The organism is Terrabacter sp. R4-6 (assembly GCF_057529065.1).
This window is the reverse complement of sequence record NZ_CP197224.1, coordinates 4,488,889-4,600,377: the sequence shown is the minus strand read 5'-3', so window position 1 is coordinate 4,600,377 and position 111,489 is coordinate 4,488,889. Positions and strand designations below refer to the sequence as shown.

The window sequence follows — 111,489 nt, the reverse complement described above, 5'->3', positions numbered from 1 at the left end:
CCGATGGCGTCGAGGGCGCGGCCCCACAGGTCGATGACCTGCTTGGTGTCGGGGCTGTCCATCCCCTCGCGGTCGACGAACTCGACGGCCTTGTCGAGGTACTCGCGCTGCATGTCGAGGGCCGAGAGCTCGCGGCCGTTGGCGAGCCGCACGGTGGCCCGTCCCGTCGGGTCGTGGCTCATCGTCCGGATCGCACGGATGGGGTTCTCCATGGACAGGTCGCGCATGACGACGCCCGACTCGATCATCCGCAGGACGAGGTCGGCACTGCCCACCTTGAGCAGGTTGGTCGTCTCCGACATGTTGGAGTCGCCGACGATGACGTGGAGGCGGCGGTACTTCTCGGCGTCGGCGTGCGGCTCGTCACGGGTGTTGATGATGGGCCGGCTGCGGGTCGTCGCCGACGACACGCCCTCCCAGATGTGGTCGGCACGCTGACTCACCGCGAAGCTCGCGCCGTGCGCGGTCGCGACGACCTTGCCGGCACCGCAGATGATCTGGCGGCTGATGAGGAACGGGATGAACATGTCCGAGACGCGCTGGAAGTCACCCGAGCGTCCGTAGAGGTAGTTCTCGTGGCAGCCGTAGGAGTTGCCGGCGGAGTCGGTGTTGTTCTTGAAGACGAAGATCTCGCCCTCGACGCCGTCGTCGCGCAGCCGACCCTGGGCATCCTCGACGAGGCCCTCGAGGATGCGCTCGCCCGCCTTGTCCTGGATCACGAGCTCGCGCACCGAGTCGCACTCCGCCGTGGCGTACTCCGGGTGGGACCCCACGTCGAGGTAGAGCCGCGCGCCGTTGCCGAGGAAGACGTTGCTCGAGCGGCCCCACGCGACGACGCGGCGGAAGAGGTAGCGGGCGACCTCGTCCGGAGTCAGGCGCCGCTGGCCCTGCGTCGTGCAGGTGACGCCGTACTCGTTCTCGATCCCGAAGATCCGCCGCTCCATGAACCAACTCTAGGCGGCGGGTCCCGCGGCCGTCGGGCACGACCACCCGTCGGCGCGGCTGGGCGGCCTCCGGAGGCTCCGAGAGGCGTCGGGAGACGCCCACGGCGCCCGCGGCGTACGCCGCTCGAGGAGGGCCGCGGCGGGCCCGTGTCTCGGTGTCGCGACGATCGCTCCGGCACGGTGTCCGACAGGCCGACGTCTGTGATAGTCAGTCAGGTGTGGCTGTCACAATGGCCGCTGTCCCCCTCTTGCCGTACCCCTCCACGATCCCCTGCATTGGACGGAAATGATCGACAGACCACACTTCAAGTTCTCCCGCCGCGGCTACGAGCCCGAAGAGGTTGACTCGTTCATCGAGTCGCAGAACCGCACCCTGCAGGCGGCCAAGAAGGACGCCGCCGAGCGCAGCGTCGAGCTGACCAAGCTCAACGCCGCCCTGACCGACCTGCGGGGACAGCTCGGTCAGCAGTCGCGCGTCATGGCCGACCTCAAGAAGAACAGCTCGCCGGCGCCCGCCCAGACCTTCGCCGACCTCGGTGAGCGCATCGCCCAGATCCTGTCGCTCGCCGACCAGGAGGCCGGCGAGATGCGCACCCGGGCCAACGGCGAGGCCGACGAGATCCGCGAGCGCGCCAACCGTGCCGCCGCAGAGCTCAAGGCGACGACGGCGAGCTACGCCGAGCAGGCCCGCGCCCGCGCCGACGAGGAGGCCGTCCGCATCATCGCCCAGGCCAACCGCGAGGCGCAGGCCATCGTCGCCGAGGCCCAGAGCGTCACCGCGGCCCAGCGCCAGGAGGCCGCCGCGGAGTACGAGGCGCACCGCCTCAAGGCGTCCACCGCCTCCGCCGAGCTCGAGGTCAAGCTCGCGGCTCGCCGTGAGTCGGCCGACGCCGAGTTCGAGGCCCGCCGCCAGCAGCAGGAGGCCGCGCTCAACGAGAGCGAGTCGCGCCTGCGCCAGCTGACCGAGCGTGCCGAGCACGACGCCCACGAGATGCGCGCCAAGGCCGAGCGCCTGCTCGAGAACGCCCAGGCCCAGTCCGACCAGATCGTCTCCGAGGCGCGCGACCACGCCTCGCGCCTGCGTGAGGAGTCCGACCGCGAGCTCGCCGCCGCGACGGCGCAGCGTGACAGCATCACCGCGCAGCTCGGCAACGTCCGTCAGATGCTCGCCACCCTCGGTGGCGGTGCCCTCATGGACACGCTCGGCGCTCCGGACAAGCCGGCGCAGCCGCCGCAGGTGCCCGACGTCCAGCAGCCGGTCCCGGCCGTGCAGCAGGCGTCCGAGACCGAGGACAACGACGACCGCACCGACGAGGCCTCCCCCGAGGCCGTCGCGCCCGAGCCCGAGCAGGCCGAGGACGACGCGCAGCCCAGCGCCGAGGCCGACGTCGCGCAGGGCGACGACGTGCAGGGCGACGACGTGCAGGACGACGCGGACGGCGAGAGCTCGTCCTACGGCTCCGACCAGTCGTCGTACTACCAGCGCAGTGCCTCCAGCGACCGGGTCGGCGCCACGCGCCGCTGACCCGACGGCGTCGCCCCGGTGACGGGGTCACGGCACCGCACGGCGGCACACCGGACGACACGAAGGCCGCCCACCGTCACGGTGGGCGGCCTTCGACGTGTGCACCCCCGGGTGCAGCCTCGCCGGCTCAGGCAGGCGGTGGCTGGGACGCGGGACCATCAGGGGTCTCCCCCGCGGCCACCGAACCGCCTTCTCCTGCAGGGGGCTCCGTCGCCGCCACCTCGGTTGGAGCACCGGGGGCACCGCTGTCTCCGGTGGCTCCGGGCGCGTCACCGAGGAGCCGCGTCAGCAGCGGACCCACGATGCGCCGGAACGAGCGGCGCGGACGGTCGCGGTCGAGCACCGCGACCTCGAGCTGGGCCTCGTCGAGGGCCCGGCGCTCGCCGTTCTCGCCGGCGCCGAGGACGTCGACGGCCAGTCGCAGGACCTCGGCGAGGGTCATGCCCGGTCGCCAGCCGGTGCCGAGGCGCTCCTCGGCGGCGTCGCTGGCGCCACCCATCGCCACGAAGCCCTGCTCGTCGGCGACCGACCCGTCATAGGTGAGCCGGAAGATCTGGTCGGTGTCGCTGTCGACCCCGACCTCGGCCACGACGATCTCGATCTCGAACGGCTTGGACTCCTGGGTGAACACCGCCCCGAGCGTCTGGGCGTAGGTGTTGGCGAGGGCCCGCGCCGTGACGTCGGTGCGGTCGTAGGAGTAGCCGCGCAGGTCGGCATACCGGATGCCGGCGACCCGGAGGCTCTCGAACTCGTTGTAGCGGCCGACGGCGGCGAAGGCGATGCGGTCGTAGATCTCGGACACCTTGTGCAGGGCCCGCGACGGGTTCTCGGCGACGAAGGCGATGCCGCGGTCGTAGCCGACGACGATGACCGACCGTCCACGCGCGATCCCCTTGCGCGCGAAGTCTGCCCGGTCCTTCATGACCTGCTCGGGAGGGACGTAGAACGGCATGCTCATCGGGCACCTCCCGGGTTGTCGCGACGGGCCGCGACGACGCGCTGCACGTGTCCTTCGAGGACGTCCTGCGCGACGAACCGCGCACCGGAGTGGTCGACGACGGCGACGGTCGGCCAGATCTGGCGGCCGAGGTCGGGGCCACCGGTGGCGGAGTCGTCGTCGGCGGCGTCGTAGAGGGCCTCGATGGCGACCGACACGGCCTGCTGCTCCTCGAGACCGGGGCGCCAGAGCTTCTTGAGGGCACCACGTGCGAAGACGGACCCGGAGCCCGTCGAGTGGTGGCCGCCCTCGACGTAGCAGCCGCCCGTGACGTCGTAGGAGTAGATCCGCCCCGTGGCCGACTCGAGGTCGAAGCCGGCATACGTCGGGACGACGGTCAGACCCTGCATCGCGAGGGCGAGGTTGCCCCGGATCATCGAGGCGAGGCGGTTGGCCTTGCCCTCGAGCGACATGATGGCGCCCTCGATCTTCTCGTAGTGCTCGAGCTCGACCTGGTAGAGCCGGACGAGCTCGATCGCGATGCCGGCCGTGCCGGCGATCCCCACGACGCTGTAGTCGTCGGCCGCGAAGACCTTCTCCATGTCGCGGTTGGCGATGACGTTGCCCATGGTGGCCCGGCGGTCGCCGGCCATGACGACGCCGCCGTCGAAGAGCAGGGAGACGATGGTCGTGCCGTGCGGGGCCTCGATGCTCGCCCCGGACGGCAGGCGCCGACCCGAGGGGAGCAGCTCAGGACGGTAGGCGGAGACGAACTCGGCGAACGACGACGACCCCGCGCTGAGGAAGGCGTCGTCGAGGCGGCGGGGCTGCCCCGTTGACCACTGGGTCACTGGCCGCCCTTCTGCACGAAACCGCGGACGAACTCCTCGGCGTTCGACTCGAGGACACCGTCGATCTCGTCGAGGACGCTGTCGATGTCGTCGGACAGCCCCTCCTTGACGGCGGCGCCGGCGGGCGCGGTCGGGGGTGCCTCCGGTGTCTCCGGCGGCTCCTCGTCACGACGCTGTGGCTTGACGTGCTCCTGACCCGGCATGGCTACCTCCCAGACGTGAAAGACCTCGTGCCCCGACCCTAACCCGTGCACGCCCCGCGGTCCGAGCACCCACCGCCGACGATGGACGCGCCTCTCCCCCGGCGCGGCTCACGATGGCGTCACGCCCCCACGGACGCCCGGCGTTGCCCGGCCGACCGGTCGCCTCGGCTCGGGTGTCACGGCCCCGCTCCCGGACCGCTCGCGGACACGGCTGGGACACAGCGGGGGGGCACGGTCGTGACACAGTGGGGCAACCCGGACACCTTGTGCGCCAAGCGTTCCCATCGATGGCGGTGGCTGTTACGTTGTCGCCGGACGCCCTCGTTCTCGGCGTCCACACAACTGCATCTACTCGGGGGAGTAACCATGAACGCTGCTCAGCAGCAGGCGACCGCGCCTTCTCGCGGCCAGTCGCGACGCGCCGTCGTCACGGGGGCCGCGTGGGCGGTGCCCGTCCTCGCGATGGGGGCACCGGCCGCGCACGCCGGCATCAGCCGGTGCACGGTGACCGGATCGATCCAGATGGGGCCCAACGTCTTCACCGACGTCGACGCCGTCTGCCAGGCCAACGCCCAGAGCCCGGACCTCAACGTGCCTCGCATCCGCACGGGTTACGGCCGTGCCTACCTGCCGGTCTACATCGAGATCTGCAACTGCACCGTCGACTCGGCGTGGTACCGGTTCCGCGAGGTGGACACGCTCGGCAACTTCCAGATCGAGGTCGCCGGTCGGCACAACGACCAGAACGGGGCGGGGGCGGGCTACCGCCCCGGCTTCAAGCTGAGCCCGGTCGGCGAGTCCGGCGGCTGCCAGCGCTTCCCGCTCACGTACCGCACGTCACAGAGCCGTCCGTTCTCGTCGAGCCTGAGCGGCGTGCCGGGCAACGCGGTCGGCGTCTCGATGACCGTCACCCTCCAGCGTCACCCGAGCGCGAGCGGCAGCGCGCCGTCGCAGAACGACCCGGGGTGGGCGACGGTCTCGACCTTCACCGTCTCGGGCTCGGTGTGGCGCACGGTGCGGGTCGGCGCGTCGAACAGCTCCGACCCCGTCAACTTCGGCTCGTGCGCGCGGCAGTCGGGGGTCGCCGGCGCGGCCGTCCAGGCGGAGACCCGCGTCGCGGGCCTCGATTGAGGCGTCAGACACAGCAGGCCGTCACCCGCGATGACGACGGCCTGCTGTGCCTGCGCGTCCTCGGCGAGGTCGTCGGTGTGCGCTTCGCGGCCTCCGGCCCACGGGAGCAGGTGCGGGCGGCGTGGTCGAGGTGTGTCGTCCCGACGCCCGACGGCGCCGTACGCACCATCCGGTCCGAGGAGTCCGACCTGCCGTTGACCCGGCCGCTCGCGCACCGGCTCGCCCACGACCTGACCGACCTCGGGATCGACCTGCAGGCGGGCCGCGCCGTCATGCTGCACGCAGCGGGGCTCAGCCGTGGCGACGGGTCGGTCGTCGCACTCGTCGCGACGTCGGGGACCGGCAAGACGACAGCGGCGGCGACCCTGGCCCGCAAGGGGTTCGGCTACGTCACGGACGAGACCGTGGCGGTCCTCGCGGACGGCACGGTGCTGCCGTTCCCGAAACCCCTCTCGGTCGTCGTGAATCCCGACGTCGCCGACGACAAGGTCCACGTCGGTCCGGACGAGCTCGGGCTCGAGCCGTGCCCCCACGGGCTGCGGCTGCGTGCGGTGGTGCTGCTCGACCGGGACGCCACGCAGGCGGGTCCCGCGCGCCTGGAGCGGCTCGACGTCCTCGACGCCGTCATGCACCTCGTCGGTCACACGAGTGCCCTGACCCGCCTGCCCCGACCCCTCCTGCGCCTCGCGCGGCTGGCGGCCGACGGCGCCGGGGTCCATGTCGCGCACTACGCGGAGGCCGGGGACCTCGAGCCGCTCCTCCACGCGTTGCTCGAGGCACCCCCCGCGGCCCCCTCCGTGCTCGACGACGTGCGCACGGGCACCGGAGCGCGTATGCCCGCCGGTGCACCCGGGCGGCCACGCGAGGGCTACGTGCGCGCCCGGGTGGCGGACGGCATACGCACGCAGGACGGTGCGGTCCTGCTCGTCGGGGCCGACCCGGTCCGGCTCGGCCCGCTGGGGCTCACGCTGTGGGACGCCGCGGCCGGCGGGGCCGGGCGCGAGGACCTCCTCGCGGCGGCCCTGCGCGAGCACGGACCGCACCCGGACGCGGAGGGTCTCGTCGACCGTGCCGTCGCGGCCCTCGTCGACGCGGGGGTGCTCCGGGCTCGGTAGGCCGTGGTGTCGCCTACTCGGGCGTGGCCAGGCCGCGGAGCAGCTCGCCCACGTCGGCGCTCTGCTCGAGGAGGGTGCCGACCTGCGCCCGGGTGCCGCGCTCGGGCTCGAGGATCGGCACGCGCTGGAGGCTCGCCCGGCCCGGCACGTCGAAGACGACGGAGTCCCAGCTGGCCGAGAAGACCTGGCCGGTGAAGCGGCGGACGCACTCGCCGCGGAACCATGCGCGGGTGTCCTCCGGCGGTGTCGTCTGGGCCGCCTTGACCTCCTCGGGGGTGACGAGGTCACGGAGCAGCCCCCGGTCGCGCAGCCGGTGCACGAGCCCCTTCTCGGGGCGCACGTCGGCCCACTGGATGTCGATGGCCGCGAGCCGGTGGTCGTCCCACGCGAGGCCGTCACGGGCGCGGTAGCCCTCGAGCAGCTGCAGCTTGGCGACCCAGTCGAGCAGCGGCGCGCACGACATGACGTCGCGCCTGAGGCCGGTGAGCACCTCCTCCCACAGGCCCATCACCTCGGCGGTCGCCTCCCCTTCCGGGTCGTCGCCGCGACGGTCGAGCCAGGCGCGGGCGGCCTCGAGGTACATCCACTGGAGGTCGAGGGCGGTGACGGTGCGACCGTCGACGAGCTCGACGGTGGCGGTGAGCGTCGGGTCGTGCGAGACGGCCTGGAGGGCGGCGACGGGCCGGCGGACCGACCAGTCCTCGGTGAGGTGGCCGTCCTCGATCATGCCGAGCACGAGCGAGGTCGTGCCGGTCTTGAGCAGCGTGGCGACGTCGAGGTGGTTGGCGTCGCCGATGATGACGTGGAGGCGCCGGTAGCGGTCGGCCACGGCGTGCGGCTCGTCGCGGGTGTTGATGATCGGGCGCTTCAGCGTCGTCTCGAGCCCGACCTCGGTCTCGAAGAAGTCGGCGCGCTGCGAGATCTGGTAGCCCGCTCCCCTGCTGTCGACGCCGATCCCGACGCGTCCCGCACCGCAGACGACCTGCCGCGTCACGAAGAACGGGATGAGGTGCCGCACGATGTCGGGGAAGGCCGTGCGCCGTGGCATGAGGTAGTTCTCGTGGGTGCCGTAGGACTGGCCCTTGCCGTCGGCGTTGTTCTTGTAGAGGTTGACCGGCGGCTGCCCGGGACGCGCGGCGAGCAGGCGCACCGACTCGAGCGCGATCGCGTCCCCGGCGCGGTCCCACGTCACGGCGTCGCGCGGCAGCGTCACCTCGGGCGAGCTGTACTCCGGGTGCGCGTGGTCGACGTAGTAGCGGGCACCGTTGGTCAGCACGACGTTGGCGAGCGTCGGGTCCTCGACGTCGGTCAGCTGGCTCGGGTCGGCCGTCTGCCGGTCGAGCTGCCACCCGCGCGCGTCGCGCAGCGGGTCCTCGAAGGCGTAGTCCCAGCTCGACTGGTTGGACCGGATCCCCTGGGCGGCGGCGTAGACGCTGATGACCTGGCCCGAGAGGAACATCGGGTTGGCCATCGGGTCCCCGGGCACGGAGATGCCGTACTCGGTCTCGAGCCCCATGATCCGCCGCACCGTCATGGCCCGACGATAACCGTCCGGGCCGGCTGCGCCGCGTCCGGTCCCGCCGTGACCGATGGCGTATGCCGTCCGGCCGGGGCTAGATGGCCCCGACCTTCTGCAGCCGGTTGAGCGAGAACCACCCGAACGGGATCGGCAGCCAGTACGTCGCGAGCCGGTAGAGCAGGACGGACGAGACGGCCGTGCCGCTGTCGACGCCGATGGAGATGAGCCCGAACGACATCGCGGCCTCGATGCCGCCGAGGCCGCCGGGCGTCGGGACGGCCGAGCCGACGATGGCACCCGCGAAATAGACGACGGCGATGGCGGCCACGGGCGCGTCGGCACCGAACGCCCTCGTGGCGCAGACGAGAGCGGCGACGAACGACATGTCGAGCAGGAGCGCCCCGCCGAGCAGCTGGGTCAGCTTGGCCGGGTGCTGCAGGACGGCGAGCACCTGCGGGACGGCGGACTTGACCTGCGGGAGCACCCGGTCGGTGAGCAGCGCCCGGACCTTCGGCAGCGCGAGCAGCCCGAGGGCGAGGATGACGACGACGAGGATCGCCGCCACGAGCACCGGCGACGGGCTGAACGAGACCGCGGGGCCGGTGCCGGCGAGCACGCCGGAGATGACGAGCAGGACGAAGTACGAGCAGAACTGAGCGACCTGCGCGACGCCGACGCTGGCGCCCGCGACCGTCGGGGACAGTCCGGACGTCTGCAGGTAGCGGGTGTTGAGCGCGATGTTGCCGACCGCGGCGGGGGCGACGAGGCCGCTGAACGCCACGGCGAGCTGCGTCATGTAGGTCCGGACGAACCTGAGGTGGATCTGGACGGCGCCGGCGAGCGCGACCGAGGCACCCGCGAAGGTCGCGGCCGCGAAGAGCAGCAGCAGGGCGGCCCAGCGCCAGTCGGCCGTGCTGACGACCTGGCCGATGTCGACCTGGGCCAGCTGCGTCAGGAGCAGGTAGCCGGCGATGCCGCCACCGATCAGGGTGACGATGCCGCGCGCCGAGATGCGACGCAGCTGGACGGGCTCGACGGCCTCGGCCTTGGGCCGCAGCGCCACGAGGCGCTCGCGCAGCTCGCCCATGACCGACTTGGACTCCTTCAGCGCCACGCGTGCGTCGGGGCTCAGGGCGACGGGCTGGAGCACGGGCACGGCTCGCAGGACGGCGTCCTCGCCGAGGGCCGCAACGGCCGAGTCGACGGTCCGCTCGGGACCCACGGCGAGGGCCACGGTCGTGAGCAGCTGCGCGAGGTCGATGCGCAGGCTGATGTCGTCGGCGGCGACGTCCCCGCTGCCGAGGCGGGACAGGGCGACCCGCCCGTGGTCGTCGATGAGGATCGTCGACGGTCCGAGCTGGCGGTGCACGATGCGGCGTCGGTGCAGCGTGGCGGCGAGTCGCCAGATCGCGGCGAGCCGGGCGTCGTCGAGATCACCGTCGACCTCGGTGAGCGGGGTGCCCTGCGGCTCGTCGTAGGCGATGACCGCCGAGAAGGGGCCGACCTCGGACACGGCGACCGGCCGTGGCGCGCGGATGCCCGCGTCGTGCAGGGCGAGGCCCATCAGGGTGCGGTGCTCGATCTCGGAGCGCAGGGTCAGCGCGGGCGGTCTCGTGAAGCCGCTGCGCAGCCGCAGCACGCGCAGCAGGCGCCGACCGGAGGCGAGCCCGAAGGTGTCACGGTCGATGACGTGGACGTCGAGGGTCCCGTCGTGGGTGGCCCCCACGTAGCGTCGGTCGCCGGCGTCGTTGGCGTCGATCAGCTCGAGGCGGGTCAGGGGCACCCCGCCCGAGACCAGCACCGCGGCCACCTCGATCCCCGGTGGGCGGGTCGACGTCACGCCGAAGGCGAGTCGGAAGGCCAGGCCGACGATCCAGCCGAGCAGGAGCGAGCAGACGAGGGCCGCGAGGGTCATGGCCCCCGAGAGGAGGGTCGTGACGAGCGTCGCGATGACGACGACCGTGGCGATCGGGGAGATCCACTTGCGGCCGGAGATGTCGGCGACCGTGAGCAGCGCGACCATCGAGACGATGACGATGTCGAGCGGACCGGTGCGGCCCGTCGCCGTGGGTCGGGTCAGCACGTCGGTGAGGAACCCGCCGTTGCCCGAGTGCACGAGCACGGCCACGACGATGACGAGGACACCCCCGACGACGGCGGCCCCGAGCGCCTGGATCAGCTGCATCGGGCGGCGACGGACGAGCAGGTCGGCGCCCACCCCGATCGGCAGGAGCAGGACGCCGAGGCCGCTCATCCAGCCGAGCAGCGTGAGCAGCAGCCGCGGGAGCCCGCTCGTCGCCTCGGTGAGGTCCTGCTCGACCGCACCGCGCGTGCCCGACGCGACGTCGGCCACGACGAGGCCGAGCACGAGGAAGACGACGGCCGCGGCCAGTCGGACGCCGTCGACGGGACGGCGTACCCGCTCCGGGATGGGTGGCTCGATCACCTCGACGTCGGGGAGCTGCGGCCGGGAGCGTCCGTCGGACGGCGGTTGCGCGCCGGGCACGCCTCCGTCGTCGGCACCGGCGACCGGTTCCCCCTCGGTCACCTCGGCGCGCTCGTCACGCTCCTCGGTCTCGTCGTGCACGTGCTCCGCCGTCCGGCGCATGGTCTCCCCCGTGGTGTCGTCCGATGACCCGGCGGGTCGGGAGACGGCCCCGTCCATGGGGGGCTGCGTCCTCTCCGAGTCGCCGGGCATGTCCCAATCCTGCCTGAGGCGGGGGCCGAATGGCCGCAGCGTCGCCGTGCGAGCGTCCGTGCTCCCGGTGCGGCGACCATCAGGAAGCGGTGCGAGACTGACGCCGTGACGGTCACCGACTCGTGGGACATGCCCCTGCGCACCAAGCTGCTCGCCCGCGTGCTGAGCCGCACCCGCGACGGGTCGCGGATGCTCTCCGGTGACGAGATCGCCCGCAGCAGAGCGTGGTTCGCTCCTGCGCGGGTGCCCTTCACGTGGGTCACCGGTCCGGTCCCGGCCGGCGTCGAGATCGGCGAGACGAGCTTCGCCGCCCGGGACGGGCACGTCGTCGACGTCCGCACCTACCGTCCGAGACACGCCGACGGCGAGGCCCTGCCCGCGATGCTGTGGTTCCACGGGGGTGGCTGGGTGCTCGGCAACACGCGAGGGTATGACCCGATCTGCGCCTGGATCGCCGACCGCGCCCGGGTCGCGGTGCTCAACGTCGACTACCGCCTCGCGCCGGAGCACCGCGCCCCGCAGGCCGCCCACGACTGTGTCGACGCCGCCCGCTGGGCCGCGTCCGACGCGTCCGGCGACCGCATCCGCCACACGGGTCTCGGCCTCGCCGGTGACTCGGCCGGCGGCAACCTCGCGGCCGTGGCCGCACAGGTGCTCCGTGCCGAGGGTGGCGCCGACGTGGCCTACGAGGCGCTCGTCTACCCGGCCGTCGACGCGACGATGAGCTCGCCCTCCGTGGCCCAGCACGCGGCGGCACCGATCCTCACCCGCAGCGACATGGACGCGTTCCTCGCCCACTACCTCGGGGACGGCGACGACGCCCTCGACCCGCTCGACCCGCTCGTCTCACCGCTGCACGCCGACGACCTGAGCGGGCTGCCCCCGACGCTCGTGCAGACGGCCGACCTCGACCCGCTCCGCGACGAGGGCACGGCCTACGCCGAGGCGCTGCGCGAGGCCGGGGTCGAGGTCCGGCACACCAACTACCCTCGTGTCCCGCACGGCTTCATGAGCTTCCCCGGGGCCACCCGGGTCGGCGGCGCCGCCCGTGCGGAGCTCGCCCAGTGGGTCGCCCGGCACGCGCGACCGGGAACGGTCGGATAGTCTGCGAACGCACGCGAGTCTCGTGAGGGATGGTCTCGAAGTGAACGATGTCGTCGTGTTCAGCGGCTCGGCGCACCCCGCCCTGGCCGACCGGATCTGCTCCCACCTCGGGGTGACCCGGTCCCCCGTCGACATCAAACGGTTCAGCAACGACTGCCTGCAGGCGCAGCTGCTCGCCAACTGCCGCCAGCGCGACGTCTACATCGTTCAGCCGCTCGTGCCCCCGACGCAGGAGCACCTCATGGAGCTGCTCCTCATGATCGACGCGGCACGCGGCGCGTCGGCGGCGCAGATCACCGCGGTCATGCCGCACTACGCCTACGCCCGCTCCGACAAGAAGGACGCCTCGCGCATCTCCCTCGGTGGGCGGCTCGTGGCCGACATGATCTCGACGGCCGGCTGCCACCGCGTGCTGACGATGGCCCTCCACGCTCCCCAGGTGCACGGCTTCTTCTCGACACCCGTCGACCACCTGACGGCCATCGGGGTGCTCGCCGACCACTTCCGCGACAACGACCTGACCAACTCGATCGTCGTCAGCCCCGACCTCGGCAACGCCAAGGTCGCGACCCAGTTCGCCCGCCTCCTCGCGCTGCCCGTGGCGGCCGGCTCGAAGCAGCGGGTGGCCGACGACCGCGTCGTCATCGACTCGATCGTCGGCGACGTGTCCGGTCGCCGGGCCATCATCCTCGACGACGAGATCGCGACCGGCGGCTCGATGCTCGAGCTCATGGACCGCCTCAAGGACGCCGGCGCGACCGAGGCGGCGATCGTCTGCACCCACGGACTCTTCGCCGGCAAGGCGGTCGAGCGGCTGCGCGACCACCCCTTCGTCACCGAGGTCGTCACCACCGACACGGTCCCCGCGCCGGACGGCTGGCCCGAGCTCAAGGTGCGGTCGGTGTCGGCCCTCTTCGCCGAGGCGATCAGCCGGATCCACCACGGTCGCTCGGTGAGTTCGCTCTTCGAGGGCGTCGACCCGACCCACGCGCCGCCGCAGGCCAAGCTCCCCTTCGACACGCCTTCATGAGCCGGCCCGCCTGGTGGCGCCGCCCCGCGGTCGCGCTGCTCCTCGACGTCGCGCTCGTCCTCGTCTTCGCCGCCGTCGGTCGGGCGAGCCACGAGGAGTCGAGTCCGGTGGTCGGTGTCCTCGCCACGGCGTGGCCCTTCCTCGTCGGGACCGGCCTGGGCTGGCTCGTCGTGCGGGTCCGGCGTCGCGCGTGGCCCCTCGACGTCGGGCCGGGCATCACCGTGTGGTTCGCGACCGTCCTCGTCGGCATGCTGCTGCGTCGCGCGGTCGGGTCGGGCACGGCGCTCAGCTTCGTCGTCGTCGCCTCGGTCGTGCTCGCGCTCTTCCTGCTGGGATGGCGTGCCCTCGGGACGTACGCCGCCCGCCGCGCCACCCGGCACACGCCAGCCCCGCCGACACACCGAGCAGGTCACAACCCACCGTGATCCGATCCCGGTGGGTCGTGACCTGCTCGGTGTGTTGCGGACGGTGTGTCTCGTGACGAGGCTGCCAGGGCGTTGGCCGAGGACTCAGAGGTACTGGCCGGTGTTGGCCGTCGCGATGGAGCGGCCCGGCTCGGTGCCGTCCTTGCCCTTGAGCAGCGTGCGGATGTAGACGATCCGCTCGCCCTTCTTGCCGCTGATCCGCGCCCAGTCGTCGGGGTTGGTCGTGTTGGGCAGGTCCTCGTTCTCCTTGAACTCGTCGACGCAGCTGTTGAGCAGGTGCTCGACGCGGATGCCCTTCTGGCCGGTCGTGAGGAAGTCCTTGATCGCGAGCTTCTTGGCCCGGTCGACGATGTTCTGGATCATCGCGCCCGAGTTGAAGTCCTTGAAGTAGAGGATCTCCTTGTCGCCGCCCTGGTAGGTCACCTCGAGGAAGCGGTTCTCCTCCATCTCGGAGTACATCCGCTCGACCGCGGCCGTGATCATCGCCTCGACGGTCGCGTCCCGGTCACCGCCGTTGACGGCGAGGTCGTGCTCGTGGAGCGGCAGCGACTCGGTGAGGTACTTGCTGAAGATGTCGCGCGCGCTCTCGGCGTCGGGACGCTCGATCTTGATCTTCGCGTCGAGGCGACCCGGCCGGAGGATCGCAGGGTCGATCATGTCCTCGCGGTTGGAGGCACCGATGACGATGACGTTGTCGAGGCGCTCGACGCCGTCGATCTCGGCGAGCAGCTGCGGCACGATCGTCGTCTCGACGTCGCTCGAGACGCCCGAGCCGCGGGTGCGGAACAGCGAGTCCATCTCGTCGAAGAAGACGACGACGGGCGTGCCGTCGGAGGCCTTCTCGCGGGCCCTCTGGAAGATGAGCCGGATGTGCCGCTCGGTCTCGCCGACGTACTTGTTGAGCAGCTCGGGGCCCTTGATGTTGAGGAAGTAGCTCTTCTCCGTCTGCTTGCCGGTGCGCGCGGCGACCTGGCGGGCGAGGGAGGCGGCGACCGCCTTGGCGATGAGCGTCTTGCCGCAGCCGGGAGGGCCGTAGAGCAGCACGCCCTTCGGCGGCTTGAGCGCGTGCTCCTTGTAGAGCTCGGGGTGCAGGAAGGGCAGCTCGACGGCGTCGCGGATCTGCTCGATCTGGCCGGCGAGGCCACCGATGTCCTCGTACTCGACGTCGGGCACCTCCTCGAGGACGAGCTCCTCGACCTCGAGCTTGGGCACGACCTCGTGGACGAAGTTGGACCTCGGGTCGAGCGTGAGCGAGTCGCCGACCCGGAAGTGCTCACCGAGCAGGGGCGTCGCGATGCGGCACACGCGCTCCTCGTCGCCGTGGGTGACGACGACGACGCGGTCGTCGTCGAGGCGCTCCTTGACCGTCACGACCTCGCCCACGCGCTCGTAGCCGTGGACCGAGACGACGTTGAGGGCCTCGTTGAGCATGACCTCACGGCCGAGGCCCAGCTCCTGCTGGTCGACGGAGGGGCTGACCGCGACGCGCATCTTGCGACCACCGGTGATGATGTCGATCGAGCCGTCCTCGGGCGGGTCGATGACGAGGCCGTAGGTGCTTGGTGGCTGCGCGAGACGGTCGACCTCCTTCTTCAGGGTGACGATCTGCTCGCGGGCGTCCTTGAGCGTGCGCACGAGGCGCTCGTTCTGGGACGAGAGCGTCGACAGGCTCGTCTGGACGTGGGCCAGCCTCGCCTCGAGCTCACGTGTGCGCTGGGGCGAGTGTCGCGCCACCTCGCGCAGCGACTCGACCTCGGCGCGCAGGGCTGCGAGCTCGCGGTCCCCCGCTCCGGGGACTCCGGCGCCGGCGGCACCTTCGGGGTCTGGGTTGCGGACGTCATCAGACATCTCGGCCTCCTCAATCCGTCACTCGCACATAGTGACGATTCGACCCTAACCCCGTGTCAGCCGATGTCGTCGGACGTTTCAGCCAGTGATCGGCGCAGGCGTCGGATCGTCTTGTCGCTCTTGACGCGCTCGCCGAGCGCCTCGGGCGTCCACGCGTCCGCCGGGATGTCCGTCGAGGCGGTCGAACCGGCGACCGGCGCGGCGGCACCCGCAGCGTCGTCCGAGGCGTCGACGCCCGTCGCGGCCGCGTCGCCCGCGTCGCCGTAGGCGCCCTTGGCCGGACGGCGCTTGCGCTCCGGCGGGACGACTCCCGGCGCGAGCCGCCGCGTCGTGATGAGGAAGCCGGTGTGCCCGTGCATGCGGTGCTGCGGACGCACGGCGAGGCCCTCGAGGTGCCAGCCACGCACGAGCGACTCCCAGGCGGACGGCTCGGTGAACCCGCCGTGGGCCCGGATGCCCTCGGCCACCCGGCTCAGTTGGGTCGTCGTGGCGACGTAGCAGATGAGCACGCCACCGGGGATGAGTGCGTCGGAGACGGCGTCGAGGCACTCCCAGGGCGCGAGCATGTCGAGCACGACCCGGTCGACGGTGCCGGCCTCGGCGACGGACGGCAGGGACTCGACGAGGTCACCGACGGTGACGGTCCAGGCCGGGTGGTCTCCGCCTAAGAACGCCCGTCCGTTGCCACGGGCGATCTCGGCGAAGTCCTCGCGACGCTCGAACGACAGCAGGCGTCCGCGCTCGCCGATGGCGCGCAGCAGGGACATCGACAGCGCACCGCTGCCGACGCCGGCCTCGACGACCGTCGCGCCGGGGAAGATGTCGGCCATCTGGACGATCTGGCCGGAGTCCTTGGGGTAGACGACCGCGGCGCCTCGCGGCATCGACATGACGTAGTCGCTGAGCAGCGGCCGGAGCGCGAGGTACTCGACGCCGGCGGTGTTCGTCACGACGGAGCCGTCGTGGGAGCCGATGAGGTCGTCGTGGCGCAGGAAGCCACGGTGCGTGTGGAACTCGCGCCCGGGCTCGAGCGTGATGGTGTGCAGACGTCCCTTGGGGTCGGTCAGCTGGATGCGCTCCCCCACCTCGAAGACGCCACGACGGTCGTGCGCGCCGGCGACGTGGGACCGCTCCGTGTCGGCGCTGCGGCCGGCGCTGGGGCCGTCGCTGGGGACGGCGCTGGTGCCCGACTCGTCGCGGGTCCCGGCGTGCCCGGTGTCAGGCCCGGAGCGCTCGGAGTGCTCGGCGTCGGGCTGCTCGGCGTCGGTCGTGGGAGCGGTCATGGGAGCACAGTCTAGGTGCCGGCGAGGCCTCCTCCGGACACCTTCCGGAGCGCCGCCGCCTCGACCTCGTAGCGGCTCTGGCGACCGGCCGGCCCACCGAAGAACCGTCGCCGCAGGGCACCCTCGACCTCGACGAGGTCGCCCGCGCGAAGACGCAGCGCGCGCCGTCTCGTCACGGCCGTCCAGCACACGACGTCGATGGTGTCGACCGTCGCCCGCCTCGGCTCGTCGGCGCCTGCGCGGCGTCGCCCGGGCAGCGGAGGGCGTGGGACGACGACGCGCAACGTCGCGATGCGGTCACCGCTCGGGAGCTCACGCTCCTCCGCCTCGGACCCCAGGCGCCCGCTCAGGACCACCTCGTTGCGGCCCGGCACCGACGCGCTGCCGACCGGTCCGCCGCCTTTCGCCTGGCGGCCCGGGCGCGGAGAGGACCGAGGTGCTGCCCCGCCCGCAGTCGTCGTCTCGCTGCGGCTCGTCCTCATGGTGTCTCCCTCCGGCCCGCCCGTCGGGCCCTGGACCAACCGTGACGGGATCGTGGCCGTCCTGCTGCCGCGGTGGGAGCGCCTGTGGACGACGGACCGAGCCGTCGAGGGGGTGTGGACACGACGAACCGACACGGGGCGCTGAGGTGACGGACGCGGGGGCCTGCGCCGCACGGCACACGCCGTCAGGGGCCCTGGCGGCCTGGCCCGACTCGGTGGAGGCGGGTCAGCGACGACCGCGGCGCGCCAGCTCGGCCCCGACCACGGCGTTGATCCGCTCGGCGCTCGCCAGGCCGCGGATGTCGCGGGTCGCCTCGTCGACGACGACGGCCAGCGAGAGCTCGCGCTCGCTCATGACGCGGATGAGGTCGGTGAGCACGGCGTCGTCGGGCAGCGCCACGACCCACGACGCGGGCTGGGCCAGCGTGACGGACGCGATGGCCGTCCGCGTCCGGCTGTCGGCCGGCACTCCGGCCGCCGACTCGGCGTCGACGACGCCGAGCGGCCACCCGGTCGGGTCGGCCGCCGCCACCCATGCGCCTGCAGCCACCGCGGTCTCGACCTCGGACACGGTGGCCGTGCCCGCGACGAGGGACAACGGCTCGAGCACGTCGGTCGCGCGGCCGGCGGTCGCCTCGTGGATGTGACCGGCCCGGACGGCTCCCGTCGCGCCCTGCCAGAGGAAGAAGGCGATGGCGAACGGCCAGACGAGGTCGAAGATGTCGGGCGCCCGCCCCTCGGCGAGCGGGCGCAGGGCGAACCACGCGACGGTCAGCACCGAGACGACGCGTCCCAGCCAGCCGGCCGTGACGAGGCCGCGACCCTTGCTGCCCGTGGCGCGCCAGACGAGGGCGCTGACGATCTGGCCGCCGTCGAGGGGCAGGCCCGGCAGGAGGTTGAAGACGCCGACGAGGACGTTGGCGAAGGCGACGATGCCGAGCAGCGTCAGCGCGGTCTCGTTCGTCGTCAGGGCACGGAGGCACCAGACGACCGCGGCGAGCGCGAGGTTGGACAGCGGCCCGACCACGGCGACGATGGCGGTCGTGCTCGGCGACGTGCGGGTCGCGTCGTAGACGGTGTGGCCGCCCCAGACGTCGGCGACGATCCGGTTGACCGGGTGCCCCCGCCACCGCGCGGCGAAGGCGTGGGCCGCCTCGTGCACGAGCACCGAGACGAGCAGCAGGAGGGCGTAGGCCGAGGCGAGCAGGTAGCCGTAGGCGGCGCCGCGGTCGGACCTCGACAGGTTGGGCCCGAAGACGACGACGATGAGCACGGCGATGATCGGCCAGGACCGACCGAGGTAGACCGGGATCCCGGCGAGGCTGCCGATCCGCCACCCGTGGGACGCGTCCGGGCGGGCGGGAGTGCTCATGGGCTCGACCCTATGCCCTGCGCGACCCGCTCCCCTGTGCCGGTCCCGTGCGCGGGCTGTGGGTGCCGGCCGTGCGGTGTCGGCCCCGCGGCATACAGTCGCCCCATGGTTGCAGCGCTGTCCCCGAGTCGGGCCTCCGACTTCATGTCGTGCCCGATGCTCTACCGCTTCCGGGTCATCGACAAGCTCCCGTCGCCGCCCACGCAGGCGACGGCCCGGGGCACGCTCGTGCACGCCGTCCTCGAGCGGCTCTTCGACCTTCCCGCGCCCGAGCGCACCATCGACGCCGCGGTCGGGCTCGTCCCCCAGGAGTGGGAGCGGCTCGCGGAGGAGGAGCCGGCGATGCTCGACCTGCTCGCCGAGCACGACGGCCGCACCGACGAGTGGTTCGCCGGGGCGGCGACGTTGCTCCAGACGTGGTTCGGTCTCGAGGACCCGACGCGACTCGAGCCGGCCGAGCGCGAGCTCTACGTCGAGACCGAGGTCGACGGGCTCGTCCTGCGCGGCTACGTCGACCGGCTCGACGTGGCCCCGGGCGGCGCGATGCGCGTCGTCGACTACAAGACGGGCCGGTCACCCTCCGAGCACTTCGAGGCCAAGGCGCTCTTCCAGATGAAGTTCTACGCGCTCGTGCTCTGGCGCCAGCGCGGCGTCATCCCCAAGCGGCTCCAGCTCGTCTATCTCGGCAACGGCGAGATCGTCGCCTACGAGCCCGACGAGCAGGACCTGCTCGGCACCGAGCGCAAGGTCAAGGCGCTCTGGCAGGCCATCGAGCGCGCGGCGACGACGGGCGACTGGCGCCCCAGCCCCAGCCGGCTGTGCGACTGGTGCGACCACCGCGCGCTGTGCCCGGCCTGGGGCGGCACTCCCCCGCCGCTGCCCGACGACGCTGCCCAGCGAGCCGTCGACCCCACCGTCACGGGGCTCGTCGAGCTCGACGCCTGACCCACCGACGACCGAGGGCGTATGCCGCCGGGCGCCCGACGGCATACGTGCGCCCTTCGTGTCGGGCGGAGGTCGGACGCGCCTCAGACGGTGAACTCGTCGGCGACGTCGAGCGCCTCGTCGAGCACCGCCAGGCCCTCCTCGACCTCGGCCGGGGTCGTCGTGCACGGGGGCACGACGTGGGTGCGGTTGAAGTGGGTGAACGGCCACAGCCCGCGCTCCTTGCACGCTGCCGCGAAGGCCGCCATCGGAGCGGCCGCCTCACCCGCCGCGTTGTAGGGCACGAGCGGCTCACGCGTCTCGCGGTCACGCACGAGCTCGACGGCCCAGAAGACGCCCAGTCCGCGCACGTCGCCGACGCTGGGGTGCTTCGCCGCGATCTCGCGCAGGCGCGGCCCGATGACGTCGGTGCCGAGGCTCCGCGCGTTCTCGATGATGCCCTCCTCACGGAACGCGTTGATCGAGGCGACGGCCGAGGCGCAGGCGAGCGGGTGACCGGAGTAGGTCAGTCCGCCCGGGAAGGCGCGCTGGTCGAAGGTCCCCCGGATCTCGTCGGAGATGACGACGCCCCCGAGAGGGACGTAGCCGGAGTTGACGCCCTTGGCGAAGGTGATGAGGTCGGGGCGGATGCCCCAGTGGTCGACGGCGAACCACTCGCCGCACCGACCGAAGCCGGCCATGACCTCGTCGGCGATGAGCATGATGCCGTGCTCGTCGCAGAGGTCACGGACGCCCTGGAGGTAGCCGTCCGGCGGGACGAGGATGCCGTTGGTGCCGACCACCGTCTCGAGGATGATCGCCGCGATCGTGTGGCCGCCCTCGACCATGATCGTGTCGCGCAGGTGCGCGAGCGCGCGGTCTCGCTCCTGCTCCTCGGACTCGGAGTGGAAGGCTGAGCGGTAGGTGTAGGGCCCCCAGAAGTGGACGATCCCCGACAGGCCGGGCTCCGAGGGCCAGCGGCGCGGGTCGCCGGTCAGGGTGATCGAGCCACCGGTGGCGCCGTGGTAGCTGCGGTAGGTCGCGAGCACCTTGTGCCGGCCGGTGTGCAGGCGGGCCATGCGGATGGCGTTCTCGTTGGCCTCCGCCCCGCCGTTGGTGAAGAAGACGGCGGAGAGCCCCTCGGGAGCGACCTCGGTGATGAGCCGGGCCGCCTCGCTGCGCGCGTCGTTGGCGAACGACGGCGCGATCGTCGCGAGCCGCGCGGCCTGCTCCTGGATCGCGGCGACGACCTTCGGGTGGTTGTAGCCGATGTTGACGTTGACGAGCTGGCTGCTGAAGTCGAGGTAGCGCGTGTCGTCGTAGTCCCAGAAGTAGGAGCCCTGGGCCCGGGCGATGGGCAGCGGGTCGATGAGCCCCTGGGCCGACCACGAGTGGAAGACGTGGTCACGGTCGAGGGTGCGCACCTGCTGCTCCGTCATCCCGTCGAGGAGGTCTGCGATCACGGTGCGCTGGTCGAGGTCGGTCATGGGTGGGTCCTTCTCTCTCAGCGGGTGCGCGGGAAGCCGAGGTCGACGGTCGAGGTGGCCGGGTCGGGCCACCGCTGCGTCACGACCTTGCCGCGCGTGTAGAAGTTGATGCCCTCGGGGCCGTACATGTGGGTGTCGCCGAAGAGCGAGTCCTTCCAGCCGCCGAAGGAGTAGTAGGCGACGGGCACGGGGATCGGCACGTTGATGCCGACCATGCCGACCTCGACCTCGTTCTGGAACCGGCGTGCTGCGCCACCGTCGCGGGTGAAGATCGCGGTGCCGTTGGCGTACTGGTTGCGGTTGATGAGGGCCAGGCCCTCGTCGTAGGTCGCGACGCGCACGACCGACAGGACGGGGCCGAAGATCTCGTCCCGGTAGACGGTCATGTCGGGCGTCACGTCGTCGAGCAGGGTCATGCCGAGGAAGAAGCCTTCCTCGGGCACGTCCTGCTCGCGCCCGTCGACGACGACGGTGGCGCCGGCCTCCGCTCCGGCCGCGACGTAGCCGGCGACCTTGTCGCGGTGCTCGCGCGTGATGAGGGGACCCATGTCGGTGCCCTCCGCCGAGCCGGGGCCGACGGTGAGCTTCGGCAGGCGGGTGGAGATCGCGGAGACGAGCTCGTCGCCGACGTCACCGACGGCGACCGCGACCGACAGGGCCATGCACCGCTCACCCGCGGCGCCGTACGCGGCGGAGACGATGGCGTCGGCGGCCATGTCGATGTCGGCGTCGGGCAGCACGAGGGCGTGGTTCTTCGCGCCGCCGAGGGCCTGGACACGCTTGCCGTTGGCGGTGCCGCGCTCGTAGATGTACTTCGCGATGGGGGTCGAGCCGACGAAGCTGACGGCCGCGATCTCGTCGTGGTCGAGGAGCGCGTCGACGGCCTCCTTGTCGCCGTGCACGACGGTGAAGACACCGTCGGGCAGGCCGGCCTCCTTCCACAGCCGGGCGAGGAAGAGGGCAGCCGACGGGTCCTTCTCGCTGGGCTTGAGCACGAAGCTGTTGCCGCAGGCGATGGCGTTGGCGCACATCCACAGCGGCACCATGACGGGGAAGTTGAAGGGCGTGACGCCGGCGACGACGCCGAGGGGCTGGCGGATGCTGTAGACGTCGACACCGCTGGCCGCCTGTTCGGAGAACCCGCCCTTGAGCAGGTGGGGCACACCGGTGGCGAACTCGACGTTCTCGAGGCCACGGGCGATCTCGCCCACCGCGTCGGACAGGACCTTGCCGTGCTCGGCGGTGACGATCGCGGCGAGCTCGTCGGTACGCGTGTGCAGCAGCTCGCGGAAGGCGAAGAGCACGGCGGCCCTCCGCGACAGCGAGCTCGTGCGCCAGTCGCGCCCGGCGGCGACGGCGGTCTTGACCGCCGCGTCGACCTCGGCGGCGGACGCGAGCGCGACCTCACCGGTCTGGCGCCCCGTGGCGGGGTCGTGGACGGGCGCGGTGCGGCCGGAGGTGCCGGGCACGAGGGCGCCCGAGATCCAGTGGTCGATGGACGTCACGGTGGGGGTCGTCATGCTCCTCACGCTACGTTCCAGTTGCACCCCATACAAAGCATTGATTGCTATGTTACGAACATGCGCGCCCTCATCTCCTCCATCGAGGAGCGCCTCGACGCCCCCACCGCCAAGGGCCTCGCCCAGGCCGTGTCCCGGGCGATCCGCGACGCCACGCTGGTCCCCGGTGACCAGCTGCCGCCGATCCGTCGCGTGGCCGAGGAGCTGATGATGTCCCCGACGACGGTGAGCGCCGCCTGGCAGCTGCTCGCCCGCTCGGGCACCATCCGCTCGGACGGCCGCCGGGGCACGACGGTCGCCCCCACCGCTCGCGGCGGGGAGCGCTACACGAGGGCCTTGCGGCACGAGTCGCCGGTGAGCCTCGACCTGTCGACCGGCATCCCGGACAGTGCCCTGCTGCCCGCCCTCGTCCCGGTGCTGTCCGCGCTGACCGACCCGACGACGCCGAGCAGCTACCTCGACGACCCCGTGCTCGACGAGCTGCGGGACGAGCTGACCCGCGACTGGCCGTATGCCGCCGACGACCTCCTCGTCGTCGACGGCGCCATGGACGCGCTCGACCTCGTCACCCGCGCCCTGCTGCGTCCGGGAGACCTCGTGATCGTCGAGAACCCGGGCTTCCCTCCCCTGCTCGACCTGCTCGAGGACCGCGGCGTCGCCGTCGTCGGCGTGCCGCTCGACGAGACCGGGCTCGACCTCGACACCGTCGAGGCGCTCCTGCCCCGCCGACCCGCCGCGGTCGTCATCCAGCCCCGTGGACAGAACCCGACCGGCGTGTCGATGTCGCCCACCCGCGCGCGACGTCTGGCCGCGCTGCTCGAGGGACGCGACTGCATCGTCATCGAGGACGACTCGAGCGGCCCGATCTCGACGTCGGCCGCGACCAGCCTCGGTCGGTGGATCCCCGACCAGGTGCTGCACGTCCGCAGCTTCAGCAAGTCGCACGGGCCGGACCTGCGGATCGCCGCCCTGAGCGGCCCGGACGCGCTGCTCGCCCCGGTGCGGCACGCACGGGCCATCGGACAGGGCTGGACGAGCCGGCTGCTCCAGCGGGTCCTGGCCGGACTGCTGCGCGACGAGGGCTGCGCCCGCGGGATCGCGTCGGCCGGCGCCGAGTACGCCCGCCGCCGGGAGCTCGTCGTCCGCCGTCTCGCGGAGCACGGCATCGAGGTGCCCGGCACCGACGGGCTCAACATCTGGGTGCCGGTGCGGGACGAGGCGGCGGCGGTGCTGCGGCTCGCGAGCCAGGGCATCGCGGTCACGCCGGGGTCACCGTTCTCCGTCGAGCACGTCGCCGGACCCGAGGGGCACGTCCGCGTGACGACGGGGCTGGTCCGCGAGAACCATGCCGAGGTCGCCGACCTCATCGCCGAGGCTGCGAGCGCCGGCGCCTGGACGGCGCAGCACCGCTGAGCTCCACGTCGAGCACCGACACCCGAGGTCGACGAGAATCGGTGGCGCGCGGTGTCCGATCCGGCCCGGGGTGTTCGTTGCGCAGGTGAGAGGCGGCCCGCACGGGCGGCCCGAGTCACAGGAGATGGTCCGACATGCAGTACCTCGTATCCGTCATCGACGACGGCACCGGCCCGGAGACCGCCACCGAGGAGGCCGCCATCGATGCCTTCAACGACCGGCTCCGGTCCGAGGGCTACTGGGTCTTCGCCGGCGGCCTCGGCTCCCCCGACCCGGCGACGGTCGTCGACAACCGCGGCAGCGAGGCCGTCTTCACCGACGGGCCCTTCCTCGAGTCGAAGGAGTACCTCGCCGGCTTCTGGATCCTCGAGGCGCCGGACCTCGACGTCGCGCTCCGGCTGGCGGCCGAGGGATCCAGGGCCTGCAACCGCAAGATCGAGGTGCGGCCCTTCCTGTGAGCCGGGTCGACGTCCGTGAGGCGATCACCCGGGTCCACCACGACGAGTGGGCCCGGCTCGTCGCCACCCTGACCCGCCGCTTCGGTGACCTCGACCTCGCCGAGGACGCCGCGGCCGAGGCGTTCGCGACCGCCGTCGAGCGGTGGCCCGCCGACGGCATACCCCCCAACCCCGGTGCGTGGCTGACGACGACGGCCGCCCGCAAGGCGATCGACCGGCTGCGGCGCGAGCGCAAGCGGGACCACAAGCACCAGGAGGCTGCGATGGTGCACGACGACCTCGGCTCCGAGCCGCTCGGCGCCATCGACGACGACCGGCTCCGTCTCGTCTTCACCTGCGCTCACCCCGCGCTGGCGATGGAGGCCCGCGTCGCCCTGACGCTGCGGATGGTCGGGGGCCTGACCGTGCCCGAGATCTCCCGGGCCTTCCTCGTGCAGGAGTCCGCGATGGCTCGGCGCCTGACCCGGGCCAAGGCCAAGATCGCCGCGGCCCGTATCCCGTACCGCGTGCCGACCGCGGAGGACCTGCCGGCGCGGGTCTCCGGCGTGCTCGCCGTGCTCTTCCTCGTCTTCAACGAGGGCTACCTCGCCTCCGGTGCGGACACCGACCCGGTCCGCCAGGACCTCACCGGCGAGGCGATCCGGCTCACCCGGATGGTCCGGGACCTGCTGCCCGACGACGGCGAGGTGGCCGGGCTGCTCGCCCTGATGCTGCTCACCGAGGCCCGCCGGGAGGCCCGGGTCTCACCGGCCGGTGAGCTGGTCCCCCTCGACGAGCAGGACCGCGGAGCCTGGGACCGCGCACTCGTCGCCGAGGGCCACCGTCTCGTGCGCGAGCGCCTCGACTCAGGGGCGGCACCGGGTCGCTACCAGGTCATGGCCGCCATCAACGCCGTCCACACCTCGGCCCGCGGGATGCGTGACACGGACTGGTCACAGGTCGTCGCCCTCTACGACCAGCTCCACCTCCTCGACCCCTCACCGATCGTGGCCCTCAACCGGGCCGTCGCCCTCGCCGAGCTCGACGGGCCGGAGGTGGCGCTGGCCGTCGTCGACCGTCTCTCGGACGCGTTGGCCGGCTACCACGCGTTCCACGCGGTCCGGGCCGACCTGTTGCGCCGCTCGGGCCGCGACGAGGAGGCGCGCGAGGCGTACCGACAGGCGGCCTCGCTGGCCGGGAACACGGCCGAGTCGGCCTACCTGACCCGCCGCCGCGACGAGCTGGCCTAGCGTCTCCCGGCGCCGTCGCGGAGGGCCTCGACCACCTGGGAGAGTCGTCGCTCGCGGGTCTCGTCGGTCCTGGCCGAGGACACCGAGAGCGCATGCGCCTTCTGGTTGCCGGCGGACAGGGCCGTCCAGGCGGCCCGCAGACCGGGGTCGGCGTCGAGGACCTCTCGGAGGGTATCGGGCACGTCGACCTCACGCGGTGCGTCGTCGACCTCGAGCCGGACCTCGACCTCGTCACCGGCCCCGCGTCCTGTCGCAGCCCGCGTCTCGGCGTTGAAGGAGACGAGGAACCGGCCGCCCATGGAGGCGATCGACGTCCGGTAGGTGTAGCCGCCGTCCACCGTCACGGAGACGGGCACCCGCTTGCCCCGGGCGAAGGCCGCGACGACCTCGTCGGGGACGACGATGCCCACGTTGTTGCCGCCTGTCGCCTCGAGGGTGGTGCGGAACGTCCGGACGGTCTCGCCCACGGGGTCAGGCCCGTCCGGCGTCTCTGGCCTTGAGGCGAAGGTCCTCGGCGCGGACCTGCGCGAAGGTGTCGCGCTCGGCGACGAGCCAGTCGGGCATCTCGTCGAGGACGGCCTTGATCTCGTCGGTCGTCAGGTGCTCTCCGACTCCACCGCGGGCCAGTCCCGAGTTGGAGATGCCGAGCCGCCGGGCCGTCTCCTGCCGGGTGTGGGGCCCGTTCCGGCGCAGGGTGGCCAGCCACTCCGGCGGCTCGGCCTGCAGCGCGTTGAGCTCGGTGCGGCTGACGACGCCCTCCTGGAACTCCGCAGGGGTCTCGGACAACAGGACGCCGAGCTTCTTCGCGGCCGTCTGGGGTTTCATGGTCTGCGGCTTCGGCGTGGGCATGGGTCCAGCCTAGGGCGTCACCCGACCACGCCGGCCCGCACGTCAGGCAGCGGAGCGACCAGCCGTGTCCGCTCCGGCGGTCCGGTGGCGCCGACGCGGTGGACTAGCCTCGGAGGGACCTGTCCCGACCGCGAAGGCCCACCATGACGGATCCGTTCCACGTCGAGTTCGTGCCCGGCGTGACGCCCGACAAGTGGCTGCGTGTGTGGAGCCAGCGCCTGCCGGACTCTCCCCTTCAGGCCGCCCCCGTCGAGGACGCCGACGCCCTGGCCCACCTGCGCGACGGCACGTCCTCGATGGCGCTCCTGAGGCTGCCGGTCGACCGCGACGGTCTGCACGTCATCCCCCTCTACGAGGAGGTCCCCGTCGTCGTCGTGGCCAAGGAGCACGTCATCGCGGCGTTCGACGAGGTCGACGTCGCCGACCTCGGCGAAGAGGTCCTCATCCAGGACCCCGCACTCGTGCCCGAGTGGGTGGCGGTCGCCACGTCGGAGGTGCGGGACCGGGCTGCCGCCATGCCACCCATGACGACGAAGCAGGCGGTGTCCGTCGTGGCGACGGGCTCTGGCATCGTCGTCGTGCCGATGTCGGTCGCGCGACTGCACCACCGCAAGGACGTCGTCCACCGGCCCGTCACCGGCGTCGCGCCCTCACGGGTCGGCCTTGCGTGGAGGGTCGACGACGACGACCCCCGCATCGAGGACTTCATCGGCATCGTCCGGGGCCGGACCGAGCGCAGCACGCGTGGCGGCGGGTCGGACCCGACGTCGCCGTCCGGCGCGGACGGGCCGGCCGAGCAGCGCGGCAACGCCAGCTCCTCCAAGACCTCGAAGCCCGCCAAGGGCGCCAGGACCTCGGCCGGCTCCCGTGCGCACGGCGCCGGGTCCCGGCGCGGTCAACAGACCGGGCGCAAGGGCGCGACGCGCGGCGGTGGCCCCAAGCGCAAGGGCCGCCGGTGAGCTCATGGCAAGCGGCCGGCTCGACGGAACTGGACGGGCTCCCTTGGCGCTGGGGCGAGTTCGGTGCATCGAGCCTTCCCAACCGTCTGGTCGGCCATGCCGGTCCGGTCGTCAGCCGCGCGGTGACGGTCCGCGCCGAGCCCGCGGTCGTCTTCCGATGGCTCTGCCAGCTGCGCGTCGCGCCGTACAGCTACGACCTCGTCGACAACCTCGGGCGCCGGAGCCCCCGCACCCTGACACCGGGCCTCGAGTCCCTCGCGGTCGGACAGCGCTTCGCGACGATCTTCACCCTCGTCGACTGGGTGCCCGACGAGCTGGTCACCCTCGAGATCACCGCGCCGGCCGGCATACGCCTCTTCGGGAGGCTGCCGCTCGTCTACCAGACCGTCCCGCTGCCGGGCGGGCCGGAGGCGCGCACCACCCTGCGCGGCGACATCGCGCTCCCCCGCGCCGGGTCACGCTCCGGCCGCGCACGGTCGGCCGCCCTCGCGTGGGGCGACCTCGTGATGATGCGGCGTCAGCTGCTGACGCTCGCGCGCCTCAGCGAGGAGACCGCAGGCTCGAGACGATCGTCGTGAGGTCGGCCGCACCGACCCCGGCCAGCGTGTCGATGTGCACGGCGCCCTCGACCTGGGGCACGGGCACGACGTGCGGGATCGCGATGGTCGGGACCCCGGCGGCCGTCGCGGACCGGACGCCGGCCGGTGAGTCCTCGATGGCGATGCACTCGGCGGGCTCGGCGCCCACGAGACGCGCCGCCGCGAGGTAGGGCTCCGGGTGCGGCTTGCCGTGGCTCACCTCGTCACCGGTCACGAGATGGTCGAACGCCCCCTCCGGGAGTCGACCGACGACCGTGTCGGCGAGCGAGCGCCACGACATCGTCACGAGCAGGGACGGCACCCCGAGGTCGCCGAGCTCGAGCAGCAGCTCCCGCGCACCGGGACGCCACGGCACGCGCTGCTCGACCTGGGCGATGACCCGCTCCAGTAGGGCGTCGATGATCTCGGGGACCGTCAGCGAGATCCCCGACTGGTCGATGATCAGCTGCGCCGAGACCTCGAGGGCGTTGCCGACGAGCTGGTGGGCGAACTCGTCGTTCCAGACGCCGCCGTGCGCCGCGACGAGCTCGTGCTCGGCCTGGATCCAGTAGGGCTCGGTGTCGACGAGGGTGCCGTCCATGTCCCACAGGACGGCAGCCGGGAGGGCCGGCACCGTGCGGTCGGGGTCGGCGGTGTGCGAGAGGGTCACCGGGTCAGTCCTCCGGGTCGTAGGCGAGGTTCGCGGAGAGCCAGCGCTCGGCCTCGGCCAGCGTCCAGCCCTTGCGGTCGGCGTAGTCCTGCACCTGGTCGCGGCCGAGCCGGCCGACGACGAAGTACTGCGACTGGGGGTGCGAGAAGTACCAGCCCGACACCGAGGCACCGGGCGCCATGGCCATGCTCTCGGTCAGCGTCATGCCGGTGTTGGCCTCGACGTCGAGCAGGCGCCAGAGCGTCTCCTTCTCGGTGTGCTCGGGACAGGCGGGATAGCCCGGGGCCGGACGGATGCCGGCGTACTGCTCCTTGATGAGGGCCACGTTGTCGAGGTGCTCGTCGGGCGCGTAGCCCCAGAACTCCTTGCGGACCCGCTCGTGCATGCGCTCGGCGAAAGCCTCGGCGAGGCGGTCGGCGAGCGACTCGAGCAGGATCGCGTTGTAGTCGTCGAGGTCGGCCCGGAACGCCGCCACCCGCTCCGCGCCACCGAGACCGGCCGTGACCGCGAAGCCTCCGATCCAGTCCTTGGTCCCCTTCGGGGCGACGTAGTCGGCGAGCGACCGGTTGGGCACCCCGGCGCGGTGGTCGCCCTGCTGCCGCAGGTGGTGCAGCACGGTGAGCGGATCTCTGCGGGCGTCGTCGAGATAGACCTCGACGTCGTCGCCGACGGAGTTGGCCGGGAAGAAGCCGATGACGCCGTTGGCGGTCAGCCACCGCTCCTCGATGACCTGGTCGAGCATGGCCTGCGCGTCGTCGTAGAGCTTGCGGGCGGCCTGGCCGCTGGCCGGGTTGTTGAGGATGTCGGGGAAGCTGCCCTTCATCTCCCACGCGTTGAAGAAGGGCTGCCAGTCGATGTAGCGGCGCAGCTCACCGAGGGGATAGCTGCGGAACACCTTGACGTGCTGGGAGATCCGGTGCGAGCGGGTGATCGAGGAGACGTCGTGGTCCTGCTGGAGCAGCAGGTGCGGGTGCGGCGGACGGTAGCCGGACCAGTCGACCGGCGTGCGTCGCGCACGGGCCTCCTCGAGCGGCAGCAACGGCCGGTCCGCCTTGCCCGCGTGCCGCGCACGCAGCGAGTCGTAGTCCTCCTTGACCTTGGCCATGAGGGTCGGCCGCAGCTCGTCGCTGAGCAGGGCCGCGGCGGTCGGCACCGAGCGGGACGCGTCCTTGACCCAGACGACGGGGCCGTCGTACTTCTGGTCGACCTTGACCGCCGTGTGGGCGCGCGAGGTCGTCGCCCCGCCGATGAGGAGCGGGATCGTCAGGCCCTGGCGCTGCATCTCGGCGGCGAAGCCGACCATCTCGTCGAGCGAGGGCGTGATGAGTCCCGAGAGGCCGATGATGTCGGCGTCGTGCTCGCGGGCCGCGTCGAGGATCTTCTGGGCCGGGACCATGACGCCGAGGTCGATGACCTCGTAGTTGTTGCACTGGAGCACGACGCCGACGATGTTCTTGCCGATGTCGTGGACGTCGCCCTTGACCGTGGCCATGACGATCGTGCCGTTCGTGTCCTTCTGCGTCGCCAGCGAGGGGTCGTCGATCTTCTCCTGCTCGATGAACGGGATGAGGTAGGCCACGGCCTTCTTCATGACGCGCGCGCTCTTGACGACCTGCGGGAGGAACATCTTGCCGGCGCCGAAGAGGTCGCCGACGACGTTCATGCCGTCCATGAGCGGACCTTCGATGACCTCGATCGGTCGGCCCCCGCGCTCGGCGATCTCGGCGCGGAGCAGCTCGGTGTCGGCCTCGACGTGCGCGTCGATGCCCTTGACGAGCGCGTGCGTGATGCGCTCCCCGAGCGGCAGGGCGCGCCACTCCTCCTCGCTGACCTCGGCCGCCTGACCGACCTTGTTGTACTCCTCGGCGATCTCGAGCAGCCGCTCGGCCGCGTCAGGACGCCGGTTGAGCACGACGTCCTCGATGCGCTCCCGCAGCTCCGGGTCGACCTCGTCGTAGACGGCCAGGGCGCCGGCGTTGACGATGCCCATGTCGAGGCCGGCGCCGATCGCGTGGTAGAGGAACACGGCGTGGATCGCCTCGCGCACCGGGTTGTTCCCGCGGAAGCTGAACGAGACGTTGGAGATGCCACCGGACACCTTGGCGCCGGGGAGGTTCGCCTTGATCCAGCGCGTCGCCTCGATGAAGTCGAGGCCGTAGGAGGCGTGCTCCTCGATGCCGGTCGCGACGGCGAAGACGTTGGGGTCGAAGATGATGTCCTCGGCCGGGAAGCCGACCTCCTCGGTGAGCAGGCGGTAGGCGCGGGAGCAGATCTGCCGGCGCCGCTCGAGCGAGTCGGCCTGGCCGTCCTCGTCGAACGCCATGACGACCGCGGCGGCGCCGTACTTGCGCACGAGCCGGGCCTGCCGGAGGAAGGGCTCCTCCCCCTCCTTGAGGGAGATCGAGTTGACGATCGCCTTGCCCTGCACGCACTTGAGCCCGGCCTCGATGACCTCCCACTTCGAGGAGTCGACCATGACGGGCACACGGCTGATGTCGGGCTCGCTCGCGACGAGCTTGAGGAAGCGGTCCATGGCCGCGACCCCGTCGATCATCCCCTCGTCCATGTTGACGTCGATGACCTGGGCGCCGTTCTCGACCTGCTGCGCGGCCACCGACAGGGCGGTGTCGTAGTCGCCGTCCTTGATGAGCGTGCGGAACCGGGCCGAGCCGGTGATGTTGGTGCGCTCGCCGACGTTGACGAAGAGGCTGTCGTCGGTGATGGTGAACGGCTCGAGGCCGGAGAGGCGCATCGCCGGCGTGACCGTCGCGGGCTCGCGGACCGGCTTGCCCTCGACCGCCTGCGCGATGGCGGCGATGTGCTCGGGGGTCGTGCCGCAGCACCCGCCGACGAGGTTGACGAGGCCGGCGTCGGCGAACTCGCCGACGATGCCGGCGGTCTCGGCGGGCGCCTCGTCGTACTCGCCGAAGGCGTTCGGCAGCCCGGCGTTCGGGTAGCACGACACGAACGAGTCGGCCAGGCGGGCCATCTCGGCGATGTAGGGGCGCATCTCCTTGGCGCCGAGGGCGCAGTTGAGCCCGACGGCGAGCGGCGACACGTGCCGGATGGAGTCCCAGAACGCCTCGGTCACCTGGCCGGACAGGGTGCGTCCGGATGCATCGGTGATGGTGCCGGAGACGACGACCGGCCAGCGGCGCCCCTGCTCCTCGAAGAGCGTCTCGACGGCGAAGATCGCCGCCTTGGCGTTGAGCGTGTCGAAGATCGTCTCGATGAAGATGACGTCGCTTCCGCCGTCGACGAGCCCGCGGGCCGCCTCGAGGTAGGCCGCGACGAGCTGGTCGTAGGAGACGTTGCGCGCGCCGGGGTCGTTGACGTCCGGGGAGATGGAGGCCGTACGCGTCGTCGGCCCCAGCGCCCCCGCGACGTAGCGCGGCCGGTCGGGGGTGCGATCCGTCATCGCGTCGGCCTCGCGGCGGGCCAGCGCGGCCGCCTCGACGTTGAGCTCGTAGGCGAGCTCCTCCATGCCGTAGTCGGACAGGGAGATCGCGTTGGCGTTGAAGGTGTTCGTCTCGATGATGTCCGCGCCGGCCTCGAGGTACTCACGGTGGATCCCCGCGATGATCTCGGGCGCCGTGAGCGTCAGGAGGTCGTTGTTCCCCTGGACGTCGCTCGGCCAGTCGGCGAAGCGCTCGCCGCGGTAGCCGGCCTCGTCGGGCCGGTCGCGCTGGATGGCCGTGCCCATGGCGCCGTCGAGGATCATGATGCGCTGGCCGAGCGTGGCGGTCAGGCTCTCGGTGGCGTCGGGTCGCTGCTGCGACTGGGACAACGTGGCTCCTCTCGGCGGCACGGGTTTCGTGCCGAGTGACGGGACCGGCCCGATTCTACGGACCTGCTGTGTCCGGCGCGTCGCCGCCCGCACTGCGGTCACGCGACCGCGCCACACGGCATACCCCGTCCGGCCGCTGCGTGGGCAGCGGACGTCTCCCCGACGCGGGTGGGGCGCGCCCGCCCGCGGGACTCCGGCGCTTCGGTGGCGGCAGGTCCTAGGCTGGAGGTGTGGACGCGAGCGCGCCCACGGTGAAGGAGACATGGTGCTGGAGTTCGAGGACGTGCCGGAGCTGACCGATCCGGTGCTCATCGCGGCCTTCGAGGGCTGGAACGACGCCGGCGAGGCCGCCACGAGCGCGGTCCGTCACCTCGCGGAGGTCTGGGACGCGGAGGTCGTCGCGGCCTTCGACCCCGAGGACTACTACGACTTCCAGGTCAACCGCCCCCGCGTGTCGCTCGAGGAGGGTCGGCGCATGCTGGCCTGGCCCACGACCCGCATCCTCGTCGCGACCGAGACCGGCTTCGACCGCGACGTCGTGCTCGTGCAGGGCATCGAGCCCTCGATGCGCTGGCGCGCCTTCTCGATCGAGCTGCTCGAGCTCGCCGACCAGCTCGGCGTCACGACGATCGTCACGGTCGGCGCGCTGCTCGCCGACGTGCCGCACACGCGCCCGATCCCCGTGACCGCCACCGCCGAGGACGAGGCGGCGATCCACCGCTTCGACGTCGAGGCCTCGCGCTACGAGGGCCCCACCGGCATCGTCGGCGTGCTCAGCCACGCCGCCTCCGACGCGGGCATCCCGACGGTCTCGGCGTGGGCCGCCGTGCCGCACTACGCCGGCGGAGCCCCCTCCCCCAAGGCGACCCTCAGCCTGCTGCGCCGCATCGAGTCGCTCATCGGTGTCACCGTGCCGCACGGCGAGCTCGAGGAGAACGCCCGGGCGTGGGAGCGCGGCGTCGACGAGCTCGCGCAGTCCGACGAGGAGGTCGCCGAGTACGTCCAGTCCCTCGAGGAGGCACAGGACACCGCCGAGCTGCCCGAGGCGAGCGGCGACGCGATTGCGCGCGAGTTCGAGCGCTACCTCCGCGGGCGCGACGACGACCAGACGGGTCGCTAGGACCTCCTCGGCGACCCAGCGACCACGTATGCCGCCGGGTGCCCTCGGGTGCCCGGCGCTGGGCACCCGATCCACACACGTCCGGCCCATCACCCTGAGCAAACGATGAGTCAAGACGCCCGGACATGCCGCATTGAGACGGGACGTCCGATCATGCCGGAAAGGGTGCGAGTGTCCAGCAAGCTGCTAGGCATGAATGCTGTAGAGCCGCAGGCGATGGACTGGCTCGGCTGGGCCGGCGACGAACAACCCTCGAAACGTTCAGCATCGCTCGGACACGAATACGTTCCTTCGCTTCTTGGCAGCACTCGGGGCGCACGGTGAGGGCTGTGTCGAGGTTTCGCGAGGCGGTCACCCCCTTCCCCTGCTCGCCCTCTCGGCTGTTTCAGGTCACGGCGTGATCCATCAGTTCGAGTCCGAGGAGGAGTCCTACGTGCTCGGTGGCGACGGTTCTGTCCACGTCAGCGAACTCGTCGAGGTCCCGATCGTCGAGGGGTCCGGCACCTTCACGGGTGACTTCGTCCTCAGCCTTGACCTTGCGGTCAGTGTCGTCGAGGCGTTCGCTCAAGGCGCTCCCGTCGCCAGTCTTGGCGATTGGGTCGCCCTCCAAGAACGCGAGGCACATTGCGCGTTGAGGACGGGACGTCCGACCATGCCGCTCTCCGCGACCCGATATACCGACGCATCGTCGTTGGGAAGCCAGTAGCCGTCTCGTTTCACACGGACGGCAACTACGCGTGCTCATGGTCGATGCCCCATCCCTGTGCTTCCATGAATCATGGCAACCGCCCAGCGGTCCCGACTCTCCGCACGAGGCATCATCGGCGTCGGCCACCTGCTGGTGGGTGGGACGGCGTTGGCCTTCGCCGGCGTGATGATCGTCGCGGGTTCAGACTCCGGCGCCGAGCTGGGCGGAGTGTTTCTCCCCCTGGGGTTGTTGCTCGCTCTAGCCGCAGGAGTCTTCACGTACACGGCTGCCAATGGCCTCTTGCGTGGACGAAGGGATCGTCACGGCCCCTCGCTGATCCTCAGCATCGTCGAACTGGTAGCCGGAGCGGCCTTGGCCTCTGGGGTGATTGTCGCGGTGCAAGGCTACGGCGACCCCTGGCGCTCTCCTCTGCTGCCGCCATCGGCGCTATTCGTCGCTCTGGGCCTCGCCGGCCTCGTTCTTGAGCTCTCCGCACCCACGACAGCGCCGCCGACGCACTGAACTGCGCTGATCGTTCGTCCGACGAGGGTGTGTTCGACGTTGGCCGACACGGTGGCAGTTGGCTCGGCTCAGGCCTCCCCGCTGACTCACGGCTGAGCCTAAAATCTGGTGTGCTCGAACTCGTGCTACCCACCACCCGCCTGCACGACGCTCTCCTCGACTGCCGCAGGGAGTGGGGGCCCGGCGAGCATGAGGACGGGTTGATGCTCACTGACGAGGATGAGATCGAAGCGGTCGCGGGTTTCGCCGAATGGGTGCATTTCTGGCTGAGTCGCACGCATCCCGCAGGAGAGCGGTGTCCACCGTCCCCGCACTGCTCACCGCGGTGGATCATCGACGACGGGCAGGTGCTGGGCGGCATCGTCCTGCGGCACATCTACGACGACCAGGTCGGCCAGATTGGTTACGGGGTGCGCCCCTCTGCCCGCCGTCGCGGAGTCGCGAGTTGGGCCCTCGGCCAGATGCTCGTGGAAACGCGTGCGGCTTTGGACGTCGACCACATTCTCGTTCCGTGCCTCGATACGAACATTGCGTCTGCCAGGACGATCGAAAGCCAGGGCGGCGTCCTCGAGGGTCTGCGTGAACGTGAAGACGGCGTGCTCCTACGTCGCTACTGGGTCCCGGTGCCCGAGGCGGCGTAAGCGCTGCGCGGTTGCGTGCGCCGACTCGACGGCAAAGGCATGACGTACCTCAGGAGACGGCCACGATCGACAACCAGTCGGCAGAAGCTCGACGCCTGCTGACCACGACGCGAACGTACGGAGCAGACTCAAGGACGGCCTGACACACACGTTCAGCCTCGACTGGATCAACCAGATCCCGGTCGGCGCAGTATTCGGTCACCATCTCAACCAGAGGTTCCAGCGACATAATTGCGAAGCGGTCCCGTCGTGCTAGCCGCCGTGGCACCGAAGGCGGGCGGGCCCACGAAGCCAGATCAGTGGGCGATGCCGGCCAAGCACGACCGCCGTGACGACCTCCCATCCATCGGAGGTCCCGAGCTGCAGTCCCGTCGCGAACACCTGAGATCATCGGGGCGCTGCCCACGTCCTGACCTGCACGGCTCCGGCTCGCGGGCCTCCCGCAGGGTCAGGTGTGCCAGCGGACCGGGCCGGCCTGGATGGGCGGGTCGCCCGGCGGCGTAGGGGCATGGTGGACCCGGACGTTGACGGGGATGGCTGATCCGGAGGAGGAGCGTGGCCGGTCGTGGGCGGCGCGCCGGGCTGGGTCGCGGAGCTCCTCGTAGGCGGATAGGACCAACTGCAAGGCTTGGGCCGCTTCGTCTGTCCGGTCTGCCGCGTCGCCGCCTCCGCGGGGTCCGGCGCCACGGGTGTCCGGGTGGAGCTGGCGGAGCATCGCACGGTAGGCACGCCGTAGCTGGGCCGGCGTTGCGCTCGGCGTGACTCCGAGGACGGCGTAGAGGTCGATGGGTCTTGTCCTCATGGGCGTGATGTCCTTGGTGGCTGGCGGGTGCGGTGGGTGGGATGGTCGTGGTCCCGGCCACCGGAGCGGCCGGGACCACGGGTGGACGACTGCTGCCGGCCCGGTCAGGTGTGTATGCCGTGCGGGCGCGAGCGTCGCGAGCTGTTCCGTCAGACGCTCAGAGTGAAACGTGCGGGCGAGCAAGGCAGTCACGTCCGAAACGGTGCTCGGGGTGTGGTCATCACCTGCCCTTCATTCTGTAGCTGTCGTGTCGTGGCTGTGCGTGGCCGGTGGCCTCATCCGCGCGGGTCGGGCGGGGGGCCGATCGCGGTCGGCGGGCATGTTCAGGGTCGCAGGCACGTCACTCACCCACCCGTCTCAGGCGTCGATGGAGCGCCGATCCTCACCGTTGCTGGTGATGGAGATCTTGCGCGGCTTCGCCTGCTCGGCGACGGGGACCGCCAGGGAGAGCACCCCGCTGTCGTAGCTCGCCGTGATGTGCTGCGTGTCGAGGTTGTCGCCGAGCATCAGCTGGCGGTTGAACACCCCTCGTGGGCGTTCTGCCGCGATGAGCTCGGCGTCGCTGGCTCGAGCCGCGCGTTCGGCTTTGACGGTGACCACGTTGCGTTCGACGTCCACGTCGATCGAGTCCGGGTCGACGCCCGGCAGGTCGAACTCGACATGGAGGGTGTCACCATCACTCCACGCGTCCATAGGCATGACCGACGGGCGTGCCAAGGTGCCGTTGGTGCCGAGAACTTGTTGGGTCAGGCGGTCCAGCTCACGGAAAGGGTCGGTGCGCATCAGCATCGTCTCCACCTCCATCGCGTCGTCTTCTGATGCTCCTTGCCTCGTCCACAATCGCGGCCACGACGTGCGGTGCGCTCTGTGGCATGCGCTATAGATTTTTTGTAGCACCGGTGGGAGGCTGGTGCAAGAGGGCAGCTGCCAGAAAGTTGCCGCACGAAGGAGCGTGGTCGATGAGCGGGCCGAGACCAGCGAGCGACCAGGGCGTCTACGGGATCTCGACCGCCGCGGAGCTGGTCGGGATGGGCGTGCAGAACCTGCGACTCTACGAGGCCCGTGGCCTGCTGGAGCCCGATCGCACCGAGGGCGGCACGCGCCGCTACAGTGCCGACGACCTCGCCCGGTTGCGTCGCATCAGCGACCTGCTCGGGGCCGGGCTCAATCTGGCCGGCATCGCGATGGTGCTCGATCTCGAAGCCGAGAACACCGCACTACGAGCGCGTAGAAGGAGGACGACAGTGGCTGACAACCGCATCGACCCCAGCGAGGAGATCCCCGAGGCCGACCTCCTCGAACAACGGGCTCCGGTCGACCCCGACGCCGTGCCCGACACCCCCGCCGCCGTCCTCCTCGACGCCCCGGCAGACCCCGTCGACGAGGCGGACCGGCTCGAACAGCAGGCGGAAGTTCCAGACGAGGCCGAGGATGACTACCCACGCGAGTGACGGACGCTGCGTAGACCGCCATCGGTCCTGTCACGCGCCTTGAGGACGGGACGTCCGACCGTGCCGCGGACAGATCACGGGGTGTCTGCCTCCGATACGTTCTGGAGACGCCTCTGTCCCTCGATTCCGACGAGTTCACGACGAGCATCGACGACGGCTCACCGACCACGGCCCATCACGGCGCGATGGTCTCCTCCACCGAGGGATGGTCGTTCCACGGTCGAGCGACCTTGCTCGTTGCGAACGGTCCAGGCGAGGACGCGTTCCTGCTGCCTCGGATGACCGGCTCCGGCCCGGATCTGGCACCTGAGCGTTGGGATCAGGCCGTCGCGTCAGCCGGTGCGGTGCGGCTGCTGGCTTCGCGGGCGCACATCATCTGCCCTGTCATAGACCTGCTCCACGCGAACCGGGAGCCTGGTCGCCCGAGGCAGGGCACCACGGCCGGCGGTGGCGGGTAGCTCTCGCGAACTCCGCATCACCGCAGGTGGCGAACGGCCCCGCGCCGCCGCCGGGCGCGCTACAAGTCCAAGAGCCCGCTGGCCAACTCCCTCCTGATCGTCCACTGCCGATCGCCGGGTACGGCGGCAGGAAACCCGCCGCACCGGAACAGCAGGTTCCGGTAGGCCACGAACGGCACCTCCACCTCCCCGACGAACAGACCCTCGGCGGTCCCGTCCGGAACTCGGACGCCGTAAGGGTCATCGCCGCTCTTCGGGTCCTCTTTCTCGCCGCTCCATTCCCGCCAGGCCTCGTACTCGCCCTCGAAATGGTCACGGATCGACATCTCCGGGTACATGGCGCCCTCGGCCAGCTCGGATGCGTGCCCACGAGCCATACGTCTCCCACGGTCCGAAGCCAGGACGACACAGCTATCGGCACCGGGCCGAACCGGTTCTGGAGCCAGGAGTCAAGAGCCGGAGCCGCAGCTGACGGGGGGGTGGTGTGGGGTCACGGGACTGCGTGTCTCGTCGTTGGTGTGGAAGACGTAGCCCTGCGATCGCAGCCGCCCCACCAGGACCTCGATGTCGTGCCGAGCCCGGGAGGCGATTGCCGCACACGCCCGCCGTCGGCGCGACGCCCTGAGGTGATGTCGCCATCGGGCACGTACCGGCAGTACGAGCACCTTCTGCCGATGGACGCTGGTCGCGGTCCCGTCGGGGACACTGGGGGAACACCGACCGTAGCTTCGACAAGGAGTCAGCCGTGACCGAGGGAACCGTTCGCTGGTTCGATGCCGACCGGGGGTTTGGATTCATCGCCCTCGGCCAGGAGGCAGAGGACCTGTACGTGCACGCGTCCGAGATCGTCAGCGACGACGCGACGAAGCTGCTCCGGGAGGGTCAGGTGGTCGAGTTCGAGATCGGCGAGGGGGACCGCGGCCCGCAGGCACGCCGAGTCCGGGTCACAGCCGACCAGGCCGCCGATGCACCGTTGGGCGTGCTCGGCACCGTTGCCTGGTACGAACCTGCCAAGGGGTACGGCTTCATCACACCCGACGACGGTGGTGCCGAGGTCTTCGTGCACAGTTCGGCCATCGTGGCCGGCGGCGTGGTCTCGGAGGGGCAGCGGGTGGCGTTCCTCGTCGTCGACGGGGAGAAGGGGCCGCAGGCGGACCATCTGCTGCCCTTGGGCGCCCAGGGCGCCGAGCAGGCCGTGGCATCCGACGGGGCGGACGGCAGCGTGTCCTGGTACGACGCGGACAAGGGCTTCGGGTTCATCACCCCCGATTCGGGCGACCCCGATGTGTTCGTCCACGTCCGGGCGCTGGCCGACGGGCTCCCCGAGCTGGGCGAAGGGGACCGGGTGACGTACGACATCGTCGTGAGCGACAAGGGCCCGCAAGCTCGCGACGTGCGCCTCGTGCGCAGCTCGACACCGCGGCGCGCGCCCGCGGCGTCGACGACCCGCGCTCGGTCGGGCCACCGGGAGGCATCCCACGTCCCGGCGCGCGGAGGCGAGGGAGTGGTGGCGCGATACGACGCGGAGCGGGGGTTCGGCTTCATCGCTCCGGACGCGGGAGGCGCGGACCTGTTCGTGCACGTGTCGGTCCTCAGAGGCGCTGACGCGCTGCACCAGGGCGATCGGGTCCGTTACCAGGTCCGTCAGAGCGACCGAGGACCACAGGCCGACCGGGTCGAACGGGTGTGACGGCCCGCCGGGCACACACGCTTGGATGGGCAGGTGGATGCGACACCGAGACCGCCCGCCGCCGTGACTCCGACCCTGACCGTCCTGGCGGGGCGGCCTGGCACTGGCAAGACAACGCTGGCGACTGCTCTGGCCCGCCGGCTGCGGGCGTGCTGCGTGTGAGTGGATGCGGCAGAGACAGCACTTCGACGGGTTCGGCCTTCAGGTCCGCACGGAGGGCTACGCCGTGGTTCATGAGCTCGCCGTCTCCAACCTCCTTGTCGGTCTCGACGTCGTCGTTGACGCCGTCAACCCGGTTCCAGAAGCTCGAGCTGGATGGCGCGAAACGGCCCACCGTGGCAGGGCTCAGCTGCTGCAGGTCGAGACATGGCTTCCGGACCAGGTCGAGCACCGTCGCCGGGTCGAGGCTCGAACAGGCGACATCCCTGGCCATCAGGTCCCGTCGTGGCACGAGGTCGAGACCCAGCTCTGGGTGCCGTGGGACTCGGAGCGGGACGGCCCTCGCACCCTCATCGACACCAGCGACTCACGCGACGCCCTGATCACTCTCTTGGCAGTCCATCAGTCTTCGTAGCGACGTCCTCTCTCGCGACAGACAGCCATAGTCCCCTCCATCGGCGTTGCCCCTGCGCCTGGTCGCTAGGTTGCGTCCATGCGAACCATCACGTCAGAGCGACTCATTCTCAGACCGTGGGATGCCGACGACGCAGATTTCCTTCTTGATCTCGAGGGTCGCTGGGACGTGGTGCGCTACCTGGGGGCCGACCCGACGACCATGACCTCTCACGACGAGGCGGTCGCCTCCATCGAACGCCGCCGTACCACCAGCGCGCACCCCATCCATGGCATCTGGGTCATCACCGACCGGACCGGCGCACGGCTCGGGAACCTTCTGCTCAAGCCCATCCCGCTGTCGACAGGCGAAGAGCCGTCGGACCCTGCCGAGGTCGAGATCGGATGGCACCTGCACCCTGACGCCTGGGGGCGCGGATACGCGACCGAGGCCGCCGCCGCCGTGTCCGCCGCCGCCTTCGCCCGCGGCCAAGGCCGGATCATCGCCGTGACCCACCCCGACAACCACGCTTCGCAGGCCGTATGCCGGCGCATCGGCATGCGCCACCGGGGCACGACGACCCGATACCTGGACATGTCCAGCGAACTGTTCGAGCTGGCCTCGGAGCGATGAGCGGCATCGTGCCGCACACCGAGCGAGCGTACGCACGTGCCGCCTTCCGAGGGATCGTGCCGTTGGGCGAACGTGCCGTTGCGGGAACGACCGCGCTTCACCGAGGTTGCCCGGCCCGTCATCATGAGAGACTGCCGGTCCCTTGGCTCTTGAGAGGTGTTCATGTCCGACGTGGCCGTTGACCGCCCGAGGATCGTCTGTCTCTGCGGTTCCCTGCGCTTCGGCAGAGAGTTTGCGGCTGAGCGCACGCGCCTGACGCTCGATCTGGCGATCGTCTTGGCTCCGGAGGCCACCGACGTGTCCGTGCCGGACCCTTCCGTCGTCCGCTCACTGGGAGAGCTGCACCTCCGCCGGATCGACCTCGCAGACGAGGTGCGAGTCGTGAACCCCGGCGGCTATGTCGGAGAGGCCACCCGGCGCGAGATCGCGTACGCCGACGCATTGGGCAAGCGCGTGACGTACGTCCACGAGCCGGCTACGACGGACAGCTGAGCACGACGTTGTCGAGTGGGTGGGATCGTGCGCGACGGGAGATGACGCCGACAGTTCTCGGTACCGTCCGTTGAAGACGCGCCGCGCATCAAGGGAGAGCAACGAGATGAGACCACTTCGATACTCGATCAACGTCACCCTCGACGGCTGCTGCCATCACGAGGCAGGGCTGCCCCCCGACGAGGAGTCGATGGGCTACTGGACCGCCGAGATGGAACGAGCCGATGCCCTGCTCTTCGGCCGGGTGACCTACGAGATGATGGCGTCGGCGTGGCGGCGGCCGGCCACGGGCACGTGGCCCGACTGGATGGATGAGTGGGAGATCCCGTTCGCCGAGGCCATCGACCGGACGAGGAAGTACGTCGTGTCGAGCACGCTGGACGGCGTCGACTGGAATGCCGAGCTGGTGCGAGGCGACCTGGGGCAGGCGGTCCAGCGGCTCAAGCAGGAGCCAGGCCAGGGCCTGTTCGTGGGTGGCGTGACGCTCCCCCTGGCTTTGGCCGACCTCGGCCTGATCGACGAGTACGTGTTCCTGGTGCAGCCGGTCCTTGCCGGACACGGGCCGACGTTGCTCGCCGGCCTGCGCGAGCGCATCCGGCTCGAGCTCGTGGACCGCCATGAGTTCCGGTCGGGTGCGGTCGCCCTGCGATACCGGCCCACGCGAGGAACGGCGTGACCTGACCCGGCCTGGCACGTGGGCCAGCCGGTGCACGCCCGAGCCGCACCGCGGCCGCGAGCCTCCCGACGCCGCCCCGGTGACCGAGATGCCCGAGCGCCCCAGAGCTGGTCAGAGACGCACGCCGAGGAGCGCGTCGAGGGCGCGGCCGAGCACACCCGGAGCACCCGGGTCGTCGCCGCCGCGGGTCAGCGACTGGCTGGCCCAGCGGTCGACCGCCTCGAGCGCCCGGGGGCTGTCGAGGTCGTCGGCGAGGGCCGCCCGGATGTCGTCGACCGTCTGGTCGGCGACCGGTCCGCCGTTGCCCGACAGCGCCTCGCGCCAGGTGGCGAGCCGCTGCTGGGCCTCGGCGAGCTGGTCGTCGGTCCACATCCAGTCGTGAGCGTGGTGGCGGGCGAGGAGGGCCAGGCGGATCGCCATCGGGTCGACGCCGTCTCGGCGCAGCTTCGAGACGAGCACGAGGTTGCCCTTGCTCTTGCTCATCTTCTCGCCGTCGAGGCCGACCATCCCCTGGTGCACGAAGGAACCGGCGAACGACTCCGAGCCGCTGAGCGCGCGACCGTGCGCCGAGCTCATCTCGTGGTGGGGGAAGACGAGGTCGGTGCCCCCACCCTGGACGTCGACCGGGATGCCGAGGTGGTCGAGCGCGATGCAGGCGCACTCGATGTGCCAGCCGGGGCGGCCGGACCCGAGGCTGCCGCCGTCCCACTCGGGCTCGCCCTCACGGTGCGCCCGCCACAGCAGGGCGTCGAGACGGTTGCGCTTGCCCTCGCGGTCGGGGTCGCCGCCGCGCTCGGCGAAGACCGCCATCATGCCGGCCTCGTCGAGGTGGCTGACGGAGCCGAAGCGCGGATCCCTCGCGACGTCGAAGTAGTAGTCCTGCGCACCCTCGCGGGACGCGTCGGGGGCCGGCACGGCATACGCCCAGCCGTCGGCGACGAGCTTTTCGACGGGGCCCACGAACGTCGGGATGCTCTCGACCGCGCCGAGGTACTCGTCGGGCGGGATGACGGCGAGCGCGGTCATGTCCTCGCGGAAGAGCGCGATCTCGCGCGTCGCGAGCTCCCTCCAGTCGACGCCGTCGCGCTCGGCCCGCTCGAGCAGCGGGTCGTCGATGTCGGTGATGTTCTGGACGTAGCGCACCTCGTGCCCGCTGTCGCGCAGGGCCCGACCCAGCAGGTCGAAGGTCACGTAGGTCGCCGCGTGGCCCAGGTGCGTCGCGTCGTAGGGCGTGATGCCGCAGACGTAGAGGGTGACGACGTCGCCGCGCGCGGCGGGCACGAGGTCTCCGGATGCCGTGTCGCGGACTCGCACCTCGGGTGCGCTGCCGGGAACCTTGGGGATGAACGGCATCGGCCAACTTCTCACGCGCAGACTCTATCCCGGCGCCGACCGTGCCTCGGGACCGGTCAGGACCGCGGGCTCCCCTCGGCGGGTGACGTCACAGCGGCGGCCACGGGACGGACGGCCAGTCCGGGCTCGGGAAGGGGTGCACACCGCGGTCGATGAGGCGCCTCACCCGCTGGGCCAGGGCGTCCACGTCGTCCTCGGGGAGCAGCGCGAGGAGACGCTGCCGCGGCTCGTCGTCGGCCAGCGCGTCACGCAGGCGAGCCAGGCGCGAGAGGTCAGCCTCGGCGATCGGCTCCCCCGCCCAGCCCCACAGCACCGTGCGCAGCTTCGGGGTCGGCGAGAACGTCACGCCGTGGTCGATGGCCCAGAGCCGCCCCTCCCGGTCCCGGAGGCAGTGCGAGCCCTTGCGGTCGGAGTTGTTGAGGGCCGCGTCGAGCACGGCGAGGGACCGGACGTCCTTGGCGCCGGAGTGCACGACGGTCACGGCCGAGCCGGCCGGGGTCTCGCCGTCGAAGACCGCGTGCCAGCCGTCGGGCGTACGCCCCTCCGGCACCAGGTCGACGACGACGTCGTCGTCGACGGGATCGAACGGGTCGCCGATCCACAGCTGCACCGACCCGGGCCCCAGGGGCCCGTCGCGCAGGACCGTCGGGGGGACGACGTGCCAGCCGCCGAGCTCCGAGACCACCTGCGCCGCCACCTCCCTGCCGGCCAGCGTGCCGTCGGGGAAGTCCCAGAGCGGGCGCTCCCCCCGGACCGGCTTGTAGATGACGTGGCCACCGGGAACGCTCGAGATGCGCGCCACGACCGCGAGGTTCGAGGACTCCGTGATGCGCCCGAGGACCTCGAGCTCGCCGGTCAGGTCGACCGACGCCGGGGTCGCGTCAGCGCTTGTAGCCATTGGCCCGCGGGCAGATGTGGCCCGTGGGGTCGAGCGGGCTGCCGCAGAAGGGGCACGGCGGACGGCCGGCGGCGACGAGCGCGTTGCTGCGCCGAGCGAAGGCGCGGGCCTCGGCCGGCGTCAGCGCGACCCGGATCGAGTTGCGCCCGAGCGGGCCCACCTCGTCGTCGTCCGCGTCCTCGTCGACCTCGTCCGGGTCGTGGTCGTGGCACTCGATGACGAGCTTCTGCGACTCCTCGTCCCACGCGAGCGAGAGGGTCTGCACGTGCCAGTCCTCGTCGAACGGCGTCTGCAGCGGGTCGGTGTCCTCCGGCGCACCCCCGGGCTCCCCCGGCTCGACCGCGGCGCCGGGCGCGAGCTGGTCGAGCACGTCGTTGATGCGGTCGGCGAGGATCGAGACCTGCTGCTTCTCGACGCCCACGGTGACGACGAGGGGGCCGGTGCTCGCCTGGAGGTAGAAGGCCCGCTGGCCGGCCGGGCCGACCGTCCCGGCGACGAACCGGTCAGCGGGATCGAAGTCCTGGACCGTCATGCGCTCGACCCTATCCGACGCTTCCGGGTGCTCCGGCGCCCCCGCCCACGACGGCGTCGCCGTCCTCGGCGGCGGGCTTCTCGGGCGGTCGCAGGCCGGTCAGGTCACCCCCGACGTCGTTGAGCCGCAGGACGAACGGCTTGCGGCTCGTGTAGCGCACGACGCTCACCGAGGCGGGGTCGACGTTGATCCGCTGGAAGTCGTCGAGGTGGGCACCGGTGGCGTGCGACAGGATCGACTTGATGACGTCGCCGTGCGACACCGCGACCCAGACGGCGTCCTTGCCGTGCGTCTCGAGGATGCGCGCGTCGGTCTCGCGGACGGCCCGCAGGGCGCGCTCCTGCATCTCCACCATCGACTCGGCTGGGTATGCCGCCGAGTCGGGGAAGCGCGCCTCGCTGGGTCGGTCCTGCACGACCTTCCAGAGCTCCTCCTTCGCGAGCTCCGCGATGGGTCGCCCGGTCCACGCGCCGTAGCGGCACTCACCCAGCCCCTCGTGCACGCTGCGGGCCACGTGCGCCGGGAGCGGGGCGGCCAGCAGGTCAGCCGTCTGCACGCACCGGTCGAGCGGTGAGCTCAGGACCTCGACGACGGGCAGCACTGCCGCGGCGAGCCGCTGGCCGACGGCGGCGGCCTGGGCCTCCCCCGTCTCGTCGAGGAAGACCCCGGGCATCCAGCCGGCGAGGGTGCCTGCGGTGTTCGAGGTGGAGCGCCCGTGGCGCACGAAGATGACGGTGGGCACGAGCGCCACCCTAGCCCGGCCTCGTCACGCCACCCCACGTCACCACCACCGTCACCACCACGTCACCCGCCACGCCAGCACCGCGTCACCCGCGGCACGCGCCTGCCTGCGGGACGTCGACGAGCGGACGTGGTGAAGTAGGAGATGTGATCGTGGACAAGGCCATCTACCGCAACGGCCGGCGGCAGGGCTGCGGCGACCTCAGCGACGAGCTCGACGTGCTGCGCCTGACCCAGGACGGCTTCCTCTGGATCGGCCTCAAGGACCCGACCGACCAGGAGTTCGACCTCGTCAACGAGGAGCTGCACCTGCACCCGCTCGCCGTCGAGGACGCGGTCAACGGGCACCAGCGGGCCAAGATCGAGAAGTACGAGTCGTCGGTGTTCGTCGTGCTCAAGACGTTGCGATACATCGAGGTGACGAGCGACATCGAGACCGGTGAGGTCATGCTCTTCATCGGCGACCGTTTCGTCGTCACCGTCAGGCACGGCGAGGGCAACCCGCTCGCCGGCGTGCGCCAGCGGCTCGAGACCGAGCCGGAGCGGCTCGACCACGGCCCGATGACGGTGCTGCACGCCGTCATGGACTCGGTCGTCGACAACTACCTCGTCGTCGACCGGGAGGTGCGCCAGGACCTCGAGCAGATCGAGGAGCAGGTCTTCGCCTCCGACATCGGCGGCGACGCGAACACCATCTACCGGCTCAAGCGCGAGGTGCTGGAGTTCCGCCGGTCCAGCCAGCCCCTCGCCGACACGCTGACCCAGTTCATGGAGCGGGCCCGGGGACGCGGGCTCACCGAGGAGATGCTGCCCTTCTTCCGCGACGTCGCCGACCACCTGCGCCTCGTCAACGACCACGTGGAGTCCTACGACCGCCTCCTGACCGACGTCCTGTCGGCGCACCTCGCAAGCGTCTCGGTCAAGCAGAACGAGGACATGCGGCGGATCTCCGCCTGGGTCGCGATCGCCGCGGTGCCGACGATGATCGCCGGCATCTACGGCATGAACTTCGAGCACATGCCCGAGCTGACCGCGAGCGTGCGCCTCGGTGACGGCGAGTTCCAGTACGGCTACTTCCTCGTGCTCGCGGTCATGGCCACGGCGTGCGTCGGCCTCTACCGGGCGTTCAAGCGCTCGGGCTGGCTCTAGGACGACGGACGGCCGGCCCCCTCGATGGGGAGCCGGCCGTCCGGTGTCTGTGCGGGACGTCAGGTCGCGGTGATGACGCCACCGGCGAGGACACCGGCCAGCAGGACGCCGAGCACCACGCGGTACCAGACGAAGGGCATCAGGGTGTGACCCGCGACGAAGCGCAGCAGCCAGGCGATCGACGCGTAGGCCACGACGAAGGCCACGACGAGGCCGACGAGCACCGGGCCGACACCGAGGGCCGACAGCCCGTCCTTCTCCTCGACGGCCTGGAAGAGGCCGGCGGCGGTGAGGGCCGGGATCGCGAGGAAGAAGCTGAGCCGGGTGGCCGTGACGCGGTCGATGCCGCGGGCGATGCCGGCCGAGATCGTCGCGCCCGAGCGCGACACACCGGGGATGAGCGAGAAGCACTGGATGAGCCCGATGACGACGCCGTCGACCGGGCGCACGGAGTGCTCACCACGGAGCTGGCCACGAGCCTCGTACCCGGCGTAGATGCGCTCGGCGAGGACCATGACGACGCTCCAGAGGAGCAGCGCCGCCGCCACGACCCAGAGGCTGCGCAGCCCGCCCGAGATGAGGTCGCGCCCGACGAAACCGACGATGCCGACGGGGATCGAGCCGATGACGACCGCCCACGCGAGGCTGTAGTCGGGGTCCTTGCGGCCCTCCGCGCTGGCGAGACCGCGGACCCAGGCGAGCGCGAAACGCACGATGTCGCGGAAGAAGTAGAGCAGCGTCGCCGCGATCGCACCGAGCTGGATGACGGCGGTGTAGGCCGTCACGGCCGGGTCGCTCACCTCGAGGCCGAGCAGCTTCTCGGTGATGGTCAGGTGACCGGTCGAGGACACGGGAAGGTACTCGGTGAGGCCTTCGACGACACCGAGGATGACGGCGTCGAGGTAGCTGAGGTCAGCCATGGGTCAGGGTGGGCCTTCTGCGCAGGAGGAACGGGACGGGCCGCTGGTCCCGACGGGGAGCGGCCGCTGGGCACAATGTCGCACCCTATCCGCAACGTGGACTGGGAGTGGTCGTGGGCGAGCGGCGCGGAGACGAAGCCCTCGGGAACGTCCGGCGCCGGGTGCTGCGCCTACCGGCTCGGTGTGAGACCGGCGGTCGCGGCCACGACCTCCAGCGTCGCCAGCGCCTGGTCGCGCGTCATGCCGCCCCCGACGGCGACGGCCAGTGTGGTGACGCCGGCCTCCTCGTAGCGGCCGAGCCGCTGGGCGATCCGCTGGGGCGAGCCCAGCAGGGCCGTCTCGTCGATGAACTCGAGCGGCACGGCCGCCGCGGCCTCGCGGTGGCGTCCGGCGAGGTAGAGGTCCTGGATGCGCGCCGCGGCCTCCTCGAAGCCCATCCGGCACGCGAGCTGGTTGTAGAAGTTCTGCTCGCGCGAGCCCATGCCGCCGATGTAGAGCGCGCAGTAGTCGCGCACGTGCTCCGCCGCCTCCTCGACGTCGTCGACGAGGACGACCGGCGTCGTCGCCACGACGTCGAAACCGGTCATCGGCGCGTCGGCGGGTCCCCGCCCGCCCCGTCGGCGACCGGCCTCGAGGGTCGCGAGCTGCTCGGCGGCGTGCTCGGGGCTGAAGAAGATCGCCAGCCAGCCGTCGGCGATCTCACCGGTCAGCTCGAGGTTCTTGGGGCCGACGGCCGCGAGGTAGACCGGCAGGTCGGGTCGCACGGGGCGCGCGGAGAGCTTGAGCGGCTTGCCCGGGCCGCCCGGCAGCGGGAGCGGGTAGTGCGGACCGGCGTGCGTGACGGTGTCGCGGCGCAGGGCGGCGCGCACGATCTCGACGTAGTCGCGCGTGCGGCCGAGAGGGCTGCGGAACGGCACGCCGTGCCAGCCCTCGCTCACCTGCGGACCGGACACCCCGAGCCCGAGCCGGAACCGGCCGCCGGACATCGTGTCGATCGTCGCCGCCGTCATCGCCGTCATCGCCGGGGTGCGCCCGGGGATCTGCATGACGGCCGACCCGAGGTCGACGTGCTCGGTCAGCGCCCCGATCCACGCGAGCATCGACGGGCTGTCCGAGCCGTACGCCTCTGCCACCCACACGCTGTCGTAGCCGAGCCGGTCGGCGGCCTGCGCGACCGCCACCTGGTCCTGCCCCGTCGTGCCGCGTCCCCAGTAGCCGAGATTCACACCGATCCTCATGGATCGCAGGCTATCGGCGCCGTCGCCGACGTGGCGGCCCTCGGGGTGCGGCGTCGGCCACTACCGTTCGTGGCATGCGCAGGCGTCTCGGCTCGTCCGGTCTCACGGTCACCCCCCTCGCCCTCGGGACCATGCTGTGGGGCAACGCCGTCGACCGCCACGAGGCCGGTGACCACCTGCGCGCGTTCGTCGAGGCGGGGGGCAACCTCGTCGACACGGCGTACGGCTACGGGGGCGGTGACGCCGAGACCATCCTCGGAGGCCTGCTGGACGGCACCGTCCCGCGCGAGGAGCTCGTCATCTGCACCAAGGCGGGCATCTCCCGGGCCGGTGGCCAGCGTCGGGTCGACGTGTCGCGGCGCGGGCTCATGGCCCAGCTCGAGACGTCGCTGGGGCGACTCGGCACCGACCACGTCGACCTGTGGCTCGTGCACACGTGGTCCGACGAGGTGCCGCTGACGGAGACGCTCTCCGCGCTCGAGTGGGCGGCGGCGTCAGGTCGGGCCCGCTACGTCGGCGTCTCCAACTACTCCGGCTGGCAGTCCGCGCGCGCCTTCAGCCTGCTCGAGTCCGCTCGAATCCCCTTGGTGGCCAACGAGATCGAGTACTCCTTGGTATGCCGCACGCCGGAGCACGAGGTCGCGCCGGCTGCGACGTCACTCGGTTACGGGCTGCTGCCCTGGTCGCCGCTGGGACGCGGCGTGCTCACCGGCAAGTACCGCAACGGCATACCGTCGGGGTCGCGGGCGGCGTCGAACGACTTCCCCGGCTTCGCCGAGCGCTTCCTCGACGAACACGCCAGGCATGTGGCCGACGCGGTGGCGATGGCTGCGCGTGGCCTCGGGGCCAAGCCCGCCGAGGTGGCGCTCGCCTGGGTCCGTGACCGGCCCGGTGTCGCCGCGCCCATCGTCGGCGCCCGCACGGCCGCCCAGCTGCGCTCTGCGCTCGCGAGCCTCGAGCTGTCGCTACCGTCGGAGATCGTCGCCGCCCTGGACGACGTCTCGGCCTGATCCGGCCGCACGCGGCCCGCGGGGCCGCAGTGACCGCCCCACGTAGGTCTCAGGCTCGCGTGTCGGAGCCCTCGGTCACGCCGTCGTCGAGGGGGTCGTCCTCGTCGTCCTCGTCCTCGTACTCGTCATCGTCGTCGTCGTCGTCGTCGTCGTCATCGTCATCGTCGTCGTCGTCGTCGTCGTCGTCGTCGTCGTCATCGTCGTCCTCGTCGTAGTCGTCCGAGTCGAGCCCGGCGTAGACGCGGCCCTCGGTGCCGTCCTCGTCCTCGTGACCGTCGAAGTCGTCGCCGTAGATCGCGAGGGGCGTCGCGACCTCGGTCGCCTCGTACAGCGCCTCGTCGTAGTCGTCGAAGGCCTCGGCGAGGTCCTGCGCCGCCGCCATGACCATGGGGTGGTCGGGGTCTCGGCTCGCGTTCGCGGCCTCGAGGTGGCGTTCGAGGGCGGCGATCAGCTGCTCGAGGGCGGAGCGGGGGTCGACGGTCATGCATCGACCGTAGTCGACCCGCACGACCGAGCGCACCGAATCCGGGCCCGGAAACACCCGGGAACACAGCGATCCCGCAGCGAGCCGTGCTCGCTGCGGGATCGTTCACGCGTGGTTGGCGGGCCGTTCACCGGTCGCCGGCGTGGCGTGTCACGAGGACGTCACATGGGTGCCTTGACGGTGTCGGCGGCCGGCGGGGCGGTGATGTCGACGGGCTCGCCGTACTTGCTCATCGTCATGTCGGCCTTGACGCCGGAGAGGTCGAAGGTGACCTTGCGCAGCTGGTCCTTCTCGTCGAGCCACGCGGTGTACGTGATGGTGGCGGGCATCTTCGTCTTCTCGTCGGCGGGCAGCTGGGCCTGCATCGCCTTGGTGTCGAGCGTCAGGTCGTACTTCCAGGTCTTCTCGCCGTCGATGGTGTCCTCACCGACGTACTTGACGTCCTGCACGGCCGCGCCGAACTGGTCGTACATCTTGGTCGGGTCGGCCTGGTCGAGGGACTGCGAGAGCTGCTTGCCGAGCGTCGAGCTGCTGTCGATGACGGCCCACTTGCCGGCGGCGAGGCCCGGGAAGCCCTTCATGTAGACCTTCTTGTCGACGAGGATCATGTCGAGCTTCATCGAGGAGCCCATGTCCATCGTCATCTTCATGGCCGGGTTGCTCGCGTCGACCTTCGTGTCGCCGGTGATCGCGATCTTCTGGCCGGCGGCGTCCATCGCCATCGTGACGTGGGCCGTGGTGGCGTTCTTGCCGGCGGCCTTCATCGCGGCGACGAACGACGCCTTGTCCTTGTACGGCTGGCCGGCGGCGGGCGCGTCGCTCGTCGCGGACGCGGACCCGGCCTGGGTCTGTCCGGCCGCGGGAGCCGGGCTCTCGCTCTTGCCACAGGCGGCGACGCCGAGGACGGCCGGAAGGACGATGACTGCTGCCGCGACGCGGCGGGTGTTCCATTTCATGTGTGTTGACCTCCTGGGCCCTTGACGCCGGGCGGTGCCAGGCGGTTCCCCTGCTCGCCGCGCGGGACCGCACGCGGTCCCGGGTCTGCGGACGGATGACCCAGCGACGGTACCGCGGCCGCCTGAGCGCCACGCCGCGCATACGGTCTCGGTGGGGTCACGGTTGGTGTCAGAATGGACGGCGATGACGGAGTACGAGTACCGGGTTCTCACGTTCGACCGCCACACGTCGAAGGCCCAGGCCAGACAGGCGGTGCGTGAGCACGCCGAGTACGGCCGCTGGGAGCTGTCCCGCACCGTGATCTACGAGGGCGGCATCCGGCGGATGTGGCTGCGCCGAAAGATCATGCGCGTCGAGCGCACGGCCTGACCCGACGCCTGATCTGGCGGTGGGGCCGGCCGTCAGCAGGTGCGCAGGAAGTCGCCGAGGACGCGCGCCCCGAAGCGCAGCGACGACGTGGGCACGCGCTCGTCGAGGCCGTGGAACATCGGCGCGAAGTCGAGGTCGGCCGGCAGCCGCAGCGGTGCGAAGCCGTAGCCGCTGATCCCGAGCCGGCCCAGCGCCTTGTTGTCGGTGCCTCCGGAGAGGCAGTACGGCAGGACGGCCGCCTCGGGGTCCTCGCGCAGCAGCGCCTGCTTCATCGACTCGACGAGGTCGCCGGAGAAGGGCGCCTCGATGGCGACGTCGCGGTGGACGACCTCGACCTCGACGTGCTCGCCGGCCAGCTCACGGATCGTCGCCATGAGCGCGTCCTCGTGCCCGGGCAGGAAGCGGCAGTCGACGGCAGCGGTCGCGGTCTGGGGGATGACGTTGTGCTTGTAGCCCGACTCGAGCATCGTGACGTTGGCCGTGTCGCGCAGCGTCCCCCGCACGAAACCCTGGGCCCCGCCGAGCGTGGCGAGCAGCGGCTCGAGGTCGTCGTCGGACGACGAGATCCCGGTCATCGTGCCCAGGGTGTCGAGCAGCTCGCGGACCGACGCGATGTACTCGCGCGGCCACTCGTGGGCAGCGATGCGGCCGATCGCGGCGGCGAGGCGGACGATGGCGTTCTCGTCGTTGGGCACCGACCCGTGACCCGCCCGGCCGTGGGCTCGCAGCCGCAGCCACGCGATGCCCTTCTCGGCGGTCTGCAGGAGGTAGGCGCGCTGCTCGCCCCGGGGGGTCGGCACCGTGACGCTGTAGCCGCCGACCTCGCTGATCGCCTCCGTCACACCCTCGAACCACTGGGGGTGGTGGTCGACGAGCCAGTGGCTGCCGTAGGTGCCGCCGGCCTCCTCGTCGGCGAAGAAGACGAACGTCGTGTCACGGGCGGGCTTCGTGCCGGTGCGGGCGAAGTGACGGATGTTCGCGAGGATCATCGCGTCCATGTCCTTCATGTCGACCGCTCCCCGGCCCCAGATGCAGCCGTCGCGCTCCTCCGCGGCGAAGGGGTCGACCTGCCAGTCGGCGGCGTCGGCCGGCACCACGTCGAGGTGGCCGTGGACGGCGAGTCCGGGTCTCGAGGAGTCCTCACCCTCGAGGCGGACGACGACCGTGGCCCGGCCCGGCTCGCTCTCGAGGAGGGTGCCCTCGAGGCCGACCTCGTCGAGCTGCGCCATGACGTACTCGGCGGCCTGGCGCTCCCCCGGACCCGACCCGTCGCCGTAGTTGGAGGAGTCGATCCGGATGAGCTCGGCGCAGATCCGCACGACCTCCTCCTCGGGCGTCACGGCAGTCTGTCCCGAGGTCGTCACGGTGCGGTCGGCGTCGTCGTGGCTCATGCCGATCAGCGTATGCCGCCGCATCCGGCCGCCTGCAGCCGCCCGTTTGGTCTTTTGGTCGGGCCCCGTGTAACGTTTCGCCTCGCCGCAAGGGATTCCCACGAGCCTCTTGCAACACCTTGTCGGGGTGGCGGAATGGCAGACGCGCTAGCTTGAGGTGCTAGTGCCCTTAACGGGCGTGGGGGTTCAAGTCCCCCCCTCGACACCATGAGACCCCCGGGTTCCTGCAGGTCAGGACCCGGGGGTCTTCTCGTGTCCCGACAGCGTCTTCGGGACACGGCAGCTCCGCGTTTCTCTGGTCACTGCTCTGCGACAGACGTAATCTTCGACCGTGAGCGACGAGAACGTGGCCGGGCTGGCGGACGACCTCTACGACGTCATCGGACTGCTGCGCCGTCGGTCGCGCCGTCTCGTCGGCGCTCCCCTGCCCGAGCTCGCCCTGTCCGGGGCCCAGCTCGAGCTGCTGCGCGTCGTGCGCCGCAACCCGGGCATCACCGTGGCCGAGTCCGCGCGCGTCCTCGGGCTCGTCGCCAACACCGTCTCGACCCTCGTCGGCCAGCTGCTCGCCCTCGGGGTGCTCGTCCGCGAGCGCGACGCGACTGACCGCAGGGTGGCCCGGCTCGACCTCACGCCCTCGGCTCGCGAGGGCCTGGAGCAGTGGCGGGACCGTCGGGCGCAGTCCACCGCGGTGGCGCTCTCGGGACTCCCGGCCGCCGACCGCGCGCGACTGGCCGCGGCGCTGCCGACCATCGCGCGCATCGCCGCGGACCTCCCGGAGTCCCCCGAGTCCCCCGAGTCGCCGGAGTCCCCGGACGTCACCGCACCGCAGCGCCCCGAGCCCACCGTCGCCGTCGCCCTGGCCGTCGACCGCCCGGACGAGCCGTCCGCCGACGACCGTCCATGACGTCGGCCATCGACATCCGGGGGCTCGGCTACAGCTTCGGGACGCACCGGGCCGTCGACGACCTCACCCTCGCCGTCGAGCAGGGAGAGTGCTTCGGTCTGCTCGGGCCCAACGGTGCCGGCAAGACGACGACGATCCGCCTGCTCAACACCCTCCTGCCCCTGCAGACCGGCGAGGTCGCGATCTTCGGGCGCTCGGTGCGCACGGACGCGATGGTCGTGCGGCGGCTGCTCGGCTACGTGCCGCAGCAGCTGTCCATCGAGGGCGCGCTGACGGGCCGCGAGAACGTCGAGTGGTTCGCCCGACTCTTCGACGTCCCCCGTCGCGAAAGGCGGGCTCGCGTCGACGAGGTGCTCGACATGGTCGACCTGCGCGGGGACGAGTCGCGGCTGGCCGCGACCTACTCCGGCGGCATGGTGCGTCGCCTCGAGCTCGCGCAGGCACTCGTCAACCGCCCCGCGCTGCTCGTCCTCGACGAGCCGACCGTCGGGCTCGACCCCGTCGCCCGGGACAGCGTGTGGCAGCGGGTCGCCGAGATGCAGCGTGACCACGGGATGACGGTGCTGCTCACGACGCACTACATGGAGGAGGCCGACGCCCTCTGCGACCGGGTGGCCCTCATGCACCGCGGCGCCCTGCGCGCCCTCGGCTCCCCCGACGAGCTGAAGACCGCCGCCGGCGAGGGGGCCAGCCTCGAGGACGTCTTCCGCCACCACACGGGCGAGGCCCTCGGCGAGCGCGGCGACGTCGAGGGAGAGAAGGGAGGGCTGCGCGGTGTCCGAGCGACTCGTCGAACCGCCCGCCGTCTGGGCTGACCGGCAGAGCCGGACCGGCACACGGCTCCTCGTGTCGCGCATCGGCACGTTCTGCCTCGTCGAGCTCCAGAAGCTGCGGCACGACCGCAGCGAGCTCGTCACCCGGGCGATCCAGCCCATCCTCTGGCTCGTCATCTTCGGTCAGACCTTCAGCCAGATCCGCGCCATCCCCACCGGCGGCATCCCCTACCTCGACTTCCTCGCCCCGGGCGTCATCGCCCAGTCGGCCCTGTTCATCGCGATCTTCTACGGCATCCAGATCATCTGGGAGCGCGACGCCGGGGTGCTGACCAAGCTCCTCGTGACGCCGACGCCAAGAGCCGCCCTCGTGGCCGGCAAGGCGTTCGCCGCGGGTGTGCGATCGGTGGCGCAGGCCGTCATCGTCGTCCTCGTCGCGGCCGTCATGGGAGTGGCGATGACGTGGAACCCCGTGCGGCTGCTCGGGGTGGTCGTCGTCGTCATGCTCGGCGCCGCGTTCTTCTCGTGCCTCTCGCTCAGCATCGCCGGGATCGCCCTCAAGCGCGACCGGCTCATGGGCATCGGCCAGGCGATCACGATGCCGCTCTTCTTCGCCTCCAACGCGCTCTACCCGATCGAGATGATGCCGGGCTGGCTCCAGGTCATCAGCCGGGTCAACCCGCTCACCTACGAGGTGTCGGCGCTGCGCGGTCTGCTGATCGGCACACCCACGAACTACTGGGTCGACCTCGGGGTCCTCGTCGGCAGCGCCGTCGCCGGCATCGTGTGCGCTGCGGCCCTCATCGGGCGACTCGCGCGCTGACCACGTCCCGACACCGGGGACGGCACCGGTGACCGTACGCTGTGCCGCGTGACCTTCCTGCGCGCCCTGTTCACCCTGCTGCGTGGGCGCGGATTCCGTCGGCTCTTCGTCAGCCGGGTCACGTCGTCGTTCAGCGACGGCATCTTCCAGGTCGCCCTCGCCAGCCACGTCCTGTTCAACCCGGAGAAGGCCGCCGACGCACGCGGGATCGCGATCGCCTTCGCCATCGTGCTGCTGCCCTACACGGCGCTCGGGCCGTTCGTCGGGGTGCTCCTCGACCGGTGGCCGCGCAAGCGCGTCATCGTCGTGAGCCAGCTCATCCGCGCCGTGGCGATCCTGGGCGTCACCGGCCTCGTCACGGGCGCCGACACCGGACCGGCCTTCTTCGGCCTCGTCCTTCTCGTCTTCTCGGTCAACCGGTTCATCCTCGCCGGGCTCGCATCGGCCATGCCCCACGTGGTCCCCCGCGAGGACCTCGTCAGCGCCAACTCGGTCGCTCCGACGTGCGGCTCCCTCGCCTACCTGCTCGGTGGGGTCGTCGGCACCGGGGTCCGCGCGCTCGGCGGCAGCGACGTGCTCGACGTCCTCCTCGCCGCCGTGGGGGTCCTCGTGGCGGCGTGGGCCGCGACCCGGCTGCCGTTCATCGGTCCGGACGACACGAGCGGCGCACCCTCGGTCGGGCAGATCACGAGGTCGGTCGTGACGGGCCTCGTCGAGGCCGTGCACACGCTGCCGCGGCGGGCCCGTCTGCTGCTCGTCCTCGTCTTCCTCACCCGCCTCCCGTTCGGCTTCCTGCTGCTGCAGACCCTGCTGCTCTTCCGCGGCCCGTTCGAGTCGGGCCACGGCGCGCGCGGCTTCGGCATCGCCGCCGCCGCGTCGGCGCTCGGGTTCGCCTCGGCGGCCTTCGTCACCCCGTGGCTGGCCCCCCGGCTGACCGCCGTGCCGTATGCCGCCCGGATGCTCGCGCTCGGCGCGCTCGTGTGCGCCGTGCTGGGTCCGTTCCTCACGCCCTGGAGCATCGTCGTCGTCGGCTTCGTCGTCTCGTTCACCTCGCAGTGCGTCAAGATCACCGTCGACTCGCTCCTGCAGGCCCACGTCGACGACCACCTGCTCGGCCGGGCCTTCTCCGCCTACGACGTCGTCTACAACGCCGGCATGGTCGCGGCCGCTGCCCTCGGCGCGCTCGTCCTGCCGGAGAGCGGGCTCGCGTGGTGGCCGCTCGTGGCCTTCGCCTGCCTCTACGGGGCGACCGCGATGCTCCTCGGCCGGCTCTGGACCCGGGCCACGGTGCTCGACCACGAGCGGCCACTAGGCTGACGGCGTGCTTCCTGAGCTGACCGCCACCCGCTACGTGACGCCGCTCAAGGAGGGCGGCTCGCTGCCCGGCATCGTGGAGGCCGACGATGACGGCACCTACGTCCTGAAGTTCCGGGGCGCCGGTCAGGGGCTCAAGGTCCTCGTGGCCGAGGTGCTCGTCGCCGGGATCGCCCGGCTGCTCGAGGTGCCGGTGCCGGACCTCGCCGTCGTCAGCCTCGACCCGCGCATCGCGAAGTACGAGGCCGACGAGGAGGTCCAGGACCTGCTCACCGCCTCTGTCGGGACCAACCTCGGTGTCGACTTCCTGCCCGGCTCCCTCGGCTACGACGGCTCGAGGCCGCCCGACGCGGACCTCGCCGAGCGGATCATCTGGCTCGATGCGCTGACGGCCAACGTCGACCGCACGTGGTCCAACCCCAACCTGCTCGTGTGGCACGGCCGCACGTGGGCCATCGACCACGGTGCCGCGCTCTACTTCCACCACTCGTGGCCGAGCAAGGCGCCCGCGCCGGAGCGTTTCGCCGTCCAGCCCTTCGACGCCAGCCGCCACGTCCTGCGCGACGTCGCCGGCGACGTCGCGCGGCGCCACGACGAGCTCGCCGCGCGCCTCACGCCCGAGGCCGTCGACGCCGTGGTCGCCGAGGTGCCCGACGAGTGGATCGAGCCCACGCCCCACCTCGCCGACGCACCCGCGGTGCGGGCGGCATACGCCCTCATGCTGCGGGCCCGTCTCGACGGGCCGCTCACGTGGGTGCCGACGGGTGTCGCCGCGTGAACGCCTACCAGTACGTCCTGCTCCGGCTCGTGCCGCGCGTCGACCGGGAGGAGTTCATCAACGTCGGCGTCGTGCTCTACTCGCAGGACGCCGGCTTCCTCGACGCCGCCTGGGAGCTCGACGAGCGCCGCGCGGACGCGCTGTCGCCGACGTGCGACCTCGACGGGGTGCGGTCGATGCTCGAACGCGTCAGGGCCGTGTGCCGCGGCGAGACGGGCCGCGGCCTGCCGACCCTCGACAAGCCGGGCCAGCGCTTCGGCTGGATCATCGCGCCGCGCTCGACCGTCGTTCAGCCGGGACCGGTCCACGGCGGCCTCTGCGACGACCCAGCCGTCGAGCTGGAGCGCCTGCTCGGCCGGCTCGTCCGGGCCTGAGCCGGTCGGTCAGGCCCGCGTCCGCGGTCGCAGCGCCCACATCGCGACGGCGCTCGCCGCGGCGACGTTGAGCGAGTCGACGCCACCGGCCATGGGGATGCGCAGGGTGAGGTCGGCGTCGGCGACCGTCCGCTGCGACAGGCCGTCGCCCTCCGTGCCGACGACGAGCGCGAGGCGCTCGGGCGGCCCGCTCTCGAGGTCGTCGAGCGAGACCGAGTCGTCCGAGAGCGCCATGGCCGCGACCGTGAGGCCGGCGTCGTGCAGCAGGGCCATGCCCTGCGGCCACGGGTCGATCCGCGTCCACGGGACCTGGAACACCGTGCCCATCGAGACCCTGATCGAGCGTCGGTAGAGCGGGTCGGCGCACCGGGGCGTGATGAGGACCGCGTCGACGCCGAGGGCAGCGGCCGACCGGAAGATCGCGCCGACGTTCGTGTGGTCGACGACGTCCTCGAGGACGATGACGCGCCTCGCGTCGGCGATGAGCGACTCGACGCTCGGCAGGGCCGGCCGCTGCATCGCGGCGAGGGCACCGCGGTGGAGGTGGAAGCCGGTCAGCTGCTCGATGACGTCGTGGTCGCCGAAGTAGACGGGGACGCCGTCGGCCTCGGCGTCGGCGACGATGTCGGACAGGTCGTCGAGCCACCGGCGGGCCATGAGGTAGGACCGCGGCCGGTGCCCGGCCCGCAGCGCGCGCCGGATCACCTTCTGGCTCTCGGCGATGTAGAGGCCGCGCTCGGGCTCGTGCCGCCTCCGCAGCACGACGTCGGTGAGCGACACGTAGTCGGTCAGCCGTGGGTCGGTCGGGTCGGTGATCTCGATCGGCACGCCCGACAGGCTAGTGGTGATCGCCCGCTCCCCCGGCATCGGGACTCGGCCCGGACGCCGGTGAGGGTCACGCGAGGGTCACGGAGGGTCAGGGCAGCCACACGAGCTTGACGATGGCGACGAGGCCGATGGCGATGATGAGGCCTCGCAGGACGTTCGGCGGGATGCGCCGGCCCACCCGGGCGCCGATGATGCCCCCGACGAACGCGCCGGTGCCGATGAGCACGACGATGAGCCAGTCGATGTGCTCGCGGGCGAAGAGCACGAACACCGCAGCGGCGACGACGTTGACGACGAGGGAGAGGACGTTCTTGTAGCCGTTGAGGCGCTGCAGCGGCTCGAGGCTGAGAGCGCTGAGCAGCCCCATGAGCAGGACGCCCTGGGCAGCGCCGAAGTAGCCGCCGTAGACACCGGCGGCGAACACCCCGGCTGCCATGGCCGGGGTGTGCCAGCGCGGCACGGGCCCGTCGTGACCCTCGGGGTGGACGCGCGCCTGGATGCGCGGTCCGAGAACGACGAGCACGAGGGCGATGAGGATGAGCACGGGGACGATCGCCCGGAACGCCGCGGCCGGCAGGACGAGCAGCAGACCCGCCCCCACCACCGAGCCGAGGAACGACATGGGCATGAGCCGCCGCAGGGTGGGCGCCTGGCCCTGCAGCTCCCGGCGGTAGCCCCACGCCCCGGTCACGCCTCCCGCGACGAGGCCGATGTTGTTCGAGACGTTCGCGACGAGCGGGTTGACCCCGAAGAAGAGCAGGGTCGGGAAGGTGATGAGCGTGCCGGAGCCGACGATCGTGTTGATGATGCCGGCTCCGGTCCCGGCCAGCGCGACGGCGACGGCGGACCAGAACGACACCCGGTCACCCTACAGAGGGTGACCGGGTGTCGTTCTGGTGGTGTCGCCGGTGGGTGTCGCCGGTGGGTGTCCGTCAGCGCGCGACCGGGGGCTCCGGCGGTGCGTCGGGCAGGTCCTCCACGGACGCCGGGGGCGCGACGACCGGCGGCGCGGCGGCGGGCGGCGGGGGCACGTCGGCGCCGCCCGGGTGCATCGGCGGCAGCTGGCGACCCATGGGTGCGGCGTGCTCGGTCGACTCGGCGCTCGCCTGCGCGGCCTGGCCACGGGCCTCGGCCAGTGCCTTGGCCGGGTCCTCGAGCACCGTCTCGGCGAAGGCGTTGTCGTCGGCGTCGCCGGTGTCGACCCACTGCTCCTCGTCGTCGCCGCCCGTCGGGGCCTGCTCGCTGCCACCGAGCGCGTTGCCGATGCCCTTGAGCGCGTCGGTCAGCTCGGACGGGATGATCCACATCTTGTTGGAGTCGCCACGAGCGAGCTGCGGCAGCACCTGGAGGTACTGGTAGGCGAGCAGCTTCTGGGTGGGCTTGCCGCGGTGGATGGCCGCGAACACCTGCTGGATGGCGCGGGCCTGGCCCTGGGCCTCGAGGATGCGGGCCTGCGCCGAGCCCTCGGCCCGCAGGATCTGGCTCTGCTTCTCACCCTCGGCCGTCAGGATGGCCGACTGCTTGAAGCCCTCGGCGGTGAGGATCGCGGCACGACGGTCGCGCTCGGCACGCATCTGCTTCTCCATCGTCTCCTGGACGGAGTGCGGCGGGTCGATGGCCTTGAGCTCGACACGGTTGACGCGGATGCCCCAGTTGCCGGTGGCCTCGTCGAGGACGCCGCGCAGCTGGCCGTTGATCTGGTCGCGACTCGTCAGGGCCTGCTCGAGGTCGAGCGAGCCGATGACGTTGCGCAGCGTCGTGACGGTGAGCTGCTCGATGCCCTGGATGAAGTTGGCGATCTCGTAGACGGCGGCCTTGGCGTCGGTGACCGAGTAGTAGATGACGGTGTCGATGTTGACGACGAGGTTGTCGCTGGTGATGACGGGCTGCGGCGGGAAGGTGACGACCTGCTCACGCAGGTCGATGTTGGCGCGCACCTTGTCGACGAACGGGATCAGGAAGTGGATACCTGCCGTCAACGTCTTGTTGTAGCCGCCGAGTCGCTCGACGATCTGTGCCGTCTGCTGCGGCACGATGCGCACGGTGCGCAGCACGACCACGAACGCCACGACGACGATGAGTATCGGAATGATGAGTACCGGGTCCACGACCTTCTCGACCTTCTCCCTGTGCGGTCCGTGCTCCCCCGAGGAAGCACGGTTGGTGCGGGCGGATCGGTCGATCCGCTCGGTGGTTCGGTGGTTCGGCGGCGTCGCCGGGCGCGGAGCCGGAGGCCGGCTCAGCTCCCCACGACGCGAGCGCGGCTCACGATCGCGGTGGCGCCGTCGATGGAGTCGACGACGACCTCCTCGCCGGGCTCGATGTCGTCGCCGAGCGTGCGCGCCGACCACGTCTCGCCGGAGAGCTTGACCCGCCCCCCGGCCGGGTTGACGCGGTCGATGGCGACGGCCGAGCGGCCGACGTGGGCCGCGGCGCCCATGAGCTGTTGTGGCGTGCTGGCCGACAGGCGGTTCTTGAGCCACGGACGCACGATCGCGAGGAGGGCGACGGCCACGAGGGCCGCGACGATGGCCTGCACCACGGGGGGCGCCCCGAAGGCTGCGGCGATCGATCCGCCCACGGCCCCGCCGGCGAGCATGAGGAAGGTGAAGTCGACGGTGACCGCCTCGATGGCGACGAGCACGAGTGCCACCGCCAGCCAGACCATCCAAGCGTGTCCCTCGACCACGTGCCCCCACCCTGCCTTCGTCCGCGCCGGCGACGGGCCCCGATGTCCCGTGCGTCACTCCTGTGACGTTCTCGATTCTGCCTCAGTTCCCTCTCGGGACCTACGGATCGAGCGGCCGGGACTGGTTGCGATCAGGACTCGGCCCGCGCCGACCAGCGCTCACCGTGCTGCTCGAGCACGAGCGGGAGCCCGAACGTCCTGCTGAGGTTCTCGGCCGTCAGGGTCAGCGGGATGGGTCCTGCGGCGACGACCCTGCCGTCGCGGATCATCAGCACGTCGGTGAACGACGGCGGGATCTCCTCGACGTGGTGCGTCACGAGCACCATCGCGGGGGCCTCGGTGTCGGCGGCGAGGTCGGCCAGGCGACGCACGAGGTCCTCGCGGCCGCCGAGGTCGAGACCGGCGGCCGGCTCGTCGAGGAGCATCAGCTCGGGGTCGGTCATGAGCGCCCGCGCGATCTGGACGCGCTTGCGCTCCCCCTCGCTCAGCGTCCCGTAGGCACGGTCGGCGAGGTGGTCGGCCCCGAGGGTCTTGAGCAGCTCCATGGCGCGCACGTAGTCCACGTGGTCGTACGTCTCGCGCCAGCGGCCGATGATGCCGTACGAGGCGGTGACGACGACGTTGCCGACGAGCTCGTCGCCCGGGATCCGCTCGGCCATCGACGAGCTCGCGAGGCCGATGCGCGGCCGCAGCTCGAAGACGTCGACGGCGCCGAGCACCTCACCGAGGACGCCGGCGACACCGGATGTAGGGTGCAGCCGTGCTGCGGCGACCTGGAGCAGGGTGGTCTTGCCGGCACCGTTGGCGCCCAGCACCACCCAGCGCTCCCCCTCCTCCACCTCCCACGTGACGTCGTCGAGGAGCGTCGAGGCACCGCGACGAACGGTGACTCCGGCGAAGGCGAGGACGTCGCTCATGGCTCGACCCTATGACAAGGCCCCCGAGGCCGCCGCGGCGGCGCACCCTACGATGACGGGGTGTCCGAGCTGCCCGCGTCCGTGCGCCTCGCGCTGTGGGTCACGGCCTCGTGGCGCGGTGACCTCGCGACGACGGACGCGCTGGCTCGAGCCTTCCCCGACCTCGACCACGTCGCCGGTGACCTGGCCCGGCTCGACGTCTGGCGCGACCTCGGCGAGCGGGCGCTGTTCGTGGCACTTCCCCGTCCGGGCGACCTCAGCCGGATGCCGCGTGGGTCGTCGGCGGCCACGGCGCACGCCGCCGACGCCGGCGAGTGCGTCTTCGTGGCCGGCATCGGCGGGGTCCTCGTGCCGACGCTCTCGGAGTTCGGCCCCGAGGGGGACGTGGGCGTCCGCGCGGACTGGACGGCCTACGAGGCGGACCCGCTCCCCCGGCACCGGATGGAGATGCTCGACCTCCGCGAGATCGAGCGCGACCTCATGCGCCGCCTGCGTGAGCACACGATGCGCTTCGAGCAGGTCGGCGGCCACCCGTGGGGTGACGAGGCGCGCGCCGAGGCGCAGTCCGAGCTCGACACGACCCTCTGGGGCATCCCGTCGGCGACCTCCGGACGCGCCCTGCGGATCATGGCCCTCTCGGCCAACCTCTCCCGCGTCGCGCACCGCAACGCGAACCGGACCTCGCTGGGTTCTGGCGGGCTCGACGCCGCCACCACGGCGAACCGGACGCGACTGCTGCGCGACCTCGCCGCCGATGCCGACGCCGCACTCGCCGACGCGACCAACGTCGCCGTCATGTCCATCGCGGGCTGGCGCCCCGCCTGAGGATCGGCTCGCGAGACGGCGTGCCCGACCGGCTACTCCTCGGGAGCGAGCGTCTCGAGCTGCGCGAGCAGCGCCCGCGCGTAGGCGCGCTCGGCGTCGATGTCGGCGTGGCGCCCGACCGCACCGTCACGCCCACGGACCGACACGGCATACCCACCCTCGAGCTGTTCGAGCGAGACGAAGGACTCGCCGAGCAGGTCACGCAGCTGGTCCTCCCGCGGGAGCCAGACGGCCTTGTCCTGCTCGACGCTGTCGAGAGCCCACTCGGTCGTGCCGTTGAAGCCGATGACGTCACCCGTCGTGAAGTGGTGGACGTCGACCGTGATCTCGCTGATGACGAAGACGTCGTCCTCCATGCCGCTGACGGCCACGACGAAGCGGTCACCGGAGACGGGCTTCCACGTCAGTCCCGCGTCGGAGAGCCGGCGGGCGAGCTCGAGGGTCAGCATGGTCCCCATCGTCACATCCGCCCCGGACTTCGCCAAGCAACCCTAGATTTGGTCCATGACGGAGCACCCTGGACTGGAGCCGCTGGACGAGAGCACCTTCGAGACCGTGCTGTGCGTCGTCGCGCACCCGGACGACCTCGAGTACGGCACGGCAGCCGCCGTCGACCGCTGGGTCCGCGCGGGCAAGACCGTGACGTACCTGCTGGCGACGCGCGGGGAGGCCGGCATCGACACCGTGCCGCCGGAGCAGGCCGGTCCGCTGCGCGAGCAGGAGGAGCGGGACGGAGCGGCGAAGGTCGGGGTCGACGTCGTTGAGTTCCTCGACGGGTTCACCGACGGGGTGGTCGAGTACGGCCTCCCGCTGCGTCGCGCCATCGCCCGCGAGATCCGGATCCGCAAGCCCGACCTCGTCATCACGTCGACGTACGCCGACCGCTTCCCGGGCGGTTTCGCCAACCAGGCCGACCACCGGGCGGTGGGTCTGGCCGTCGTCGACGCCAAGGCCGACGCGGGCAACCGGTGGATCTTCCCGGACCTCGTCGACGAGGGGCACGAGCCGTGGCAGGTCGCCCGACTGCTCGTCGTCGCCGACCCGGACCCGACGCACTTCGTCGACGTCACGGACCACTTCGACGCGGCGGTGGCCTCGCTCTCGGCCCACGACGCCTACCTCGCGGCCCTCGGGCCGGACTACCCGAAGCCGGCCGAGCTGCTCGGGATGATCCTCGGCGGCCCGTCGGAGCTCGTCGGCGTGCCGTATGCCGTGACCGGGAGACTCCTCGGCGGCTGACGTCCGCCGCCCGCGCGAGGGCCTAGCCCAGCGCCGCGATCGCCGTCCGGACGGCCGCGAGGTCGTCGGCAGTGACGCCTTCGGGGCGCATCACGGCATTCCAGGCGTCGACGTACTCGGTCGTGTACTTGTGGCCGTGGCCGGCGGGGACCCCCGTGGAGAACGGGAGGTCGGCGGTGACCTGCCAGAAGGTCACGAACGGCATCCAGAACATCCCCTGGAGCACGTCCTCGCCGGCTGCCTCACCGATCCAGTCGGGCTCGCTGAACACGAGGTTGGGGCTCCACCACACGATCGGGTCGGAGGGGTGCATGAGGTAGAGGACGCGGGTGCCGTCCCACGGCTGGCCCTCGGGCGGCATCGAGGCGGCAGGGTCGGTCGCGAAACGCACCGTCCGCCCGTTCTTGTAGACCGGCTGGATCTCGGGGCTGCCCGGGTCACGCTGGTCGCTGAACTCACGGAACAGCGTGTTGAAGTTCGGCGGCCCGGCGAAGACCGTGCCGGCCGTCCGGTTGCGCAGGTCGTACTCCCCGCTGAAGGCCGTCTCGCCCCCGAACGTCCCGAGGCTCTCGCCCGACACGAACAGCTTCGGACGGGAGTCCTGGGGTAGCCGGGACCAACGGTCGTAGACCGCGTCGAAGAGCGCCCGGCCCGCCTCGCGGGCCTTCGACTGGTCGACGAGGAACGAGAGCCACGACGGCAGGTACGAGTACTGCATCCCGACCGTGGCCGCGTCGCCGCCGGTCAGGTACTCGAAGGGGGCGACCAGCGCAGGGTCGACCCACCCGCTGCCCGTCGTCGTCACGACGAGCAGGTTCGTCCGCTCGAAGCCGCCCGCCCGCTCGAGGTCGTCGACCGCCAGGGCGGCCCGCTGCTCGGCGTCCTCGGCCGAGTCGAGACCGGCGTAGGTGCGGATGGGCTCCTCGGCCGCGTGGTGGACGACCGCCTCGATGTCGCTCGCAGTGGGCCCCGACGCCGTGAACGTGCGTCCCTCCCGACCGAGGGAGTCCCACGACACCATCGAGCCCGGCCCGCCCGAGCGAAGGCCGCTCGTGGGCTGGACCACTCCCTCCTGCGTCACCGTGTTGCCGACCGAGAAGGCCTCGTCCATGGCACTGACGAGGCCGTCGAGCAGGATGCCGCTGATGACGAGGTAGGTCATCGTCGTGACGAGGACCCAGCCCGTCGCGCCGGCCGCCCGCCGCCCGAACCTGCGGCTCAGCCGGTCCGCGACCCAGTGGTAGACGCGTCGGATGCCCCGGCCGATGAGCAGGAACACCGCGAAGAAGAACACCGCGACGAGCGGCGAGACGATCACGAGTGCGATGTTGTACTCCGTCACCCCCATCAGGCTGCGGATCTCGTGCTGCCAGTACTGCCCGAGGCCGAAGAAGACGAGCAGGAGCACGCCTCCGCCGACGACCAGGGCGCGCCAGGACGACGCCTTGGGCGGTCGTGGCTCGCGATCCGCGAAGGCGCGCCACAGCCATGCGCCGAGGACCCCGAGGCCGTAGCCGATGGATGCGGTGATCCCACAGACCAGTCCCTGGATGAAACCGCCGCGCGGGAGCAGCGACGGGGTGAACGACAGGGCCGCGAAGAGGACCGCGCCCCAGCACCCGGGGATCGTGAAGTGGAGCAGCCCCCGGAGCCGCCCGGGGCGGGGCTCCGGCCCGTCCGCCCCTTCGACCGACCCGGGGTCGGTGCCGGGCAGTGCTTCGTGGCCAGCCACATCAGTCGCCATCTCGAGCTCGATCCGGTCAGCGGGGTCGGGACGTGTCATCCGAACGGTCCCACGCCTCCCGGCCCGCAACCACCGGAACGCCGGATTCGCGACCGCTTCGCGTCCCGTCCGAGACCCACCGCGTCAGCCCTTGGCCCGGGCCTGCGCCTCCTCGCGGAGCCGGGGCTCCGTGCGCCGTTCGGGGTGGATGCCGCGCTTGTCGCGGTAGAACGCCCGAACCTTGTCCATGTCCGCGACCACGTCTGCCGTGGCTGTCATGGTGGGCCCGAATCCGGCTGTGCGAGAGGGCCCGTCGATGAACGCCAGGGCGATGGGCAGGCCGGCTGACCGCGCGATGCGCCAGAAGCCGGACTTCCAGTAGCCGCCCTTCGTGCGGGTGCCCTCGGCAGCCAGGATCAGCAGGAACGGCTCCCCGCTCCGGGCCTCGCGCACGAGTCCCCGCACGACGTCGCCGGGGTTGTCACGGTCGATCGGGATGCCACCGAGCCGCGGCAGGAGCCACCCGAGCGGTCCACGGAAGAGTTCCTTCTTGATGAGGACCCGGGGTGTGACCCCGCCCCGCCACATGACGAGGAGCATCATGACGAAGTCCCAGTTGGACGTGTGTGGGGCGCCGACGAGGATGCCGGTGCGGGGTACGTCACCCACCGCGGTCCACCCGCTGAGGCGCAGGACGAGGCGGGCCAGGCGACTCCTCATGACATGTCCTCTCGACCTGCGGCGGTCGTCCGCCTCCCCCAACCTACGCGAGGTGCACGCCGGAGCCGAGGGGGTGTGGTGGGCCCTTGGCTGCGGCGCAGGCCCGGGCCGACACCCGTCAGGGGCCGAGAACCGAGCGGTAGACCTCGAGCGTGCGGTCGCCGATGGAGGCCCACGAGAACGAGTCGACCGCCCGCTGTCGGCCGGCGCGGCCGAAGGCGCGGGCCCGCTCGACGTCGGAGACGGCGTCGGTGAGTGCGGCGGCGAGGTCGGCGACGAAGCGGTCGGGGTCGACCGGCGTGCCGGTGCCGTCCTGGACCTGCTCGATCGGCACGAGCCACCCCGTCTCGCCGTCGACGACGACCTCGGGGATGCCGCCGGTGGCCGTGGCGACGACGGCGAGCTCGCACGCCATCGCCTCGAGGTTGACGATGCCGAGCGGCTCGTAGACGGACGGGCACGCGAACACGGTGCCGTGGCTCAGCAGGGCGACGACCTCGTTGCGGGGCAGCATGTCGGGGATCCAGACGACGCCCTCGCGCTGGGCCCGCAGCTCGTTCATGAGTCCCTCGACCTCGGCGAGGATCTCCGGGGTGTCGGGGGCGCCGGCGCAGAGCACGAGCTGGACGTCCGGAGGCAGCTGCGCGCAGGCGCGCAGCAGGTAGGGCAGGCCCTTCTGGCGCGTGATCCGACCGACGAAGACGACGGAGCGCTTGTCGGGGTCGACGCCGTGGCGACGGACGATCTCGGTGGCCTCGGGCGACCGGTCGGCGGACCATAGCTGCGAGTCGATCCCGTTGTGCACCACGTGGACCCGCGCCGGGTCGAGCGACGGGTAGCTCTTGAGGATGTCCTCGCGCATGCCCGCGCTGACGGCGACGACTGCAGCGGCCGACTCGTACGCGGTGCGCTCGGCCCACGACGACACGCGGTAGCCGCCACCGAGCTGCTCGGCCTTCCAGGGACGCATCGGCTCGAGCGAGTGCGCCGTCACGACGTGCGGCATGCCGCCGAGGAGCGACGCCAGGTGTCCGGCCATGTTGGCGTACCACGTGTGCGAGTGGACGAGGTCGGCCCCGACGCAGTCACCGGCCATGCTGACGTCGACGCCGAGGGTCTGCATCGCCGCGTTGCCGGCGGCGAGCTCGGGGAGATCGGCGTAGGCCGTCGTCCCGGGCTCGTCGCGCGCTGCGCCGAAGCAGCGCACCTGCACGTCGATGTCACCGCGCTCTCGCAGGGCCCGGACGAGCTCTGCCACGTGAACACCCGCGCCTCCGTAGATGGCCGGCGGGTACTCCTTGCTGAGGATGTCGACGCGCACGTTCCGACCCTAGTGCCGCGTCCGTCCCGCGGAGCGGAAAGCTCGGCCGATCTTGCGTGCTGAACCTGTCAGCCGACGGACGCCTGCCCTAGGGTGGCGCTCATGGCCCGACGAAGCCCAGCTGCTGGTCCGAAAGTCCTCGCGATCGTGCTCGCTGGCGGTGAGGGCAAGCGATTGATGCCTCTGACCGCCGACCGGGCCAAACCTGCCGTGCCGTTCGCCGGCATCTACCGCCTCATCGACCTGGCCCTGTCCAACGTCGTCAACTCCGGCTACCTCCAGGTCGTCGTCCTGACGCAGTACAAGTCCCACAGCCTCGACGCGCACGTGACGAAGACGTGGCGCATGTCGACGCTCCTCGGCAACTACGTCACGACGGTCCCGGCGCAGCAGCGCGTCGACAAGAACTGGTACCTCGGCAGCGCCGACGCGATCTACCAGAGCCTCAACCTCATGCACGACGAGCGGCCCGACATCGTCGTCGTCGTGGGTGCCGACCACGTCTACCGCATGGACTTCAGCGCGATGGTCGAGCAGCACATCGAGTCGGGGGCAGCCTGCACCGTCGCGGCCATCCGCCAGCCCATCACCCTTGCCGACCAGTTCGGCGTCATCGAGGTCGACGACGCAGACCCGTCCAAGATCGCGGCCTTCCTCGAGAAGCCGAAGGACCCCAAGGGCCTGCCCGACAACCCCAACGAGGTCCTCGCGTCGATGGGCAACTACGTCTTCACCGCCGCAGCGCTCGAGGCGGCCGTCATCGCCGACCACGACAACGAGGCGAGCAGCAACGACATGGGCGGCGACATCGTGCCCTACTTCGTCAGCCGCGGAGAGGCAGGCGTCTACGACTTCAAGGACAACGAGGTGCCGGGCGCCACCGACCGCGACCGCGGCTATTGGCGCGACGTCGGGACCATCGAGTCGTACTACGACGCCCACATGGACCTCATCTCGATCCACCCCGTCTTCAACCTCTACAACTACGACTGGCCGATCTACACGAGCCACAGCCCCTACCCGCCGGCGAAGTTCGTCCACGGCAGCGGCGACCGCATCGGCGAGGCCCTCAACTCCGCGGTCTCCCCCGGCGTCGTCGTGTCCGGAGCGCACATCTACGCCTCGGTGCTCTCGCCCCTCGTCAAGGTGCACTCCTACGCGAGCATCCAGGGGTCGGTCCTGCTCGACGGCGTCGAGGTGCACCGGCACGCCCAGATCCGCCGGGCGATCATCGACAAGAACGTCGTGATCCCGGAGGGCTGCCAGATCGGCATCGACCACGAGCACGACCGGGCCCGTGGCCTCCACGTCACCGAGACCGGCATCGTCGTCGTGGGCAAGGGCCAGCTCGTCACCCGGTGAGCATCGCGCGATGACATCTGCAAAGGTCTGACCATGACGTCCACTGCCACGAATCCCCCTGCCAGCGCAACGGACTCCCGTCCGGCCCGCGTCGGGATCCAGATCCCGCCGCAGCACGCCTCGTGGGCCCAGATCCGCCGGACCGCGGCGACGCTCGAGGAGATGGGCGTCGACGTCCTGCTCAACTGGGACCACTTCTTCCCGCTCAGCGGCGACAGCGGCGGCCAGCACTTCGAGTGCTGGACGATGCTCGGCGCGTGGGCCGAGTCGACCGAGACCGTCGAGATCGGCGCGCTCGTCACGTGCAACAGCTACCGCAACCCGAGCCTGCTGGCCGACATGGCGCGCACGGTCGACCACATGAGCGAGGGACGCCTGATCCTCGGGATCGGCTCGGGCTGGAAGCAGCTCGACTACGACGAGTACGGCTACGACTTCGGGACGGCCGGCGGCCGCCTCGACGACCTGGCGCGCGACCTGCCGATCATCCGGGACCGGTGGACGCGGCTCAACCCCGCCCCGACCCGCGACATCCCCATCCTCATCGGTGGCGGTGGCGAGAAGAAGACGCTGCGGATCGTCGCCGAGCACGCGGACATCTGGCACGGCTTCGGCGGTCCCGAGGAGATCGCGCACAAGCACCGGGTCCTCGACGAGTGGTGCGCGCGCCGCGACCGGGACCCCCTCGAGATCGAGCGGTCGGCCGGCGTCGCCTTCGTGCCCGGCCGCAACCCCGACCAGTCGGGCGACTACGCGAGCAACGCCCAGCAGCTCCACGACATCGGGACGCGCCTGTTCACGGCGAGCGTCGCCGCGGCGGACCCCGACCTCGCGCGGGTGCGGGACCTGCTCCAGTGGCGCGACGAGGTCAACGCGGTCAGCTCGTCGTGACGTGCTGACCGCGACCTTCTGGGGACTCGTCGGGGGCGCCGCCCTGCTCGTCGGCGCGCTCCTCGGGCTCTACGCCCGCGCCTCGTACCGCGTCATCGGCCTCGTCATGGCCTTCGGCGCCGGTGTGCTCATCAGCGCGGTCGCCTTCGAGCTCACCGAGGAGGCGTTCCGCTCCGCCGGGGCCGCGCCCGTCGTCGTCGGCCTCGTCAGCGGCTCGCTCGTCTTCTTCGCCGGCGACTGGCTCATCGACCGTCGGGGCGGCCACCGGCGCAAGAGCCCGACGGGTGAGCCCCAACAGGGGGCGGGCGCGATGGCGCTGGTCCTCGGGGCCCTGCTGGACGGCATACCCGAGTCGGCGGCGATCGGTGTCAGCGTCATCGGCGGCGGTGAGGTCGGGATCGCGATGGTGGCCGCGGTCTTCCTCTCCAACGTGCCCGAGTCGATGTCGGCGAGTGCCGGCCTCAAGCGAGCGGGACGGTCGACGCGCCAGATCCTGCTCTTGTGGTTCGTCGTCATGCTGGCGTCGGGCCTCGCCGCAGGCCTCGGCTACGTCCTGCTCGAGGGTGCCTCACCGGCCGTCGTGGCGGGGATCCAGACATTCGCGGCCGGTGCCATCATCACGATGCTCGCCGACACGATGATGCCCGAGGCGACCGAGCACGCCGGGCGCCTCGTCGGGCTCGTGACGATGCTCGGCTTCGCCCTCGCCTTCCTGCTCAGCGCCCTGGGCTGAGGCGCGCGGGACGCCGCCGGACGGCATACGCCCTCCGCCATGACGGACGTCACCGGCCGTATGCCGGAAGGTGGCGCGGGCGCGCCCGCGTGCTCACTACCCTGACCCGGGTGACCGAAGTGAACAGCACGGACGGAACGGACATCCAGACCCTGAGCGTCACCGTGACGGGCGCCGACCGTCCGGGCGTCACCGGCACGCTCCTCGGAGCGCTGTCGGGGGTCGACGCGGAGGTCCTCGACATCCAGCAGGTCGCCGTGCACGGCCACCTCACCCTGACGGTGCTGCTGCGCCCGGGCGCGCACGTCGACCAGCTGCGCGACGCCGCAGCGGTGGCCGCCCACCGGCTCGGCCTCGCCCTGACGGTCGTCGAGGGCACCGGCGTCAACGCCCGCTCGCGCCAGGGACGTGCGGCCGTCGTCGTCCTCGGCGCCCCGCTCAGCGCCGACGCCGTCTCGCTCGTCACGACCCGCATCGCAGACCACGGCGCCAACATCGACCGCATCCGCCGGCTCTCGCGCTACCCCGTGACGACGGTCGAGTTCGACATCTCCGGTGCCGACGTGCCGTCCCTGCGCACCGAGCTCGCCCTCGTGGCCACGTCCGAGGGCATCGACATCGCCGTCGCCCCCGGCGGGCTCGCGCGGCGCGGCCGCCGCCTCGTCGTGCTCGACGTCGACTCGACCCTCATCCAGCAGGAGGTCATCGAGCTGCTCGCCGCGCACAGCGGCCGGGAGGCCGAGGTGGCCGAGGTGACGGCGCGCGCCATGGCGGGCGAGCTCGACTTCGAGGAGTCGCTGCGCGCCCGCGTGGCGACGCTCGCGGGACTCCCGGAGTCGGTCCTCGACGAGGTGCGCGAGTCGGTGCAGCTGACGCCCGGGGCGCGGACGCTCGTGCGGACGCTCAAGCGACTCGGCTTCACCGTCGGCCTCGTCAGCGGAGGCTTCATCGAGATCGTCGGCGAGCTCGCGGACGACCTCGGCATCGACCACGCCCGGGCCAACCGGCTCGAGATCGAGGACGGCCACCTCACGGGACGCGTCGTCGGCGAGGTCGTCGACCGGGCCGGCAAGGCGCGCGCGCTGCGCGAGTTCGCCGAGCAGGAGGGCCTCCCGCTCAGCCGCACCGTCGCGATCGGCGACGGCGCCAACGATCTCGACATGCTCGACGTCGCCGGCCTCGGGGTCGCCTTCAACGCCAAGCCGATCGTGCAGGAGCAGGCCCAGACGGCGGTCAACGTGCCCTACCTCGACTCGGTGCTCTACCTGCTCGGCATCTCCCGCGAGGAGATCGAGGAGGCCGATCTCGACGACGGCACGCCGACCCAGGCTCCGCCGGTCCCGCACGCCGGTCACTAGGCTGGCGCGATGCAGTCCGTGGCCTCCTCGTCCGTAGCCCCGAACCCGAACGGCGTCCGGAGGACGCTGCTCATCATCGGCGGTGCCGAGGACCGGATCGGGCGGTCGGTCGTGCTCAAGCGCTTCGTCAAGCTGGCCGGCGGCCGTCGGTCGCACATCGTCGTCATCCCCACGGCGTCCTCGTACGCCGACGAGGTGTCCGAGGCCTACCGCGACGTCTTCACCCGGCTGCGCGGTGGTGAGTACTCCGTCGTGCACCCCGAGACGCGTCGGGACGCGAACGACCCGGCCATGGTCGAGGCGCTCGACACCGCGACCGGCGTCTTCATCACCGGCGGCAGCCAGGTCAAGCTGGCCCAGAACATCGTCGGCACGCCCGTGGGCGACGCCGTGGTCCGCGCCTACGAGCGCGGCGCCGTCGTCGCCGGCACGTCGGCCGGCGCCTCGATCATGAGCCGCTACATGATCTCGCTCGGCGAGGAGGGTCTGACGCCCAAGCAGCGCGCCAGCCAGATCTCGGCCGGCCTCGGCCTCGTCGAGGACGTCATCATCGACCAGCACTTCGACCAGCGCGGCCGCTACGGCCGGCTCATGTCCATGGTCGCCGCCTCACCGAACCTGCTCGGCATGGGCATCGACGAGAACACCGCGGCCGAGATCCGTGGCGGCAGGGTCATGTCGGTCATCGGCGCCGGCTCGATCTTCGTCGTCAACGCCCGCAACGCCATCACCGACGCCCCCGACGCCCGTCGCGGTGCGCCCCTGCTCGTTTCGGGTGCGGTCGTGCACTCGCTGCCCACGGGCAGTACGTTCGACCTGGACCACGTCGAGCTGACCGCGTTCGTCGAGCGCCACCCGGACATCGAGGGCGCGGTCGTCCCGGCCAAGGTCCGTGCGGCGCGCTCGTCGACGAGCAGCGCCGCTCACTGAGTCCCCGTTCGTCCAGCCGCACCGAACCGCACCAACGGTCGACCGGGGTATGCCGCACGGCACGTCCCGCACGACCCCGTAGGAGGAGATCCATGGCCGTCGAGGTACCCACCCCCACAGGCCCGGCCCGACCGGACCTGAAGATCCTCGAGACCCGGATCTACCGCGGACCCAACGTCTGGTCCTACCAGCAGGCCGTCCACCTCGTCGTCGACCTCGGCAGCCTCGAGGAGTACCCCACGGTCTCGCTCCCCGGCTTCACCGACCAGCTCGTCGAGCTCGTCCCCGGCCTCGAGCGCCACACGTGCTCGCTCGGTCGGCGGGGTGGGTTCATCGAGCGGCTGCGGGAAGGGACGTGGCTCGGCCACGTCGCCGAGCACGTGGCGCTGCAGCTGCAGACCCTCGCGGGGCACGACTCGCGCCGTGGCAAGACGCGTGCGGTCAAGGGCAAGCCCGGCCAGTACAACGTCGTCTACAGCTACACCGACGAGACCGTGGGTGTCGCCGCGGGCAAGCTCGCCGTGCGCCTCATCAACCACCTCGTGGAGCCCGAGGACGGCTTCGACTTCGAGACGGAGTTCAACGCCTTCCTCCGTCAGGCCGAGCGGGTGGCGTTCGGACCGTCGACGGCCGCCATCCTCGAGGAGGCGGCCTCGCGGGACATCCCGTACATCCGCCTCAACTCCGCCTCCCTCGTCCAGCTCGGCCAGGGCGTCCACGCCCAGCGCATCCGCGCCACGATGACGTCCAAGACGGGCGCCCTCGCCGTCGACATCGCCAGCGACAAGGACCTCACGACCAAGCTCCTCGGCTCGGCCGGGCTGCCCGTGCCCAAGCAGGAGGCCGTGCGCACCCTGCGCGGGGCCATCGAGGCCGCGCGTCGGATCGGGTTCCCCGTCGTCGTCAAGCCGCTCGACGGCAACCACGGCCGCGGGGTCTGCCTCAACCTCATGAGCGACGCAGACGTGGAGAAGGCCTACGACATCGCCAAGGCCGAGTCACGTCGCGGCACGATCATCGTCGAGTCCTTCGTCACGGGTCGCGACTACCGCTGCCTCATCGTCGGCGGACGGATGCAGGCCATCGCCGAGCGCGTGCCCGCGCACGTCATCGGCGACGGCACGCACACGGTCGCCGAGCTCGTCGAGATCACCAACGCCGACCCGCGCCGTGGCGTGGGGCACGAGAAGGTGCTGACGAAGATCAAGGTCGACGCCAACGCCCTCGAGATCCTCGCGGGCCAGGGCCACACGACCGAGTCGGTGCCGCCCGAGGGCGAGATGGTCAAGCTGGCGCTGACGGGCAACATGTCGACCGGTGGCATCTCGATCGACCGCACCTTCGACGCGCACCCCGACAACGTCGAGATCGCCGAGGAGGCCGCCCGCATGGTCGGGCTCGACGTCGCGGGCATCGACTTCATCTGCCCCGACATCACCTACCCGGTGCGCGAGACGGGTGGCGCGATCTGCGAGGTCAACGCCGCCCCCGGCTTCCGCATGCACACACACCCGACCATCGGCGAGCCACAGTTCATCGCCAAGCCGGTCGTCGACCTGCTCTTCCCGCCCGGCGCACAGTCGCGCGTGCCGATCGTCGCCGTCACCGGCACCAACGGCAAGACGACGACCTCCCGCATGATCGCCCACATCTTCAAGGGCCTCGGCCGCAAGGTCGGCATGACCTCGACCGACGGCGTCGTCATCGACGAACGGCTCGTCATCAAGGCCGACGCCTCCGGCCCGCGCTCGGCCCGGATGGTGCTGCAGAACCCCCGCGTCGACTTCGCCGTCATGGAGGTCGCCCGGGGCGGCATCCTGCGCGAGGGCCTCGGCTACGACCGCAACGACATCGCCGTGGTCACCAACGTCGCTCCGGATCACCTGGGGCTCAAGGGAATCGACACCCTGCGCCAGCTCGCCGACGTCAAGGCCGTCATCGTCGAGGCGGTGCCGCGCGACGGCTTCGCCGTGCTCAACGCCGACGACCCGAACGTGCGCAACATGCGCCGTCGCTGCTCGGGCGGCATCGTCTGGTTCTCGATGGCCGAGCCCGGCAGCGAGACCCGGGAGTTCGTCGACGACTACTGCCGCCGCGGAGGACGTGCCGTCGTGCTCGAGCCGAGCGAGCGCGGCGAGATGATCGTCATCAAGCACGGCCGACGCAGCATGCAGCTCGCCTGGACCCACCTGCTCCCGTCGACGTTCGGCGGTGCGGCGCGCTTCAACGTCGCCAACTCGCTCGCCGCCGCGGGCGCAGCCTTCGCGGCAGGGGCCCCGCTCCACGACATCCGCCAGGGCCTGCGCACCTTCGCGACGACGTACTACCTCTCCCCCGGCCGCCTCAACCTCGTCCAGGTCGACAACGCGGACGTGTTCGTCGACTACTGCCACAACGCGGCCGGCATGAAGGAGCTCGGCGCCTTCGTCGACCGCTACGCCGACCAGAAGCAGCGCCAGGCCGACCTCGGCAAGACCTCGCGCATCGGGATGATCGGTGCCGCCGGCGACCGACGTGACGACGACATGCGCGAGCTCGGGGCGGTGGCCGCCCAGCACTTCGACGTCCTCGTCATCCGCGAGGACGAGCGCCTGCGCGGTCGCAAACCCGGTGAGACGGCCGAGCTCGTGGCCGAGGGCGCGCGCGCCGCCATGAAGGACGGAGCCCGCTGCCGCCAGGTCGAGATCGTCCTCGACGAGCTCGACGCCACGCGCCACGTGCTTGCGCGCACCAACCCCGGCGACCTCGTCGTCATGTGCGTCGACCAGCACGCATTGGTGGTGGCCGAGCTCGAGGAGCGCACCAAGCACGCCCAGGCCGGTGCCCGCATCGGTACGGCCGCAGCGGCGACGAGCGACCCCGACCTCGATCCCAGCACGCTGACCGAGACCGCCGAGGCGGAGGGCGACGAGGCCGAGGGCGAGGCCCTGGGCGCCGTGCCGTCGGACTCGCAGCCGGACCAGTCGGACGACACCGCCATCTGACGCGGGGGGTCGACCCCCGCCGACCGACGCCGCAACATCCCCAAGCCGCCCGGGCGGAGTTGGAGCAGTCGAAACACCCCGCCGCTTCACCACAACTCCGCCCGGGCGGAGTTGTGGAGGCCCGCCAGCGCCGATGGGAGCGCGATGGACTGATCAGTCCGTGACGGGGGCCAGCTCGTCGGCGTAGGCCCGCAGGGCCCGGCGGTAGGCCTGGGTGTCGACGTCGGTCGTCGCCTCGAGCGTGGCCCGGATGAGGTCGGCGACGGCCTGCCGCTCCTGGCCAAGGTCGGCCTGCACGAGCGCCCTCAACATGAGCGCGGCCGTGTTGTGCGGCCGTGCCTCGAGCACGTCGGCGACGAGGTGCTGGGCCTCGGCGGTCCGACCCACGACGCGCAGGCTCGAGGCGAGCTGGAGCTGCGCGCGGTGGCGGTGCGGCTCGCGGAGCCCACCTGCCAGGGCCTCCTCGTAGAGACCGATGGCGCCCTGCTCGTCGCCCATCGCGTCCTTGACGCCGGCGAGCTCGAAGACGAGGCGCGGGTCGCCCGGGTGGCCGTCGACGAGCTCTTGGGCGGCGGCGAGCCGAGCCTGCTCGTCGTTGCCCTCCCACAGGGCCGCGATGTCGGCCTCGAGCTCGTGCTCGCCACGCGCGGCGACGACCTTGCGGCGGATCGAGCGCGCGTCGTCGACCTTGCCGCCGTGGGCACGGATCCAGCCGTCGACCTCGGTGCGCTCGGCGTGGCACATGAGGGCGATGACGTCGCCGTCGAGGGCGTGCGGCACGAGGGCCTCGAACGACTCGAGCTCGGTGTCGTAACCGGGCACGTCGAGGACACCGACCTTGGCCAGACCCTCACGGAAGAGTCCGAGCAGGTCCTCGGCCTCGCGTCCGCGCAGGTAGTGACGGGCCACCTTGAGGACGACCTCCTCGGCGCCGCGACCGGCGATCTCGCCCATCGCGACGATCGCCTCGTCCGCGCGGTCACCCGCGCAGCCGAGACCGAGGCGCACGGCCCCACCGGGCGCGGCGAGCCCCCGGGCGACGTCGAGGAGGGCCTCGAGGCCGGCCTCGTTGTGGGCCATGTCCATGATGACGGTGGCCTTGCCGCCGCTCGGCAGCGGTAGCGAGTACGTGTTGAGCCGGCCCCAGTTGTGCTCGGGGTCGGGCGCGAAGGTCCGCAGGCCCTCGACGACGGCCGAGCGCGGGACACCGAGGCCCAGAGCCGCGGCGGCACCGGCCAGCGCGTTGGCGATGTTGTTGCGGGACAGGCCGCTCAGCGTCATGGGGACGTCGACGATCTTGACCAGGCGGTCCGGGTCGCCGTTGGGCGACAGGACGACGATCTCGCCGTCGAGGACGGTGATGCCGCGGCCGCCGGAGTTGATCGACTCCCAGAGCGCCGGAGACGCGGGGTCGAGGCTGAAGGCCCACGGCTTGGCCTTGATGCCGAAACGCATGGCCCACACGCGGGGGTCGTCGCCGTTGAGGACGACCCAGCCCTGCGGCTTCGTGACGGTGGTGACGATCGCCTTGACCTCGGCCAGCTGGTCGAGGGTGTCGATCCCCTGCAGCCCGAGGTGGTCGGCGCTGACGTTGGTGACGACGCTGACGTCGTTGGCCGTGACGCCCATGCCCTTGAGGAGCATGCCGCCGCGGGCGGTCTCGAGGATGCCGATGTCGAGGCCGGGCGTCTCGAGGACGCCGCGCGCACCGGCGGGTCCGGAGAAGTCCCCCTCCTCCTTCGTCTCCCCCATGACGACGACACCGTCGGTCGAGCTCCAAGCCGTCGTGAGGCCGGCGCTCATGCACATGTGCGCCATGAGCCGGGTCGTCGTCGTCTTGCCGTTGGTGCCGGTGACGGACGCGACCGGAACCGTCGGGGTCAGGACGCTGGGGCCGGGACCGTCCGGCGCGGCCAGGATGACCGCGGCGGCCTCCTCGATGACCTCGTCCGCCCGCCGGGACGGGTCGAGCAGCCCGGCCATGACGGCGCCGACCTGTTCCCCCGCGACCCGGCCGCGCGTGCGGTGCACCCACGGGAAGGCGAGCACGACGTCGTCGACGGTCTGACCCGCCCGGACGCGTACGCCCAGGCGACCGGCGCCGATCTCGGTGCCGACGCGACGCGTCACGGTGCGGATGACACGCATGACGAAGCGCTGGCGCAGGGCGGTGCCCCGCTTGCCGGGACGGGCCGAGCGCATGCCCAGACGGCGGGCCAGGGCCTCGGCGTCGGTGCGCTTGAGGTCGAGGAAGCCGGGGACGTGCAGGATGACCTTGATCGCCGGCCGGGCGAAGTAGAGGTTGGGCCCGTCGAGCACCCTGACCTCGTCGACGCGGACCTGGTCGACGGGCAGCGACACCACCTCGGGCTCGGTCGTCGTCAGGGGGCTGGACTCGGTCCCGGCGTGAGGCATGGGCAGGACTCTAGCGAGAGCACCCGTGGCCGTGCGCGGTCACTGCCCCATCGCGTGGACGCCGCCGTCGACGTGGACGATCTCGCCGGTCGTGGCGGGGAACCAGTCGGAGAGCAGGGCCGCGCAGGCCTTCGCCGCGGGTACCGGGTCGTTGACGTCCCAGCCGAGCGGCGCGCGGTCGTCCCAGATCTGCTCGAACTGCTCGAAGCCCGGGATGGACTTGGCCGCCGTCGTGCGGATCGGGCCCGCCGCGACGAGGTTGCAGCGCACGTCCTTGGGGCCGAGGTCACGGGCGAGGTAGCGGTTCGTCGACTCGAAGGCGGCCTTGGCCACGCCCATCCAGTCGTAGACCGGCCACGCGAACTTCGCGTCGAAGGTCAGGCCGACGACGCTGCCGCCCTCGGACATGAGCGGCAGGGTCGCGACGGCGAGCGACTTGAGGCTGTACGCCGAGATCTGCAGGGCCGTCGAGACGTCCTCCCACGTGCCCTCGAGGAAGTTGAAGGCGCCCTGCGGGGCGAAGCCGATCGAGTGCAGGACCCCGTCCAGGCTGTCCACGTGCTCGCGCAGGCGGTCGGCGAGGGTGTCGAGGTGCTCCTGGTCGGCGACGTCGAGCTCGATGACGACGGGCGTCTCGGGCAGCCGCTTGGCGATGGTCTGGGTGATCTTCATCGTCCGGCCGAACGAGGTGAGGATGACCGTCGCACCCTCCTGCTGGGCGATCTTGGCGACGTGGAACGCGATCGAGCTGTCCATGAGGACACCGGTGATGAGGAGCTTCTTGCCTTCGAGGATTCCCATGCCTGCGACTTTCTCGTGTGGGTGGGGAGGCTTGCTGCACAAGGGGGCTGACGGCATACGACCGTATGCCGTGGGGTGGGCTCAGTGCCCCATGCCGAGCCCGCCGTCGACGGGGATCACCGCACCGGTGATGTAGCCGGCGTCGTCGCTCGCGACGAAACGCACGACGGAGGCGACCTCCTCGGGGGTGGCGAAGCGGCCCGCAGGGATGTTGGCGAGGTAGTCCTTCTTCTGCTCGTCGGGCAGCACGGCCGTCATCTCCGTGTCGATGAAACCGGGCGCCACGACGTTGGCCGTGATGCCCCGGCCGCCGAGCTCGCGCGAGATCGAGCGCGCGAGGCCGACGAGGCCGGCCTTGGACGCGGCGTAGTTGGTCTGGCCGGGCGAGCCGTAGAGGCCGACGACGCTGCTGATGAGGACGATGCGGCCACGGCGCTTGCGGATCATGCCCGTGGCGGCGCGACGGGCGCACCGGAAGGCGCCGGCGAGGTTGGTGTCGATGACCGAGTCGAACTCGTCGTCGCTCATCCGCATGAGCAGGGTGTCGCGGGTGATGCCGGCGTTGGCGACGAGCACCTCGACGGGGCCGCCGAAGATCTCCTCGGCAGCCGTGAAGGCCGCGTCGACGGAGGCCGAGTCGGTGACCTCGCAGATGACGCCCCGGAGGCCCTCGGGCGGCTCACCGGAACGATGCGTGATGACGACGTTGTCGCCCGCGTCGGCGAAGGCCCTGGCGATCCCCAGGCCGATGCCGCGGTTGCCTCCGGTCACGAGCACGTTGCGCGCCTCGGTCGTTGACACTGTGCGTTCCTCCGTCCGTCCGGCCACTGCCGGGTCGCTGCCTTGCCCCGAAACCTAACGGACTACCGAAGGGTAGACAGCACGGTGCCGCGCGCGTGGGACGGGCTTATGGTTGAAGGGTGCCAAGAGCCAAGAACGAGCCGGTCGTCTACTCCGTCACCTCGGCGTCGACGTCCACGACGGACGACCAGGACCAGCGGGTCCGCCGCTACCTCACGATGATGGGCATCCGCATCGCGTGCTTCGGTCTGGTCTTCGTCACCTCGGGCTGGCTCCGCTGGACCGCCGTCCTCGCCGCGGTCTTCATCCCCTACGTCGCCGTGGTGCTCGCGAACGCCGTGAGCCCGCGCCAGCCGGGCAGCATCCAGTCGGTCGTGCCCCGGGACGACACGCAGCGCCTCGAGCAGTGAACGGCCCACTCTCCCTGTCGCCCGGCGGCGGCGCCGAGATCGAGCACGTCTGCAGCGCCAAGGGCTGCCGCGCCACGGGTGTCCACGCCGTCATCTGGAACAACCCGAAGCTGCACACCCCCGAGCGGCGCAAGGTGTGGCTGGCCTGCGACGACCACGAGAAGTCCCTCGCGGACTTCGTCGCGCTGCGCGGCTTCCTCATCGAGGTCGTCCCCGTCGAGGCACTCACCGACGCCGACGGCTGAACACGACGGTCTCGGGATCCCCGGTCAGACGCGGTGCTGTCCCGTCTGGAGCACCCGCCGGGTCGAGGCCGGATGGGCGTCCAGCTGAGCGGCTGGTCGAACGGGTCGGGGCTGCAGGTCACCACCGCAGTTCGGGCACGTGCCGCTCAGGCAGGCATCGACGCACCGCGCGCACCACGTGCACTCGAAGGTGCAGATCATCGCCTCCGTCGACTCGGGCGGCAGGTCACGGTCGCAGCACTCGCAGCTCGGGCGCAGTTCCAGCACCGCCACGGTGTCGCAGCGATCTCGCGGTCCGGGAACGGAAGGGTCAGAGCCCGCGTGCCGGATCCCGCCTCGTGCGATCCCGTCGTCGGGAGCGCAGCCTCGGTCGTCGCGCACGCCCAACGCCCCTGCTGACCTCCACCCAGACGTCACCGGCTGCCGTCACCGGGATGCGCGGAACGACTCTCGCCGTCGATCGTCGCCCGTGCCCGAGCTAACGTCGGCCGGGCCCTCGGTGGGGGCAGCCGCGGTCAGCCGCCGATGGCGGACATGGGTCGGTCGGGCTGGACGAAGTCCGGGTCGCCGATGCCGTGGCCGCGGCGCTTGCGCCACATCTCTCCCCGCATGAGGCCGAGCAGCTCGTCGTCGGTGGCGCCCTCCCGGAGGGGCCCACGCAGGTCGGTCTCGGTCGTGGAGAAGAGGCAGTTGCGCACCTGCCCGTCGGCCGTGAGCCGCGTGCGGTCGCAGGCCGCGCAGAACGGTGCGCTGACGCTGGCGATGATGCCGACCGTCTCGGGTCCGCCGTCGATGAGGAAGCGCTCGGCCGGCGCACTCCCCCGGTCTGCGGCCGGCAGCGGCGTCAGCTCCCAGCGCTGCGACAGTCGCTCGCGGATCTCGTCGGCGGAGATCATCTGCGTGCGGTCCCAGGCGTGCTGGGCGTCGAGCGGCATCTGCTCGATGAAGCGCAGCTCGTAGCCGCGCTCGAGGCACCAGGCGAGGACGTCGGCGACGGAGTCGTCGTTGATGCCGCGCATCGCGACGGCGTTGACCTTGACCGGCGTCAGTCCCGCGTCCGCGGCGGCCTTGAGGCCTGCCTCGACGTCGGCGAGGCGGTCGCGGCGGGTCAGCTGCGTGAAGGTGTCCGAGTCGATGGTGTCGAGGCTGACGTTCACCCGGTCGAGGCCGGCCTCCTTGAGCCCGATGGCGACGCGCTCGAGGCCGACACCGTTCGTCGTCATCGCGATCTTGGGACGCGGCTCGAGCGCGGCGATGCCCGCGACCAGGTCGACGAGCGAGCGGCGCAGGAGCGGCTCGCCGCCCGTGAGGCGCACCTGCGTGATCCCGTCGCGCACGAAGACACCGATGATCCGCAGCATCTCCTCGTCGGTCAGCATCTCCGCCTTGGGCATCCACGGCAGTCCCTCGGCGGGCATGCAGTAGGTGCAGCGCAGGTTGCAGCGGTCGGTGACCGACACTCGGAGGTCGCGGGCCCGGCGCCCGAACTGGTCGGCCAGCCCTGCCGGTCGGACGCTTGGGTCGGGAAGGCGGGTCATGGGCTCCACTCTAGGCCGGGTCCTGCAGCGAACCGATCTGCTCATGCTGCCGATGTTGTCCCAGCCCTCTGAACTGCGGTGATGTGCCGTCTGGGTGGTTCGTCAGGATGGCAGGGGGAGGGTCGTTTCTGGACCTCCTGCGGACGGGTTGCGGACTGCCCGAGCTCATCACGCCGGGCTGGCGCGTCTGCCCTCGTGCGACCTGCGTGCCTGATGAGTGCCTTGCACCTCAGGGCCGATGACCTCGTATCGCAGCCACCAAGGCGGCCCGCGCTGCAAGCCGGCTACGTCAGCGGTCGACTCGTCAGGCTGTCCGGCGGGCTGACGGCCACCAGCGGGCGCTGGTGCGGCGTCACGTCGAGGGCGCCGGTCTCCACGACCTCGTGCGCAAGGTCGACGATCTTGCGGTTGGTGTTCTGGCTGGTGATCCGCAGCAGGTCGAAGGCTTGGTCCTCGGTGACCTTGTGGTTGGCCATGAGCACTCCCATCGCCGTTCCGATCCCTCGGTTGCTCCGAAGTGCACGCTCGAGGTTCTGCACGTGGCGGTCGTAGAAGGCAGCTGTCGCGACCAGTGCGCCGTGGGTCGCAAGGAGCAGACCGATCATGGTGTCGCGTTCGGTGAACGCACCCTGAGCCTCGGCATAGAGGTTGAGGCCCGCGCGGTGCCTGTGGAGGGCAACAGCATCCTGTAGGACAGCATGCTGTGGAGGCCGAGCTCGTCGGCCACCCGTCGGCCGTAGGCCGGCCAGCGATCGTCGGTCCGCAGATCGCACGGGCTGTACATCGTTGACGTGACGATGGCATCGAGGCACGGTCCGGAGCCCAGCTCGAACTGGATGGCGTCGGCGCGTCGTACGCGCTCGTCGGTCGCCGCCACGGTCAGGAACTCGCCGTACCGCAGGGTCGTGATGCTGGCACCCACGGCTCCTCGCACGCGTTCGCAGGCGACGCTGGTGATGGCCTGGAAGGGGTCGTGTCCGCCCTCGTCCTCCACGCGTCTGCCGAGCTGGGCGAACCCTTCGGCAACGTCGCGTAGGTACTCGACGCCGGGGTCGAGTCCCATCTCGATGTACTGCTCGTCCATGGCCATCCTTCGTCGGTGTGTTCGCGCCCGGGAGGGCAACACCGGCGATCCCCGCTCTCTGACTGGCCCCTGATGCTCCGGGACCGCGGCTGGTGACCATGTGTCGCTGCATCACCGACTCTACGCTCCCCCGCGGCAGTTCCTCTCGCGAGAGGCTGACCACCGTTGGGAACCGGCCGAGGTCCAGTCGGGATCGTCGTGATCCGACAGTGCTCGGAGGCCCGCCCGCACGCATGGGCCGGCTCACGATGTTCCTGTCTCTGCTCGGGGTACGGGAGGTTCGGGTAGGCGAGTTCAATGGGTAACTCAAGAGCATGGAACCGATCCCAGAGACGCGGCTCGCCCTCGAGCGACTCGGCCGGTACGGCGACTCAGCGTTGCAGGACGACCTGACGGAGATCGCGGCGATGGTCGTCGCGGTGGTCCCCGGGATCGTGGGGTTCAGCCTCGGCCTCGTCCGCCAAGGTGTCACCTTCACCTACGTGGCGACGTCCGAGACCGTGGCCTCGCTCGACGCCGTCCAGTTCATCGACGGCGGTCCCTGCGTGGATGCGGTCAGTGCCGGCGAGCCCGTGCTCACGGACGAGGAGCATCTGTTCGACGAACGGCGCTGGCACACCTTCGCCCAGGCCAGCGCCTCTGCTGGTGTCCGCAGCACGCTGTCTCTCCCGGTCCTGACGGGCGAGACCGTCACGGCCGGCATCAACGTGTACGGCGCCGGGACCGACACGTTCAGCGGCCGCGAGAAGCGACTGGCTGAGATCTTCGGGGCGTGGGCTCCGGGCGCGGTGCACAACGCCGATCTCGCCTTCACCACGCGGCACAGGGCCACTGAGGCCCCGGCGAGACTCGAGGACCTCGAGACGATCAGCCAAGCGGCCGGCATCCTGGCGGTCCAGCAGGGTATCTCGCCCCAAGAGGCCGACAGCAAGCTCCAGCGTGCCGCTGAACGTGCCGGAGTTTCCGTCGTGGCTGTCGCGCGGCTGATCGTTCGCTCCCGTTTCTGATCGCACCCGGTGGACGCTGCTCCAGTCGGGAAAGTGCCGTCGCAAGGCGCTGAGAGTCACGACCATGCGGCGGCCGTGGCAGCACGGAGTGCCGTTGGAGGGGATTCACCAGGACCGAGGACGCGCGGAGTCGTTCAGCCCGGCGGCGCAGGCCTCATGACCGGTTCCGCTCGAGCTATCCCGACGCGCTGATCGACGATCTGCTCGCCGCCCGCCCCTCGGGCACGCTGGACGTCGGGTGCGGTGCCGGCAACGTGGAGGCGGCCATCGCCTCCCGTGGTTTCCGCGTTGTCGGTGTGGAGCGGACCACCGAATGGCGGCGGTGCCGCGCTCCACGTGCTCGACGACTCCGTGCTCACCCGGTTTCGTGCCGCCTACCGGCTGCATGCACCTGGCCTGGCCGTCGTGGGACAGGACCCGAGCGGTCTCGAGGACGCGGACCCCTTCCGTGACGTCCCGTCGCTGACGCCGGGAGAGACGCGCACCTACCGGTGGGTCCGCGAGTTCGACGGCGCGGACTGGACCGGGATGGTGGGAACGTTCAGCGACCACCAACGTCTGGGTCCAGACCGTCTGGCCGCCTTGCAGCGGGACCTGCGCCGCATCATCGATGAGCACGACGGGCTGGTCGTTGCGCGGGGCGGCACGTACGTGTGGTCGGCTCGCACGCTGCCGACCTGAGCCGCGGCGACGCCGCTTGCGTCAGCCGGTGTGCGCTTCACGTCGACGGCCGCGGCTCCGAAATGCTCTGCAGAAGAACGGCTCTCGTCGCCGCCAATGAGGCAGCGGAGGCACGCGCCGGGCTGGGCACGCGAGCGCCACCAGCACCAGCATCGACCTGCCGGCCGCTCCTTCAGTCCGTCATGCCCAGGGCTTCAGCTGCACCTTGACGTGTCCGTCCCGCTTCTCCTGGAAGGCCTTGTAGGCCTCCGGCGCCTCGTCGAGGGTGAGTCGATGGGTCGCGAACGTGTCGACGCCCAGCGGGTCCTCATCCGAGAGGAGCGGCATGATCTCCTCGACCCAGCGCTTGACGTTGCACTGGCCCATCCGCAGCTGCACCTGCTTGTCGAAGAGGGTCAACATGGGGATCGGGTCGGCCGCGCCCCCGTAGACGCCGGTGAGTGAGATCGTGCCTCCGCGGCGCACGATGTCGATGGCCGAGTAGAGGGCGCCGAGACGATCGACTCCGGCCACCTCCTGCAGGGGTCCCGCGACAGCCGATGGCAGCAGTCCCACCGCCTTCTGCACGACGGTCGTGACGGGCGAGCCGTGTGCCTCCATGCCGACCGCGTCCAGTACCGAGTCGGGACCCCGCCCTCCGGTCATCTCACGGATCACGTCACCGAGGTCGTCCTGGTGCTCGTCGAGGTCGAGCACCTCCACACCGCGGGCCTCGACCCGACGCAGACGGTCCGAGACCCGGTCGACGCCGATGACCCGGTAGCCCTTCAGCGTGCTGATCCTGCAGGCGAAGTCACCGACGGGGCCGAGCCCGAGCACGACGATGGTGCCGCCGTCAGGCACGCCGGCGTACTCCACGCCCTGCCAGGCGGTCGGCAGGATGTCCGACAGGTACGCGAAGCGATCGTCCGGCGGCCCTTCCGGAAGCTTGGTGTGGGTGAACTGGGCCTGAGGGACCCGAAGGTACTGCGCCTGCCCACCAGGGACCGACCCGTAGAGCTTGGAGAAGCCGAAGAGCGCGGCGCCAGTGCCGTGCTCGCGGATCTGAGTGGTCTCGCACTGTGTGTACAGGTGCTGGTCGCACATCCAGCAGGAACCGCAGGAGATCTGGAACGGGATCGAGACGCGATCTCCCACCCGGAGATCCCCGCAGTCGGCACCCACGGCCTCGACGACACCCATCGGCTCGTGCCCCAGGATGTCACCCGGGGTCATGAAGGCCGCGAGCGGCTCGTAGAGGTGCAGGTCCGATCCGCAGATGTTGGTGGTCGTCACCCGGATGATCGCGTCAGTGGGCTGCTCGATGACAGGATCAGGCACGGTCTCGACCCGCACATCTCCCTTTCCTTGCCAGGTGACTGCTCTCATCGGGGATCTCCTTCGGAGGATGCGTCGGTTACGTGGGCCGTACCCCGGACCCTCCCGTCCGAACCCGCACGTCCAGGACCCAGACGTGACGTCACCGCAGGTCAGGGACGGACCGGTAGCCGGGTCCGTCGTCGTGCCGGGTACCGTCGATCCGTGCTTCGACTCTGGCTGACGCGGCGCTGGCTGCTCTGGACCCTCGTCGCGGTCCTCTTCGGGGTCGCCTGCTTCTACCTCGGCCTGTGGCAGTGGCACCGTCACGTCGAGCAGCGGACCAAGGTCGACGCCATCGCGCGCAACTACGGCGCAGCACCTGTCCCCTTCGCTCCCAGCCTCGTCGAGTCCCCGATCCCGGCTGAGCAGCAGTGGACCCGGGTCACCCTGACGGGGACGTATGCCGTCGGCACCGACCTGCTCGTCCGCAACCGGACGCTCGACGCGACCGTCGGCTTCGAGGTGCTGACACCGATGCGGACGGGTGACCTGACGCTCCTCGTCGACCGGGGCTGGGTGCCCAACGCGGACGACGCCGAGACGAGCCCGCCCGTCGACCCGCCGCCCACGGGCCCGGTGCAGGTCACCGGCTGGCTGCGCACGGGTGAGGTGAGCCTCGGTCGCGACCTTCCTCGGCCCCAGCTGGCGAGCATCAACGTCGCCGACGCCCGGACGCAGGTGCCCGCGCTGAGCCCGGTGGACGCCTACGTCGTCCTCGGCGCGCAGCAGCCGACTGCTACCGCGGGAGAGCACCCGCTGCGCCTGCTCCCACGCCCCGAGGAGGACCTGGGACCCCACCAGGCGTACGCCTACCAGTGGTGGCTCTTCATGCCCGGCGGACTCATCTTCATCTTCTTCGCCGTCCGGCGCGAGGCAGCCGCCCAGCGTGCCGAGACCGCCGGTCCCGACGCGGCACCGGCCAAGCCGAAGAAGGTGCGCATCTGGGACGAGGAGGACGCCTGAGCCGGCCCTCCCCCGCCAGCACCGGTGCAGGTGAGAAGGTCGACGTCCGACCACACCGAGGAGTCACCCCACATGGACATGCGTCTTGAGCTCGTCCCCCTCCCGACCACCGACGTCGACGCCAGCCTGGCCTTCTACGCCGAGGGCATGGGATTCCTCCTCGACCACGACGTCGAGCCGGGCAACGGTATGCGCGTCGTGCAGCTGACGCCGCCGGGGTCGAGCTGCTCGATCGTCATCGGGGTCGGGATGAGCGCACCCGACGCGCCCCGCGTGCAGAACCTGCACCTCGTCGTCGACGACATCGTCGAGGCGCGGGCGATGCTGAGCAGCAACGGGATCGAGGTCTCCGAGGTCCAGGACATGGGCGGCGGCGTCAAGTACGCACACCTCAGCGACCCGGACGGCAACACGTGGGCGCTCCAGCAGCTCTCGCGATGAACGGGGCGACCATGACGACCGGCGACTCCGCGACCAGCCCGCTGCTCGCCCGCCCGACGGGCTCCGAACGGCACGCCCGCCTACCGGGTGACGCCCTCGTGGCCGCCGACGTCGTCATGGACCGGGCCTTCACCGTCTCGGGCGCTCCAGAGTCGGTCTGGCCGTGGCTCGTCCAGCTCGGCCGGCACCGCGCCGGGTGGTACCTCCCACGGGTCGTGGAGCGTGCCGTCCCGCGGGCGCGGCGGGCCCTGCGCCACCTCGAGCCCACCCTGCAGGGGCTCGCCGTCGGCGACGTCATCCCCGACTGGGGCGGCGCGGACGCGACCTTCACGGTCGTGGAGCTCGAGGCGGCCTCGCACCTGCTCTTCGCCTCCACGAGGGGCCACATGCAGCTCACCTGGTGCCTGCGACTACGACCCGCCGGCGACGACCGGACGCGGGTCCACCTCCGGCTCCGGCTCGGTCCGGTGCGTCACCGGCTCGCGGCCCGGAGCCTCGGCGGTCTCGTCGACCTCGCGACCGTGACCGGCCTCGCCGCCGGGCTCGAGGAGAGGCTGACGGCCGACGTCGCCTGACCCGGGCGCCGGCGCTCAGACGTGGTCGAGCGCGTCACGCTCCAGCGACGTGAGCTCGCGGTCGGCACGACCCGGACGCTCGACGGTCTGGTCGTCGAACTGCGTCGCGTGGAGGTCTGCGTAGAGGCCGCCGGCCACGAGCAGCTCGGAGTGCCGCCCGGTCTCGACGACGCGGCCGTGGTCGAGCACGACGATGAGGTCGGCCTGGCGGATCGTCGAGAGCCGGTGGGCGATGACGATCGAGGTGCGGCCCTCGAGCGCGGCGTCGAGGGCGCGCTGCACGGCGACCTCGGACTCGGAGTCGAGGTGGGCGGTGGCCTCGTCGAGCACGACGACGTCGGGTGCCTTGAGCAGCAGCCGCGCGATGGCGAGGCGCTGCTTCTCGCCGCCGCTGAGCCGGTGGCCGCGGTCGCCGACGACGGTGTCGAGGCCCTCGGGCAGCTCGGCGACGAGGTCGCTGATCTGGGCGGCCCGCAGGGCGGCGTGGATCTCGTCGTCGGTGGCGTCGGGACGGGCGTAGAGGAGGTTGGCCCGGATCGTGTCGTGGAAGAGGTGGGCCTCCTGGGTCACGACGCCGACGCGGTCGCGCAGCGAGGTCATCGTGACGTCACGCAGGTCGACGCCACCGACGCGCACCGTGCCCTCGCTCGGGTCGTACAGCCTGGACACGAGCGAGGTCAGGGTCGTCTTGCCGGCGCCCGAGGGCCCGACGAGCGCGACGAGGTGGCCCGCAGGAGCGCTGACGGTGATGTCGCGGAGCACGACGCCACTGCCGCGCCGGTCCCCCGACGCCACGGACTCGAGCGAGGCGAGCGACACCTCGTCGGCCGACGGGTAGCGGAACCCCACGTGGTCGAGCTCGACCCCGAGCGGCCCGTCGGGCAGGTCGACGGCGCCGGCGCGCTCCTTGACGAGCGGCTCGAGGTCGAGCACCTCGAAGACGCGCTCGAAGGAGATCAGCGCGGTCATGATGTCGACCCGCACGTTGGACAGCGACGTGAGCGGGCCGTAGAGGCGGGCCAGGAGGGCGGCGAGCGCGAGCAGCGTGCCGACCGAGAGCGTGCCGTTGACCGCCATGACACCGCCGAAGCCGTAGACCATCGCGGTCGCGAGAGCGGCGACGAGGGTCAGGGCGGCCATGAAGATCGTCCGGTTGAGCGCGATCTGGATGCCGATGTCGCGGACGCGTCCGGCGCGCTCGGCGTACTCGGCCTCCTCGCGGGAGGGCGTGCCGAAGAGCTTGACGAGCAGGGCCCCGGCGACGTTGAAGCGCTCGGTCATCCGGGTGCCCATGTCGGCGTTGAGCGTCATCTGGCGGTGCGCGAGGGTCGCGAGCCGCTTGCCCATGAGCTTGGCCGGGACGAGGAAGAGGGGCACGAGGAGCAGTGACCCGAGCGTCAGCTGCCACGACAGGGCCAGCATGGCCGCGATGACGAGCACGACCGACACGACGTTGGAGACGACGTTGGACAGTACCGACGTGAAGGCCTGCTGGGCGCCGACGACGTCGTTGTTGAGCCGCGAGACGAGTGAGCCGGTCTGGGCCCGGGTGAAGAACGCGATCGGCTGGCGCAGGACGTGCCCGAAGACCTGGGTGCGGAGGTCGTTGATGAGCCCCTCGCCGATGCGCGAGGAGTACCACCTGGAGATGACGGTCAGCACGGCGTCGACGATGGCGATGGCCGCGACGACGAGCGAGAGCCGCACGACGACGGACGAGTCCTTGGGGATGACGCCGTCGTCGACGAGGCTCTTGAGCAGGAGCGGCACCGTGACGACGAGGACAGAGTCTAGGACGACGACCGCGAGGAACGCGATGATCGCCCGGCGGTACGGCGCGGCGTACGTCAGGACGCGGCGACGGGTGCCCGGCGACAGGCTCCGCTCGGCCACCGACGAGTCGCGCGACATCGATCGCATCGCCATCCACGGCTGCATGCCCACGGCACAGACCTCCTTCAGTCCCTTGATCCAACCGCGAGGGACCGACAGCGATTCCCCCGGGCCCCGGATCAGCCGCGAGCCGCGGCCGGACTCAGGCGCCGAAGCCGCCGAGCATCGTCTGGAGCAGCCCGGTCTGGGCCTCCCGCTCGCGGGCGAGCTGTCGGTCGCGGTCGCCGTCCATCGCCCCGCGCAGCAGCGGCTTGAGCGCGCGCAGGGCGGGTGCCGGGGCGGCGAGGAGCGCCTCGAGGAGCGACCCCGTCGCCTCGTCGAGGTCTGCCGCGGGCGCGAGCGTGCCGACCAGGCCGATGCCGTGCGCCTCGGGCGCCGAGATCTTGCGCCCCGTCGCGCAGATCTCGAGGGCGCGGGCGTAGCCGACGAGGTGCACGAGCGGACCGGTGCCGCCGAGGTCGGGCACCAGGCCGAGGCTCGTCTCGCGCATGGCGAACCACGCGTCGAGCGCGGCGACGCGCAGGTCGGCCGCCAGCGCGAGCTGGAAGCCGGCGCCGATGGCGTAGCCGTGCACCTGCGCGACGACGACGGCCGGGCACTCGGCCCAGGCGGTGAAGCCCTCCTGGTAGGCCGCGATCCCCCGCTGGACGGCCTCGGGACCTCCCGCGGCGAGCTGGGCCACGCTCTCCTCCCCGGGCACGCCCTCGGGCGTGAACATGGCGGTGTCGATGCCGGCGGAGAAGGCGTCCCCGGCCCCGCGGAGGACGACGACGCGTACGTCTTCGGGGAGGGAGCGTGCCTCGTCGGCGAGCGCGGCCCACAGCGAGGGGGTCTGCGCGTTGCGCTTCTCCGGGTGGTCGAGCGTCAGCGTGCGGACGGGCCCGTCGGTCTCGACCCGGAGGTGGGGATGCGTCATGGACGCAGGTTACCCGCGGGTCACCCTGGTGGCACCGGGCTCAGGCCGCGACCGCATGACCGACAGTGGTCGGCGAGACGACGCGCAGGATGCCCCACCCCGTGACCGATGCCGGCTGGACCAGCTCGACCCGGAAGACCCGGGCACAGTCCAGGCACGACCACGCGGACGTGGGGTCCGGAAACGGCGTCAGGTCCTCGCCCGAGCAGAACGGGCAGGTGAGGTGGTGGTCGGTGGGCATGGCACACAGTGTCCCGAGCGACCCACCCAGATACAATAACCGTCCATTATGTGAGCCCAACTATTTGCTTATGTATGCCGTTCGCCGCCCTCACTGCCCCAGGGCCCCGACCGCACGGGCCACGACGAGCAGCGACGTGAGCAGCGCGGCGGTCGCCTCGAGGCCCATGAGCGCCTTGGCCCGCGCCGACAGCGGCATCGTGTCGGTGGGACTGAACGCGCTGGAGTTCGTCAGTGACACGTAGAGGTAGTCGACGAGCTCAGGTCGCCAGTTGCTCCTCTCGCTCGAGGTGGCGGCCACCTCGGTGACGGCGTCCTGGTTCTCGTCCTGCGAGAACCGCCAGTCGGCCGGCGGCAGCCGGTCGCGCACCACCGTGTGGCGGGCGACCGGACCACCACGGTCGATCTCCCAGAAGAGCAGGCCGAAGCCGATGACGTTGGTCAGCCACACCTGCATCCCGGCGAGCAGCAGGGGCATCCCGCCCGGCTCGGACGAGGTGAGGCTGCGCACGAGCATGCCGAGCGCCACGAGGTTCGTCGCGATGACGAGGCAGGCGAGGGCGATGGAGATGCCGCGCGACCAGCGCGTCTGCCGCACGAGGCGCCGCGGGTTGGTGACGACCAGCGCACCGAGCAGCACCAGCTCGATGACCGGGATGGCGAGGCGGGGGCCGACGAGCAGGCTCTCGGGCAGCACGGCATACGCCAGCGCCGCCACGACGACCGCGAGCGCCGGCCACAGACGGTTCTCGCCGGCGCTCGACCGCGGCTCACGACGTCGCCGTCGCCTCGCGCTCGATGTCATGGCGCCAACGTAGCCAGTGGCGCCCTGCCACGAGCGCCGACAGGCTCAGGCGAGCGAGATGAGGTCGAGGTAGTCCGGTCCCCAGAGGTCCTCGACGCCGTCGGGCAGCAGCAGGATGCGCTCGGGCTCGAGCGCCTCGACGGCTCCTTCGTCGTGCGTGACGAGCACGACGGCACCCTCGAACGTCGACAGCGCCCCGAGGATCTCGGCGCGGGAGGCCGGGTCGAGGTTGTTGGTGGGCTCGTCGAGGAGCAGCACGTTGGCCGCCGAGACGACGAGGAGGGCGAGCGACAGACGGGTCTTCTCACCACCCGAGAGCACCCCGGCGGGCTTGTGCACGTCGTCGCCGGAGAAGAGGAAGGAGCCGAGCACCTTGCGCACCTCGGTCTCGCCGAGCTCGGGCGCGGCCGACTTCATGTTCTCGAGGACCGTGCGACCGACGTCGAGGTTCTCGTGCTCCTGGGCGTAGTAGCCGAGGCGCAGCCCGTGACCGGGCTCGACCTCGCCGGTGTCAGGGGTGTCGACGCCGGCGAGCATCCGCAGCAGCGTCGTCTTGCCGGCACCGTTGAGCCCGAGCACGACGACCTTGCTGCCGCGGTCGATGGCGAGGTCGACGTCGGTGAAGACCTCGAGCGAGCCGTACGAGCGGGAGAGCCCGGACGCGCGCAGGGGCGTCTTGCCGCAGGCGGCCGGCTTGGGGAAGCGGAGCTTGGCCACCTTGTCCTGGACCCGCTCGCCCTCGACGCCCGCGAGGAGCCGCTCGGCACGCTTGGCCATGTTCTGGGCAGCCGTGGCCTTCGTGGCCTTGGCCCGCATCTTGTCGGCCTGCGCCATGAGTGCGCCGGCCTTCTTCTGGGCGTTCTGCAGCTCGCGGCGCCGACGCTTCTCGTCCGTCTCGCGCGCCTGGAGGTAGGTCTTCCAGCTGACGTTGTAGACGTCGAGGGCCGAGCGGTTCGCGTCGAGGTGGTAGACCTTGTTGACGACGGCATCGAGCATCTCGGCGTCGTGGCTGATGATGATGAGCCCGCCCTTGTAGGCGCGGAGGTACTCCCTCAGCCAGATGATCGAGTCGGCGTCGAGGTGGTTGGTCGGCTCGTCGAGGAGCAGGGTCTCGTTGCCGGAGAAGAGGATCCGCGACAGCTCGACGCGGCGGCGCTGGCCACCCGACAGGGTGCCGAGCGGCTGGCCGAGGATGCGCTCCTCGAGGTTGAGGGCGCTGGCGATGGACGCGGCCTCGGACTCGGCGGCATACCCGCCCTGCGCCTCGAACTCCGCCTCGAGCCGCGTGTAGGCGCGCATCGCCTTGTCACGGACCAGCTCGTCGTCACTGCCCATCCGGGCCTCGGCCTCGGATCGCCGGCGCACGATCTCGTCGAGGCCGCGCGCGGAGAGGATGCGGTCACGGGCGAGCATGTCGAGGTCACCCGTGCGCGGGTCCTGCGGCAGGTAGCCGACGGCGCCCGTGCGGGTCACCGTGCCGGCGGCCGGCTGGCCCTCGCCCGCGAGCACCTTGGTCAGGGTCGTCTTGCCGGCACCGTTGCGGCCGACGAGACCGATGCGGTCGCCCGCGTCGATCCTGAAGCTGGCGTCCTCGACGAGCAGGCGCGCGCCAGCACGCAGCTCGATCCCGGTGGCGACGATCACGGCATTCCTCCTATCGGTGCCGCACTACGTCAGCGGCCGGACAACCCCTCCAGTCTAGGAGCCGCGGAGGGGTGCTCTCGACGCCTTATCCGCGCGGCGGCCTCGTGGCAGGCGTCACAGCCACACGTCGTCGTCGCGTGCATCGTGCCGACGTTGCGCCGGGTGCCGGGCTCCCACAAGGGCTCGATGGAGCCGGGGGTGGCGTCCCGGAGAGCTTGCTCGACGCGACGCCACCCATCCGGAATGCCGCCGGGCGAGGTCACCGTCGGCAGCAGGGTCGGCGAGGGGTCGGGGTCCGCCGTCCCGGCCCGACAGCACCGGCACGGCGTGTAGCCGCCGTTGCCGGACTCGTGCCACGCCTGCTGGTGACCGCAGCCTCGGCACAGGTGGACGAGGACGCTCACCGACGCGAGGTCTCGGGCGCGACCGGCATGAGGACGGAGAAGCCGGCACCGTCCCCGCGGATGGCGAGGGGACGGTGCGGACCGTCGAGGACGAGCGTCGGCCGGGCACCGGCGACGGCGAGCGCCTCGTGGAGGAACTCCGGGTCGACGAGGACGTCGGCGACGTCGCCCGTGCCCGCACCGGACGTCTCGGCGACGTGGACCGAGCCGTCACGGACGACGAGCCCGACGGTCTGCCGCTCCACCGGCAGGAGGGCCTGGAGTCCCCCGGCGTCGACCGCACCCCGGCCCGGGTCCTCGGCGACGATGCTCCGGTAGTCGGGGAACGAGCCCGGGAGCACCGGGGTCGCGAGCAGCTCACCGTCCACGAGTGCGACCAACCGACCCGGGCGCAGCTCGAGCACGACCTCGGCGTCCACGGCGAGGGCGGCGCACGCCGCGGCCACCCCGTCGGCCCAGCCGACCGGGACGACCGCGGCCACCGGCTCGTCCGGCGAGGCCGCGGGTGGACCGAGGACGGGGGCCCACCCGACGGCGAGGCGGTAGCGGTCGGTCGCGACGCACCGCACCTCGGCGCCGCACACCTCGACGAGGATCCCCGTCAGCACGCGCAGGTCCACCCCGTCGGGGGCGCCCGCGACGGGCTCCCCCGAAGCCACGGCGAACCGGACGGCCGCCAGGGCCGCGGCCAGGTCGCCGGCGCGGACCCCGACCCGGCAGGCCTCCGTCCCCGCGAGGTCGCGCTCGGCGAGGAGCGCCAGCGTGCGCACGATCTCGCGCCGGGCGTCCGCCAGGCCGTCGACGAGGCGCTGCTCGTGGGCGGTGACGACGTCCGCGGCAGCGCCGGACGCACCCCGCGCATCCTCGTCGAGCACGAGCGCGACCTCGGGGAGCGGCATGCCGACCCGGCGCAGCGAGGCGAGCAGGCGCGCGGCGCGGACCTGCGCGACGGCATACCTCCGGTAGCCCGTCAGGGCGTCGACGTCGGCGGGGACGAGGACGTCCTCGCGGTCGTAGAAACGCAGCGCGCTGGCGGTGAGGCCGCTCCGACGGGCGACCTCGCCGATCGTCAGCAGGCGGTCGGCGTCGTCGGCGTCGTCGGCAGCTGGCACGGGGGTGGCGGGCATGACGACAAGACTGGGCCCTCGACCGGGTCGAAGGTCAAGACCCGTAACGACGTCGACACATCGATGCAGCACGATGTCCTCCATGAACAGCCCCCTGCCCCCGGGTGAACCGCTCAGTGCGGAGCACGCGCGGCTCATCGACTCCCCCGGCCACGACGCCCCGTGGCGCCTCTGGGGCCCCTACCTCTCCGGCCGGCAGTGGGGCACGGTCCGCGAGGACTACTCGGCCGAGGGCAACGCGTGGTCCGAGTTCCCCTTCGACCAGGCCGTGTCGCGCGCCTACCGCTGGGGCGAGGACGGGCTCGGTGGCATCAGCGACCGCTTCGGCTTCCTCAACTTCTCCGTCGCCCTCTGGAACGGCAAGGACCCGATCCTCAAGGAGCGCCTCTTCGGCCTGACCAACGAGGAGGGCAACCACGGAGAGGACGCCAAGGAGTACTGGTGGGCCCTCGACGGCACGCCGACGCACTCGTGGATGCAGTGGCTCTACCGCTACCCGCAGGCCGAGTTCCCCTACGAGCAGCTGCGCCGTGAGAACCGCGAGCGCACCCGTGACGAGCGGGAGTTCGAGCTCGGCGACACCGGCATCCTCGACAGCCACGAGTTCTTCGACGTCACGATGACGTACGCCAAGGCCGGGCCCGACGACATGTGCATCCGGATCTCGGCGACCAACCACGGGCCGGCCGCAGCGCCGCTCCACGTGCTGCCGACGATCTGGCTGCGCAACACGTGGAGCTGGGGCATCGACGACCGCGTCACCGAGCTGCGCGAGATCCGTCGCAACGGCCGGCCGCCACGCGGCTACCGCGCCGCCGAGGTGACCCACGGCTTCCTCGGCCGCTACGTCCTCGCCGCGTCCGGCTCGCCGACGACCCTCTTCTGCGACAACGAGACCAACGCCAGGCACGTCTTCGGCGACCACGCCCCCGCCAACCAGTCGCTCTACCCGAAGGACTCGATCAACGAGCGGGTCGTCCACGGCCGCACGCAGGCGGTCAACCCCGGCGGTTACGGCAGCAAGTGCTCCTTCTGGTACCGCTTCGACTCCGTCGGGCCCGGCGAGACCGTCACCGTCGACCTGCGCCTCGCTCCCGGTGACCCCGGGCTCGAGTGGTTCGGCGACGACTTCGAGGACGTGCTCGGCGCCCGGTCCGCCGAGGCCGACGAGTTCTACGGCCACGTCATCGACGCCTCCCTCGACGAGGCCGACCGGCACGTCGCGCGCCGCGCCTACGCCGGCCTCTTGTGGGGCAAGCAGCTCTACCGCTACGACGTGCGCCAGTGGGCGAACGGAGACCCCGTCGGCCCGGCCGTCGCCGAGTCGCGGAAGAAGGGGCGCAACGAGCACTGGAAGCACCTCGCGCTCGCCGACGTCATCTCGATGCCCGACGAGTGGGAGTACCCGTGGTTCGCCGCGTGGGACCTCGCCTTCCACACCATCCCGCTCGCCCACGTCGACCCGGAGTTCGCCAAGGAGCAGCTGGTCCTCATGTGCCGCGAGTGGGCCATGCACCCCAACGGCCAGCTGCCGGCGTACGAGTGGGCGTTCGGCGACGTCAACCCGCCGGTCCACGCGTGGGCGGCCTGGCACGTCTACCGGATCGACGGCTACCGCGACCGCGAGTTCCTCGTGCGCGTCTTCACCAAGCTGCTGCTCAACTTCGCGTGGTGGGTCAACCGCAAGGACGCCAACGGCTCCAACCTCTTCGAGGGCGGCTTCCTCGGGATGGACAACATCGGCCTCTTCAACCGCTCCGCTCCCCTGCCGCCCGGCTTCCGGCTCGAGCAGTCCGACGCGACGAGCTGGATGGCCTTCTACTGCCAGCAGATGCTCAAGATCGCCCTCGAGCTGGCCCGCACCGACAAGGCGTGGGACGACGTGGCGACGAAGTTCCTCGAGCACTTCCTCTCCATCGCGCAGGCGATGCGCCACTTCGGCTCGAGCGACAAGAGCCTGTGGCACGAGGAAGACGGCTTCTACTACGACGTGCTCGTCCAGCCCGACGGGCGCGCACCGCACATGCGGGTGCGGTCGATGGTCGGCCTCCTGCCGATCCTCGGCGCGACGGAGATCCCGTCGTGGGTCGTCGACGAGTGCCCCGACGTGACGAGCCGCTTCCAGTGGCTCCAGGAGCGCCGGCCCGAGCTCGTCAAGCCGATGCTGGCCCGCGACGACGGCAAGATGCTGCTGACCCTCGTGCCGCCCAAGCGACTGCGTCGCATCCTCGAGCGGATGTTCGACACGGAGGAGTTCCTGTCCCCCTACGGGATCCGCTCGTTGTCGGCCGCGACGCGCCAGGCCGTCACGGCGACCCTCGGCAACGAGACCGTCTCGATCGAGTACGAGCCCGGCGAGTCGCGCACCGGCATGTTCGGCGGCAACTCCAACTGGCGCGGGCCCGTGTGGTTCCCCACGAACGTGCTCCTCGCCGACAAGCTGCGCACCTACGGCCGCTACTTCGGTGACGACTTCCGCATCGAGATCCCGACCGGCTCGGGCGACTGGCGCACGCTCGACGAGGCGGCCGACGTCATCGACGGGGGCCTCACGGCGCTCTTCCGTCCCGTCGACGGCCGTCGTCCGTCCGACGGCAAGCGCATCGAGTCCTCGCCCGACCCGCTGTGGTCGGCGCATCCCACCTTCTCGGAGTACTTCGACGGCGACACCGGCGAGGGCCTCGGCGCGACGCACCAGACCGGGTGGACGGCCCTCGTCGCCCACCTGCTCAACCCGCGGCTGCCCCCCGACCCACGCACCATGGGCTGGGCCTGAGCGACCCGGCATACGTCCTCCGTCGGTCCGGCTCGTGCCGGCGGGTCGGCCGATGGCGTATGCCGTCCGGCGGGCGAGGCGTGTCGGGTCACCCGTCGCGCTCGGGTAGCGTGAGCCAGCGTGAACGCGCCCATCTCCGTTCGTGACATCACCGCAGCCGAGCACCTCGCCTGGCTGCGGTCCCAGCCCTCGGCGAGCTTCCTCCAGACGCCGGCCTGGGCCGACGTCAAGAAGGAGTGGCGCGCCGAGTCGGTCGGCTGGTTCGAGGGCGAGGAGATGGTCGGCGCCGCACTCGTGCTGCACCGCTCGCTGCCCCGCATCAAGCGCTCGCTGGCCTACGTGCCCGAGGGCCCCTGCATCGACTGGGCCTCACCGCGGCTCGTCGAGCTGCTCCGCGCGCTGCGCGACCACCTCAAGGCCAAGGGCGCCTTCGCGCTGCGGCTCGGGCCACCCGTCGCGACGCACCGCTGGCGCACCGCCACGATCAAGGCAGCCATCGGCGACCCGGCCGTCCGTCGCTACGACGACGCGACGCCCGACGTCGTCGAGCCGGTGGGCACGGCCGTCGTCGCCGAGCTCCGGCGGCTGGGCTTCAGGCACCTCAGCCCCGACGACGGCTTCGCGGCCGGCCAGCCGGAGTACGTCTTCCAGGTGCCGCTCGCGGGCCGCACCGAGGCCGACGTGCTCGCCGGCATGAACCAGCTGTGGCGCCGCAACATCAAGAAGACCGCGAAGAACGGCGTCGAGGTCCGCGTCGGAGACGCGTCCGACCTGCCGGCCTTCCACCGCACCTACGTCGAGACCGCCGAGCGCGACCGCTTCACCCCGCGCGGGCTCGCCTACTTCGAGACGATGTACGCCGCCCTCTCGGCGGAGGATCCCGATCGGATCCGCGTCTACCTCGCCGAGCACGAGGGCGACGTGCTCGCCGCGACGATCTTCATCCAGGTCGGCGAGCACGCCTGGTACTCCTACGGCGCGTCGACGTCGGCCAAGCGCGAGCTGCAGGGCTCGACGGCCATCCAGTGGCGGATGATGCAGGACTCCATCGCCGCCGGCGCGAGCGTCTACGACCTGCGCGGCATCACCAACACGGTCGACGAGGCCAACCCGCACATCGGTCTCATCCGCTTCAAGGTCGGCACGGGCGGCGAGGCCGTGCGACTGGCCGGCGAGTGGGACCTGCCGCTGAACCGCTTGCTCTACAAGGCTTTCGACCTCTACATGAAGCGGCGGTGATCGGACGTGTCCTTCGTCCTCCACGTCGACGGTGAGCGCTGGCGCGCCGCCCACGACCGCTTCGTCGCCGACCACTCCGGCGTCGTCCCCGTCATCAAGGGCAACGGCTACGGCTTCGGCCGTGACCTGCTCTGCGCCGAGGCCGCCCGACTCGGGGTGCCGATGGTCGCGATCGGCGCCTACGCCGAACTGCCTTCTGCCCTGGGCGCGTTCGGCGGTGACGTGCTCGTCATGGAGCCCTTCCGTGCCGCCGTCCACGCCCACCTGCCCGACCTGGCGAACCGGCGCGTCGTCCACACGTTGACGACCGGGTCCGACCTGGCGAGCCTTCGCGAGGTGCTCGCCGACGCGCGGGTCGTCGTCGAGGGCCTGACGTCGATGAACCGCTACGGCACGCCCGTCGCGGACGTCGCCGACCTGGCCGGAGTCGCCGACGCGGTCGGGGTCACCCTGCACCTGCCGCTCGGGACGGGCCACGTCGAGGAGATCTCCCGTTTCATCGCCGCCGTGCCCGGGGTCCGCACGTGGTTCGTGTCCCACGTGTCCGCGGCCGAGCTCGCCACTCTCGCAGCGGGGTTCCCGGAGCACGAGTTCCGGCCGCGCATCGGCACGGACCTCTGGTACGCCGACAAGGGCTCCTACGAGGTGCGCGCCCACGTGCTCGACGTGCGACCCGTCGCCAAGGGCACGCGGGTCGGCTACCGACAGCGCGCCGTCGCCGCGGGCTACCTCGTCGTCGTCAGCGGCGGCACGTCGCACGGGGTCGCGATGGAGAGCCCGTCGTCGGCCGCCACCGCGCGGTCACGTGCCATCGCCGTCACCGAGGGCGTGCTCGAGGCCGCGCACCGGGTGCGTTCGCCCTTCACGGTGTCGGGGGTCATGCCGCGCTTCGCGGAACCGCCGCACATGCAGTGCAGCCTCCTCGTGCTGCCGGCCGGCGTCGCTCCCCCACGGATCGGCGACGAGGTCCCGGTCCGGATGCGCCTGACGACCACCACCCCGGACGCCGTCGTCGTCTCCTGAGACGCCTGGCTTCCGGTCCCGTGCCGCGCGGACCTAGGGCCGTGCCGTCGTCGGGACGGTGAGGATCTCGACCCCGTCGCCCGTGATGGCGATCGTGTGCTCGCTGTGGGCCGACCGGCTGCCGGTGGCGCTCCGGAGCGTCCACCCGTCGGCATCGGTCACGAGCTCGGCGGTGCCGGCCATGACCCACGGCTCCAGGGCCAGCAGGAGGCCGGGACGCAGCGTGTATAGCCACGGCCCGGCCGTCCGGCGTTCGCGACGTGCGGGTCCTGGTGCATCGTCGACCCGACGCCGTGGCCCCCGAACTGGGTGTTGACCGGGTAGCCCGCCTCGGAGAGGACCGAGCCGATGGCATACGAGATGTCCCCGACGCGAGCGCCCGGCCCGGCCGCGGCGATGCCGGCGGCCAGCGCCCGCTCCGTCGCCTCGATCATCGCGACGCTCTCCGGGGGCCGCGACTCGCCCACGACGAAGCTGATCGCCGAGTCGGCCACGACTCCGTCCAGGGACACGGCGAGATCGAGCGAGACGAGGTCGCCCTCGGCGAGCGCCCGGTCATGAGGCAGTCCGTGCAGCACGGCGTCGTTGACCGACGTGCAGATGTAGTGGCCGAACGGTCCCCGGCCGAAGGACGGCGCGTAGTCGACGTAGCAGGACGACGCCCCGGCCTCGACGATCATCGTCTCGGCCCACCGGTCGATGTCCAGCAGGTTGGTACCGACGGTCGCGCGGCCCTTCAGCGTCTGCAGGATGTCGGCGACGAGAGCTCCCGCGGCCCGCGCGCGGGGCAGCTCGGAGGGGCTCAGGATCTCGATCATGCGGCGCCTTTCCATGCGACTCTGGTGCGACCAATAACTATCCCGGCCATGTTATCCCGGTCTAGGATCGAGAGCATGGTCAGGTTGCCGCTCACACCCGCCGAGGTCGAGCGCGGACAGCGCCTCGGTGCGCTCCTGCGTCGCGCCCGCGGTCAACGCACGATGCTCGAGACCGCCCTCGAGGCACGGATCTCCCCGGAGACCCTGCGCAAGATCGAGTCGGGCCGCGTGGCCACGCCGGCCTTCCCGACGATCGCGGCGGTCGCCGAGGTCCTCGGCCTGTCCCTCGACGCGGTGTGGGCCGAGATCAGCCCCCGCGAGACCGACGGTGCCGCTCAGGGCTCCGGTCGGGCCGCGCGGGACCGCATCGCCTCGTAGGACGACCCGCTCGGGACGTGGGCGTCGTCGCCCCAGCCGTGCGGCGGGGTCAGGCGCCGGCCCCCGCCGCGATGACATCGAGGTCGCGCACGGCGTAGCGGTGGTGCTCCCACTCCTCCTCGAGGATCGTGTGCAGGCAGGAGAGCACGGTCTCGGGGTAGGCCGGGTCGTGCGGGTTGGGTCGCGCCGACGCAAGCAGCTCGGGCGTGACGCCCGCGATGAGGTCGCGCACCATCGCGACGCGTCCTGCCCGCACCTCGAGGACCTCGCCGTAGGACGGCGCGACCTCGGCGAGGACCGACGTGTCGAAGCCGTCGCCCTTGGTCGCAGCGTCGACCAACCCGAACGGGTGGAAGGGCTGCTCCTCCCCCAGGATCGCCTGGCGCAGCCACGTGTCCGTGGCCATCACGAGGTGCCGCAGCGTCTGTGCGAACGACCACTCGCCCGCGACCGACACGTCCACCGTGCCGGCCGGCATCGTGTCGACCCGCTCGAGCGTGGAGACCCAGGTGCGCTCCAGCCGGTCCCACGCAGCGGCGAGTCCCTCCGGATCGGTGGCGCGCCGCTCGGCGCGTCCCGGGAATCGACGGTTCAGCTCGGCCTCGACGAGCGGGACCACGTCGACGCCGTTGACGCGTAGGAAGGTGTCGGTGGAGAGCCACGGCGCGTCGATCTCCACGCCCTCCGCCTGCACACCGCGCATCACGACGCCGGAGATGTCTGCCCCGACGAAGCGCGCGCGACGCAGGTCCGTGTCGACGAACTCCGCCGCCTGCAGGTCATCGGACGGGCCGAAGGTTGCCATCACGTCTCCTCGTCGTGCGCCGCGCCGGGAGGCCAGACTACCGAGGCCGGGCGCCGTCCCACCGTGCGAGCCCCTGGCGCCGAGTCGTGACATCGACATCCCGCGCGGCCTGCCCGTGATCGACGTCGCGAGGCCCCCGGCCGTCGGCACCGAGCGATACCGTCGTTCCGGACGGTCGGCGTCCGGGAGGTGACAGGTATGCGGTACGACACGAGTCCCACGGCGCGGGCGCTCCTCGCCCTCGAAGCCATCCAGGACTGCCCCGGCATCACCGCGCAGCGGCTCGGCGACCACCTGGGCGTCACCGAGCGCGCCGCCCGCCGCTACATCGCCATCCTCCGCGAGGCCGACCTGCCCATCGAGTCGGTCACCGGCCCGCACGGCGGCTACCGCGTCGGCCGCGGCCTGCGCCTCCCGCCGCTGATGTTCACGGCCGCCGAGGCGCTCGGCCTCGTCATGGCCGTGCTCGAGGGACACCGGGGTGCGGCCGACCCGACCGAGCTCGTCGGCGCGGCCCTCTCCAAGATCCTGCGCGTCCTCCCCCAGCAGGTCGCCGAGCCGGTGCGGGCGGTCCGCCGTGTCACGGGCCCGCCGCCCGACCCGAGTCTGCGCGTCGACCCGGCCCTGACGGCACAGCTCGTCGAGGCGTGCACGAAGTCGCGCCGGGTGCGCATCGACTACCGCCTCGAGGACGGCCGGGAGCGCCCGATGGAGGTCGACCCGTGGGCCGTCGTCCTGCGCCACGGCCGGTGGTACCTCCTCGGCTGGTCGCAGACGAGCGACGCCCAGCGGGCCCTCCGCGTCGACCGGGTCGTGTCCGTCTTCACGACGTCGCTGACCTTCGATCCCCCGAAGGACCTCGACGCGCTCCGGACGCTGGAGGAGCACCTCTCCCAGGGCTGGCGCCACGAGGTGGACGTGCTCCTGCGGGCCGACCTCGACGAGGCCTCGCGCTGGCTCCCGCGCAGCCTCGGACGCCTCGAGCCGGTCGAGGGTGGGGTCCGGCTCCGAGCCACGACCGACGAGCCCGAGTGGTACGCCCGCCAGCTCGCCGTCACCCCGCTGACCTTCGAGGTGCTGGGGTCACCCGCGCTCGTCCAGGCCACCGAGGACCTCGCCGCGCGCCTCGTGAAGTCGGCGGGCGCCACCGACTCCACCGACAGCCGCGCCGCCCACCGCTGACCCGGGCCCAACGGGTACGACACCGGCAACGGCCGCACGTGCAGCAGCCGACGTCCACAGGTCCCCGCGCACTAGGGTGATCTCGACCGGACCGGGGAGGCCCCCGGTCCCGACCCGAGGAGCGGCAGATGAGCTTCAACGACAGCGCCCAGCTCGACACCTCCCAGGTGCAGAGCGGCGGCAGCGGAGGTGGCGGCGGAGGCGGAGGCTTCCCCGGCGGCATCCAGGTCGGCGGAGGCATCGGTGGCCTCATCCTGCTCGTGCTCATGCTCATCTTCGGCGGCGGCAAGATCCTCGGTGGCGGCGACTCCGGCAGCACGACCGGCGGTCTGCCCTCGCAGCAGCTCCAGTCCGACCAGGTCCGGGCCACGGGCCAGGTCGACCAGGGAGACTTCTCCCAGTGCAAGACGGGCGCCGACGCCAACAAGAACGACGTCTGCCTCATCATCGCGACGGTCAACAGCGTCCAGGACTACTGGGGCAAGACGCTGCCGAAGTACCAGATGAACTACGAGCCGGTGAAGACCGTCATCTACCAGGGCCAGACCCCGTCGGGCTGCGGCACCGCCAACTCGCAGGTCGGGCCGTTCTACTGCCCGCTCGACTCCAAGGTCTACGTCGACGCCAGCTTCTTCGAGGAGCTGCAGAGCAAGTTCGGCGCCGACGGCGGCCAGCTCGCCAAGGAGTACGTCATCGCGCACGAGTACGGCCACCACGTCCAGAACCTCCTGGGCATCCTCGACCGGGCGCAGCAGGATCCCCAGGGCCCCAACTCCGGAGCCGTCCGCATCGAGCTTATGGCCGACTGCCTCGCCGGCACGTGGGTCAAGCACGCGACCGAGACCACCGACGCCAACGGGACCCCCCTGCTCAAGCCGATCACCGAACAGGACATCACCTCGGCACTCTCGGCCGCGTCAGCCGTCGGTGACGACCGCATCCAGAAGAAGATGCAGGGCCGCGTCACTCCCGAGAACTGGACCCACGGCTCGTCGGAGGCCCGCCAGAAGTGGTTCCTGCAGGGCTACCAGACCGGCGACCTCAACCAGTGCAACACCTTCGGCGTCGACACCGTCAGCTGACGCCGCCCTGGGTCGTCTCGGTGAGCTCGATGCGCACCGCTCGCCCGCGACGCAGCGCCTGCGCCAGCACGTCGCGCTTCGGGTCGGGCAGGTCGTAGAGCTCGCGGAGCGGCAGCCCCGACAGGGCCCGAAGGGCCCCCGCGCCGAGGACCTCACGCACGAGGGTGCGGTCCCCGCCGACAACGAGACCGTGAGGTGTGCCGTCCGCTCCCGTCGCCGGTGACTCGTCGTCCCCGAGGAGCACCCGTCGCGCATGACCCACGACGGCGTCGACGAGCTCGTCGGCCTGCTTGCCGCGCCGGCGGGCGAAGCGCTGCTGCGACCAGCCGCCCGCCGCGGTGCGCGACTGCACGTGACGGGTCCCGACCTTCGAGGCCGTGAAGGCGCTCGCGGAGGCCAGCCCCACGGCATACCCACCGCGCCTGACGAGGATGACACCGAGCGGCTCGTGGGCGAAGGGCGTCGCCACGACGGTGGATCCGTCGGCCGCGCGGGCGGACACGACGACGCCGCCGGGAGTGGTCTCCTCGGCGGCGTCGTAGGGGCCGTGTCGCTCGGCGAAGCCCGCCATCCAACGGTCGAACCGCCCGGGGTCGACCTCGATGACGCGCGTCGTCACGAGCGCGGGTGCTGCTGGCTCAGAGGTTGAAGCCGAGGGCGCGCAGCTGCTCGCGGCCGTCCTCGGTGATCTTGTCGGGACCCCACGGCGGCATCCACACCCAGTTGATGCGGTGCGTCGTGACGAGACCCTCGAGCGCCTGCGCGGTCTGGTCCTCGATGACGTCGGTGAGCGGGCACGCGGCGGACGTCAGCGTCATGTCGATGACGGCATGGGACTGGGCGTCGACGGTGATGCCGTAGACGAGGCCGAGGTCGACGACGTTGATCCCGAGCTCGGGGTCGACGACGTCGCGCATGGCCTCCTCGACGTCGGCCACGTTGGGGGGGGTAGCAGTCTGGGTCATGACGAAACTCCTTGGGGGGAGACGGAACTCGTGGAAGAGATGTCGACACCGGCTCGGGCGAGGGCGTCGGTGAACGCGGTCCAGCCGAGCAGGGCGCACTTGACGCGCGCGGGGTACTTCGAGACGCCGGCGAAGGCGACGCCGTCACCGATGACGGTCTCGTCGCCGGCCACCTGGCCGCGGGAGGTCAGCATCGCGCGCATCGCCTCGAAGGTCTCGAGGGCCTCGGCGACCGGGTGGCCGATGACCTCCTCGGCGAGGACGGACGCACTCGCGACGGAGATCGAGCAGCCCTGCGCCTCGTAGGACACGTCGGTGACGACGGCGTCGGCGCCCGTGCCGGAGACGTCGACCCGGAGGGTCACCTCGTCGCCGCACGTCGGGTTGATGTGGTGCACCTCGGCGTCGAACGGGTCGCGCAGGCCCGCGTGGTGCGGGCGCTTGGAGTGCTCGAGGATGAGCTCCTGGTAGAGGTCCATCAGCTCGCCTTCCTCTGGGTGTCGAGTCCGAAGACCACCGGCACGCGGTCGAGGGCCGCGAGCAGCGACTCGACCTCGGCGACGGTGTTGTGGACGGCGAACGAGGCGCGGGTCGTGGCGGTGGCCCCGAGCGCACGGTGCAGGGGCCACGCGCAGTGGTGGCCCACGCGTACGGCCACGCCGGCGTCGTCGAGCACCTGGCCCACGTCGTGGGCGTGCACGCCGTCGACGACGAACGCGACGGCGCCGCCACGGGCCGTGCCGACCTCGGGCCCGACGACACGGACCCACGGGCGTTCGGCGAGACCGCGCTGCAGCAGGTCGACGAGCGCGGCCTCGTGCGCGTGGATGCGCTCGATGCCGAGTCCCTCGATCCACCGGACGGCGGCGGCGAGGCCCACGGCCTGGGCCGCGTTGGGCACGCCGGCCTCGAACTTCTGCGGTGCCGCAGCGTAGGTCGAGCGCTCCATCGTGACGAGCTCGATCATCGAGCCGCCCGTCAGGAACGGCGGCATGACCTCGAGCAGCTCGCCGCGGCCCCAGAGGACGCCGACCCCCATCGGGCCGTACATCTTGTGACCGCTGAAGGCGATGAAGTCGGCGCCGAGCGTCGTGACGTCGACCGCGAGGTGCGGCACCGACTGGCACGCGTCGACGACGACGAGCGCCCCCACGGCATGCGCGCGGGCGGCGAGGTCGGCGACCGGGTTGACCGTGCCCAGCACGTTGGACACGTGCGTGAACGCGAAGACCTTGGTGCGCTCGGTGAGCAGCTCGTCCAGCCCGGACAGGTCGAGGGCGCCGTCCGCGCCCACCGGCACCCAGCGCAGGGTCGCGCCCGTGCGACGGGCGAGCTCCTGCCACGGCACGAGGTTGGCGTGGTGCTCCATCTCGGTCACGAGGATCTCGTCACCGGGCCCGAGCACGAAGCGCTCGTCCTTCGGGTCGTCGGTCGGGGCCGCGTTGGAGAAGGCGTACGCGACGAGGTTGATCGCCTCGGTGGCGTTCTTCGTGAACACGACCTCGTCGGCCGGCGCGCCGATGAACGACGCGACGGTCGCGCGGGCGGCCTCGAAGTCGTCGGTCGCCTCCTCCGCGAGCTGGTGAGCGCCGCGGTGGACCGCGGCGTTGTGCTGCTCGTAGAACGCGCGCTCGGCGTCGAGGACGGGCGTCGGCTTGTGCGAAGTCGCCCCCGAGTCGAGGTAGACGAGCGGCCTGCCGTCGCGCACCGTGCGCGCCAGGATCGGGAAGTCACCGCGGATCGCGGCGAGCTCCCCGTCCGAGAAGGGCAGGACGTCGGTCATTCGGCTCAGACCTCGACCGCCGCGGCCGGGGCCGCGGTGAGGTAGCGGTCGTAGCCCTCGTCCTCGAGGCGGTCGGCCAGCTCGGGGCCACCCTCCTCGACGACCTTGCCGTCGACGAAGACGTGCACGAAGTCGGGCTTGATGTAGCGCAGGATGCGCGTGTAGTGCGTGATGAGCAGGACGCCGAGGTCGCTCGAGTCCTTGGCCCGGTTGACGCCCTCGGAGACGATCTTGAGCGCGTCGACGTCGAGGCCGGAGTCGGTCTCGTCGAGGACGGCCACCTTGGGCCGGAGCAGCTCCATCTGGAGGATCTCGTGGCGCTTCTTCTCGCCACCGGAGAAGCCCTCGTTGACGTTGCGCTCGGCGAACGCGGGGTCCATGCGGAGGTTGCCCATGGCCGCCTTGACGTCCTTGACCCACGTGCGCAGCTTGGGGGCCTCGCCGTCGATGGCCGTCTTGGCCGTGCGGAGGAAGTTGCTGACCGTCACGCCGGGGACCTCGACGGGGTACTGCATCGCGAGGAAGAGCCCGGCGCGGGCGCGCTCGTCGACGCTCATCGCGAGGACATCCTCGCCGTCGAGCGTCACGGTGCCGCCGGTGACGGTGTACTTGGGGTGGCCAGCGATGCTGTAGGCCAGCGTCGACTTGCCGGAGCCGTTGGGCCCCATGATCGCGTGGGTCTCCCCCGACTTCACGGTGAGGTCGACCCCGCGCAGGATCTCCTTGGGGCCGTCCTCGGTCTCGACCGAGACCGTCAGTCCCTTGATCTCGAGCGTGCTCATGGGTCAGTTCTCCTTGTGGGTGCTGGGGGTGTGCTGGGTGGGAGCGGCGTAGGCGGTCGACGCGAGCTCGTCCTCGATCGCCGCGGTGATCTCGTCGCGCAGGTCGGCGAGCGGGATCTCACGGATGATGTCGGCGAAGAAGCCGCGCACGACGAGGCGCTTGGCCTCGTCCTCGTTGATGCCGCGGGACTGCAGGTAGAACAGCTGCAGGTCGTCGAACCGCCCTGTGGCAGAAGCGTGTCCGGCACCCTCGATCTCGCCGGTCTCGATCTCGAGGTTCGGCACCGAGTCGGCGCGCGCGCCGTCGGTCAGCACGAGGTTGCGGTTGAGCTCGTAGGTGTCGGTGCCCTCGGCCTCGGCGCGGATCAGGACGTCGCCGACCCACACGGTGCGGGCGGTCTCGCCCTGGAGGGCACCCTTGTAGGTGACGCGGCTCTTGCAGTGCGGCGCGTTGTGGTCGATGTACGAGCGGTGCTCGAGGTGCTGGCCGGCGTCGGCGAAGTAGACGCCGAGCAGGGTCGCGTCGCCGCCGGGACCGGCGTAGCGCACGTTGGCGTTGACGCGGACGACCTCGCCGCCCAGCGACACCGAGAGGTGCTTGTAGCGGGCGTCGCGACCGACGAGGGCGTCGTGCTGGGCCAGGTGCTGGGCGTCGTCGGCCCAGCGCTGGACCGACACGACGGTGAGGTCGGACCCGTCGTCCGTGACGACCGAGACGAGCTGCGAGTAGCGGGCCGACCCGGTGTGCTCGACGACGACGGTCGCCTTGGAGAAGCGACCAGCGCGCACGACGAGGTGGCCGTGGACCGGCTCGCCGCCCCGGCCGACGAGCGACAGGCGCACGGGCGCCTCGAGCTCGGCCTCGGCCGGGATGTCGAGCAGCAGCGCGCCGTCGCCGGCCGCGCCGGCCACGACGGCCGCGCGGTCCTGCGGCGGCAGGACGCCGAGGGCCTGGGCCTGCTCGGCGGTGATCGTCGACGTCGTGACGCCCTCGGGGAGCGTCGTGGTCCAGTCGAGGCTTCCCGAGGCACCCTCGGCCAGCAGGCCGGTGAGCTTCTTGACGGGCGTGAAGCGCCAGTCCTCCTCGCGACCGGTCGGGAGCGGGAACGCCGCGACGTCGAAGGACGCCGTGCGCTCGGCCCGCGACTGGTCGGGCACGAAGGCCGCGGCGGAGTCGGTGTGGGCGGCGGCGCCGGGCAGGGTCGTCGTGGCGGTGGGGGCGGCGTCGGGCACCGTGGTCTCGCTCTGCTGGGTCTCGGGGGTGTCGGTGGTCGTGTCAGCCAGAAGGCTCATCAGCCGACGGCTCCTTCCATCTGCAGCTCGATGAGGCGGTTGAGCTCGAGGGCGTACTCCATGGGCAGCTCACGCGCGATCGGCTCGATGAAGCCGCGCACGATCATCGCCATGGCCTCGTCCTCGGCCATGCCGCGGGACATGAGGTAGAAGAGCTGGTCCTCGGACACCTTCGAGACCGTGGCCTCGTGACCCATCGAGACGTCGTCCTCGCGGATGTCGACGTAGGGGTAGGTGTCGGAGCGGCTGATCGTGTCGACGAGCAGGGCGTCGCAGCGCACGGTCGAGGCCGAGTGCGACGCGCCCTCGAGCACCTGCACGAGGCCGCGGTAGCTCGCTCGACCGCCACCACGGGCGACCGACTTGCTGATGATCGAGCTCTTGGTGTTGGGAGCCGCGTGCACCATCTTGGAGCCGGTGTCCTGGTGCTGACCCTCGCCGGCGAAGGCGATGGAGAGCGTCTCGCCCTTGGCGTGCTCGCCCATGAGGAAGACGGCGGGGTACTTCATCGTCACCTTGGAGCCGATGTTGCCGTCGACCCACTCCATCGTCGCGCCGGCCTCGCAGGTCGCGCGCTTCGTGACGAGGTTGTAGACGTTGTTGGACCAGTTCTGGATCGTCGTGTAGCGCACGCGGGCGTTCTTCTTGACGATGATCTCGACGACGGCCGAGTGCAGCGAGTCCGACTTGTAGATCGGCGCGGTGCAGCCCTCGACGTAGTGCACGTAGGAGCCCTCGTCGGCGATGATCAGGGTCCGCTCGAACTGGCCCATGTTCTCGGTGTTGATGCGGAAGTACGCCTGGAGCGGGATGTCGACGTGGACACCCTTGGGAACGTAGATGAACGAGCCGCCCGACCACACGGCGGTGTTGAGCGCGGCGAACTTGTTGTCGCCGGCCGGGATGACCGTCGCGAAGTGCTCGCGGAAGAGGTCCTCGTGCTCCTTCAGCGCGGTGTCGGTGTCGAGGAAGATGACGCCCTGCTGCTCGAGGTCCTCACGGATCTGGTGGTAGACGACCTCCGACTCGTACTGGGCGGCGACACCGGAGACGAGGCGCTGCTTCTCGGCCTCGGGGATGCCCAGGCGGTCGTAGGTGTTCTTGATGTCCTCGGGCAGGTCGTCCCACGTGGCGGCCTGCTTCTCGGTGGACTTCACGAAGTACTTGATGTTCTGGAAGTCGATGCCGGTGAGGTCCGAGCCCCACGAGGGCATGGGCTTCTTGCCGAAGAGGCTGAGGCTCTTCAGGCGCAGCTTCGTCATCCACTCCGGCTCGCTCTTGCGGGCCGAGATGTCGCGCACGACGTCCTCGTTGAGCCCTCGACGCGCCGTGGACCCGGCCACGTCGCTGTCGGCCCAGCCGTACTCGTAGGTGCCGATGCCCTTGAGGCCGGGGTTCAGCTCTTCGATGTGGGTGGTC

112 protein-coding genes, 1 tRNA gene and 1 pseudogene (3 of these 114 running past the window's edge) are annotated in these 111,489 nt (G+C 71.4%); 52 read left to right on the top strand and 62 right to left on the bottom strand.

Annotation, left to right across the window (positions count from 1 at the left end; genetic code table 11):
- Window positions 1–944, bottom strand: partial view of a Pup--protein ligase gene (gene pafA, locus ACSSS0_RS21265; protein ID WP_435986018.1) — the 5' portion only. The gene continues 448 nt to the left of window position 1, outside the view; only the first 944 of its 1,392 coding nucleotides appear in the window; its start codon is at window positions 942–944; the stop codon falls past the left edge of the window.
- 286 nt (window positions 945–1,230) lie between these two features.
- Between pafA and ACSSS0_RS21260 the strand changes: the two genes are divergently transcribed.
- The gene (locus ACSSS0_RS21260) at window positions 1,231–2,469 is read left to right on the top strand and encodes a hypothetical protein (RefSeq protein WP_487229548.1); all 1,239 of its coding nucleotides are present in this window, start codon (window positions 1,231–1,233) and stop codon (window positions 2,467–2,469) included.
- A 127-nt stretch (window positions 2,470–2,596) separates the two neighbouring features.
- On the opposite strand, the gene prcA is transcribed toward ACSSS0_RS21260, so the two are convergent.
- From prcA to ACSSS0_RS21245, 3 genes are read right to left on the bottom strand one after another with little or no spacing between them, the layout of a single operon-like run.
- A complete protein-coding gene (gene prcA / locus ACSSS0_RS21255) occupies window positions 2,597–3,427 on the bottom strand; it encodes a proteasome subunit alpha (protein ID WP_487229547.1) in 831 nt (276 codons plus the stop codon).
- Window positions 3,424–4,257, bottom strand: coding sequence for a proteasome subunit beta (gene prcB, locus ACSSS0_RS21250; protein ID WP_487229546.1), 834 nt, complete (start codon window positions 4,255–4,257; stop codon window positions 3,424–3,426). Before prcB ends, prcA begins: the two co-directional genes overlap by 4 nt.
- On the bottom strand, window positions 4,254–4,460 hold the full coding sequence (locus ACSSS0_RS21245) for a ubiquitin-like protein Pup (RefSeq protein ID WP_056756869.1): 207 nt from the start codon (window positions 4,458–4,460) through the stop codon (window positions 4,254–4,256). The genes prcB and ACSSS0_RS21245 overlap by 4 nt, the downstream gene beginning before the upstream one ends.
- A gap of 366 nt (window positions 4,461–4,826) precedes the next feature.
- Here ACSSS0_RS21245 and ACSSS0_RS21240 point away from each other — a divergent pair, with 366 nt between their 5' ends.
- Together ACSSS0_RS21240 and ACSSS0_RS21235 are read left to right on the top strand one after the other, a co-directional pair.
- Complete coding sequence (locus ACSSS0_RS21240; protein WP_487229545.1) at window positions 4,827–5,591, top strand: hypothetical protein; 765 nt, start codon at window positions 4,827–4,829, stop codon at window positions 5,589–5,591.
- Window positions 5,588–6,706 carry a hypothetical protein gene (locus ACSSS0_RS21235; protein ID WP_487229544.1) on the top strand — a complete coding sequence of 373 codons (1,119 nt, stop codon included), beginning with the start codon at window positions 5,588–5,590 and terminating at the stop codon, window positions 6,704–6,706. Before ACSSS0_RS21240 ends, ACSSS0_RS21235 begins: the two co-directional genes overlap by 4 nt.
- Before the next feature lie 13 nt (window positions 6,707–6,719).
- Here ACSSS0_RS21235 and dop read toward each other — a convergent pair whose 3' ends face one another.
- A complete protein-coding gene (gene dop / locus ACSSS0_RS21230) occupies window positions 6,720–8,240 on the bottom strand; it encodes a depupylase/deamidase Dop (RefSeq protein ID WP_487229543.1) in 1,521 nt (506 codons plus the stop codon).
- 79 nt (window positions 8,241–8,319) lie between these two features.
- Window positions 8,320–10,923: a lysylphosphatidylglycerol synthase domain-containing protein gene (locus ACSSS0_RS21225; protein WP_487229542.1), complete on the bottom strand. Its 2,604-nt coding sequence runs from the start codon at window positions 10,921–10,923 to the stop codon at window positions 8,320–8,322.
- 105 nt (window positions 10,924–11,028) lie between these two features.
- Here ACSSS0_RS21225 and ACSSS0_RS21220 point away from each other — a divergent pair, with 105 nt between their 5' ends.
- From ACSSS0_RS21220 to ACSSS0_RS21210, 3 genes are read left to right on the top strand one after another with little or no spacing between them, the layout of a single operon-like run.
- The gene (locus ACSSS0_RS21220) at window positions 11,029–12,027 is read left to right on the top strand and encodes an alpha/beta hydrolase (RefSeq protein WP_487229541.1); all 999 of its coding nucleotides are present in this window, start codon (window positions 11,029–11,031) and stop codon (window positions 12,025–12,027) included.
- Window positions 12,028–12,067: 40 nt separating this feature from the next.
- Entirely contained in the window at window positions 12,068–13,057 is a 990-nt protein-coding gene (locus tag ACSSS0_RS21215) for a ribose-phosphate diphosphokinase (protein WP_487229540.1), read from the top strand.
- Window positions 13,054–13,482, top strand: coding sequence for a DUF3054 domain-containing protein (locus tag ACSSS0_RS21210; protein ID WP_487229539.1), 429 nt, complete (start codon window positions 13,054–13,056; stop codon window positions 13,480–13,482). The genes ACSSS0_RS21215 and ACSSS0_RS21210 overlap by 4 nt, the downstream gene beginning before the upstream one ends.
- Before the next feature lie 84 nt (window positions 13,483–13,566).
- Here the strand turns inward: ACSSS0_RS21210 and arc are convergent, their stop codons facing one another.
- The 4 genes from arc to ACSSS0_RS21190 form a co-directional block, all read right to left on the bottom strand.
- On the bottom strand, window positions 13,567–15,330 hold the full coding sequence (gene arc / locus ACSSS0_RS21205) for a proteasome ATPase (protein ID WP_435986029.1): 1,764 nt from the start codon (window positions 15,328–15,330) through the stop codon (window positions 13,567–13,569).
- Between the two features lie 56 nt (window positions 15,331–15,386).
- Window positions 15,387–16,613, bottom strand: coding sequence for a tRNA (adenine-N1)-methyltransferase (locus ACSSS0_RS21200; protein ID WP_487229538.1), 1,227 nt, complete (start codon window positions 16,611–16,613; stop codon window positions 15,387–15,389).
- An 11-nt stretch (window positions 16,614–16,624) separates the two neighbouring features.
- Window positions 16,625–17,095 carry a single-stranded DNA-binding protein gene (locus tag ACSSS0_RS21195; RefSeq protein WP_487229537.1) on the bottom strand — a complete coding sequence of 157 codons (471 nt, stop codon included), beginning with the start codon at window positions 17,093–17,095 and terminating at the stop codon, window positions 16,625–16,627.
- Between the two features lie 226 nt (window positions 17,096–17,321).
- Window positions 17,322–18,467: a site-2 protease family protein gene (locus tag ACSSS0_RS21190; protein WP_487229536.1), complete on the bottom strand. Its 1,146-nt coding sequence runs from the start codon at window positions 18,465–18,467 to the stop codon at window positions 17,322–17,324.
- 105 nt (window positions 18,468–18,572) lie between these two features.
- Here ACSSS0_RS21190 and ACSSS0_RS21185 point away from each other — a divergent pair, with 105 nt between their 5' ends.
- A complete protein-coding gene (locus tag ACSSS0_RS21185; protein WP_487229535.1) occupies window positions 18,573–19,412 on the top strand; it encodes a RecB family exonuclease in 840 nt (279 codons plus the stop codon).
- A gap of 83 nt (window positions 19,413–19,495) precedes the next feature.
- On the opposite strand, the gene ACSSS0_RS21180 is transcribed toward ACSSS0_RS21185, so the two are convergent.
- Together ACSSS0_RS21180 and ACSSS0_RS21175 are read right to left on the bottom strand one after the other, a co-directional pair.
- On the bottom strand, window positions 19,496–20,878 hold the full coding sequence (locus ACSSS0_RS21180) for an aminotransferase class III-fold pyridoxal phosphate-dependent enzyme (protein ID WP_487229534.1): 1,383 nt from the start codon (window positions 20,876–20,878) through the stop codon (window positions 19,496–19,498).
- Window positions 20,879–20,895: 17 nt separating this feature from the next.
- Window positions 20,896–22,398 (bottom strand): CoA-acylating methylmalonate-semialdehyde dehydrogenase, encoded by a 1,503-nt coding sequence (locus ACSSS0_RS21175; protein WP_487229533.1) that lies wholly within the window; start codon window positions 22,396–22,398, stop codon window positions 20,896–20,898.
- A 60-nt stretch (window positions 22,399–22,458) separates the two neighbouring features.
- Between ACSSS0_RS21175 and ACSSS0_RS21170 the strand changes: the two genes are divergently transcribed.
- The 3 genes from ACSSS0_RS21170 to ACSSS0_RS21160 all read left to right on the top strand — a co-directional run bounded on the left by ACSSS0_RS21170 (window position 22,459) and on the right by ACSSS0_RS21160 (window position 25,498).
- Entirely contained in the window at window positions 22,459–23,811 is a 1,353-nt protein-coding gene (locus ACSSS0_RS21170; RefSeq protein WP_435986036.1) for an aminotransferase-like domain-containing protein, read from the top strand.
- Between the two features lie 134 nt (window positions 23,812–23,945).
- Window positions 23,946–24,269, top strand: a complete 324-nt coding sequence (locus ACSSS0_RS21165) for a YciI family protein (RefSeq protein ID WP_435986037.1) — start codon at window positions 23,946–23,948, stop codon at window positions 24,267–24,269.
- A complete protein-coding gene (locus ACSSS0_RS21160) occupies window positions 24,266–25,498 on the top strand; it encodes an RNA polymerase sigma factor (protein WP_487229532.1) in 1,233 nt (410 codons plus the stop codon). Before ACSSS0_RS21165 ends, ACSSS0_RS21160 begins: the two co-directional genes overlap by 4 nt.
- Here ACSSS0_RS21160 and ACSSS0_RS21155 read toward each other — a convergent pair.
- Together ACSSS0_RS21155 and ACSSS0_RS21150 are read right to left on the bottom strand one after the other, a co-directional pair.
- On the bottom strand, window positions 25,495–25,965 hold the full coding sequence (locus tag ACSSS0_RS21155; RefSeq protein WP_487229531.1) for a YdeI/OmpD-associated family protein: 471 nt from the start codon (window positions 25,963–25,965) through the stop codon (window positions 25,495–25,497). The genes ACSSS0_RS21160 and ACSSS0_RS21155 overlap by 4 nt on opposite strands.
- Before the next feature lie 4 nt (window positions 25,966–25,969).
- Entirely contained in the window at window positions 25,970–26,347 is a 378-nt protein-coding gene (locus ACSSS0_RS21150; RefSeq protein ID WP_435986040.1) for a DUF5997 family protein, read from the bottom strand.
- 143 nt (window positions 26,348–26,490) lie between these two features.
- Between ACSSS0_RS21150 and ACSSS0_RS21145 the strand changes: the two genes are divergently transcribed.
- Together ACSSS0_RS21145 and ACSSS0_RS21140 are read left to right on the top strand one after the other, a co-directional pair.
- A complete protein-coding gene (locus ACSSS0_RS21145) occupies window positions 26,491–27,306 on the top strand; it encodes a LysR substrate-binding domain-containing protein (RefSeq protein WP_487229530.1) in 816 nt (271 codons plus the stop codon).
- Complete coding sequence (locus ACSSS0_RS21140) at window positions 27,303–27,884, top strand: SRPBCC family protein (RefSeq protein WP_487229529.1); 582 nt, start codon at window positions 27,303–27,305, stop codon at window positions 27,882–27,884. Before ACSSS0_RS21145 ends, ACSSS0_RS21140 begins: the two co-directional genes overlap by 4 nt.
- On the opposite strand, the gene ACSSS0_RS21135 is transcribed toward ACSSS0_RS21140, so the two are convergent.
- Window positions 27,847–28,554 (bottom strand): HAD family hydrolase, encoded by a 708-nt coding sequence (locus ACSSS0_RS21135; protein ID WP_487229528.1) that lies wholly within the window; start codon window positions 28,552–28,554, stop codon window positions 27,847–27,849. The two genes, ACSSS0_RS21140 and ACSSS0_RS21135, sit on opposite strands and share 38 nt — an antisense overlap.
- A 4-nt stretch (window positions 28,555–28,558) precedes the next feature.
- The gene (metH, locus tag ACSSS0_RS21130) at window positions 28,559–32,341 is read right to left on the bottom strand and encodes a methionine synthase (protein WP_487229527.1); all 3,783 of its coding nucleotides are present in this window, start codon (window positions 32,339–32,341) and stop codon (window positions 28,559–28,561) included.
- 265 nt (window positions 32,342–32,606) lie between these two features.
- Here metH and ACSSS0_RS21125 point away from each other — a divergent pair, with 265 nt between their 5' ends.
- Window positions 32,607–33,461, top strand: a complete 855-nt coding sequence (locus ACSSS0_RS21125; protein ID WP_435987848.1) for a PAC2 family protein — start codon at window positions 32,607–32,609, stop codon at window positions 33,459–33,461.
- 385 nt (window positions 33,462–33,846) lie between these two features.
- On the opposite strand, the gene ACSSS0_RS21120 is transcribed toward ACSSS0_RS21125, so the two are convergent.
- A complete protein-coding gene (locus ACSSS0_RS21120) occupies window positions 33,847–34,029 on the bottom strand; it encodes a hypothetical protein (RefSeq protein ID WP_487229526.1) in 183 nt (60 codons plus the stop codon).
- 210 nt (window positions 34,030–34,239) lie between these two features.
- On the opposite strand from ACSSS0_RS21120, the gene ACSSS0_RS21115 reads away from it, so the two are divergent.
- Together ACSSS0_RS21115 and ACSSS0_RS21110 are read left to right on the top strand one after the other, a co-directional pair.
- Entirely contained in the window at window positions 34,240–34,671 is a 432-nt protein-coding gene (locus tag ACSSS0_RS21115) for a hypothetical protein (RefSeq protein ID WP_487229525.1), read from the top strand.
- A 110-nt stretch (window positions 34,672–34,781) separates the two neighbouring features.
- Entirely contained in the window at window positions 34,782–35,312 is a 531-nt protein-coding gene (locus tag ACSSS0_RS21110; RefSeq protein WP_487229524.1) for a GNAT family N-acetyltransferase, read from the top strand.
- 448 nt (window positions 35,313–35,760) lie between these two features.
- On the opposite strand, the gene ACSSS0_RS21105 is transcribed toward ACSSS0_RS21110, so the two are convergent.
- Together ACSSS0_RS21105 and ACSSS0_RS21100 are read right to left on the bottom strand one after the other, a co-directional pair.
- Window positions 35,761–36,114, bottom strand: a complete 354-nt coding sequence (locus tag ACSSS0_RS21105) for a J domain-containing protein (protein WP_487229523.1) — start codon at window positions 36,112–36,114, stop codon at window positions 35,761–35,763.
- Window positions 36,115–36,471: 357 nt separating this feature from the next.
- Entirely contained in the window at window positions 36,472–36,903 is a 432-nt protein-coding gene (locus ACSSS0_RS21100; RefSeq protein WP_487229522.1) for an Hsp20/alpha crystallin family protein, read from the bottom strand.
- A 29-nt stretch (window positions 36,904–36,932) separates the two neighbouring features.
- Between ACSSS0_RS21100 and ACSSS0_RS21095 the strand changes: the two genes are divergently transcribed.
- Window positions 36,933–37,565, top strand: a complete 633-nt coding sequence (locus tag ACSSS0_RS21095; RefSeq protein ID WP_487229521.1) for a MerR family transcriptional regulator — start codon at window positions 36,933–36,935, stop codon at window positions 37,563–37,565.
- A 517-nt stretch (window positions 37,566–38,082) separates the two neighbouring features.
- Here the strand turns inward: ACSSS0_RS21095 and ACSSS0_RS21090 are convergent.
- Window positions 38,083–38,361 (bottom strand): hypothetical protein, encoded by a 279-nt coding sequence (locus tag ACSSS0_RS21090; RefSeq protein ID WP_487229520.1) that lies wholly within the window; start codon window positions 38,359–38,361, stop codon window positions 38,083–38,085.
- Between the two features lie 407 nt (window positions 38,362–38,768).
- Here ACSSS0_RS21090 and ACSSS0_RS21085 point away from each other — a divergent pair, with 407 nt between their 5' ends.
- The 5 genes from ACSSS0_RS21085 (at window position 38,769) to ACSSS0_RS21065 (ending at window position 42,067) form a co-directional block, all read left to right on the top strand.
- Window positions 38,769–39,713, top strand: a complete 945-nt coding sequence (locus ACSSS0_RS21085) for a cold-shock protein (RefSeq protein WP_487229519.1) — start codon at window positions 38,769–38,771, stop codon at window positions 39,711–39,713.
- 33 nt (window positions 39,714–39,746) lie between these two features.
- Entirely contained in the window at window positions 39,747–39,875 is a 129-nt protein-coding gene (locus ACSSS0_RS21080) for an AAA family ATPase (protein WP_487229518.1), read from the top strand.
- Window positions 39,876–40,365: 490 nt separating this feature from the next.
- Window positions 40,366–40,899: a GNAT family N-acetyltransferase gene (locus ACSSS0_RS21075; RefSeq protein ID WP_487229517.1), complete on the top strand. Its 534-nt coding sequence runs from the start codon at window positions 40,366–40,368 to the stop codon at window positions 40,897–40,899.
- A 162-nt stretch (window positions 40,900–41,061) separates the two neighbouring features.
- Window positions 41,062–41,391: a hypothetical protein gene (locus tag ACSSS0_RS21070; RefSeq protein ID WP_487229516.1), complete on the top strand. Its 330-nt coding sequence runs from the start codon at window positions 41,062–41,064 to the stop codon at window positions 41,389–41,391.
- 106 nt (window positions 41,392–41,497) lie between these two features.
- Window positions 41,498–42,067 carry a dihydrofolate reductase family protein gene (locus tag ACSSS0_RS21065; protein WP_435987850.1) on the top strand — a complete coding sequence of 190 codons (570 nt, stop codon included), beginning with the start codon at window positions 41,498–41,500 and terminating at the stop codon, window positions 42,065–42,067.
- Between the two features lie 111 nt (window positions 42,068–42,178).
- Here ACSSS0_RS21065 and mshC read toward each other — a convergent pair whose 3' ends face one another.
- The 4 genes from mshC to ACSSS0_RS21045 form a co-directional block, all read right to left on the bottom strand.
- Window positions 42,179–43,435, bottom strand: a complete 1,257-nt coding sequence (gene mshC, locus ACSSS0_RS21060) for a cysteine--1-D-myo-inosityl 2-amino-2-deoxy-alpha-D-glucopyranoside ligase (protein WP_487229515.1) — start codon at window positions 43,433–43,435, stop codon at window positions 42,179–42,181.
- 73 nt (window positions 43,436–43,508) lie between these two features.
- Window positions 43,509–44,318, bottom strand: a complete 810-nt coding sequence (locus ACSSS0_RS21055; protein ID WP_487229514.1) for an SCO1664 family protein — start codon at window positions 44,316–44,318, stop codon at window positions 43,509–43,511.
- Window positions 44,302–44,850, bottom strand: a complete 549-nt coding sequence (locus ACSSS0_RS21050) for a DUF3090 domain-containing protein (RefSeq protein WP_435986062.1) — start codon at window positions 44,848–44,850, stop codon at window positions 44,302–44,304. Before ACSSS0_RS21050 ends, ACSSS0_RS21055 begins: the two co-directional genes overlap by 17 nt.
- Window positions 44,851–44,860: 10 nt before the next feature.
- Window positions 44,861–45,592, bottom strand: coding sequence for an MSMEG_4193 family putative phosphomutase (locus tag ACSSS0_RS21045; protein WP_487229513.1), 732 nt, complete (start codon window positions 45,590–45,592; stop codon window positions 44,861–44,863).
- Between the two features lie 146 nt (window positions 45,593–45,738).
- Between ACSSS0_RS21045 and corA the strand changes: the two genes are divergently transcribed.
- On the top strand, window positions 45,739–46,740 hold the full coding sequence (gene corA, locus ACSSS0_RS21040; protein WP_487229512.1) for a magnesium/cobalt transporter CorA: 1,002 nt from the start codon (window positions 45,739–45,741) through the stop codon (window positions 46,738–46,740).
- Window positions 46,741–46,799: 59 nt separating this feature from the next.
- Here corA and ACSSS0_RS21035 read toward each other — a convergent pair whose 3' ends face one another.
- Both ACSSS0_RS21035 and ACSSS0_RS21030 read right to left on the bottom strand, forming a co-directional pair.
- Window positions 46,800–47,660 carry an undecaprenyl-diphosphate phosphatase gene (locus ACSSS0_RS21035; protein ID WP_435986065.1) on the bottom strand — a complete coding sequence of 287 codons (861 nt, stop codon included), beginning with the start codon at window positions 47,658–47,660 and terminating at the stop codon, window positions 46,800–46,802.
- A gap of 170 nt (window positions 47,661–47,830) precedes the next feature.
- A complete protein-coding gene (locus tag ACSSS0_RS21030) occupies window positions 47,831–48,898 on the bottom strand; it encodes an LLM class F420-dependent oxidoreductase (protein ID WP_487229511.1) in 1,068 nt (355 codons plus the stop codon).
- A gap of 74 nt (window positions 48,899–48,972) precedes the next feature.
- Between ACSSS0_RS21030 and ACSSS0_RS21025 the strand changes: the two genes are divergently transcribed.
- Window positions 48,973–49,908 carry an aldo/keto reductase gene (locus tag ACSSS0_RS21025; RefSeq protein WP_487229510.1) on the top strand — a complete coding sequence of 312 codons (936 nt, stop codon included), beginning with the start codon at window positions 48,973–48,975 and terminating at the stop codon, window positions 49,906–49,908.
- A gap of 49 nt (window positions 49,909–49,957) precedes the next feature.
- Here ACSSS0_RS21025 and ACSSS0_RS21020 read toward each other — a convergent pair whose 3' ends face one another.
- Together ACSSS0_RS21020 and ACSSS0_RS21015 are read right to left on the bottom strand one after the other, a co-directional pair.
- Window positions 49,958–50,392 (bottom strand): hypothetical protein, encoded by a 435-nt coding sequence (locus ACSSS0_RS21020; RefSeq protein WP_487229509.1) that lies wholly within the window; start codon window positions 50,390–50,392, stop codon window positions 49,958–49,960.
- Window positions 50,393–50,553: 161 nt separating this feature from the next.
- Window positions 50,554–51,348 carry an SCO4651 family lipoprotein gene (locus ACSSS0_RS21015; RefSeq protein ID WP_435986069.1) on the bottom strand — a complete coding sequence of 265 codons (795 nt, stop codon included), beginning with the start codon at window positions 51,346–51,348 and terminating at the stop codon, window positions 50,554–50,556.
- A 184-nt stretch (window positions 51,349–51,532) separates the two neighbouring features.
- On the opposite strand from ACSSS0_RS21015, the gene ACSSS0_RS21010 reads away from it, so the two are divergent.
- Window positions 51,533–51,718, top strand: a complete 186-nt coding sequence (locus ACSSS0_RS21010; RefSeq protein WP_435986070.1) for a DUF5703 family protein — start codon at window positions 51,533–51,535, stop codon at window positions 51,716–51,718.
- Between the two features lie 32 nt (window positions 51,719–51,750).
- Here the strand turns inward: ACSSS0_RS21010 and ACSSS0_RS21005 are convergent, their stop codons facing one another.
- Complete coding sequence (locus ACSSS0_RS21005) at window positions 51,751–53,109, bottom strand: M20/M25/M40 family metallo-hydrolase (protein WP_487229508.1); 1,359 nt, start codon at window positions 53,107–53,109, stop codon at window positions 51,751–51,753.
- A gap of 121 nt (window positions 53,110–53,230) precedes the next feature.
- Between ACSSS0_RS21005 and ACSSS0_RS21000 the strand changes: the two genes are divergently transcribed.
- From ACSSS0_RS21000 to ACSSS0_RS20970, 7 genes are all read left to right on the top strand, one after another.
- Window positions 53,231–53,317 (top strand) — tRNA-Leu (locus ACSSS0_RS21000).
- 123 nt (window positions 53,318–53,440) lie between these two features.
- Window positions 53,441–54,013 carry a MarR family winged helix-turn-helix transcriptional regulator gene (locus tag ACSSS0_RS20995; protein ID WP_487229507.1) on the top strand — a complete coding sequence of 191 codons (573 nt, stop codon included), beginning with the start codon at window positions 53,441–53,443 and terminating at the stop codon, window positions 54,011–54,013.
- Window positions 54,010–54,828, top strand: a complete 819-nt coding sequence (locus tag ACSSS0_RS20990) for an ABC transporter ATP-binding protein (RefSeq protein WP_487229506.1) — start codon at window positions 54,010–54,012, stop codon at window positions 54,826–54,828. The genes ACSSS0_RS20995 and ACSSS0_RS20990 overlap by 4 nt, the downstream gene beginning before the upstream one ends.
- On the top strand, window positions 54,788–55,609 hold the full coding sequence (locus tag ACSSS0_RS20985; protein ID WP_487229505.1) for an ABC transporter permease: 822 nt from the start codon (window positions 54,788–54,790) through the stop codon (window positions 55,607–55,609). The genes ACSSS0_RS20990 and ACSSS0_RS20985 overlap by 41 nt, the downstream gene beginning before the upstream one ends.
- Window positions 55,610–55,657: 48 nt before the next feature.
- Complete coding sequence (locus tag ACSSS0_RS20980) at window positions 55,658–56,926, top strand: MFS transporter (protein WP_435986075.1); 1,269 nt, start codon at window positions 55,658–55,660, stop codon at window positions 56,924–56,926.
- Window positions 56,927–56,930: 4 nt separating this feature from the next.
- Window positions 56,931–57,701 carry a HipA family kinase gene (locus ACSSS0_RS20975; protein ID WP_487229504.1) on the top strand — a complete coding sequence of 257 codons (771 nt, stop codon included), beginning with the start codon at window positions 56,931–56,933 and terminating at the stop codon, window positions 57,699–57,701.
- On the top strand, window positions 57,698–58,075 hold the full coding sequence (locus ACSSS0_RS20970; RefSeq protein ID WP_487229503.1) for a DUF3037 domain-containing protein: 378 nt from the start codon (window positions 57,698–57,700) through the stop codon (window positions 58,073–58,075). The genes ACSSS0_RS20975 and ACSSS0_RS20970 overlap by 4 nt, the downstream gene beginning before the upstream one ends.
- Before the next feature lie 9 nt (window positions 58,076–58,084).
- On the opposite strand, the gene ACSSS0_RS20965 is transcribed toward ACSSS0_RS20970, so the two are convergent.
- From ACSSS0_RS20965 to ACSSS0_RS20945, 5 genes are all read right to left on the bottom strand, one after another.
- Window positions 58,085–58,903, bottom strand: a complete 819-nt coding sequence (locus tag ACSSS0_RS20965; RefSeq protein ID WP_435986078.1) for a TrmH family RNA methyltransferase — start codon at window positions 58,901–58,903, stop codon at window positions 58,085–58,087.
- Between the two features lie 88 nt (window positions 58,904–58,991).
- Window positions 58,992–59,762, bottom strand: a complete 771-nt coding sequence (locus ACSSS0_RS20960; RefSeq protein ID WP_487229502.1) for a sulfite exporter TauE/SafE family protein — start codon at window positions 59,760–59,762, stop codon at window positions 58,992–58,994.
- Window positions 59,763–59,835: 73 nt separating this feature from the next.
- A complete protein-coding gene (locus tag ACSSS0_RS20955) occupies window positions 59,836–61,011 on the bottom strand; it encodes an SPFH domain-containing protein (RefSeq protein ID WP_487229501.1) in 1,176 nt (391 codons plus the stop codon).
- Between the two features lie 131 nt (window positions 61,012–61,142).
- Window positions 61,143–61,592, bottom strand: a complete 450-nt coding sequence (locus ACSSS0_RS20950; RefSeq protein WP_487229500.1) for an NfeD family protein — start codon at window positions 61,590–61,592, stop codon at window positions 61,143–61,145.
- 131 nt (window positions 61,593–61,723) lie between these two features.
- Window positions 61,724–62,509: an ABC transporter ATP-binding protein gene (locus tag ACSSS0_RS20945; RefSeq protein WP_435986082.1), complete on the bottom strand. Its 786-nt coding sequence runs from the start codon at window positions 62,507–62,509 to the stop codon at window positions 61,724–61,726.
- Between the two features lie 60 nt (window positions 62,510–62,569).
- Here ACSSS0_RS20945 and ACSSS0_RS20940 point away from each other — a divergent pair, with 60 nt between their 5' ends.
- On the top strand, window positions 62,570–63,334 hold the full coding sequence (locus ACSSS0_RS20940) for a hypothetical protein (RefSeq protein ID WP_487229499.1): 765 nt from the start codon (window positions 62,570–62,572) through the stop codon (window positions 63,332–63,334).
- Between the two features lie 32 nt (window positions 63,335–63,366).
- Here ACSSS0_RS20940 and ACSSS0_RS20935 read toward each other — a convergent pair whose 3' ends face one another.
- Window positions 63,367–63,783 carry a pilus assembly protein CpaE gene (locus tag ACSSS0_RS20935; protein ID WP_487229498.1) on the bottom strand — a complete coding sequence of 139 codons (417 nt, stop codon included), beginning with the start codon at window positions 63,781–63,783 and terminating at the stop codon, window positions 63,367–63,369.
- A gap of 55 nt (window positions 63,784–63,838) precedes the next feature.
- Here ACSSS0_RS20935 and ACSSS0_RS20930 point away from each other — a divergent pair, with 55 nt between their 5' ends.
- Window positions 63,839–64,573, top strand: a complete 735-nt coding sequence (locus ACSSS0_RS20930; protein ID WP_487229497.1) for a PIG-L deacetylase family protein — start codon at window positions 63,839–63,841, stop codon at window positions 64,571–64,573.
- A 22-nt stretch (window positions 64,574–64,595) separates the two neighbouring features.
- On the opposite strand, the gene ACSSS0_RS20925 is transcribed toward ACSSS0_RS20930, so the two are convergent.
- The 3 genes from ACSSS0_RS20925 to glgA form a co-directional block, all read right to left on the bottom strand.
- Window positions 64,596–66,356 (bottom strand): alpha/beta hydrolase, encoded by a 1,761-nt coding sequence (locus ACSSS0_RS20925; protein WP_487229496.1) that lies wholly within the window; start codon window positions 66,354–66,356, stop codon window positions 64,596–64,598.
- A gap of 84 nt (window positions 66,357–66,440) precedes the next feature.
- On the bottom strand, window positions 66,441–67,016 hold the full coding sequence (locus ACSSS0_RS20920) for a 1-acyl-sn-glycerol-3-phosphate acyltransferase (protein ID WP_435986087.1): 576 nt from the start codon (window positions 67,014–67,016) through the stop codon (window positions 66,441–66,443).
- Window positions 67,017–67,134: 118 nt separating this feature from the next.
- Window positions 67,135–68,337, bottom strand: a complete 1,203-nt coding sequence (glgA, locus tag ACSSS0_RS20915; protein WP_435986088.1) for a glycogen synthase — start codon at window positions 68,335–68,337, stop codon at window positions 67,135–67,137.
- A gap of 102 nt (window positions 68,338–68,439) precedes the next feature.
- Between glgA and glgC the strand changes: the two genes are divergently transcribed.
- The 6 genes from glgC to cphA all read left to right on the top strand — a co-directional run bounded on the left by glgC (window position 68,440) and on the right by cphA (window position 76,595).
- Window positions 68,440–69,699, top strand: a complete 1,260-nt coding sequence (gene glgC / locus ACSSS0_RS20910) for a glucose-1-phosphate adenylyltransferase (RefSeq protein ID WP_487229495.1) — start codon at window positions 68,440–68,442, stop codon at window positions 69,697–69,699.
- A gap of 33 nt (window positions 69,700–69,732) precedes the next feature.
- Window positions 69,733–70,590: an LLM class F420-dependent oxidoreductase gene (locus tag ACSSS0_RS20905; protein ID WP_487229494.1), complete on the top strand. Its 858-nt coding sequence runs from the start codon at window positions 69,733–69,735 to the stop codon at window positions 70,588–70,590.
- A gap of 1 nt (window position 70,591) precedes the next feature.
- Window positions 70,592–71,323: a ZIP family metal transporter gene (locus ACSSS0_RS20900; RefSeq protein WP_487229493.1), complete on the top strand. Its 732-nt coding sequence runs from the start codon at window positions 70,592–70,594 to the stop codon at window positions 71,321–71,323.
- A 110-nt stretch (window positions 71,324–71,433) separates the two neighbouring features.
- Window positions 71,434–72,681 carry a phosphoserine phosphatase SerB gene (gene serB / locus ACSSS0_RS20895; RefSeq protein WP_487229492.1) on the top strand — a complete coding sequence of 416 codons (1,248 nt, stop codon included), beginning with the start codon at window positions 71,434–71,436 and terminating at the stop codon, window positions 72,679–72,681.
- Between the two features lie 9 nt (window positions 72,682–72,690).
- The gene (locus ACSSS0_RS20890; protein WP_435986093.1) at window positions 72,691–73,611 is read left to right on the top strand and encodes a cyanophycinase; all 921 of its coding nucleotides are present in this window, start codon (window positions 72,691–72,693) and stop codon (window positions 73,609–73,611) included.
- A gap of 92 nt (window positions 73,612–73,703) precedes the next feature.
- Window positions 73,704–76,595 (top strand): cyanophycin synthetase, encoded by a 2,892-nt coding sequence (gene cphA / locus ACSSS0_RS20885; RefSeq protein ID WP_487229491.1) that lies wholly within the window; start codon window positions 73,704–73,706, stop codon window positions 76,593–76,595.
- Window positions 76,596–76,748: 153 nt separating this feature from the next.
- Here the strand turns inward: cphA and ACSSS0_RS20880 are convergent, their stop codons facing one another.
- The 3 genes from ACSSS0_RS20880 to fabG all read right to left on the bottom strand — a co-directional run bounded on the left by ACSSS0_RS20880 (window position 76,749) and on the right by fabG (window position 80,612).
- A complete protein-coding gene (locus tag ACSSS0_RS20880; protein WP_487229490.1) occupies window positions 76,749–79,010 on the bottom strand; it encodes a tetratricopeptide repeat protein in 2,262 nt (753 codons plus the stop codon).
- A gap of 39 nt (window positions 79,011–79,049) precedes the next feature.
- A complete protein-coding gene (gene fabI, locus ACSSS0_RS20875; protein ID WP_435986096.1) occupies window positions 79,050–79,811 on the bottom strand; it encodes an enoyl-ACP reductase FabI in 762 nt (253 codons plus the stop codon).
- Between the two features lie 81 nt (window positions 79,812–79,892).
- Complete coding sequence (gene fabG / locus ACSSS0_RS20870) at window positions 79,893–80,612, bottom strand: 3-oxoacyl-ACP reductase FabG (RefSeq protein WP_487229489.1); 720 nt, start codon at window positions 80,610–80,612, stop codon at window positions 79,893–79,895.
- Window positions 80,613–80,731: 119 nt separating this feature from the next.
- Here fabG and ACSSS0_RS20865 point away from each other — a divergent pair, with 119 nt between their 5' ends.
- Both ACSSS0_RS20865 and ACSSS0_RS20860 read left to right on the top strand, forming a co-directional pair.
- Window positions 80,732–81,022, top strand: coding sequence for a DUF3099 domain-containing protein (locus ACSSS0_RS20865; protein ID WP_435986098.1), 291 nt, complete (start codon window positions 80,732–80,734; stop codon window positions 81,020–81,022).
- Window positions 81,019–81,267, top strand: a complete 249-nt coding sequence (locus tag ACSSS0_RS20860) for a hypothetical protein (RefSeq protein WP_487229488.1) — start codon at window positions 81,019–81,021, stop codon at window positions 81,265–81,267. Before ACSSS0_RS20865 ends, ACSSS0_RS20860 begins: the two co-directional genes overlap by 4 nt.
- A 24-nt stretch (window positions 81,268–81,291) precedes the next feature.
- Here ACSSS0_RS20860 and ACSSS0_RS20855 read toward each other — a convergent pair whose 3' ends face one another.
- The 4 genes from ACSSS0_RS20855 to ACSSS0_RS20840 all read right to left on the bottom strand — a co-directional run bounded on the left by ACSSS0_RS20855 (window position 81,292) and on the right by ACSSS0_RS20840 (window position 83,889).
- Entirely contained in the window at window positions 81,292–81,534 is a 243-nt protein-coding gene (locus ACSSS0_RS20855) for a DUF1272 domain-containing protein (RefSeq protein WP_487229487.1), read from the bottom strand.
- A 248-nt stretch (window positions 81,535–81,782) separates the two neighbouring features.
- Window positions 81,783–82,805 carry a GTP 3',8-cyclase MoaA gene (gene moaA, locus ACSSS0_RS20850; RefSeq protein ID WP_435986101.1) on the bottom strand — a complete coding sequence of 341 codons (1,023 nt, stop codon included), beginning with the start codon at window positions 82,803–82,805 and terminating at the stop codon, window positions 81,783–81,785.
- A gap of 284 nt (window positions 82,806–83,089) precedes the next feature.
- Complete coding sequence (locus ACSSS0_RS20845) at window positions 83,090–83,410, bottom strand: ANTAR domain-containing protein (RefSeq protein ID WP_487229486.1); 321 nt, start codon at window positions 83,408–83,410, stop codon at window positions 83,090–83,092.
- Complete coding sequence (locus ACSSS0_RS20840; protein ID WP_487229485.1) at window positions 83,407–83,889, bottom strand: hypothetical protein; 483 nt, start codon at window positions 83,887–83,889, stop codon at window positions 83,407–83,409. The genes ACSSS0_RS20845 and ACSSS0_RS20840 overlap by 4 nt, the downstream gene beginning before the upstream one ends.
- A 314-nt stretch (window positions 83,890–84,203) precedes the next feature.
- On the opposite strand from ACSSS0_RS20840, the gene ACSSS0_RS20835 reads away from it, so the two are divergent.
- Together ACSSS0_RS20835 and ACSSS0_RS20830 are read left to right on the top strand one after the other, a co-directional pair.
- Window positions 84,204–84,896, top strand: a complete 693-nt coding sequence (locus ACSSS0_RS20835; protein WP_487229484.1) for a GAF and ANTAR domain-containing protein — start codon at window positions 84,204–84,206, stop codon at window positions 84,894–84,896.
- A 405-nt stretch (window positions 84,897–85,301) separates the two neighbouring features.
- Entirely contained in the window at window positions 85,302–85,577 is a 276-nt protein-coding gene (locus ACSSS0_RS20830; protein WP_487229483.1) for a hypothetical protein, read from the top strand.
- Window positions 85,578–85,757: 180 nt separating this feature from the next.
- Here ACSSS0_RS20830 and ACSSS0_RS20825 read toward each other — a convergent pair whose 3' ends face one another.
- A complete protein-coding gene (locus ACSSS0_RS20825; RefSeq protein WP_487229482.1) occupies window positions 85,758–86,945 on the bottom strand; it encodes a zinc-dependent alcohol dehydrogenase in 1,188 nt (395 codons plus the stop codon).
- 153 nt (window positions 86,946–87,098) lie between these two features.
- On the opposite strand from ACSSS0_RS20825, the gene ACSSS0_RS20820 reads away from it, so the two are divergent.
- The 3 genes from ACSSS0_RS20820 to ACSSS0_RS20810 all read left to right on the top strand — a co-directional run bounded on the left by ACSSS0_RS20820 (window position 87,099) and on the right by ACSSS0_RS20810 (window position 88,915).
- Complete coding sequence (locus ACSSS0_RS20820) at window positions 87,099–87,899, top strand: SURF1 family cytochrome oxidase biogenesis protein (RefSeq protein WP_487229481.1); 801 nt, start codon at window positions 87,099–87,101, stop codon at window positions 87,897–87,899.
- A 72-nt stretch (window positions 87,900–87,971) separates the two neighbouring features.
- Window positions 87,972–88,340 carry a VOC family protein gene (locus ACSSS0_RS20815; protein WP_487229480.1) on the top strand — a complete coding sequence of 123 codons (369 nt, stop codon included), beginning with the start codon at window positions 87,972–87,974 and terminating at the stop codon, window positions 88,338–88,340.
- 11 nt (window positions 88,341–88,351) lie between these two features.
- Window positions 88,352–88,915, top strand: coding sequence for a hypothetical protein (locus tag ACSSS0_RS20810; RefSeq protein ID WP_487229479.1), 564 nt, complete (start codon window positions 88,352–88,354; stop codon window positions 88,913–88,915).
- A 15-nt stretch (window positions 88,916–88,930) separates the two neighbouring features.
- Here the strand turns inward: ACSSS0_RS20810 and ACSSS0_RS20805 are convergent, their stop codons facing one another.
- From ACSSS0_RS20805 to ACSSS0_RS20780, 6 genes are all read right to left on the bottom strand, one after another.
- Window positions 88,931–90,853 carry an ABC transporter ATP-binding protein gene (locus ACSSS0_RS20805; protein WP_487231229.1) on the bottom strand — a complete coding sequence of 641 codons (1,923 nt, stop codon included), beginning with the start codon at window positions 90,851–90,853 and terminating at the stop codon, window positions 88,931–88,933.
- 97 nt (window positions 90,854–90,950) lie between these two features.
- A complete protein-coding gene (locus ACSSS0_RS20800) occupies window positions 90,951–91,724 on the bottom strand; it encodes an enoyl-CoA hydratase/isomerase family protein (protein ID WP_435986109.1) in 774 nt (257 codons plus the stop codon).
- A 40-nt stretch (window positions 91,725–91,764) separates the two neighbouring features.
- The gene (locus tag ACSSS0_RS20795; protein ID WP_435986110.1) at window positions 91,765–91,965 is read right to left on the bottom strand and encodes a hypothetical protein; all 201 of its coding nucleotides are present in this window, start codon (window positions 91,963–91,965) and stop codon (window positions 91,765–91,767) included.
- Window positions 91,966–92,055: 90 nt separating this feature from the next.
- Window positions 92,056–92,769 carry a hypothetical protein gene (locus ACSSS0_RS20790; RefSeq protein ID WP_487229478.1) on the bottom strand — a complete coding sequence of 238 codons (714 nt, stop codon included), beginning with the start codon at window positions 92,767–92,769 and terminating at the stop codon, window positions 92,056–92,058.
- Window positions 92,770–92,814: 45 nt separating this feature from the next.
- Window positions 92,815–94,413 (bottom strand): ABC-F family ATP-binding cassette domain-containing protein, encoded by a 1,599-nt coding sequence (locus ACSSS0_RS20785; protein WP_435986112.1) that lies wholly within the window; start codon window positions 94,411–94,413, stop codon window positions 92,815–92,817.
- A 400-nt stretch (window positions 94,414–94,813) separates the two neighbouring features.
- A complete protein-coding gene (locus tag ACSSS0_RS20780; protein WP_487229477.1) occupies window positions 94,814–95,944 on the bottom strand; it encodes a DNA polymerase III subunit beta family protein in 1,131 nt (376 codons plus the stop codon).
- An 82-nt stretch (window positions 95,945–96,026) separates the two neighbouring features.
- Here ACSSS0_RS20780 and ACSSS0_RS20775 point away from each other — a divergent pair, with 82 nt between their 5' ends.
- The 3 genes from ACSSS0_RS20775 to ACSSS0_RS20765 all read left to right on the top strand — a co-directional run bounded on the left by ACSSS0_RS20775 (window position 96,027) and on the right by ACSSS0_RS20765 (window position 100,982).
- Window positions 96,027–98,720, top strand: a complete 2,694-nt coding sequence (locus tag ACSSS0_RS20775; protein WP_487229476.1) for an MGH1-like glycoside hydrolase domain-containing protein — start codon at window positions 96,027–96,029, stop codon at window positions 98,718–98,720.
- Window positions 98,721–98,840: 120 nt separating this feature from the next.
- Window positions 98,841–99,959, top strand: a complete 1,119-nt coding sequence (locus tag ACSSS0_RS20770) for a lipid II:glycine glycyltransferase FemX (protein WP_487229475.1) — start codon at window positions 98,841–98,843, stop codon at window positions 99,957–99,959.
- Window positions 99,960–99,965: 6 nt separating this feature from the next.
- Window positions 99,966–100,982, top strand: coding sequence for an alanine racemase (locus ACSSS0_RS20765; protein WP_487229474.1), 1,017 nt, complete (start codon window positions 99,966–99,968; stop codon window positions 100,980–100,982).
- A 33-nt stretch (window positions 100,983–101,015) separates the two neighbouring features.
- On the opposite strand, the pseudogene map reads toward ACSSS0_RS20765, so the two are convergent.
- A pseudogene (gene map / locus ACSSS0_RS20760) lies at window positions 101,016–101,800 on the bottom strand (type I methionyl aminopeptidase).
- A gap of 75 nt (window positions 101,801–101,875) precedes the next feature.
- Here map and ACSSS0_RS20755 point away from each other — a divergent pair.
- Entirely contained in the window at window positions 101,876–102,178 is a 303-nt protein-coding gene (locus tag ACSSS0_RS20755; protein WP_487229473.1) for a helix-turn-helix domain-containing protein, read from the top strand.
- A gap of 49 nt (window positions 102,179–102,227) precedes the next feature.
- Here the strand turns inward: ACSSS0_RS20755 and ACSSS0_RS20750 are convergent, their stop codons facing one another.
- Entirely contained in the window at window positions 102,228–102,983 is a 756-nt protein-coding gene (locus tag ACSSS0_RS20750) for a DinB family protein (RefSeq protein WP_487229472.1), read from the bottom strand.
- Window positions 102,984–103,181: 198 nt separating this feature from the next.
- Between ACSSS0_RS20750 and ACSSS0_RS20745 the strand changes: the two genes are divergently transcribed.
- Window positions 103,182–104,165, top strand: coding sequence for a helix-turn-helix transcriptional regulator (locus tag ACSSS0_RS20745; protein ID WP_487229471.1), 984 nt, complete (start codon window positions 103,182–103,184; stop codon window positions 104,163–104,165).
- A 128-nt stretch (window positions 104,166–104,293) separates the two neighbouring features.
- Window positions 104,294–105,247 carry a KPN_02809 family neutral zinc metallopeptidase gene (gene ypfJ, locus ACSSS0_RS20740; protein ID WP_487229470.1) on the top strand — a complete coding sequence of 318 codons (954 nt, stop codon included), beginning with the start codon at window positions 104,294–104,296 and terminating at the stop codon, window positions 105,245–105,247.
- On the opposite strand, the gene ACSSS0_RS20735 is transcribed toward ypfJ, so the two are convergent.
- Window positions 105,240–105,866, bottom strand: coding sequence for an acVLRF1 family peptidyl-tRNA hydrolase (locus ACSSS0_RS20735; RefSeq protein ID WP_487229469.1), 627 nt, complete (start codon window positions 105,864–105,866; stop codon window positions 105,240–105,242). The two genes, ypfJ and ACSSS0_RS20735, sit on opposite strands and share 8 nt — an antisense overlap.
- 19 nt (window positions 105,867–105,885) lie before the next feature.
- Window positions 105,886–106,212 carry a metal-sulfur cluster assembly factor gene (locus ACSSS0_RS20730; RefSeq protein WP_435986124.1) on the bottom strand — a complete coding sequence of 109 codons (327 nt, stop codon included), beginning with the start codon at window positions 106,210–106,212 and terminating at the stop codon, window positions 105,886–105,888.
- A complete protein-coding gene (gene sufU / locus ACSSS0_RS20725) occupies window positions 106,209–106,691 on the bottom strand; it encodes a Fe-S cluster assembly sulfur transfer protein SufU (protein ID WP_435986125.1) in 483 nt (160 codons plus the stop codon). The genes ACSSS0_RS20730 and sufU overlap by 4 nt, the downstream gene beginning before the upstream one ends.
- The gene (locus tag ACSSS0_RS20720; protein ID WP_487229468.1) at window positions 106,691–107,995 is read right to left on the bottom strand and encodes an aminotransferase class V-fold PLP-dependent enzyme; all 1,305 of its coding nucleotides are present in this window, start codon (window positions 107,993–107,995) and stop codon (window positions 106,691–106,693) included. The genes sufU and ACSSS0_RS20720 overlap by 1 nt, the downstream gene beginning before the upstream one ends.
- 5 nt (window positions 107,996–108,000) lie before the next feature.
- A complete protein-coding gene (sufC, locus tag ACSSS0_RS20715) occupies window positions 108,001–108,777 on the bottom strand; it encodes a Fe-S cluster assembly ATPase SufC (RefSeq protein WP_435986127.1) in 777 nt (258 codons plus the stop codon).
- A 3-nt stretch (window positions 108,778–108,780) separates the two neighbouring features.
- Window positions 108,781–110,070, bottom strand: a complete 1,290-nt coding sequence (gene sufD / locus ACSSS0_RS20710; RefSeq protein WP_487229467.1) for a Fe-S cluster assembly protein SufD — start codon at window positions 110,068–110,070, stop codon at window positions 108,781–108,783.
- Window positions 110,070–111,489, bottom strand: partial view of a Fe-S cluster assembly protein SufB gene (gene sufB / locus ACSSS0_RS20705; protein ID WP_435986129.1) — the 3' portion only. 2 nt of this gene lie beyond the right edge of the window; 1,420 of the gene's 1,422 nt are visible here — the last part of the coding sequence; only part of the start codon is in view: it crosses the right edge, with 1 base visible at window position 111,489; the stop codon is at window positions 110,070–110,072. Before sufB ends, sufD begins: the two co-directional genes overlap by 1 nt.
- Window positions 111,488–111,489 carry a 2-nt sliver of a helix-turn-helix transcriptional regulator gene (locus ACSSS0_RS20700; RefSeq protein WP_435986130.1) on the bottom strand. It continues 823 nt past the right edge of the window, so only 2 of the gene's 825 nt are visible here; its start codon lies beyond the right edge, outside the window; its stop codon straddles the right edge of the window (only 2 of its three bases are visible, at window positions 111,488–111,489). Before ACSSS0_RS20700 ends, sufB begins: the two co-directional genes overlap by 4 nt.

Bases quoted from the DNA above. Each gene is read 5' to 3' on its own strand.
- ACSSS0_RS21260 (WP_487229548.1), top strand. From the start codon at position 1,231: ATGATCGACAGACCACACTTCAAGTTCTCCCGCCGCGGCTACGAGCCC.
- prcA (WP_487229547.1), bottom strand. From the start codon at position 3,427: ATGAGCATGCCGTTCTACGTCCCTCCCGAGCAGGTCATGAAGGACCGG.
- ACSSS0_RS21245 (WP_056756869.1), bottom strand. From the start codon at position 4,460: ATGCCGGGTCAGGAGCACGTCAAGCCACAGCGTCGTGACGAGGAGCCG.
- ACSSS0_RS21240 (WP_487229545.1), top strand. From the start codon at position 4,827: ATGAACGCTGCTCAGCAGCAGGCGACCGCGCCTTCTCGCGGCCAGTCG.
- dop (WP_487229543.1), bottom strand. From the start codon at position 8,240: ATGACGGTGCGGCGGATCATGGGGCTCGAGACCGAGTACGGCATCTCC.
- ACSSS0_RS21225 (WP_487229542.1), bottom strand. From the start codon at position 10,923: ATGCCCGGCGACTCGGAGAGGACGCAGCCCCCCATGGACGGGGCCGTC.
- ACSSS0_RS21210 (WP_487229539.1), top strand. From the start codon at position 13,054: ATGAGCCGGCCCGCCTGGTGGCGCCGCCCCGCGGTCGCGCTGCTCCTC.
- arc (WP_435986029.1), bottom strand. From the start codon at position 15,330: ATGTCTGATGACGTCCGCAACCCAGACCCCGAAGGTGCCGCCGGCGCC.
- ACSSS0_RS21200 (WP_487229538.1), bottom strand. From the start codon at position 16,613: ATGACCGCTCCCACGACCGACGCCGAGCAGCCCGACGCCGAGCACTCC.
- ACSSS0_RS21195 (WP_487229537.1), bottom strand. From the start codon at position 17,095: ATGAGGACGAGCCGCAGCGAGACGACGACTGCGGGCGGGGCAGCACCT.
- ACSSS0_RS21190 (WP_487229536.1), bottom strand. From the start codon at position 18,467: ATGAGCACTCCCGCCCGCCCGGACGCGTCCCACGGGTGGCGGATCGGC.
- ACSSS0_RS21185 (WP_487229535.1), top strand. From the start codon at position 18,573: ATGGTTGCAGCGCTGTCCCCGAGTCGGGCCTCCGACTTCATGTCGTGC.
- ACSSS0_RS21180 (WP_487229534.1), bottom strand. From the start codon at position 20,878: ATGACCGACCTCGACCAGCGCACCGTGATCGCAGACCTCCTCGACGGG.
- ACSSS0_RS21175 (WP_487229533.1), bottom strand. From the start codon at position 22,398: ATGACGACCCCCACCGTGACGTCCATCGACCACTGGATCTCGGGCGCC.
- ACSSS0_RS21170 (WP_435986036.1), top strand. From the start codon at position 22,459: ATGCGCGCCCTCATCTCCTCCATCGAGGAGCGCCTCGACGCCCCCACC.
- ACSSS0_RS21165 (WP_435986037.1), top strand. From the start codon at position 23,946: ATGCAGTACCTCGTATCCGTCATCGACGACGGCACCGGCCCGGAGACC.
- ACSSS0_RS21150 (WP_435986040.1), bottom strand. From the start codon at position 26,347: ATGCCCACGCCGAAGCCGCAGACCATGAAACCCCAGACGGCCGCGAAG.
- ACSSS0_RS21145 (WP_487229530.1), top strand. From the start codon at position 26,491: ATGACGGATCCGTTCCACGTCGAGTTCGTGCCCGGCGTGACGCCCGAC.
- ACSSS0_RS21115 (WP_487229525.1), top strand. From the start codon at position 34,240: ATGGCAACCGCCCAGCGGTCCCGACTCTCCGCACGAGGCATCATCGGC.
- ACSSS0_RS21105 (WP_487229523.1), bottom strand. From the start codon at position 36,114: ATGAGGACAAGACCCATCGACCTCTACGCCGTCCTCGGAGTCACGCCG.
- ACSSS0_RS21100 (WP_487229522.1), bottom strand. From the start codon at position 36,903: ATGCTGATGCGCACCGACCCTTTCCGTGAGCTGGACCGCCTGACCCAA.
- ACSSS0_RS21095 (WP_487229521.1), top strand. From the start codon at position 36,933: ATGCTCCTTGCCTCGTCCACAATCGCGGCCACGACGTGCGGTGCGCTC.
- ACSSS0_RS21090 (WP_487229520.1), bottom strand. From the start codon at position 38,361: ATGTACCCGGAGATGTCGATCCGTGACCATTTCGAGGGCGAGTACGAG.
- ACSSS0_RS21075 (WP_487229517.1), top strand. From the start codon at position 40,366: ATGCGAACCATCACGTCAGAGCGACTCATTCTCAGACCGTGGGATGCC.
- ACSSS0_RS21070 (WP_487229516.1), top strand. From the start codon at position 41,062: ATGTCCGACGTGGCCGTTGACCGCCCGAGGATCGTCTGTCTCTGCGGT.
- ACSSS0_RS21065 (WP_435987850.1), top strand. From the start codon at position 41,498: ATGAGACCACTTCGATACTCGATCAACGTCACCCTCGACGGCTGCTGC.
- ACSSS0_RS21055 (WP_487229514.1), bottom strand. From the start codon at position 44,318: ATGGCTACAAGCGCTGACGCGACCCCGGCGTCGGTCGACCTGACCGGC.
- ACSSS0_RS21050 (WP_435986062.1), bottom strand. From the start codon at position 44,850: ATGACGGTCCAGGACTTCGATCCCGCTGACCGGTTCGTCGCCGGGACG.
- ACSSS0_RS21035 (WP_435986065.1), bottom strand. From the start codon at position 47,660: ATGGCTGACCTCAGCTACCTCGACGCCGTCATCCTCGGTGTCGTCGAA.
- ACSSS0_RS21030 (WP_487229511.1), bottom strand. From the start codon at position 48,898: ATGAGGATCGGTGTGAATCTCGGCTACTGGGGACGCGGCACGACGGGG.
- ACSSS0_RS21025 (WP_487229510.1), top strand. From the start codon at position 48,973: ATGCGCAGGCGTCTCGGCTCGTCCGGTCTCACGGTCACCCCCCTCGCC.
- ACSSS0_RS21020 (WP_487229509.1), bottom strand. From the start codon at position 50,392: ATGACCGTCGACCCCCGCTCCGCCCTCGAGCAGCTGATCGCCGCCCTC.
- ACSSS0_RS21015 (WP_435986069.1), bottom strand. From the start codon at position 51,348: ATGAAATGGAACACCCGCCGCGTCGCGGCAGCAGTCATCGTCCTTCCG.
- ACSSS0_RS21010 (WP_435986070.1), top strand. From the start codon at position 51,533: ATGACGGAGTACGAGTACCGGGTTCTCACGTTCGACCGCCACACGTCG.
- ACSSS0_RS21005 (WP_487229508.1), bottom strand. From the start codon at position 53,109: ATGAGCCACGACGACGCCGACCGCACCGTGACGACCTCGGGACAGACT.
- ACSSS0_RS20990 (WP_487229506.1), top strand. From the start codon at position 54,010: ATGACGTCGGCCATCGACATCCGGGGGCTCGGCTACAGCTTCGGGACG.
- ACSSS0_RS20945 (WP_435986082.1), bottom strand. From the start codon at position 62,509: ATGAGCGACGTCCTCGCCTTCGCCGGAGTCACCGTTCGTCGCGGTGCC.
- ACSSS0_RS20935 (WP_487229498.1), bottom strand. From the start codon at position 63,783: ATGCTGACCCTCGAGCTCGCCCGCCGGCTCTCCGACGCGGGACTGACG.
- ACSSS0_RS20930 (WP_487229497.1), top strand. From the start codon at position 63,839: ATGACGGAGCACCCTGGACTGGAGCCGCTGGACGAGAGCACCTTCGAG.
- ACSSS0_RS20925 (WP_487229496.1), bottom strand. From the start codon at position 66,356: ATGACACGTCCCGACCCCGCTGACCGGATCGAGCTCGAGATGGCGACT.
- ACSSS0_RS20920 (WP_435986087.1), bottom strand. From the start codon at position 67,016: ATGAGGAGTCGCCTGGCCCGCCTCGTCCTGCGCCTCAGCGGGTGGACC.
- glgC (WP_487229495.1), top strand. From the start codon at position 68,440: ATGGCCCGACGAAGCCCAGCTGCTGGTCCGAAAGTCCTCGCGATCGTG.
- ACSSS0_RS20905 (WP_487229494.1), top strand. From the start codon at position 69,733: ATGACGTCCACTGCCACGAATCCCCCTGCCAGCGCAACGGACTCCCGT.
- ACSSS0_RS20890 (WP_435986093.1), top strand. From the start codon at position 72,691: ATGCAGTCCGTGGCCTCCTCGTCCGTAGCCCCGAACCCGAACGGCGTC.
- cphA (WP_487229491.1), top strand. From the start codon at position 73,704: ATGGCCGTCGAGGTACCCACCCCCACAGGCCCGGCCCGACCGGACCTG.
- ACSSS0_RS20880 (WP_487229490.1), bottom strand. From the start codon at position 79,010: ATGCCTCACGCCGGGACCGAGTCCAGCCCCCTGACGACGACCGAGCCC.
- fabI (WP_435986096.1), bottom strand. From the start codon at position 79,811: ATGGGAATCCTCGAAGGCAAGAAGCTCCTCATCACCGGTGTCCTCATG.
- moaA (WP_435986101.1), bottom strand. From the start codon at position 82,805: ATGACCCGCCTTCCCGACCCAAGCGTCCGACCGGCAGGGCTGGCCGAC.
- ACSSS0_RS20845 (WP_487229486.1), bottom strand. From the start codon at position 83,410: ATGATCGGTCTGCTCCTTGCGACCCACGGCGCACTGGTCGCGACAGCT.
- ACSSS0_RS20840 (WP_487229485.1), bottom strand. From the start codon at position 83,889: ATGGACGAGCAGTACATCGAGATGGGACTCGACCCCGGCGTCGAGTAC.
- ACSSS0_RS20835 (WP_487229484.1), top strand. From the start codon at position 84,204: ATGGAACCGATCCCAGAGACGCGGCTCGCCCTCGAGCGACTCGGCCGG.
- ACSSS0_RS20825 (WP_487229482.1), bottom strand. From the start codon at position 86,945: ATGAGAGCAGTCACCTGGCAAGGAAAGGGAGATGTGCGGGTCGAGACC.
- ACSSS0_RS20815 (WP_487229480.1), top strand. From the start codon at position 87,972: ATGGACATGCGTCTTGAGCTCGTCCCCCTCCCGACCACCGACGTCGAC.
- ACSSS0_RS20810 (WP_487229479.1), top strand. From the start codon at position 88,352: ATGACGACCGGCGACTCCGCGACCAGCCCGCTGCTCGCCCGCCCGACG.
- ACSSS0_RS20805 (WP_487231229.1), bottom strand. From the start codon at position 90,853: ATGCAGCCGTGGATGGCGATGCGATCGATGTCGCGCGACTCGTCGGTG.
- ACSSS0_RS20800 (WP_435986109.1), bottom strand. From the start codon at position 91,724: ATGACGCATCCCCACCTCCGGGTCGAGACCGACGGGCCCGTCCGCACG.
- ACSSS0_RS20795 (WP_435986110.1), bottom strand. From the start codon at position 91,965: ATGCCCACCGACCACCACCTCACCTGCCCGTTCTGCTCGGGCGAGGAC.
- ACSSS0_RS20790 (WP_487229478.1), bottom strand. From the start codon at position 92,769: ATGACATCGAGCGCGAGGCGACGGCGACGTCGTGAGCCGCGGTCGAGC.
- ACSSS0_RS20780 (WP_487229477.1), bottom strand. From the start codon at position 95,944: ATGCCCGCCACCCCCGTGCCAGCTGCCGACGACGCCGACGACGCCGAC.
- ACSSS0_RS20775 (WP_487229476.1), top strand. From the start codon at position 96,027: ATGAACAGCCCCCTGCCCCCGGGTGAACCGCTCAGTGCGGAGCACGCG.
- ACSSS0_RS20755 (WP_487229473.1), top strand. From the start codon at position 101,876: ATGGTCAGGTTGCCGCTCACACCCGCCGAGGTCGAGCGCGGACAGCGC.
- ACSSS0_RS20750 (WP_487229472.1), bottom strand. From the start codon at position 102,983: ATGGCAACCTTCGGCCCGTCCGATGACCTGCAGGCGGCGGAGTTCGTC.
- ACSSS0_RS20745 (WP_487229471.1), top strand. From the start codon at position 103,182: ATGCGGTACGACACGAGTCCCACGGCGCGGGCGCTCCTCGCCCTCGAA.
- ypfJ (WP_487229470.1), top strand. From the start codon at position 104,294: ATGAGCTTCAACGACAGCGCCCAGCTCGACACCTCCCAGGTGCAGAGC.
- ACSSS0_RS20730 (WP_435986124.1), bottom strand. From the start codon at position 106,212: ATGACCCAGACTGCTACCCCCCCCAACGTGGCCGACGTCGAGGAGGCC.
- sufU (WP_435986125.1), bottom strand. From the start codon at position 106,691: ATGGACCTCTACCAGGAGCTCATCCTCGAGCACTCCAAGCGCCCGCAC.
- ACSSS0_RS20720 (WP_487229468.1), bottom strand. From the start codon at position 107,995: ATGACCGACGTCCTGCCCTTCTCGGACGGGGAGCTCGCCGCGATCCGC.
- sufC (WP_435986127.1), bottom strand. From the start codon at position 108,777: ATGAGCACGCTCGAGATCAAGGGACTGACGGTCTCGGTCGAGACCGAG.
- sufD (WP_487229467.1), bottom strand. From the start codon at position 110,070: ATGAGCCTTCTGGCTGACACGACCACCGACACCCCCGAGACCCAGCAG.